This window comes from Leptospira semungkisensis, from assembly GCF_004770055.1.
GTDB classification, from domain to species: domain Bacteria; phylum Spirochaetota; class Leptospiria; order Leptospirales; family Leptospiraceae; genus Leptospira_B; species Leptospira_B semungkisensis.
The window spans coordinates 230,687-345,149 of the sequence record NZ_RQEP01000010.1 but is presented as its reverse complement, the minus strand read 5'-3'; the positions used below and the strand labels follow the sequence as shown (position 1 = coordinate 345,149).

The following is a 114,463-nucleotide window of genomic DNA, read 5'->3' as shown; positions in this document are numbered from 1 at the left end:
GTCTCGAGAAGTGTCTTATGTATCAATTTCATGCCGATTGGATTAAAGGCATGTAAAGCGACAGATTGGTCTAGGGAAAAAGAATCGGCAACGAAAATGTGAAAGAATGGAGCGGACTTTATTCTCTTTATCGGATAACGAAACTCCTAGATCGAGTGAGTGGATCTAGCGCTTTCTTCCATTTTGGAATAAAGGCTTGACCATGCTAGGTTTTGTCTATAGCTTCGGTCGCAATCGGGATCGCCGCCTATATCGGATACGGAGCCAAAAGCATGGCCTACCAACACAAAGAGTTCTTCCTACAATCTTCCAGAGATAATACCAAACTATACGGCCAGGCTTGGACAAAGTCCGGAGCAAATCGAGTTGTAGTGTTTTGTCATGGATTCGGAGAGCATAGCGGTAGATATTCCAACATCATTCAATATTTCAAAGAAAGCGACGTGAACTTTTACGGTCTGGATCTGAGAGGTCATGGAAAATCGGAAGGAAAGAGAGGTCATGCGGGGAGTTTTGAACTCTTCGTAGACGATCTTGCCGACTTCATCCAAGAGGTCCGCAAACGGGAGAACAAGGATAAGATCCTTCTTCTGGGACATTCTATGGGAGGAGTGGTGGTCATCCGTTATGCTCTCGAAGGGATCAACCAGGATTATATTTATGGAGTGGTCGCTTGTTCATCCGCTCTTAAGATCCCGACGACTGCCTTCCAAAGGTTGCAGATCTCAATTGCAGGTTTCTTAAGAAAGCTTGCTCCTTCTACCACCTTGGACGCGAATCTGGACACCAATCTTGTGAGCCGAGATCCGGCAGTGGTGCAGGCTTATGTTGAGGATCCTCTGGTTCACGGAAAGATCTCCCTTTCTATGGGGTTTGAACTGTTCCAACAGGGTGCAATTGCGAATAAAAAGGCTGGGATCTTGCGGACTCCTATCTTGATTTTGCACGGTCTCGCGGATGGGATTGCGGATCCTTCCGGGAGCTTAGAGTTCTACAATCATCTGGTTTATAAGAATAAGAGAATGAAGACCTATAAGGGCTTCTTCCATGAGCTAATGAATGAACCTGCGGGAGAAAGAGAAAAGGTGCTGAAGGATATCAAAGAATTCATGGATTCTCTGGTTCCGGAAAGAAGTAAGCCTGCTCCCAAGAAAGCCGGCAAGAAACCTTCTTCTAAGCCAGTTGCTAAGAAGAAGGTTGTGGCTAAGAAAAAATAATCGACTTACTTTAGTCCTTCTTTCTGAATTTCAGACCGACTGCAAAGGAAAGAAAGAATAAGAAGGATACAATCCCGACTACACCGTAGATCGTTTTTTCGGTAGAGACAAAGATCTTTCCGTTTTGGATCTCTCTTTCCTGTTCGGAGACCGGTTCTACCACAGCTTCTCCACCGCTTACAGACAATGTGATTTCATATTGAGGAGAAGGATAAGAAACTATATTCGCCTTCACGTCTTCAGGAGCTTCTTCCTTAACTGAGCGAACAGTGCCCGCTCCTACATAAGAAACTTCCATGTCCTTTGGCTTGGAGAAGATTACTCTTTCTCCTTCTTGTTTCTCGAATAACAATCTATCCTTGAAATTCACGGAGGCCAGATCGCTTGCGGGAATTGCATAGGTTACAAACAATTGAGACGAGCCAGGAAGAATCGCTCGATCGAGTGCCCAACCATTCTTGCCTTGCTTTAACTGAAGTGGGATTGCCATTCCAGCTCCTTGCGTAAGTTGAGCCGAGATATCCGTTGCTTCTGTAGGAACATAGATCTCGATCGGATCATTCTCATTCTGAAAACTCTTTGGCGGGATCGTATTGTTCGTTAGGATAGATACTTTATAAACTACTAATGCATCTTTTGTGCGAACTACTTGAAGAAGGGATTTGGTCTTGATCGCAGCTCTATCAGTAGTCTTGTCATAGACGGTAACTTCTTGAGGACGGGTCCTCATAATTGGAACCGGAGGAATGATCTTATTATAATTCACTCCATTATAAGTTACTTGGAGAAGGATAGGCAGCCCGTCCGGTGCACTCACCTTAGGGAGCTTAAACGATCCTTTGACCGGACCAATGTCTCCCACAGATAGGGGAACCATTTGTCTTTCCAAAGCAAATAATCGGAGACTTTCTGCGGAGCCGACTCCGCCAGTGCTTCCGTTCTTCAGGACAACTTGCAGTTCTACTTCTTCTCCGAATGCGGGAGCTAGGCTGAAAAGGATAGAAAGAGAAAGGAATAGGATTAGAAGTTTCTTCTTCATGAGGAGAGTTCCAGTCTTTCCGGGCCCCCGAAAAAGGGAAAGCCTTTCCGTTTTCTATTCTTAGGGTCCGAAAACTCTAAAATTGTGGACGAAACCGGGACTTTGATTAGAAAGGATGCCTCACCAAAGACTTCTTTGGGTAAAAAAGAATCTCATCCGGCAGAGGGACAACTTGAAATTATTAAAAAGAATACTCATCGTCTTACTTTCCATTCTGGTCCTTCTACTCTTAATCGTATATTTCACTACATTTCATCCTTCTGAATTGCAGGAGGCTTCCGTAAACTGTGAGTCCAACGCTCCTATCCTGGACGGAGGAAAACAGATCAAATTACTTTCTTGGAATGTGCAATATTTTGCCGGAAAGAACAGAGTGTTTTGGTATGATGTCCCGGATGAGAGTGGTCCGGACACTGCACCTTCTAGAGAAGAAGTCGAAAACACTCTGAAGAAAGTGGCAAATGTAATCCTGGAGCAAAATCCGGATTTCGTTCTATTCCAAGAAGTGGATGACGGAGCCAAGAAAACGTATAGCGAGGATCAGTCTGAGAGAATACTTCCTCTTCTTTCCGATCTGTATCCTTGCAGAACCGAAGCTTTTTATTGGAAAGCAGGCTTCGTTCCTCATCCTAAGATCCTAGGATCTGTGGGAATGAAACTGACAATATTCAGTAAATATAAAATAGTTTCAGCGCTTAGACACCAGCTCCCCACGCCTCCTGCGGATCCGATTACCCAACAATTGCAATTGAAACGTGCAGTCTTACAGGCAGATATCGCGACTCACGATGGAAAGACAGTCACACTGCTGAACACTCATCTGGACGCATTTTCTATGGGAACGGATACGATGCACAGACAGGTGAGATTCATTGAAAATCTATTAGAAACTTTGGACGCAAAGAAGATGCCTTGGATCTTGGCCGGGGATTTTAATCTTCTTCCTCCCGGATTTTCCAGAGGTCAACTGCATCCAAACGGAGCCTTTTTCTATAGCGACGAAGAGGAGATCTCTCCGATCTTTCAAAAATGGAATTCTACTGTGAGCCTCGAGGAATTGAACGGTCCGAACAAAGAGAAATTCTTCACTCATGTTCCGAACGATCCTCAGATAGCAAAGCCTGACCGCACTATCGATTATATATTCTATTCTAAAGGACTTGCTAAGAAAGAATATAAGGTCCTGCAAGAAGGGGAAGCCGCAGACGCGAGCGATCATCTTCCTTTAGAAGCTACATTCTCCCAGGAAGAATAAGTTACCTAGTCGTTCTATACTTCTTTGGATGACCTGATATTTACATTCATAGAATCAGGATCTCCTCGGCAAATCTCTTGCTCTTTTGCTAGTGAAGAGGATCTTGGAAAAAAACTAAGATAGGTTGTGTATGAGACCGTTTAAGATCCTAGGAGTCCAACAGATTGCGGTAGGCGGAGAAGATAAGCAGAAGCTTAAGAAATTTTGGGTGGATATTCTCGGCCTGGAGAACGTAGGAACGTATCGCAGTGAAAAAGAGAATGTGGACGAGGACATTCTTAGAATGGGAAAAGGCGCTTACGCGGTCGAAGTGGATATCATGGAACCAGTCGATGCGACCAAGAGCCCAAAAGTTCATGATCCCAAATTGAATCATATCGGTCTATGGGTGGATGATATCCACAAAGCTGTGGAATGGTTGAGTGCTCAAGGAGTTCGTTTTACTCCTGGTGGGATCCGCAAAGGAGCCGGCGGTCATGATGTGACCTTCATTCATCCAAAAGGAAACGAAGAATTTCCTCTTTCTGCAGAAGGCGTTTTAGTAGAGTTAGTCCAAGCTCCGAAAGAAGTAATCGACGCGTTAGGTTGATTGCTTAGATTAAATGAGGACTCTATCGGAGTCCAAGAGTTGATGAGGTAAGGTCCGGTGACGGGCCTTATTTTTTGCCCAAAAGGAAATATGTATGCATCGGGCCTTTTCCTTTTACCTCGATGATACTTCTGTCTTCGAAAGAATATTTATCTTTCAAGGAAAGATAAACGGCTTCTGAAACATGAATCCTTCCTGTAGAACCGTGAGATTCCATACGAGAAGCTGTGTTTACTGAATCGCCCCAGAGATCGTACACGAATTTGTTTTTTCCGATCACTCCTGCGACAACTTCTCCAGTATGTAATCCTATCCTAACGTTGAATTCAAACTCAAGCTCCGGTTTCAATTCGTCCAAGCGACGGATCATATCTAAAGCAGCCTGAGCCGCTTTGTCGGCATGATCTTCTGTTATAACCGGGATCCCTCCCGCTAACATATAACAGTCTCCGATCGTTTTGATCTTTTCGAGTTTGTACTTGTCAGCGATGACATCGAACTCAGTAAAAATGCGGTTTAAGATCTCTACCAATCTTGTAGGTGTCTTGATCTTGGTAGTAAGTTTGGAGAAGCCGACTATATCCGCGAACAAAACGGTAGAAGAAGGGAAGTAATCCGCAATGACTCCTTCTCCTCCTTTCAATCTGTCAGCAATGCTTCTTGGTAGAATGTTCAACAAAAGGTTTTCGGACTTCTGTCTTTCTTCTTCTATGTTCTTGTTCAGCTCTTCGATCTTTTCGAGAGAATCCTTTAATTCCTTGTTTCTCTTAGAAAGAGTGCGATACGCATCCGCATTATCCACTCCGATCGCAACATAGTTCGCGAGAGTTCTAAGAATATTCAACTGATTGGGTTGAAATGCGTTTTTAGAGTAGCTGTGAACTGTGAGCACACCGATAAAGCGCTCTTCTACTTTTAAAGGGAAATACAATGCCGACTTGGTATTCTCTCCGAAATGTTTTCGGATCTCATCCAGATATTGAGGAAAATCCTTTTCTACATCCTGGCTGATCAATTCATGTCCGTGCTTGATACAATAAGAAGAAGGGTTGTCTGCCTCAAGAGAATCTACTGAAGGAGCAGGAGTGTATCTTCCATCTATTACGCAAAACTTATATTTGATCTCTTTCTTTTCTTCGTCATAGATCCCGAATGCAAGAACGTCCATAGGGACCATGGACTTGGTGTTCTGATAAACGGACTGGATGATTACCTTTGGCTCAAGAGAAGAGGTGATGATCCTTCCCACCTCGGTAACAAGCTTGAGGTCCATATAGGCGGCCTCGAGCATTATATTAGAATTTGTTAATTCTTCTTGGGTTTTGAGAAGTCTATGTTGAGTAGAGTCTCCGATCTTCATGATCTTAGAAGACTGTTTTAATAGAGACTCGTAGGAATCCACCAAGGTCTTAAGTTTATCCTTGGGATCTCCTCCGTTGCCGGAATTATCTAGGAAAGATTGCGCGTCCGAGAGAAGTTTAAATTCCTGCTCGAAGAAAGTATTAGATTCTTTTGTAGACTCGTTCTTTTCCACAAGATGATCGTATTCGGAAATCTATTTATAAGATTTCATTTTGAACGGAAGGCTAAGATCAGAAGAGAATTCTTCTCCCGTCTCCTGCATATCCTCGTCGTCTTCCTTAAACAGCCATTCGACTTCGACCTTTCCGCCCTTATCATGATATTTTTGAAGATGATCCAAAATATCCATGATCACTTTGGAGGAACTGGTATTGAAATAATCCATTTGAAAACGGAACTGTATCTGCTTGCTAGAAGCTTGGATAGCGGACAACCAATCAAAGACAGGTTTATAGAATGCCATCGCGTTCTCGGGATAGGATTCTCCGATGATCTCCGCGACGCCTTTGGATGAATCTAAGATGACTTCCGGTGAAGTTTTAGTTTGTTGTATATGCAAGGATTCCATGATTAGTTTTCCTTCGTAAAAAATGCGGAGATTGTGAAGAAGGATTGTTTTCCATCCAACGAATCAAAATGAAATACTAGAGGTCCATCCGACTTTCTCGCAATATCGATCAATCCTACTCCGGCTCCCTTGCTATCCTCTGGTCTCTCTGACCTGAGTTGCTGCTGATAAAAAGACTTTAATTCGTCCTTATTCATGGAGTTGATTTTCTGGATCCTTTCCGTGAGAAACTCGATCTTCTCGTTCAATACCAAATTTCCCGAAGCAACATGGTAGCCAACAGAATTTTCCCTGACTACGAGGATACCGACTCCAGCATCCTTTTGCTCTTCGTTGATCTTGCGCTCCGCAGAATAGTGAAGCATGTTCTGAGCGAGTTCTATAAATACGGCAAAAATTTTCTTAATTTTGGATTCCGTGCTGAGAGAAGTACGGATCATAGAACCCAATTCGGTCAAAACTTCCTGGGACAGCCTGCCCTTGAAGGATACTAGCAAATTATATTCGCTGGTTTCCTGATAAGTCTTAAACAGATTAACGACTTCATTTTCCATCATTAGCATCTTCCTTGTTCAGAAACATCTCCTTAATTAACCACCCAAAACCACACCGACAAGTGTTATGTCGTCCCGCTGCGCTTCTCCGTTTTGATGAGCTAGCAGGAAGGATTCCATTCTCTCTTTTTGTTCCGCACTGGAGAGGTGTTCTATTCCACCCAAAAATGCGAGAAACCCTTTGGTACCGATCTTCATACGTTCAGGATTCGGTTGATCCATGAAACCATCCGTGGTTAGGTAGACACTCGTTCGAATTCCTTTTTGTAGAGGAATGGAGTGTGTCGTAAATTTTCGCGTCTCTTCTTTTTGCTTGCCGCCTATCGAGAACCTATCTCCTTTAATTTCGGTCAAGACTCCGCCTTTTCCTATAAAAATAGGGCGTTTCGCTCCGGCAAAGAATAAATTATTGTCCTGTATCTTTAATAGGCAGAGGTCCATTCCGTCCCTGGAATTGGTTTGATCGGTATCCTGTTTCAAGGCCTGTCTTACCTTCTGGTGAAGAAGGGCCAAGATCTCTCCCGGCTCAGTGATACCTATCTCGTTTACGATCTGGTTCAGAAGAGTATTCCCGATCATGGACATAAGCGCTCCTGGAACTCCATGACCGGTGCAGTCTACTGCAGCAATATATATGGCATCTTCCTGCTTGGAGAACCAATAGAAGTCTCCGGATACAATGTCCTTCGGTCGGAATATTACGAAATAATCCTGCAGGGACTTTCCTAAGATTTCCGGAGCAGGAAGGATCGCCTGTTGAATATTCAAAGAATATGTAATACTGTCAGTGATATGCTGATTCTTTAAGGCGAGATCATCATTAGCAGTCGCCAATTCTTTTGTTCTTTCAGCTACCTTGCCTTCCAAGTTCGCATAGAGCAATGCGTTATCAATGGAGATAGCAGCCTGCGAAGAAAGTATCGAGATCGTCTGTAAACGATCCGAAGTGAATGCAGCCTCGGAGAGATTATTCTCTAAATATAATATACCGATCAGCTCTCCCTGTTTGATAATAGGAGAACATAGGACTGATTTTGTTTTTCTCTCTCGGATATATGGATCCTTGTTAAACTTCTCATCAGCAAATGCGTTTCTGAGTACTAAATCTTCTTTGGTCCTTTCTACATAGTAGATGACGCTGATAGGAATATTCCTACTTTCTTGGATAGGGATCCCTTGCATGACACGGATCTCGTCATCCGTTATGCTACCTTCTGCCTCTACGAAGAGTTTGCCGTCTCTTCTTAAGATCATGACTCCTTTTTCGGCTCCCACATTCTCGATCGAGATCTGCATTAATGTATCCAACAAGGACTCGAGTTTGATCTCTCCGGAAATCGCTGTGGAACTTTTCAGAATCGATTGGAAGTCGAGAGTTTGTCCTGTATACACTTCCGTTGCGGCGGCAGTGCGGGTGCTCAGGGTTCCTAAAGTGCGAGTCGCGCGAAGAGTATCTCTTCCTTTTTCTCGAATGAATTCGGGGTATTTGGCCTTTAATAGTTCTTGTTTCTTGGTGGCTCCCCATCTTCCGTACTTTTGATAGGCTTCACTGATATATTGAGAGCCAATCTTCGCGCTTCCTTTTGAGAACCAGAACTTGGATGCGAGTTCCGCGGCAAGTGCCTCATCGTTATAATATTCGTTTTTACTCGCGAGTTGGATTGCTTGCTCGTAAGTCTTAGCTGCCTTCCAGTTCTTGTATTCCAATCTTGCGAGCTCTGCTTCGACTAAGAGATATTTATGTTCGAAATTCTCAGGAGAATTCTCGGAAAGAAGTTTTAGTTTCTGCTGATTCTTCTTCATTCTTTCCAGGAACTTTGCTTTCTTATCTTGAGGAGAAAGTTTATAGTTCGCAGCCATCGCGAGAGAATAGAGATAACCATGTTCTTCTACCGCGATCTGTCCTGAGATAAATCCAAGCATTCCCTCAGCTTCTTCTAATTCCTTAAGAGCGGCTTCCGGTTCTCCATAAGAGAGAAGCATTCTACTCTTCATGATCTTGAACAAACAAACCGGAAACGGACTCTGGTGAGAATTGCAGAGCTCAATATATTCCTGCTCGTTCATTTCCTCCGTCGAAAATTCTATATGAGAAGCAGTCTTGCCTCTTAAGTTGGAAATGATGAGTGCGGAAGCAAGGACGGTATCGATCGCTAGGTTGTTTTTCACTTTTCTAGTGAATTTTAAAAGGCCATCTATTTTAGGTTTTACTAATTCTAGGTTTTTGGATTGGAGAACTACGTTGATTGCGTCGTTCATCGCGCAATATCCACCGTGTAGGAACTCTCCGGATTCTAAACTGGCTTGTATTCCTCTATGATTGATCTCTTCGGAATACTTCAGGTGTTTCACGAATGGAGTGGTGTAATTGGCCAGAATATTCGCGGCTTTCGCTATTCCACTCGGATTCTTGTATTTCTCGCTAACTTTGACGGCTAACTCCGCAAACTCGTAACCCTTTCTATACTGTTGAAATCCTGAGGTAAGTACGATTGCATACATGGAATATCCGTACGGATCGGACATGTTCCCGTGTTTCAAGAAGAGGTTTACCATCTTCAATGAAATAACAGGGAATAAAGTAAGAGCATAATTATAAACTGTAGGAATGGCACTCGTCATCAGGTTCACTGCCATAATATGTTCCTGCTTTTGGATCAGAGGAAGATCCAATAAGGACTCTACAGTCTTGCCATCCAATGCCGCGTTTGCGATCTCTATCTCCGCACCGGTCACCTTATCATGATCCTTGTCGGGAATATCGACGCCCAAAGGTTTTAATGCCTTGATGATCATAGGAAGTGCCAAATCGAATTTTCCAAGAGCGGAGTATTCTATAATGAGAAGATTATAAGCATCTCCAAGTTCGATCGGTGTCTTTGCATATTTTAGGAGAGTGTCTATTGTCTTTTGAGAATCATCAAAGACACCGGTGAGATATTGGATCTCGCCTAGTTCTCTAAATATGGAATAGCAAATATCGTAATGGGCCGCCCAGAGTTTGTCATCTCCCTGATTCGCTTCCGGCATGAGAAACAGCATCTCTCTTGCCTTTGCGATATAGTTCAATGCAGGTTTGTATGCGGTAGAATTCTTTGCCTTCTTTCCTGCGATCAGATCCAACTGAGCCAGTTTGAGTTTTTCAGGAGCCTCAGTGATGTACGAAGAGCCTATGTTTAAGTGATTCGCTATATCGAAAATATTGTCTTCGATCTGTTTTTGGTCCGCATTTTCTAAGAGGAATCTTCCGAGTTGAAGACGGATTTTCTTCTTCTTATCTTCGTCTATGATCTCGTATGCGGCCTGCTGTACTCTGTCGTGTTGGAATCTGTACATGACAGTCTTGGCAGCTTGGTACAGCTTTTCCTTATTGGATTCCTTTTCGTCCAAGGCTTCTGCCAGACGATAGTTGTCCCCAACTGGTACGATTAATTCTTCTTGAATTGCTTCTTGTATAGCTCCTAAAGCAGTTTTATAATCTGTCTCTCTGATCCTGGTAAGAAGAGCGAGGTCAAAGGAACTTCCGATACAGGAGGCGAGCTCTAATGTTTCTTGTATCTTAGGGGGAAGCTTTCGGATCCGATTGATCAGTAGTTCGACTACGTTATCCGAAATCTTTGTATTCCTGATCTTAGCGATATCCCATTTCCATACGCCTTCGCCCGGTTTTCCGGTTTCCTGGTCAAAGAAGACGGAATCTTCTTTTGCGAGCTGTTTTAATAACTCTCCGATAAAGAAAGGATTCCCTCCGGTTTTGGAATGAATGATTTCTGAAAGTTCATTGGTCTTTTCTTGGGAAGTGTGAAGACTATCGGATAATAGCTCTTTGACGTCCTTTAGAGCGAGAGGTTGAAGCACAATCTTGTAAGGATCCAAACCTTCTTTTTCCAAAACATCTAAAAGAGCTTGGAATGGGTGAGAAGAATCCACTTCGTTGTCCCGATATGCCAGGATTATGAAAAGGTAACTTACGGTTACGTCTTCCATTAAGATCTTTAAAAGTTCGAGAGAAGCAGTGTCTGCCCATTGCATATCGTCCAAGAAAACTGCAAGAGGATGCTCTGAACTTGCAAAAACCTTAATGAAGTTCTGGAATACGATATAAAAACGGTTTGCGTTCTCTTGAGGGCCTAATTCCGGAACTGTTTCTTGTTTTCCGATAATGATCTCTAATTCTGGGATCACATCCGTGATTACTTTTCCATTAGGGCCGAGAGCCTTGCGTATCTTTCCTTTCCAAGCCTCGATCCTTTCTGGAGGTTCGGTTAGAATCAATTCGACTAGGCTTGAGAACACTTGTATAATTGCGGAGAAGGGAAGGTTGCGATTGTACTGATCGAATTTTCCGGAAATAAAATAGCCCTTAGATTCGGTAAGAGGCTTGTTGATCTCTTTTACGAGAGAAGATTTACCTACTCCGGAATATCCCCCGATCAATACCATTCTGGAGCGACCGTTAGCCGCAACATTCTTGAATTCTTCTAAGAGAGTATTGATATACTCTTCTCTTCCGTAGAGTTTTTGAGGGATCTTGAATTCAGGAGAGAAATCATTTTGTGCCAAGGCAAAAGCAGGAAAATCGGTATTCTCCTTCCATAAGGAGAACGCTTTTTCTAAGTCACCTTGCAAGCCTCTTGCAGTTTGGTATCTATCTTCCGCATTCTTTGCCAGAAGCTTCATTACGATATCTGAAAGTACAGAAGGGACTTCCGGACGAAGTTCTTTAGGAGGGACCGGGATCTTGGCCAAATGAGAGTGAACTAGTTGGAGTAAATCATCTCCATCAAATGGCAATTTGCCTAAAAGCATTTCGTAGAAAGTGATACCTAGAGAATAGAAATCGCTTCTATAATCTACGGATCGATTCATTCTTCCGGTTTGTTCCGGAGAAACATAATGAATGGAACCTTCTAATATATTCGGAGCAGACCAAGAAGTTTCTTCTTTATTGAGTCGAGTAGAGATCCCGAAGTCTATGATCCTGACCTGTTTGCTTTCTTTATTATAGATAATGTTTTCAGGCTTTAAGTCTTTATGGATGATCTTGCGCGAATGGATCTCGCTCAGCCTTTCGGAGAGCTGGATTGCGATGGAAAAGAAGTCGGTAAGAGTGAGAGGTTTCTTTGCAATATAATCCTTTAAGGAACCTCCAGACACATAGTCCATGAATAGAGCGAATCCATCCTGGAGTTTCTCGAACTTGATTGGCTTTACGAATTCCTTCTCAGATAACAATGCCAGAATCTCATATTCATTCCTGAGATTCACTACGGAAGGATGCAATTCATCCAGAACAGGAAGGAATTTGATTATGACGGATTTGCTATCTTCTTTTCGAACAGCCTTATATACTTCCGAGGCAGATTCGGCGTTTAGCCTTTCTCTCAGTTCGAATCCTGTTACGATCATCCTTCTACTTCACCTTTTCTATTTATTGTTTTTCTTTGTGCGGAATCGATATCGAATCTATAATCGATATAAAAGTCCACCCCAATAAAATCCCGCTCCGACCGCAGGAGACAGAATTAAGTCTCCCTTCTTCACAATTCCTTTATAATAATATTCTGATAGAGCTATAGGAATGGAAGCTGCAGAAGTATTTCCTACTCTCTCAAAGTTGAGTAGGATCTTTTCTTTCGGGAATTTAGTTCTTTTTAAGACGTCTTGGACGACTACATCTGTTCCGGGATGAGGAATGACCCAATCAATATCTTCGATACTCAATCCATGTTTATTCATGAGTTGGTCCATCGAAGAAAGAGTTAGGTCCGCAGCGTTCGTGACTAATTCCGGAAAACTCTTAATATGATAATTTGGTCCAGGACCCAATTCGATGAGTGAGGAAAGATCTCCATTGTCTTTCAAAAAGGAATCTATGACTCCGTAATTCTTATCTCCAGTATGTTCTAAGAGAACTCCAGCGGCTGCATCGCCTGCAGTGAATTCTCCGTAGCCGCTCATCCTAGTTCTTATCGAAAATCTTTCGCTACCGATCACAAGTGCGGACTTATACTTACCACTGGAAAGAAATGCGGCGCCGATCTGGACTCCATGAACGAATCCGGTGCAAGCAGTAGAAATATCGAATGCAAGTGCGTTGGATGTGCCGGTTAACTTAGAAGCCTGAGGAGCAAGATCCGGAAGATAGAGCCTGTCTGTCCAGTTTGCCAGGATAAATACATCCACATCCTTAGCATCTTTGCCTGCATCTTTTAGGATCATTTGTGCGGTTTCAGCCGCCATGAATTGAGCGGTTTCCTTTTCGTTCGCTCTTCTTCTTTCCGTAACTCCTATATTGCCTATCACTGCTTTTTCGGCAGGATGCATTTCGGGGTATTTCAGTCTGGCGCGGATCTCGTCGTTTTTTACGATCCTTTCGGGAAGATAATGCCCGATCCCGGTGATCCGAACACCGTTGGAAGCTAGGTTCTTAGCTTTTTCCATGGATCAATACTCCCTCGGTCCATAATAAATTTCCAGTCATAATTCCAATCTTTTGCTCCATTCGTCTCGAAGTTAAGGCAAACGCGTGTAAACCATAAACTGTTCCGTATAGATCCTTTCTGGATCTAATTCCCTAAGAGCTGTCAATTCTTCAGAAGTGATCGGAGGTTCTTGGTCTATAGGCAGTTCCTCGTCAGGGGGAAGCCAAAGAGTATATCTTAGAACGGCTTCTTCTGCTTCCATCTCATCGTCTGAGGCGGGGGCGATCCAAGAAGATAGTTCGAACGGATGGTCGGAGAAGGATTTTCTTTTGAATCTACCGAATTGGCAGACTGCTTCTACCACTCTATCTCCGGGAGAAGTGATGAATTTTACCTTTCTTACGAATCTGTATCTGTTTGCCTTTGCGACTACGATCGTATCTGCAGTGGAAACGATATCATTCGCGCCTCCCGATCCCACTAGAAAGTTTCCTTTTCCATCCAACACAGAGTTAATATTACCGAACCAATCCACTTCTGCAGCACCTATCACTCCCAAACAATCGTCCGGGACAACGGTTCCTAAGATGCTAACCACATCGGATAGCATGGAACAAGAATGAGTATGAAGTTGGCTGAATAAGAATACATCTCCTGCAAAGGGTTTCATTCCATAGAAGCCCAACTCAGAGATTACTTTGATATGAATTCCTTCTTTCTCTAAGAGTTTGGCCGCAGTCCAGGCTGCCATGTGAGCAGCACCGATTCCGGCGAGCACTGTCTTATAACTTTTTTCTTTCACTCTTTCGATGATTGCCCTAGCAGTGAGAATAATTGTCTGTTCGGAATCATTCACAGTCTTCGGATCTTCAGGAGAAGAAAGCACATGCTCCGGAGGAGTCATCTTAAGACGTCTAAGTCGAACATCTCCGATTAGTTCCAAATATTCGTCATGACTGGATAACATTACATTTTCTTTATACCATTTCTCTGCTCTGGAAGGAACTCCGGCGGACTCGTTTGCTTCTGTCTGGAATTCGTAATCATCCATATAAGATTCCACACCTTCGAAGGCGGGAAGATCCGGAAGACTATGCACTCTTAAGGATTGAGGATGAGCGCCGTATCTTGCAGGAGCGATTCCTAATACTCGTACTCCAGGTATATTTACGAGTTCAGGCGGGATTGTACCTCTGGGAACGATCTTCTCTACAGTTGCGATCACTCCTTTAGATGCAGCAAGTGCTCCCCAAGAACCTTCTCCTGCAGGAGGGCAGAGGACTACATTCCCATCTTCGTCCGCGACAATTCCATGAACGAGAGTAATGTCCGGATTTAAAGGAAGAAGAAGGACCATATCCTTTTCTCTAGTTCCTCGACTTTCCGATGTTAGGTGAGGGGCCGCAGCTTCTCCGAATGCCTGTCCTTCTGTGGGTTTATGATATAGAAATGCTGTTTTTCCCAATTTATCGGTGATGAGATCGGAACCTACAAGAGAATTGGAAATGAAACCTGGAAGTCTCATCGCTCCTGCGATCAATCTTTGGGTTAAGGAAAGAAGGGACCAAAGTTCCAGTTCGAAAGGCTTTCCTCTTAAGAGATCCTTATATAAACCGTTGGGACTTGGCTTAGGATAGTTGTCTCCAGCAAAACCAGTAATGATCTTTTTCACAATGCCGGAGAGAGCTAAGCAATGTGCACTGGAATGAATCCCTGCAACGCTGATCGTAAAATCTGGTTTAGCTCCTTGAAAGATACGACATAGAGAATAGATGAGTGCATTCGGGCGGGACATGGTGGTCGCCAAGTGCAAGTACATACCGGGGCGAACAAACTCCCTTATCAGGGAGTCCGGGTCGGAAAGAATCTTTGTTGGCTCTCTCTGTACTGATTCCTGCGGCATTATCGTATTTGCAAGACTGCCCCGAATTCTTTGATTTTAGAACTAGTCTTTTGACGGAAAAAAGGCCGGATTCATACGAAATTCGAAGGAAAATACTGTCAGAGCAAATCCATGCGAATCGTCAATTACCCAAAGAAACTAACATCGTTTAAAGTAAGACTTTCGAATTACCCGCCCGAATATATTGCAGTATTCTTTATGGACTCAAGTATAAAAAATATTTCCAAGGTTTAAAATTTTGGAAAGTATAGGGGCTTCTCTTCTCTCGAGTCCTTTAAGATCGGATTTCCTGGTTCCGATATTAAGAGTATCTCTCCCTAAAAGAAGGAATGTAATGTCCCAGGTCCCCGAAAGCCAGTCCTTCTCCTTCCGGACAGACATAGTCGTTCGCGGATCTGATACTCGTAGCGCGACCGTAGTAGGGGGATTATTCGTTTCTCATGTTACGTATGAGACAATTATTCCCCTTGTGAATGAGGCCTTTGACGCATTCTTGGAATCCAATTCCTGGTCCAAGGCAGATATTGCGGGAGCGAATATTATTATTCCTAAAATGGAAGCGGAATATAAGTCAGAGGCAAAGGCCGGAGACATTTTGGAATTCGCAGTCGGGGTTGCTAATCTTGGAAAGAAATCCTGCGAACTCTTAGTAAAAGCATCCAATAAAAAGAGCGGAGAAGAGGTTGCATTCGTAAAGATCACTCTTGTCTTCTTCGATTATATCTCGAAGAAGACTTTGGAAATCCCGGAAAATTTCAGGACAAAATTTAGCGCATGAATTCCAAACCCCAGATCGAAAACACCGACTCGGAGTTTCCTTCTCGGTATTATTTTTCTACGGAGATCCCGATCCGTAAGATAGATCTGAGCCTGGACATACATGTGTCCTTTGCCAGTATTCTGGATCTTGTGATGGAAGCTCATTTGCAATTCTTCCAATACCTTGGATACTCTGTAACCGATATTCATGGGAACAGTATCATTTTTGCGAATGCTTTCATTCAATACCAAGGCGAACTATTATATAAAGATAAAGTAATCATCGATGTCTCTTTGGATAATATGGGAGAAAAGTCCTTCGATCTTTATTTCAGACTTTCTAAGAAGAATAGATCGGAGAAGGTCTCAGTCGTTAAGATAAGGGTCTTGTTCTTCGATTATTCTCAGAGAAAGGTCGTTCCAATTCCGGATGCATTCAGAAAGAAATTTGAAGGTGGAAAGATCATTTCCCAAGCAAGCCCGGAGATCGGCGCAGGTTCTTCCGGGACTCTGGGTCCGGACGGATTCGTATCAGGTTTTCGTAAACTAGAAGTTTGGAAACTCGCTCACGTATTTCTTCTACACTTGTACGAGCTTTGCGATACTTGGAAGGAGAAGGTGGAGCCGAACCTGATCGATCATATCAAATCGGTCTCTTCTCTCTTGCCTGTTAGAATTGCAGGTGCCTGGGGAACCAGGATCCGCTCCGAGAAGATCAAGAACATACTCAAGGCAAAAGTCCATCTGGAAGAATTGCGTTATCTTCTTATTTTGGTAGCGGACTTAGGCGTCGTGGATCCTTCTCAAGAGTTGGATGATTTAGAGATCATCAATTCGCATTTAAAGAAATACTTAAATAGAGTACGAACCGGAGAGGCGAGAAAGATCCGATGAAAAACAAGGTCGCTTTAGTCACCGGAGGGAACGCGGGCATCGGCAAATCCATTGTTCTCGAATTCGCATCCAGAGGAGCCAAGGTTCTTTTTTGCGGACGAAGAGAAGAAGAAGGAAAAAAAGTCGAAGAGGAAGTCGCAAAATCCGGAGGAATAGCGAAATTCTTTCCTTGCGATGTGTCTAACGATTCGCAGGTAAAAGATTTTGTCCTGAAGGCAGAGTCCGAATTCGGTGGATTGGACTACGCAGTAAACAATGCCGCAGTAGGCGGTTTGTCTACTGATCTGCATCTTTATCCTGAAAAAGTTTGGGATAAGGTCCTCGCAGTGGATTTGAAAGGTACATGGCTTTGCATGAAATACGAGATAGAGCTATTGCTAAAGAGGGGAGCAGGTTCCATAGTGAATATTTCCTCCATAGCTGGTCTTGTCGGAGCCGATTGGAAAGTTGCTCCTTATACAGCCGCCAAACACGGAGTAGTAGGATTAACCAAATCAGCAGCCTTAGAATACGCGGAGAAGAGGATAAGAGTGAACGCGGTTTGTCCCGGATTCATTCGCACAGAAATGTTAGAAGGTCTGTTTCATTCTTCTCCCGATCCGAAAGACGCGGAAAAAAAGATCACTCGTTTGCATCCTGTAAATCGTCTCTCAGAACCGGAAGAAGTGGCCAAGGCAGCAGTTTGGTTATGTTCCGACGAGGCTTCTTTCGTGACTGGAGTGGCGCTTCCCGTAGACGGCGGATATACTGCAAAGTAAAATCCGGATCTCACGCATTGATTCTTTATCAAAATTCTGTTATCTTCTTTCAGACCCGATCTATTCTTTTTTCTTGTAGGAATGTTCCGATGGGTCATTCTTACGTTATTTCGTTTCGAAACCGTGGACGCGGTTTGTCCGGCAAGAAAATATGAAACTCCGGTATTACGCAATTACGGATAAGGGAAACTTTCGATCCCACAATGAAGACTCTCTTCTCGCGATAGAGACGATCATTTGTAGTCAAACTCATGGAGAATTGGATTCCGTTCAGACATTAGATACGGATTCTGTTGCCGGTCTATTTGCTCTTGCGGATGGCTTAGGTGGACATGAGGCAGGAGAGGTTGCAAGTAGAGTGGCCTTGGAAAAACTTTCTTGGATGGAAAGGGCAATTCGTCCTATCGAAGAACTTCCTCCTACCGGATGGAAGAATCTACTCCGCAAGATCAATAATGAAGTCAACTCTTACGGTGAATCCATTCATAAGCCAAAGATGGGAACGACTCTGGTGGGTTGTTTACTCGGCAAGAGAAAGTCTTGGATCTTTAATGTAGGCGATAGCCGACTCTATCATCTAGACAAAGACGGTTTAAGAAAAGTCACTGTAGATCATAATATCAGTGAGGAATTGGGCCTGAGTCACGGAAGGCATCTTCTCACGAGTTGTATCGGTGGTGGAAGCAAGAGTATGGAAGCCGATATCTTCGATTACTCCGGAAAATTATCGAAAGGTGATTTTTTATTACTCTGCACCGACGGTCTTACAGAAGTTTTGAATATAGATCAGATGGAAAAAATACTGAGAGAAAGTCACGATCTCAGAGAAACTTGTAGAATCCTTTCAGAAGAAGCGAATATACATTTGACCAGAGACAATCATACCGTGCTTATTATACAGGTAGAATCGGTTTAAATTTTTATAATATTATAAGACTATTCTCCTTCCTCCAAAAGGAATCTTGCGGTTAGTCTAAAGAAAATTCCTCCTTCTTCGCCTTCTTCGAATTGGCTGACCAAAGGAAGGTCCGATTTACGGGTAATCTCGTAGAATCCTAATCCGGCACCTTTGCTTTTTTCAGGTCGGTCCGAACGGATCTGTTCGTTATATTTTTGTTTTAATTCTTCTTCTGAAAGACTTTTGATCTCTTCTATCTTCTTCTTTAAGAATTCGCCTTGAGAAGAGTCGATCGCATTCCCGCAATTCAATTCCCAGTTATGAGCTTTCTTGCGAAGTGCCAAGATGCCTATTCCGCTTTTCTCATCTCTTTCTACAGAGTAATGGGCCACATTCTGTGCCATTTCAACGAATACAGTGAGTATGCGATTCTTCTTCTTTTCTCCTTCGAGTTTCTCTTTCAATAGTTCGTTTAAAGCGGATATCGTAGTCTCGGAAAAGGGACCCTTGTAGAGCAGGGCAACTCCCGTTCTCTTTAGAATATTATACTGTTTTGATAGTTGCATTCTAATCCTCAGAACTCCGGTGCAGCCATGCTAACAAAAGAAGATTGGCTTCCGATCGCAAATGCCATAGAGATTGCGTGTCGGACTTTTGCTTTGCGTTGGCCTTCCGCAATATGATCATGATCGCATTCAGGATCGGGAGTTTCCAAATTAATGGTAGGACAAAGGATTTGATTCTTTAGCATAAGAGAGGTCGCTGCTACATTGATGATCCCCGCGGCTCCGAAGGTATGACCGAAAATCGGTTTTATCGAGCCAACAGGCCCCCAATGGAATTTAGGACGTCCTTCATAGAGAAGAGAGATAGCTCTACTTTCCGCTAAATCGTTATTGTGGGTTGCGGTTCCATGTCCGCAAAAATAGTCAATATCTCCCAGTCTAAGGTTACTGATCTTCATCAAATGTTTTAAACCGTTTGCGGCCTTCTTGCCTGTGAGGTCCATTCTCATGGCGTGATCCGCTTCATTATAGCTGTAGGTTCCTAAAATCTCGGAGTAGATCCTTGCTCCTCTTTGCAAGGCTCGGTCCAATCTTTCTAAAACGAGGACCACTGCTCCTTCTCCCAATAGGAATCCATCTCTAGTCTTATCGTAGGGACGAATTCCTCGCTTAGGATTATCTTTTTCTAAGGACATAACCCTGCTTAACGGATCGGAATACATCAGCATTAAAGGTTGTAAGAGGGGAAACTCATGACCACCCGCATACATGACTTCGGCTCTTCCTTTTCGGATAGCTTGGTAGCAAAGACTGATTGCATGATGGCCGCCTACGCAGGCAGCGGAAACAGTAGTCACGAATCCTTGGATATTCGCGTTAATCGCCGTTAGATTAGTTGGATTGGAGGCCATAGATGTAAGGACCGAATAACGGTCGAACACGTTATGATCCTTTTCCTCCAGATACTTTCTCCAGGCAAAATCCCACCAAGAAAGAGATGCTCTGGAAGAAGAATCTATGAATCCGACTCTGCTTGGCTCCAGATCGCCTCTCTTGATACCCGCATCCTTATTGGCTTCTTCCATCGCGGACATAAGCGCGAGAGTTTCCGTATTATAATTCTTAGCGTATTTGTCACTTAGATCGGGAAGATGCTTTCTCCAATCAAAGGTATTCATTTCGCCCGCAACTTTGATCGGAAAATTGTCTGTGGGAAAGCGAGTAATGAAATCTAATTGGGATTTGCCTTCCGAAATATTCGTCCAGAAATCCCCTGTGCTGAAAGTATTGGGGAGTATGACTCCTATTCCGGTTACTACTACTCTTGAATTCTTGCCATTCTTTGTTTTTTCCATAGGACCAGAGGGATCAGAAGCTACCTTTCCTTGTCAAATTTGGAAATAAAAAAATCATTTCGAAACGTTTCAGACGCAAAAAAGAAGATAAATCCTCCATTAAAACGGAGAAAACTAGTTTAATTTGAGTAAGGCTATGAAAAAGGATTTTCGTTGGAGCTCCCACAAATTAGCCTTGTTCAAAAAATTATTTATGGAGTTTTCAATGAAATATACAAAAATTCTAATGTTCCTTCTCGCAGGACTTTTGTTTGCTTATTGCTCTTCTAAGTCTCCTGAAGAAAAGCTCGCGGAGTTAGTTCCCCGTTTTCAAAAAGCAATTTGTTCTAAAACGATCGAATGCACAAAGGATGAGTTGGAAAAGATCCCTGCTCAGTATCGGAATATGATTCCTCCATTCATGCAATCGGAAGAGAATTGCGTGAGTCATTTCCAAGAGGAATTTGAAAAGTCCAAGAAGCGGAGATTAGAGAAGAAGGAGCAAGTGACTCCTGAAATGGTTTCCACATTCGAAGCTTGTATTTCAGGATTGGAATCTTCAACCTGTGAACCTTTCAAAAATTCGAGAGGCAAAAAGTTGAATATTCCAGGCTGTGAAGATCTGGATAAACTGACCAAACCAGAGTAATCTCCAATTAAGCCGGAACGGAACTTCCGTTCCGGCGCTTGTGCGCGGCCCCCACCCGAATTGGGTGGCGGAGGCGGGCTAGTGGGAGAAGCCTATTTCCCTATATCAGAAAAGCCTTATGTTCGCAAGCGGGAATTTTTAGTTCCCACAATAACCCTCAACAGTTCCTACATTCTTGGAGCTATCTTCTTCTCTTGTCCGGAAAAGGACCAATACACATACAAGATCGCGGTTAGGATCCCGAGTGAGATCATCTGGCCTAAGTGCACTGTGGTCGCATACACCAATCCTTCGGAGCTATCTCTTCCGAGTAGAACGAAGCCGGAGGTAATGGACGCATGATAGACCCCGGCTCCGGAAGGAGCAGAAGGCACCATGACTCCTACCGCTCCGCAAAACATGATGAAGATCGTCTCTAATGGACTCAAGTGGATCCCGACCAAATATTGAAGCAATGTATAATGGATTGCATAACCGAATAGCCAGGTCGCTCCGGTCAAAAATCCGTAGGTGCTTATATTACGAAATGTTAAAAAACTTCCGAGTTCGGTAACCTGGGCAGCCAGTTTGTCCCGAAAGAATTCCCGTTTTCCTATTTTAGAAAATAAGAATTCACCGAGTAGGACCAATTTCGGATGAAAGAATCTTACGATTGCAAGGGCGGAAAATATCCCGATGATCCCGAGCAAAGGAAAAAGGATTTTCGTATCCGTTTGGTTGACGCCTAATACGGATAATGCACCTAAGCCTGCGCAGAATATAAAAGAAAAATCTAATACTTTTTCTAAAAAGATCCCGCTTACTAAACTTCCGTAGCCTATATCCGTTCCTTGCCGGCATAGATATAATCTAAAAAGATCTCCCCCTCTTGCGGGAAGGAATTGGTTTGCTCCCACTCCTATATACGCGGAGAGAAGAGAGATCTTGAAGGATACCTTCTTATGTAATAATAGATACCATCTCCAGGAAAAGAGCAAGAGTCCCCAGATGATCGCGATAAAGAAAGGAAGAAGATAGATCGGTTGCCATCTATCTAATATGGTCTGAAAGCCGGAAAGATCCAGATTCCAGAATAAGAATCCTAAGGAAAGCGCGCTGATTGCGAAGCCTAAAATCAGTTTTTTCAAAACAATTCTCCGTAAAGATCAACCAGGAGGCCATTTCATTTGTCTTCCGCCCAAGAGATGGAAATGCAAATGAAATACAGTTTGTCCTCCCAAGGCTCCCGCGTTATTCACTACTCTAAATCCTTCCTTGTCTAAGCCTAAAGACTTTGCTATCTCGGAGACTCTTAATAGGAGCTCGCCGATAAGAGCCTTATCTGAAGATTCTGCCTTGTCTAAGGATGCGATATGCTTTTTGGGAATGACGAGTAGGTGAGTGGGGGCCTGAGGAGTTATATCATAAAAAGCTAATAGATTCTCGTCTTCGAATTCTATTTTGGCTGGGATCTCTTTTTTGATGATTTTACAAAATAAACAGTTCGGATCGCTCATAATTTATTGTCCAAGCAGAGACTCGCTGCTCCCAATGCTCCCGTAACGGAACCGCCCGGCAGGATTCTTGTATAGTCTTTGAATATTGGAAAGATGATTTCTCCGACTCGATTTTCAAGCCGTTTTCCGAACTTGGAATAAGACTTGGCAATCCCTCCGGAAAGCACGATACATTCCGGATTGAATAGGTGAATTAGATTTCGGATCGTTTCGGCGAGTGCCTCGATTCCTTCCTCCAGGATTTGTTTTGAGGAAGGATCTCCTTTTTCTTCTTCTTCGAAGAGGCTTTCCACACTGGATAAGATCTTGCCGGTTTTTTCTTGGTATCTAGAAGAAAATCCGGATGCACTAAAATATGCTTCTATACATCCTCTTTGTCCGCAACCGCAGAGCGCGCCTCCGGGGCGGATGGTGGTATGTCCTACTTCCAAAGAATTTCCTTTATAACCGTCGAATAGTTTCCCTTCTAAGATCCAGCCACCACCGAGTCCGGTTCCTAAAGTAAGAACGATCAAGTTTGGGGAATTCTTTCCGGAACCGAACCAGTATTCTCCCAAGGCCGCGCAGTTTGCGTCGTTATCATAATATACTGGAATACGAAACGTATTCTTTAGGTGAGAAACAAGAGGAACATTCTTCAATTTAGGAAGATTGGCAGAAGAAACCAAGATCCCGTTTTCCTTATCGATAGGGCCAGGGCTTCCGATTCCGATAGATGCAATTGGTTCTTTCGAAAAACGTAATATTTCAGAAACTGAATCTTCCAACAGAGAAAGAAACTCTTTGTTGTCTGTCTCCGGACCGGTCTTTCGATCGCATTGGTATAAGAGAGAACCTTCTTGATTGGTGAGACAAGCCTTTACGCTTTGAGCACCTATATCCATGCCTAGAACAAGGCTCATTTAACGACTCTGGTAAAACTTCCTTCTCTCATTTCGTAGATTGTCTTTGCGTCGAAGGCAAGATTCATATCGTGGGTTACGAGAAGAATGGTGAGTCCTCTCGAGTTGAAATCTGAAAGAAGTTTACGTACTAGTTCACTATTCTCCGGATCCAAATCTCCGGAAGGTTCATCTGCTAAAAGAATCTCAGGTTCATTGATCAATGCTCTTGCGATCGCAGTCATCTGGATCTGCCCGCCTGAAAGTCGAGTAGGCAATTGATCTCGGATCGCCTGCAAATGCAAACTGGAGATCAAGTATTCGCATTTTTCCTTATATTCCTGTTCTGGAAACTTCCCCACTAAAAGCGCAGGAAGAAGAATATTCTCTTCGACAGTTAGGTGAGAAACTAACTCGGAGAACTGAAAGATCAATCCTATGCTTTTGGCCCGGAATTTAGCTAACTCCGATTTGCTCATGGAGGAAAGTCTTAATGTATCGAAATAGATCTCACCGGAAGTGCTGGATAACATTCCAGTAATCATAGAGAGTAGGGTGGTTTTGCCGGAACCGGAAGGCCCTACAATCGCGACATAGTCTGATTGATTGATATCGAAAGAAACTCCGTTCACAGCCTTAGTGGAGCCGTAGAATCGGGAGAGATTATTAATCCGAAGGATCATTTTCCCCTCCGGATCGATTTGTATGGGTCGATTAAGGTATAGAGGAAGGCGCAGAAACCGGCGATTCCTCCTACAAGTAGGATCTCGAGAGCTAAGGATCCCAAATAGTCTAAGAAAGAAACCAATTCAGGGTTCCCAAATGGAAGGATACCACTGATAATTATGCTACCCAGGAAGCCGATCCCATGAATGAGCCAGACTTCGGTGATTTGTAGGAAGACCACACCATTCCGATTTCCGCCTACCGCCATCATGATCCCGTTGTCACCGGATCGACTCATGATCCGAACTATGGTCATAAAAATGAATGCGAGCCCAGAAAGAGATAAAACCAGGTACGGAGATTTCAAGAACAGCTCGATACTAGAAAGGTCGGCAGAGATTTTTTCGGTGCGTGCTGCAAAGAATCCGAATACGAGTCCGTATCCGAAGAACGCGGAGAAGACGACATGCAGAACGCTAGTGATCCAATCCCGACTAAAAAGGGAAAATGCAAACCTTAGGTAAGTGATCCTTCCCATCGAAGGCAGAATATTGAAAACGTTTGATTTTATCCAACATTAATTTAGTTAATAGCAGAAATTCCGAAAAATGATCTTTGTAATTCTAGTAGCAGCCGGAATCATTCTGATCGTCGCGGCGGGTTCCTTTCTCATTCAGTCCAAAAAGGACTCTTTCGAAAAAGCTCTCGCACTCGCGGCCATGGGTAACTACGTCGACTCCAGGACATTGATCCGAGACGTACTAGATGCAAACCCTTCTAATGTAAAAGCCAACTTCATCATGGCAAAGATCTATGCGATGGAAGGTGATCATATCAATGAAGCTCGCCATTTAGAGAAGATCAAAAAAATAGGAAGCTACGATAAGGAAATTTCGGAAGTAGCAGTCTCCAATCGGATCGCGGATATCTTCTATCAACAAGACTTATTCGAAGAGGCTGTATTCCATTATTCAGATACTCTATTAGTTGATCCTGATAATCTTGAGGCGAATATCAGGATCGGTTTCATGGCGATCGGCCAGAAAGAATTCGGGATCGCTGATAAATTCCTTTCTAGGATCCCGGATGAGAAGATCAAAATGCCTGCTCTTCTTATCGGTAAAGGAGTAGTGGCCGCTATTCTTCGTAAGGGAGATCCAAAGCCTTATTTTCAAAAAGCATTCGAAGAAGATCCGACTTCTTCCGTTGCTGGATTCTTGTACTCCATTGCTCTCTCTCGTATTGGACAGCATGATGAAGCGATCCGAGTAGCGAACTCCATCGTAGATGTCATCTCAGACGAATACGTAAGATACACTTTGTTTCAATTCATCATGCTCGAACATATTCAGAAGGCAAATTGGAACGAAGCATTAAAACATGCCCGCCTCTGTATGGAGACTGCCCGCAATAATGGATGGAAACAGGAACTGATCGATTCCGATTTTCATTTTGCTCTCTTAGCGGTTAGCATGGGAAGATTGGAAGACGCAAGTGAGTTTCTGATCGAAGCTGAATCCGAAAGAGTGGATGATGATCGAATTATAGAACTCGCAAATTACAAGTACCAAGTAGAGACAAAGAGATTGGAGTTGGGCAAGGTTGCTAAAAGCGGATTCACTCCTGAACAAGAGATCAGCAAATTATTCAACGAGCTCTTTCCTGTAGAAAGATACTATGAGATTTCGGGATTAAAGTCCTCCAAGTCCTTTCATATCAAAGGGATCCTGGACGACGAAGGAAACAAAACGATCATAGATGTAGGAAAGATTGGGATCAGCGCCTTGGATCATTTCAGGACCATCAAGGGAGTCGATTTCAAGAATCTTTGCGTGAAAGTGGTCATGGCCTTGAATTACACAGTGAGCCGAGAGATCCCGAACAAGGAAGGGGATGGTCTGAACTTCCAGGGATTGAATAAGACGGATAAGGAAACCCGCGCACTTTTCAAATTTAGAAAATGGAAGGATGCTAAGATCTCAGACATCTTCCTTAGGGACACGATCAGCCAGGTCAAGGATCTCGGATTGGACAAGGCATTCATCATCGGAGACGCTGATTTCACAGAAGGAGCCCGCAGATTCCTCGCGGATAATCCTTCCAGACTTTCTATTCTTTACGGAAAGGATCTGGATGAGCTGCTGAAAAAGGCCTTGAGGACCCAGGGCTAAATTGGAACTTCTCCCGCTAATTTCGGGTCTTATTCGCGGATTGCATTCTTGTAGACGCATTATTATATTATTATTTTGTTTTCTTCCGGCTTTCTATGCCTGCTCTTCTTTAGGAGAGTCTCCTCTTTCTTCCAAACGAAATTCAGAACTCGCTCCTAAGTTGGAGAAGGGAAAAGTTTTTCTGGCAGGACATTCCGCGGAGCATTCCAAAGACACAGAAGAGATCTTAGCATTACTTAGGAGATTGGTAGAAGGTACAGTGCAAAAGGATCTTAACTTTCTTCCTCAGGTTATCTCAGAGAAGGAAGGGATCTTTCTAGATCTGAAAGGCAACTGGACTAAGGAAAAACTGATCGCTGAACTTGCAACGAAAGACAATTACTTTCGTATTTATTTCTTCGAACGAGATCTACTTTCTAAGCAAAAGAATTCGGAGGATGTGAAGACCGTACGGGATCTTCTTCTTTCTTCTGGAGGAATGGAAGCGGATTTATATTACGAAAGCAAGACGACCTGCGAGGTGAAGATTCGCTTTAAAGAAAACGTAAAGTTGGAAAAGGAACTCATCAATCCTTACTTCATAAAATCGGAAGGGAAATGGTATTTGCTCAGGCTCTTCTAGACCGTATATTAGGATCTTAAAAAAGGCAAACGGACTTGCGGTACCAGGGCTTGATATTGAAATAGTCATAAGGAAATAGGATGCGGGGATTTTCATTGTTAACCGAACAGAATCGTCTCGAACAGGATCCGAGTACGAAAGAAATCCCTTGGATCCTTCTTCTTTTGTTCGCGACTTCTTCCTTTCTGTTTCCGTTCGGCACAGTGGTTTCGGAAACCATTCCATTCGAAACATATACCGAAGAAAAAAAAGGGAACCCTCCTGCTCCTTCTTCCACCACCAATACGAGCCAAGGCAATGTTCCTACGAGTTCGAATTCTGCAGGCATTATTCCTTCTGGAAAGATAATCGACTGGGACATAGACAGACTCACTGAATACGCGATCTCGAATAATCCTCTCTATCTTTCCGAAAAACAAAACATGGGGATCGAAAGAGGGCGAGTGATCACCGCCTCTCTCTATAGAAACCCGATCGTTCAGTTCCAACAACAATTCATTGGAGGAACTCCTAATTCCCAAGGGGGAAGCCCGGAGACTGCTCCCGGTTTATTTCAAGATTTGGATGTGTATGGAGTCGTTCCTTTAAGAACCAGGGTCGCTAAGAAATCGTTCGAGGCATCCATACAAGACTTCCGAAATTTTGATCGTATCTTTAGAATGAGACTCAGACAGAATTACTGGGCATTCGTATTCCTTACCCTTCTTGTAGATACAAACAAAGAATTCTACGAGAACTATAGCGATCTTTTGGAGCTCACCAAGTTCAGAGTGCAGAAGGGAGATATCTCTCCTCTTGAATTCGAGAGACTCGAGTTGGAAAGGATCCAGGTAGAAAAGTATTATAGGGACGCAATCGTTCGCAGACAGGCGATCGAAAAAGATCTTCATATCCTCACAGGACTTTCCGAATCGGAAGGGATATTTGCATTTAAAGTCGAATCCATGAGATTCAGATCCTTGGAAGATCTTGGTCTTCACTTAAAGGAGGAATTTCCTTCTATAGAAAGACCGGATGTGATCGCTTTGGAGCAAAGACTCCAAGAAAAGAAGATGAATATCGAGCTTCAAAGAAAGGAAGCTCTCGGCTGGCTACAGTTAGGCGGTGAGTGGAGGATCAAAGGTGGAGAAAACTACGGAGGAGTATTCGCGACTCTTCCGATTCCTTTGAACGATAGAGGCCAAGGAAAAGTCCTTTCTGCTAAGGAAGAATATCGTAAATTCGAGCTGGCATTAGATGCCAAGAAGAGAGAAGTAGTGGCCGAGATTGAGGCTGCTAAAAAAGAACTACTCGCTCGAGAAGAACTACTCACTAAATACGAAAGAATTAATCTATTACAAAAAAATAAACAGCTCGAAGAGAAGTCTAGGATCGCCTATGTTAGGGGCGCCTCCGACCAAGTTACCTTCCTCCAAGCTGAAAAGAACTACCTCACAATCCTTCGCGAATACTACGATCTCTTATTCCTATACTTCAACGCTGTAGAAGCCTATAAGGCTGCGACCGGAAAAATTGCGGAAATGTCTTCCAGTGATCCGGCAAAAGGAGAAAGGCAATGATCTCTATATTCCAAAAAAATAAAATTCTAATCGTTGCGGCCTTGTTGATCGCTAGCGGCATATACGGATACAAATACTTCTCCAAGAAGAAACCCGAAAAGAAAGCTGTCGAAGAATCTAAAAACGTTTTCTCAGTCCCAGAAGACGTATTGAAGAGACATCCGTTGACCTACGTGGCTTTAAAGGAAGTATCTCAGTTCGAAGAGTTAGCTCTTCCCGGCAGGATCACTTATGATCCGGAAAGCATGGCCAAAGTAGGTTCTCAGGTAGAGGCTCGGATCAAAAAAGTCTTAGTGAAGGAAGGGGATAGGGTCAGCCAAGGTTCTCCTCTAGCGATCCTTTCTTCCATACAGTTGGGGGAAGTAGAAGCTTCGTATGTGAAAGCGAGAGCCTCTTTGGATGCGTTGAAACTGCAGGCGGACCGTGCGAAAGAACTATTCGAGATGAAGGTGACTTCTGCGAAAGAATATGAGCTCGCTACCATGCAGTATAAGACCGCCAAAACGGAAGCGGAAACCACTAGGATCAAACTGGACAATTACGGCCTTACTCCTTCCGAGATCGAAGGGATTGAAAGAGGTATCTATGTTTCTTCCAACCTGATTTTAAGAAGTCCGATCAACGGTGAGGTCACCGAGAGAAGGGCGATTCTTGGTCAACAAGTCACTCGCAACGAAGAATTATTTACCATTGCGAATTTGACCCATCTTTGGGTGCTCTTAGATGTATACGAAAAAGATCTGGGAGGAGTGAGAGAAGGCGCTCAGGCAACCATCTTTCCTCTGGGAGATGAGCAGAGCACTGTTCAGATTTCCGGCAAGGTCGGATATGTAGGAACAGTTTTAGATAACGTAAAACGTACTGCGAAACTCAGGATCATGGTCTCGAATAAGGGCGGCAAGCTAAAGCCAGGCCAAACAGTCACAGCGAAAGTAGCAGGGTTAGTGGTTAGCACTGGAGAAGGAAAACGCAAAATGGTTCCTCTCGAAGCGGTACACGAGATTGAAGGAAAGTCCTTCGTGTTCGTTCCTCTTGGAGAAGATACATTCGAAGCGGTGAATGTGATCGTAGGCGATACCATCGAGGATGACGTCGTGATCTTAGGCGGTTTGCCAGAAGGAGCCAAGGTGGTCTCTAAGGGTTCTTTCGTTTTGAAAAGTGAGTTCTTGAAGTATTAAGTTTTCCCTTCCCCAAAAAAGTACTTGCAAAACATCTATTCACTAATAACTTGTTAAGCATGAAAGACCTCACCGAAAAGCAGCTCGCAGTTCTCCATTTTATTACTAATGTGATCAAGGAGCGGGGCTTTCCTCCCACAATCAGGGAGATCGGTGATGAGTTTGGGATTACCGCCAAGGGAGCGTATGATCACCTCAAGGCGATTGAAAAAAAGGGCTATCTCAAGACTTCTAAAAACCAGTCTCGAGCCATTGAATTAACCCGCCAGAGTCCTTTCGAAACTCTACCGGTTCCTACACCTAGCATTCCCCTCTTAGGTAGGGTTGCAGCCGGACTTCCTATCCTTGCAGAAGAGAATATTGAATCTTATATCCCTGTTCCGGAAGAAATGGCGTCCAAGGGAATTACCTTTGCCCTCAAAGTGCAAGGGGATTCCATGATAGAAGCTGGGATCAATGACGGAGACGTTGCGATTATTCAGAAAAAAGACATCGCTCGTAACGGAGAGATCGTAGTCGCTTTGATCGAAGACGAGGCCACTCTAAAAGTCTATTATAAGGAAACGGATCATATTCGTTTGGAAGCCAGAAATCCGAAATACAAACCAATTCGTAGCAAGAAGGTAACCATTCTCGGAAAGCTGATCGGACTCTATCGATCCTATTGATGTCAGGCCAGAATTCCTGGTTGACACTTGCTTCCTTTAAGGAAAGATTCTGAAAGAGTGATTTTTCTTTCCTTATTCCGCAAACTCGCGGTACTTTTTTTTCTTATACTCCTATCCAACTGCGCTTCTCCCAAAAAACAGATCGGAGAACCGGAACTAAAGCTAGTCTTAGAATATCTAACAGAGGCTCGCTTAGCCGGAAGATTGAATTACGCCGCGGAACAAACGATCCGAAGCGATATGGAAATTGTTACGGCAGCTTGCGAAAGATACCAACTAGATCAAGATTCCGTAATGGAACAGATCAAAATTAGACATCCCGAAATTTACTCCGCTTTGGTCGGTCAAAAATGAAACATAAAGAAAGGTTTGCCTGGGCTTCCCTAGTCTTCGTTCTTTTTACGGCTCTTGTATTTCAGCCTCTGAAAGCAAAGGCACTCTCCGAAGTTTCGGAGAAATACCTGCAATTATTCCATGAAGTCTTCGGGCTCATGCAAAACGGTTATGTAGAAACCGTCGACGAGGAGAAGGCTTTTCTCGGAGCAATCAAAGGATTGCTCGCTTCCTTAGGAGATCCTCACTCCACTTTCTTGGAAGAAGAAGAATATAGGCAAATGAGAGAGGAGACCCGCGGAAGTTTCGGCGGTGTCGGGATGGAAGTTGCCTATACGGACGGGGCGATCGTGGTCGTTTCTCCTATCGAAGATACTCCGGCTATGAAGGCAGGAATTCTTCCCCAAGATAGGATTGTAGAGATAGACGGCAAGAATACTGCAAATCTAGGATATACCGAAGGCATCAAGCTCATGAGAGGAAAGCCTGGGACATCCGTTACTATCAAAGTAGAAAGAAAGAACGTGAAGGAAGCACTTCAGTTCACTTTGGTTCGTGAAAATATAAAGATCCGTTATGTTCGATCTACTTTCTTTGATAAGGAGAAGGTGGGTTATGTGCGCTTGAACCAGTTCATGGGAGAGAACACATACGAAGAATTTAAAAAGCATGTGAAGTCTCTCGTAGATAAGAAGGCAGAAGGGCTAATCATTGATCTAAGAATGAATCCGGGAGGTCTATTGCCTCTTGCGGTTGCTCTTTCCGATTTGTTTTTGCCAGAGGGATTGGATATTGTTTCTGTAAGAGGAAGAGGCGGGGAACTCGCCGACGTTTCCAAATCCAGTGGCAGAACGGATAAGTTCACTAGCATTCCTCTTGTAGTATTGATCAATGAAGGTTCGGCTTCTGCTTCCGAGATCTTTGCGGGAGCCATGCAGGACCACTCCAGAGGAAAGATTGTAGGAACTACTTCTTTCGGAAAAGGCTCCGTTCAAATTGTATATCCTCTTTCTTATGGAATGGCAGTGAAACTCACTGTGCAAAAATACTATACTCCTTCCGGAAAGTCTCTGCACGGGAAGGGGATCCAGCCTGATGTAGTTGTGAAAGGAATAGAGCCGAACGAAGACGATCGATTCTATCTGCGCAAGATGGGCGAGAAGAAATTATTAGATCAACTTACTGCTAAGTATCCTGAGTATTCGGAGCAGAATTTCGTTCTATTCGAAAAAGCTTTGAAGGACCAGGGGATCAAACTGACCACTGAAGTTGCAAGAGCAGTATATAAGAATAAGACACAGCCTGAAAAAGACAGAGGGACCACCGATATGGAACTGGATCCTCAGTTAAAAAAGGCGGTAGATTTGCTTTCTCCTTCGGTAAAATCGTAAGATCATATCATGATCGGTCTTGGGATAGAGACAAGCTGCGATGAAACAAGTTTAGCGATCGTAAGGGACGGGAAGGAATTACTTTCTCTAAAAATTTATAGCCAAATCGATTTGCATAAACCATTTCGCGGGATCGTTCCTGAGATTGCTTCCCGTGCACATTTAGAAAAGATCAATCCTCTCTTGGCAGAAGTCTTAGAGGAATCTAAAGTCTCTCTCTCCGATCTGGATTACGTAGCAGTCACTCGATCTCCCGGGCTGACTGGATCCCTTATGGTAGGCGCTCAACTTGCACGTTGTATTCACGCAGTGCATGGAACTCCGATCGTTCCTCTCTGTCATTTGCAGGCTCATTTTGCAGTATTACAATTAGAAGGCGTAGAGCCGGTATTTCCTGTTCTCGGATTACTTTTGTCCGGTGGGAACTCTGCCATTTACAAGATTCCTCATTTTGGAAAAATGGAAACGATTGGCGATACTATGGACGATGCCTTAGGAGAAGCCTTCGATAAGGTAGCCGGGCTTCTTTCCTTGCCTTATCCAGGAGGACCTCCTATCGAGGCCCAGGCATCTCAATATGTTCCTGAACCGAATGAGAAGGATCTCTTGCCTCCTATGCTGAGGAATCTGGAGCAGGATAGAGTGGCATTTTCGTTTTCGGGTTTAAAAACGGCAGTTTCTCATTTGCTCGCTAAACAACCGGATTTACCAGTTCCCAGAGTATGCTATCATTTTCAGAACACGGCCTTTGAGCTTGTGGAAAGGAATTTGAAACGAGCAGTGTCGATTACGGGAATACGCAGGATCCTTGCAGCGGGAGGAGTGATGGCGAACACCACTCTTCGTAACAGATTGTCCGCGTTCGCGAAAAAAAATTCCCTGGAATTTTTTTCTCCCCAAAAAAAAATCTACTGCACGGATAACGGAGCAATGGTGGCCGCTCTGGGTTATTATCTGATACGACAAGGCTATTCTAAGAGTTTGGACTTTACAGTAAGTCCGGTAAGGCAGGAGACCTATATATGAATCGCAAGCTAAATTGGATCCCTAATATGATCACGCTCGGAAACCTAAGTATGGGTTTCGTGTCTATCTTGATCGCCTCGGAAGCGGTGGGGAATGGACCTCAGTCCTTCGTTCTCGCTGGATTCTTCATTTTACTCGCAGCGATCTGCGACGGTTTGGATGGAATGGTCGCAAGAGCTCTAGATGCAACGAGTGAGCTGGGCGCCGACTTGGATAGCTTGGCGGATCTCACTGCATTCGGTATCGCTCCAGGATATCTCTTTTATACGATGATCTTAGAAGAATACAAGATAGACGTGTTCGGAAAAGACGATCTATTTCCTATAGGGATGCTAATCGCAGCCATCTTTCCGATTTGTGCCGCCTACCGATTGGCTCGATTCAATGTAGCTCACGATCCTTCTTCTTTTACAGGTCTACCTTCTCCTGTGGCAGGGGTTACTATCGGCTTCTTACCAATTTTCTTAGGAAAGGATAATATGCCTCATTGGATCACAATCCCTCTCTTCGTGGTCATAGCAATATTAATGGTTTCTAATGTTCGATACGGCAAGCCTCAGGTGGCGATCCGCTCTAAACTAACTCCTGGAAGAGGAGCTCTCATGCTTGCCGCAGCTTTGGTTCTCTTATTCTTTATAGGCTTTGAGCGTTGGCCTTGGCTGGTTTACGGATTGATCTGTCTGTATATCTTCTCCGGTTTGATCACATTCCTGATCCATATTCTTCAAGACCTCAGAGTCAAATTGGATTAATCTTATTCCCAGATAGGCAAAAATACTTGGAAGCGGAGACTGAGATTATCTCCGCTCGAAGACTTTCCCCTTGTATGGCGCAAGTGAATTGCAAAGTAGGGATGAAAGATCCGCAAGAAAGAATAAAAGGCCTTATCCGTTACTACTAATCCTGTTTCTTCCGGAGTGATCGATTCTTCCGCGAAGGCAGGAGCTAAATTCTTTTCTTCTGCATAGATAAGACTGGAGTAGATCTTCCATTCCTTGCCTAAGGAAATCTGCAAACCTGCCTCAGTCAATCGATCTCCGTTTTCTCTCCACTCTTGCCCGATCTCCCATCTCCAGGCCTTTTTCTGATATGCTAAATAAATTCCTCTTCCTAAGATCCAATCTTGTTTGTCTCCGAATTCATAGGCTCTGATCTGACCGATCAATGCAAAGATTGGCATTTGCAAAAATCCGATTCTGGTCGTGGCGGATCTTGCCATGTAGGTCGATTTCCCTTCTGGTGAGATCCGTTCAAACTGAGCGTATTGCAATCTATGGTATGCTCCCGGTTCCCAAACGAATCTGAATAACTCCGCCTTTTCTTCCGAACCGGCTTTTTCGGAAAGATTGAATAATTGTCCCGCTCTTCCTTTGTATCCGGAGAAGAAGACTCTGCGATCCTTTTCCCAATCTTGCCAGGAAGCGGATGCGATCCCTTGAGGGTTTTCCTTAGTTCCGTAAACTTCCATTCTAAAACTATAATGTTTCTTTTCTTCTTTTCGATCCGAGGAAGAAGGATATTCCATTAGCAAGAAGGCTTCTTTCGTTTCCGGAGAATAGGCGAGTTCGAAATAATTCTTGTATGGCTTGAAGAAGAAGCCCGGACGTTTCTCAGCGGATCCTGATGCATAATAACTCCCGAATAAACTCTCTCCTAACTTAAGACCTAAGAATCCTGTCCTTACTGTGGGTTGTTCTAAAAACCAAAAGGAAGTAAAATCGAATTTCTCTCTTAGAAAGAAGAAATGATTCAAAGGCCTGAATCTGTTTCCGTAAGAAGCATATATCATATTGTTTTCGAATGAGTAGGATCCTAAAATGGTTTCTCCTCTTTTCTCCAAGAAGACTTTTTGTTTGGGGCAATCTTCTTTTGAAAATCCAATCAAATATTCCTTTAAGCAGAATTCTCCTCTGATCCAAAGTGTTTCCTGTCTGTTTTGATAGAATCTGGAATCGAAGCCTGAAAATGAGAATCCAGCGGAGAAGGGGCCGGGTAGGTTTTCTGCATTTAGTATATTAGAAAAAATAAATAGAAGAACTGCGGCCCTTTTCATTTAGAGCCTCTTTTCTTTCGGATCAGAGACTGTATTTTTATTTGTTTTGCTTCGGGAAGAGATCTTAAGAATGCCTCGAATTTAACCGAGGATTGACGGGAATGTCCGGAGATCTCTAAGGACTCTTGGATAGAAAATCCGTATTTTAATAGCTCGTCGGTTTCTAAAGATGGATATGATTTCTCTAATATCTTGTTTGAAGAGTATGACCTCTTTCGTTCTTTCGGGGAGCGTGTTTGCCTTTTTGATTCCGAATCGATCCGGTCGTTTGTTCCATTTTCTGTTCGAAATGGAGAGAAGCCTAGGCTCGCGTATCCGATCGAATGATTATCCTTCTCTTGGAATTGCAGATCTCCCAAGAAGCGATCGATTCCCCAAGTGAATCCGAAGGAGATCTTATCTTCCCAAATGCCTAGGTTTGTTCTTGTTCTTTCATACGATATTCCCAGTCGAAATTCTGAATTCGGATCGGAACGTAGAATTGCTCCGACGGAGGATTCTTCTAAACTTCTTCTATTCAGAAAACTTAAACTAGCATACTTGGTATAGGCTCCTAAACTTCCCAAGAAGAAGCCGTTCTCTCCCGGACTTCCTCCTATCTGGAATTGCAATCCGAAATGAGGAGTTACTTCGAGCTTATGACCTAAACTTAAGATCTGAGAGAACCCGCTTGCTCGATCTCTTCCCACCCAAAGGAACCTAGATTCGCTTGTTTGCTTCTTCCAAAAAGGGATCTGCAGGATCCCTCCGCCTTCTTTGCGATTTCCTGGTTCCGTGATCCCGAAAACGGAAATCTCTCCGTCTTTCCACCAAGGCCGGACCAGGAATTCATTCGGTAGATCGGAACTTCTCCCGAAAACGCCGCTTATCGGTAAGAGAAGAAGTACGATATTTCTCAGCCTCATTTTGAAGGCGGGTGGGAAGTAAGGGAGATTGGGAGAGGATTTTTAAAGGGAACCTGGGTTTTTTTCGGAAATCGGATTCTTCTTTTTAAGATTTGTCCGGGCCTTGCATAGAATGGATTTCAAGCGGGAAGGGCTCTGGAATTGAAAATTCCTGAAATTCCTGCAAAAAACATAGTAAACGCTTGACGGTAACTATAAATTCGTTTAGTATATAAATAACCGTTTAGTAGATTATTAGTGTGCAAAATTCAATTTATGTCGTCTAACTAGGCGAGGGAGAGAAAGTATGATGATTCGATCTCTACAAGATTCTGGGGCTTACGAAAGAAGCCGAAAAGGTTTGGCAGGTGCTGGGTTTGATTGGAGAGAAAAAGTTCGCTCCGTAGATCCGGATACAAAGACCTTTGCGGATTATCTGGAGGAGTCTTTTCAAGGTGATCTAGTCCAAGATGGCAACTGGTTCTCCGAAACCTTATCCGAGCTGAGCAAAAAGAATCTAAGAAAGATTTGAGCCTTGGCTTTGCATTGGGATTTAGGACCTGATCCGAGGACCCGCATTCAGTACGATGCGGAGGGTCTTGAAGATTGGGAGCTAATCGCTGTTCTTTTAGGAAGAGGGAGCCGAGGTCTTTCTATCAAGGACCTGAGCCGAGATATCCTAAGAGCTTCCCAAGGACTTGGAGGACTTCTTTCTTCCGATATTGCTCGTAGTCTTAATATTGTCGGGCTCGGCAAGGCAAAGGTTACCACTCTGCTTGCTGCCTTAGAGCTTTCCAGACGTTTAAAATATAAATCAATCCGAATGACAGGATATAATCCTGTAGATCTCTGCGAATATCTTCGCACATTATTCTCTCCCTTAAAAAGGGAATGCTTCGTGCTCGCTACCATCTCTCCAGCTGGAAATCTCTTAAGAGCAGAGATCGTCTCCAGAGGAAGTTTAGAAGAAGTGGGAGTTCTACCTAGGGACTTGGTCCGAATCATCTTAAATGATGAGGCTACCCAAGCGGTGCTTGCACACAATCATCCAGGTATGCTTTGTTATCCTAGCCAAGAAGACTGGGATGTGTATCTCAGATTAAAGGAGATACTCTCCGATCTGGATGTGGATCTTTTGGACCATTGGATTTTTGGAATTGACGGGATCTTTTCCTGCAAACATTCTACTCGGCTAGATGAGAGCTGACTCGATTTCACTCTCCAACAAGACTTCGAGTCTCGGGTTTCAGGGTGTTTCAGTCCGACTTCTTACGTAAATTTAGAATCCTACTCGTTCTAGTTCGCAGAGACTATGCATTGCAGTATGCCGGATCCGCTCTGGGACTGACATGGATGTTCTTGCAGAATCTAAGCTTGGTTCTGATCTATACGATTGTTTTTTATTTCTTAGGAATACGCACTCAAGGAGAGGACCCTCTCGCTTATTTCGCCTATGTGCTTAGTGGACTGCTGTTTTGGGTGCCATTACAGGAATATCTAATACGTGGCACAGGGATTCTCACCGACAATCGCCAACTCATCAAGCGTTCTCCTTTAGGGCCAGAGATCTTTCTGTGGATCCCATTCATTCAATTTTTATTACATTGGGCGATTACTGCAGTTCCTATTCTCGCATTCTTGCTTTGGGCTGGCAAGCTGGGAGGAATTGGACTTCCGATATCCTTTCTTTGCGTTTTCTGCACCGGACTTTTTGTGGCCTGTCTTCAGAGCTATTTAGCAAGGATCAATATTATCCTAAGAGATATTTCTCCATTAGTCAGATTGATGACACAATTCCTGTTTTGGGGACTCCCGATTCTTTATGAATCTAAAGGAATATTAGGAAAATTGAATTTATTAAATCCTCTTTTCTATCCTTTGGAAACATTCCGATCTTTTTTGCTTTCCGGTTACGAGTCTAAGGCTGCATTTACTGATTTTCTTCCTTTTCTTATCTTATTTTTGGCAATTTTCTTTTTAAGTCGCGCCAGATTAAATCAAATCGTATTGGATCACCTTTGATTAAGATAGAGAATCTTTCCAAGACCTATCAAGGTTACAGTAAGCCTCTCAATCGCCTGATCAGCGCCTTGAGTTTCGGTTACTTCGGGCTGGATGTTAAATATAAGGCTTTAGATGGGATTTCCTTTTCTGCGGAGAAGGGAGAGGTGATCGGCATTATCGGTCGGAATGGTGCTGGCAAGTCCACATTGCTGAAGCTACTCACCGGAGTCTCTAAACCTGATTCTGGCAAATTAGAGAAGAAGGGAACAGTCCGTTCTATTTTGGAGTTAGGAGTAGGATTCAATCCGGAACTCTCCGGCCAAGAAAATCTGTATTATAACGGTCTTGTATGGGGATTGGATCCGGAAGAACTGCTTCAATCCTCGGAAGAGATCTTTAAGTTCTCAGGTCTATCAGAATTTCGTAATGCTCCTCTCAAGAATTATTCCTCAGGAATGACGATGAGGCTCGGATTCGCGTTGGCAACCGCCAAGAGACCGGATATTCTTATAGTAGATGAGGCCTTAGCAGTGGGAGATGCAAGTTTCCAACAGAAAAGCCTGAACAGATTCCGTAAATTCTCTGAAGAAGGTACTTTAACTCTCATCGTGAGTCATGACCTGGAGCTTTTGAAATCGGTCTGTACTCGCCTTATTGTCTTAGAGAAAGGCAAGCTTGTCTTTGATGGAAATCCGATCGACGGTTTTAGGGAATACATGCAGATCATTGCATCTTCTTCTTTAGAAGGAAACACGAAGATTGAAGATAGCAAATCCCTAGTAGAGAATCTGCAAGTAGGGATCCTGCATGCTGGAAAATTGAATCCAGCTATTCTTCCTGTTGGAGCAGAAGTGGAGCTGAATGTGAAAGTGAATTTTCGCAACTCCATTCCTGACCTAACAGTAGGCTTTCATATAGACGATCATAGAGGGATCAGAGTCTTCGGAACAAATACGTATCATATCGGAGGAAGACAGAAGGATATTTCTCCGGGAGAAAATGTCTCCGTGAGTTTTCGTTTTCCTTTGAATCTTTCTCCAGGCAAATATTCTCTTGGGATTGCTCTTCACTCCGGAGAGAGCCACGCAGAAGGTTCCTATCTTTGGAAGGACGGGATCCTTCTATTCGAACTGGAGAGACTGGATCTCCCTAAATTCGAGGGTGCCGCTTGGATCCCGGTCAAAGTGGAGTCGAAAAAAGGCGATTTTCCTCTATAAATTCCTTCCCAGCCTCCTATTTGAAAGGATTCTGGTTTCCGTATGAGAGTTTGTGTAATTGGCAGTGGATACGTGGGTCTTGTGGCTGGAGCTTGCTTCGCCGAATTCGGAAATAACGTAGTCTGCGTAGATAAGGACTCTAAGAAAATTGAGGACCTTAAGAACGGAATCATTCCTATTTATGAACCTGGGCTATCAGAACTGGTTCTGAGTAATCGAAAAGAAAATCGCCTGGAATTTAGCACCGACACTAAAGAAGCGGTCGAGAGTTCCGAAATCATTTTTATCGCTGTAGGAACTCCTACTTCCCACGACGGTTCAGCCGATCTAACGGCAGTCTTTGCAGTCGCAGAAGCGATCGGAAAGTCCATGAACGGTTATAAGGTAATCGTGGACAAATCCACTGTACCTGTAGGGACCGCGGCTAAAGTAAAAGAAATCATTTCTAAGAATACCAAGCACGAATTCGATGTAGTCTCCAATCCGGAGTTCCTGAAAGAAGGTGCTGCAATCGACGATTTCATGAAACCCGAAAGAGTGGTGATCGGTGCGGACAGCGATATGGCCGGAGATCTGGTCGCTCAGTTGTATGCTCCTTTCGTTCTGAACGGAAATCCGATCATCAAGATGGGCACTCTCTCTGCGGAGCTTACTAAATACGCGTGTAACGCATTCCTTGCTACTAAGATCTCTTTTGCAAACGAGATCGCAAATCTCTGCGAAACGGTGGGTGCTGACTACGAGGATGTTCGCAAAGGAATGGGAACCGATTCTAGGATCGGAAGACAATTCCTGTATGCAGGGATTGGTTACGGAGGATCTTGTTTTCCTAAGGATGTGAGAGCATTGATCCGTACTTCCGAGCAATATTCTACTCCGTTACGCATCATACGCGAAGTGGAAACTGTGAACGAGGATCAAAAGGTCCGTCTATTCGATAAGATAGAAAAGTTCTACGGCAAGGGCGGAGTGAAAGGAAAGAAGATCGCTGTTTGGGGACTTGCATTTAAGCCTGGAACGGATGATATGAGAGAGGCTCCCTCCATTCCTTTATTATTAAAATTGCATGAAGAGGGCGCTATCCTTAAGGCTTTTGATCCGGTCGCTAAGGAAACCTCCGAATACTATTTCAAAGGAAAAGTGGAATACGCGAAGGATGCGTATGAAGCTCTTCAAGATGCGGAGGCTCTTCTTCTTCTTACAGAATGGAGAGAGTTCAGAGAACCTGATTTCTCACGCATTAAAAAACTAATGAAGTCTCATGTGATCTTTGACGGAAGAAATCAATATCGTCCGGAGCACATGAAGAAAGAAGGATTTCAATACTTCTCGATCGGTAAACAAGCAGTTTAATCAGATCGATTTCAAAAGGTCTTGGATCTCTTTCTTTTCTTCTGGATTAGAACTGAGTTCCAGGGCCTTCTTCAAATCGGATTCGGCTTCCGATTTTTTCCCCAAGGATTTATAAGCAGCTCCTCTGAAATAGTACGCTGCCTGAGCGGAACCAGTTGGAAACTTATCCAGATACAGAGAGAAAGTCTTTACTGTCTTCTCCCAATTCTTTAGCTCATAGAAACTCACACCTAAATTGAATAATGCTTTATGACGATTTTCTGGTGTTCTAGGATCTTCTGAAGCAAAAGACTTATAGAAATATTCTGCTGCCTTCTGGTATTCTCTCGCTTCGAAATAATATTCTCCTAACTTCAATAGAATAAGATTATTTTCCGGATCCTTAGAAGCTTGAGAAAGTAAAACATTTTCTTGGTCTCGTTTGGAGAAGGCTAACTTCAGAGTTCGAACAACCATCTTTCGGTCCGGCATCCCTGCGATTTTTTCAGTTAGGCTACCGTTTTTATCTAAAAACAAAAGAGTAGGATATCCACTGACCTGGTACTTTTTCTTTAAATTGGGAAAACGATCTCCATCCAAGGAGAGAAGTACGAAATTAGAAAACTCTGCCTGGACTTCTTTCTTGGGATAGATCTCTTTTTTCAAGGTCTTGCAGTAACCGCACCAGTCTGCGTAAACATCGATGAAGATCGGCTTTCCTTCCTTCTTCGCTTTGGTAAAGGCTTCCTCGACGGAGGTTTCCCATTTAACTTCAGAGGCGAGGTTGCTTGCAAAGAATATGGCAGTTAGAAGAAGCAGACTTTTGGAAAATCGGAAGAAAGGAAGCATAGTACTCTCTTCGACCTTTTTTGATCCAGGCTGATCCTAAGGAAACGGGAATTTGAGAATTTTTGTTTACCCGCAGGTAGCTGCCCGAATATTCGAAGTATCTCCGGGGGAAATGATGGAATTCCTACTTCAGTTAGAGCAGATCCTTAAAAAACGCAAAGAGGAACTACCTGAAAAATCATACACCGCTGACCTATTTAGAAGCGGAGTGGACCGCATTCTCAAAAAAGTAGGAGAGGAAGCCGGAGAGGTGATCATCGCGGCCAAAAACGCGGATAAGAAAGAACTCACTCACGAATCTGCGGATCTTCTCTTCCATTTACAAGTTCTTCTGGTAGAGAGAGGATTATCTATGACCGACGTGGTCGAAGAACTTCGCAAAAGACATTCTTAATTTTCTTTCAGATCAAGCGACTAACTTGGTTCCGCAGTCCGGGCAGAATTTTGCCCCTGCGATCTCTATTTTGAATCCGCAATTGTGACAGAACTTCGGAGCTTGTGCAGTCTTCGCAGGTTCCGCTTTGGCAATAGGTCCGGATTCTATTCTCTTGTCCTGCTCTTCTAATTCTTGGATCAATCCAGCAGATATAGATTTGAATTCTTGCTCGGTCAATTTTCCGGTATCGAATTCTATTTTAAGATCTTTTAAATTATCTAAGAGGATTGCTCTTCTATCAAATAACTCGGAGCGTTCCGTTTCTGTTTCGAGTTCCTTATTTTCTAAGAAGAAGGTTACGTACAGAAAAGGCGAGATCAGAAGCCCCACCAAAAGTATATAAAAGAAAATTAATAAGAAATCCACTATTTTTGTTTTTCCTCGATTTCTGAGATATATCTGTCAAAGGAAGAATCGCCTTTTGTTTCCGTAGCGATTGCGGCTTTGGGTGCAGTTCTTCGTTTTAAATAGAGATAAATGAGAAGCACTCCAAAAGCTCCTGCGATAGCTATGCTAAGATCGATCCAAGTAGAATCCGGTTTGGCCAAGATATCCGGACCGAAACCGACTACAATGCTTTGGGCCATTCCCTGATTTCCGTTCTCTATGAACTTTGCAACGATAGGATCGGATACGATTTCCGGGCCGAAGCCATGGATCATCTTATCTACGATTGTGTCCGCATCTTCTCCTGCTCTGATCCGATTCTCTATGAAAAGTTTGAGTTTAGCGGAAACGGTGCAATTATTGAAGGAACAACTTTTGATGGGAATGGATGGTATGCAAATACATCTGATTCTTTCGGTCACATTATGAAAGATACGGATCTGGTTTGGATCGGTAAGATTCGTAAATGTGGAGTCGCTAAAGATAGACGAAGAAGTAGAAATTGCGAAAATAAAGGCCGCAACGAAAATCGATTTATGATTCTTGAATATAGAGGTTTTCATTTTCGACTTTCTCCTATCGGAAGAAGGATCAATAGCCCGGAAAGGAAGAACATTAGAGAGCCCGCCCAGATGAATTTGACCAAAGGATTCACCCAGATCTCCAGGTTGGCAACGATCTGTCTTGGAAAACTAAGATACTGTTCTAGTTTGATTGCAGGATCTCTGGTAAAGAAATAGCTCAAAAACATTCTAGGCAGATCCGGGTTTTCATCGGAGAGATCCGCATGTTCTATCGCTCCTAGTTGGATGTACAGATCCTCTTTAGGAGTAGAAGAAATAGATGGCTCACTCGTTGGGATATGAGTCTCGAAGTCTCCGCTCAAATGAGAGATCTGAGGATAGTATCTGCGTTCGGTCACCATGGTATCGAAGTCCTTGAGTTGTCGTTTGACATGGAAGGTTGCTTCATGGGACACGATCACATTTCTATGATTTACTCCCTTGGAGTCGTCACCGTTTATGATCGGTTTGATCTTGAGTGTGCTCGCAGTGATCGTATAATCTCCTAGAACTGCTGTGTCTTGGCTTGTATAAATGACTTCGTTGGTTTGGGATAATTCTAAGAAGTAGAAAAATTTAACGGAAGTGTTTTGTTTGAATGCATTTCCTGCGAGGCCGATAAAAAGAATGACCATGGAAAGATGCACCAGGTAGCCACCGTATCTTCTCTTGTTTTTAAGAAGCATACGAAATCCGGCTACGAAGTAATTTTCATTCGGGATTGCAGCTCTTCTTGCTTTGATCCCGCTATGATATTCTTGCACGATCCCTGCGATGGTGAATATACCTAAGCCTACGGTAAGAACGCTATAAACTTCTCCCAATACATCGCCTAAACTATAATCGCTGATCGAAAAATTGTAGGAGTAATAAAGAATATAGAGCCCAGCACCGATTGCTCCGGCGAGCAAAGGCTTGAATAATGTAGTAAAGAAGATCTTATCTGCACCTTTTCTCCAAGCAAGTAGAGGCGCCGCACCCATCAATAAAATGAGAAGAATTCCTGCAGGAACTCCCCAAGAATTAAACCAAGGAGCCTTGTATTCTACTCCGGAAAGTAAAGGAGAGAATACGCCTAAAAGGATCGAAAGAGTTGCGATGACCAATAGGAAATTATTCAGAAGGAAACTTCCTTCTTTCGAAGTCATTGCCTCCAAATTTCTTTCCGGCCTCAGTTGATTTCTTCGATAGAGGAGCACTCCTATATGAGCGAAGAAACTGACACCTATATAGATGATAAAAGGAGTTCCGATGCTGGATTTGGAGAAAGAGTGAGGTCCTTCTAATACTCCGCTTCGAGTGATCCAAGTTCCTAAAAGACAGAAATGGAAGGCTAAAACGATCAGAAGCATATTCCAAAATTTTAACATTCCCCTTCTTTCCTGAATGATCATGGAATGAAGAAATGCAGTGGATAAAAGCCAAGGCATGAGGCTTGCATTTTCTACTGGATCCCAAGCCCAGTAACCTCCCCAACCCAATTCTTCGTAAGCCCATTTAGAGCCTAAAAGAATTCCTGTGCCCAAGAAGAACCAGGAGAAGATGCTCCATCTTCTTACGAATCGAAACCAATTCTCAGACAATTGGCCTGTGATCAATGCAGACGTAGCGATCGAGAATGGGATCGCAAAACTCACGTATCCGACATACAGGATAGGAGGGTGAATGATCATGGCCCAGTGCTGCAAGAGAGGATTTAGTCCTCTTCCCGCAACTGCAGCGGGTTGGAATTCACGGAAAGGTTGAGCGTCCGGAAAGAAGATCGCCAAGAAAGAAAAGAAGCAAGAGATCAGAGCCAGGCTGAAATGCATGACCGGAATTCTATCGTTAGCTAAGTCCTTGGTTTGCCAAAGAACGATAAATGTGAATAAGGAAAGAAGAAGATTCCAAAAGAGCAAAGAACCGGAAGAACCGGACCAGACAGAAGTCATCTTGTAGAACATCGGAAGATGTTCGCTGGAATGCATCGCAACGTAATAATTGCTCAGATCCGTTCTCATCAGCTGGACTACGAGCACCGTAAATGCAAGTAAGATGAGACCGAAATTGGCCATCAAAGTGTAACGGCCGAGCTCTAAGGCACGGAAATCCTTTTTATAGATCCCGTAACCGGTCTGGATCAAAGAGAATAATAAAACTGAGAAGGAGGAAATAAGACAGAGGGCGCCTAAATCGTTCATTTAAAAATCCTGAAGATAAATATATAAGAAATAATTAATACTCTTTCTCTTCTCCCTGATATCCGGCTTCGTATTTAGAAGCACATTTGGCTTCGACTCTATCGGCTACCAAGACTCCTCCTTTCCAAACTCCGTCCACTCTGGCTCTTGTTCCTTCTTTAAAAGCGTCCGGAAGAAGAGTAGCTCCCGTAAAGAAAACCGGGACTTCTTTGTCGTTCAATTGAAGGGTGAATTTTGCGGTCTTTCCTTCGCGGATCACGGTACCCAATTTTACAAAGCCTCGAACTCTTAAAAGTTCGTCCGGCTCGTACTTAGCGGGATGAGCTGCCAATTCGGAAGCATCCAATAGAGTGTAAGAGGTTTCTTTAGAAGAGAAAAAAGCGATGGCTGCCAGAGAGATTGCGATCACACTCGCAAGTGCTGTAAATTTTATGTTCATATATAGGCTGAAGTCCAGTTCTTAGACCAAGGATATCGGAAGCGGAGGGGAAGAAAAGTGGAAATACTCTCTCGGACCTTATAAACGAAAAGCCCGATCCTCTCCTTCCAGGCGATACTTGTATTCTCAAGGCTATGAGAAGAAGGAACAAAATCATCAATGGTCAAAACCTTGACCCTGGAGCGATAATCCGTCGGCCAAGGTCTGATATTCAATCCTGTTTTTCCAAAGACCAAAATGGATCTCTCCATGTGAAATGCAGACGTGATCAGTATAGCCGATTTCCAACCATTTTTGCGGAATAGCTCCGCTGTCATTTCCGCATTCTCCTTGGTATTCCTACTTTCTGCTTCCAGAACAATTGAATGATTCGGCACTCCTAGAGAACGAAAGAATAGAGAAGCGGACTCGGATTCTTTTCTAGTTTGAAAGAACAGATTGCCTGAACCTCCGGTAAACACAATCCTCGGCGCCTTCTTCTTTTGGAAGAGGAAGACTGCATCCGTCATTCTCTCTGCAGCAGAAGTCAACTGCACTCGATCATTATGAAGCGCAAGATTATCCACGGCTCCACCTAATACTAAAATGGCATCCGAGTTTGGAAGGTTCTCCCATTTCACTGGAGGATAGTTTTCTTCCAAACTCGAGATCATCCATTGAGAGAAACTATCAGTAGAGCACATCCAAAGAAATGCTGTTGGAAGAAGGATCCAAATCTTCTGTTTGAATTTAGGAAGCCTTAGGCCAAAGAAGATCAGAAGAAGTAGACTTGCTGGAAGAGGGAATAAGAAGGCACCCGCAAGTTTGGAAGCTCCGAAGAAAAGAGTATCCATACTCACTCGAGCAGATCGCCGCCTTTCGCCCAATTTTCTCTGGAGACCTCATCAATAACGATATAGGTGGTTTCGGGAGCCTTGCCTGCTACCTTCTCCAATGTGTTGGTAAATTCTTTTACAATGGTTTTCTTTTGCTCTTTGGTAAGAGGGCCGGCGACTTTTAGGTTCACATAAGGCATGTTCGTATCGATTCCTTGGATCCTCTTCTAAATTTATTTCGAACGAGGATTATGCAACGGATTTTTTTCTAAAAACGGCAGGTTCGTTCAAGCCGAATGGGGCAGTCGGGCTTATAATGAAACTCGAAATTGTGAGGAGTTTTACATGAAGTTCGCTAAGGAAATGGCTTTCTATTCAGCATATCACCAAGAGAAGAGAAACGTATGGATCCACGTTTTTGGAGTTCCTACGATTACATTTACACTCTTCTTGGTACTGAGTAGATTTCAAGTATGGAATTTAGGAGGGTTTAGTATCACCGCATCAACCATATTCGGTCTTGTAGTTATACTCTATTATTTCTCTCTGGATTTTATTTTTGCTGCGGCGACTACCATCGTTTTCGGATCCTTAATGGCATTGGCACAGTATCTGACTGCCTCTCTGGATTCTACAACCGCTTGGACAGTATTCGCTGTCGCTCAGTTGGTCGGTTGGGGATCTCAATTTTACGGACATTTCATCTTTGAGAAAAGCCGTCCTGCGCTTTTCGACAATCTATTCCAGGCAGTGGTTTCGGCTCCGATCTTCGTAGTAGCGGACGTATTCTTCGAGCTTGGATATAGAAAGGATGTGCAAGAAGCAGTCCGTAACGAACTTGCCGCTCAAGGTAAGTTGAAAACATTCAGCACCGCTCACTAAACATTCTCTATCCCTACAACGCCCGCATCCGCGGGCGTTCTTCTTCTCTAAATATTAAACACTCTCTTAGCATTCGAATAAAAGAATCTCTTTAAAGAAGATTCCGGAAGATCCAATTCCATAGCTTGGTCGGCGCATTTTTTAAATTCTAAATGAGGAAAGTTCGTGCCGAATAAAACCTTACTTCTTCCTGAAGTTTTCATGTACTCTATGAGTTGCTTAGGATAATGAGAAGGAAGATGAGCCGAGGTATCTATATAAATATTCTGATGCTTCATACAAAGACCGATCATCTCGTCTGTCCAAGGAAAACCTATATGACCACCCACGATTTTTAATTCAGGAAAGGTAAGTGCAACTTCATCAAGATAAGGCACTGGTCTTCCAGGTTCGGAAGGCATGAGTGGACCGGTATGTCCTACTTGAGTGCAATATGGAATTCCAAGCTCAACGCATTCTACAAAGAGAGGATAATATAATTTATGATTGGGAGGAAGTTTCCAAAGCCAAGGAAGTACGAATAGACCTTTGAAGCCATAATCTAAGATTGCTTTCTTAAGTTCTCTCACTGCCTCTACAGGTTTCTCCAAATTGACTCCCGCAATTCCGACGAAGCGATCCGGATATTTTTTCGTATATTCATAGATCTGCTCGTTGGTGCAAACCCATTGACCAGGGCGACACCAAGCCCTTAGCAGTAATTTTTCAACTCCTGCTCGATCCATAAGCTCTACAATTTCGTCTGGTCCTAGGTTTTTCTTCGCGTAACCACCTGAACCGGAGCGCTTAAATAAGGATAAGATCTCTGGCAATTTTTCAAACATGGATAAGAGGGAAGGTTGAGCCCAGGCATCTATGATCTGGCCTTTGTATTTTTCTTCGTTCATTCCGAACTCCTAATATTCTAGATCAAAGAGTATCTCCTGGAAAGTTTTATGTAAAACTAATTATTGTATAGGAGATGATTTTTTAGTTCGCATTACCAAACTAATCTAGGAGGAATTTCATTCGAGTGACAAAACTACAGTTTCGAATCAAAAGGAATCACGGTTGACTATTTTTACTAATTTAGTAAAGTTAAACAAATTAGCTTGAAAGGTTCGTAAATCCGGATCGCATCCGTAGAGAAAATCTAATTATGGAATACTTGATGTATTTTGGGATGTGTTAAGATTGGAGGAAGGATGAGTACAGTATTAGTCACCGGAGGATCCGGATTTTTAGGAAGCCATATCATTTCGCAATTATTGGGAGAAGGTCATACGGTCCGCACCACAGTTAGGAATTTAAAAAGAGAGACCGAAGTCCGAGCCATGCTGAAAGAAGCAGGAATAGATGCAGGTGATCGTCTTTCCTTTTTCGAGGCAGATCTAGAAAAGGACTCTGGATGGAAAGAAGCCGCCCAAGGATGCGATTATGTTATGCATGTAGCTTCTCCTTTTCCAGCAAATGTACCTAAGCATGAAGATGAATTGATTATTCCAGCACGAGAAGGAACTATGAGAGTGCTGAAGGCTTCTAGAGATGCCGGAGTGAAAAGAGTGGTACTAACTTCTTCTTTTGCTGCGATCGGATATGGGCATAAGGCGCAAACGATTCCTTTTGATGAAACGAGTTGGACCAATCTGAATGCAAATGTCCCAGCATACAATAAGTCCAAAACGATTGCGGAGAAGGCGGCATGGGACTTTATTCACCAAGAAGGGAATGGTTTAGAGCTCTCCGTGATCAATCCGGTTGGGATTTTCGGTCCTGCCTTGGGCTCGGATTTTGCAAGTTCTCTCGTTTTACTTCAGCGTTTGTTAAGCGGGGCCATGCCTGGTTGTCCTGAAATTTACTTCGGAGTTGTCGATGTGCGAGATGTTACCGATCTGCATGTAAAGGCAATGACTCATCCGGATGCAAAGGGAGAACGCTTCCTTGCGGTGTCGGGTAACTTTATTCCTATGATAGAGATTGCGAATATACTCAGAGCAAATCTAGGAAAGGCAGCGGAGAAGGTTCCAAAGAAACAACTCCCCAATTTTCTCGTAAGAATCGGAGCTCTATTTAATCCTCTCGCGAGACAAATCCTACCTGAATTAGGAAAGAAGAAAAACGCGAGTAACGAAAAAGCGAAACGAGTCTTAGGATGGAAGCCTCGCTCTATAGAAGAAGCGATCCTTTCCGCCGCAAGAAGCTTGGAGCGTTATACGCAAAAATGAACGGTTACATTCGTATTCGATCCTAAAAATCGAGAAGGTTGCACTCCGAACATTCTCTTGAATGTCCTACTTAGATGAGCCTGGTCCGCAAAGCCGGCAGCATGAGACGCATCTGTAAGATTTCCGCCTTCTTTCAATAGTTTGGCGGCTTCATGCAATCTCAACCAAAGCTGATATTGTCTTACCGGAAGTCCCATTTGCATTTTGAATACATGCATGAATCTTGTTTCGGAGAATCCGATCTCTTTTGCGAGTACCGGAACGGAAATTGAACCTGGCAATGCAGCCTTCATTCTTTCGGTGGCTTCTAAAATTCTAGAATCCAAAGAAACTCTTGCAGGTTTTTGAGAGCCTACTGTGCTTAGAATATCTTCGAAGAGATCTTTGGCCGATTGGCAATTTACTTTTTCTTGAAATAGATTTTTGCAACGATCCAACACTATCTCTAGATCGGAGAATGGTATCTCGGAGATCCCTTTTCTTCCGAATCTTGCTGCCACTCCTGCATAATCGATCCCGTATGGATCCATTTGCAAGACAATCAGATCGGAATGTTCTGCAAGAAGTGTATGATACGTATTTGGAGCGAGAACTACGGCTTGGTAGTCTTTACTTTCGTCAGATTCATTTACGATCTGAAAACTGGAAGTTAAGGAAATAATGATGGAAACCGCATAATGCGAATGAGGATCCGTGATCAGCCCTTTGTGAGCGAGTAGGACCCTTCCGCCGAAATAAAACAGAACTCCGTTATGGCTTCCTTCCATTTTGTTTATAATCTTTTTAGAATTCTCTCTAAAGTACGTTCAGGCAGTTCGAATGGAAAGAAATGAGAAGTATTTTCCCAAAGTTCCAGAGAAGAATTCGGATTTCCTTTCATGATCCTTTTTGCCGAACCAGGAGAACATACTTCGTATTCTTTTGGAATCGTAATATGGGTTTCAGTGGTAAATTTTCCATACTGCAAGAAAGCAAGAGGATTGAGAGAAGTGAAGATCTTGGCTTCCATCTCGGGCGGACAGCATAGGACCCATTTGTCTCCTTCTTGTTTCAGGCAGGATTTGAGATAATCTTCGAAGATCTCGTCTTTCCAATGCGAGAATGTTGGAGTCTTTCGAAATGCTTTGCGAACAAGATCCAGACTCTTGAATTCTCTCCTTCTCTTGATAGCTCCTCTTGCCAAAGGGTTTCCGAATAAAAGAGAAAGAAATGTATACGTTATATTTAAGACTACTGGATCGAGTGCGAATATTTTAGAGAATAATCCTGGTCTCTTTTGGCTAGAAAGAAGAAGACTCGCTCCTCCCATTGAATGGCCTATCCCCACAATATTTTGTAAATTCTCTTCTTCGATTAGGGCAAAGACTTGGTCTCTTAAGAAAAACCAATTCTTCCAATTCATATTCGGTTCAGAATTACCATGACCACAAAAGTCGAGTGCAATCACTCTATGAGTAGAAGAAAGTTCACGGATCAGATAAGAGTAACATCCGGCTGCAAAGCCGTTCGCATGTGCGATCAGGATCGGAGCTTTTTCTTTCGGACCTGAATCGATATAGGAGAGTTGGATCCCTTGGAATTGAAATGTTTTTCTATGCATTCAAGATTTGCCCTTGCTATTTCCTTTCCTTTGCGTTGGATGGACAGGAATTCGAGAATTGGAATCCCGAACCCGAAAGACCGGGATAGTACATCCTTTCATTTGGAAGATTCCAAGAAAGCAAAAATCGAACATTAGAGAAATACGAATGAAAGCAACTGTGATTCTTGTGTTTATCGTCGCACTCTCCTTCAACGCTCTTGCAAACATATTGATTAAGGCTAGTTCTTTAGGAGATAAAACGGATACTACTCCAGGTATAGAGGGATTAATTAAAAGTTTTATTCATCCTGTTTTCTTTGCAGGACTCATGTCTTTCGGGATCGCTTTGCTTGGGTATCGTTGGGTCTTAGGAAAAGGACTGAAATTATCCTTGGCATATCCGTTATTCACTTCAGCAGGATTCATCATCGTGTTGCTCGCTTCTGCAGTTTTCTTTAAAGAAAAATTAAACTGGTCTCAATGGACTGGGATCGCATTGATCGTAGTCGGAGTATGGCTGACTGCGGGAGAAATGTTCGACTGAGTTCCCGTTCTTTTTCGGCCTCCAACAAATAGGTTTCCTACAAGTTTCAAAAATTTCCGATTTTTCATTTTTATTTCCGGATTTATAGAGAAGGATCCGGAAAGATAATATTCCCGTTCTGTAAAAATCAGTTCTTCTATCGGTCTAATTAGTAAGAGGATAAGCGCAAATTAGATTCTGATCGTTCCCATGCTGAAAGTATTTTGCTTTTAGGAAAGGTATAATCTTATGAAGGCATTCGTTTGTGCGTTTGCTTCGCTTTTTTTCTTTTCTCTCCATTGTAGTGGTGCAGACCGAATCTCCGATCTACAACCTTCTTCCAATCAATATGCATTAGGATATTATGAAGGAGATCCTCTCCCGAATAAAACCGCTTATCTTACATTCGATGATGGTCCTTCCGATTGGACTTCCGAGGTACTGGACGTATTGAAGGAAGAAAACGTGAAGGCAACATTCTTCGTTTGCGGCGCTTGGCTTCCGAAGAAGAGCAGGACAGGCAATAGTTTTCATAAATACAAAGATACTCTTATTCGAATGAAGAAAGAAGGTCACGTGGTCGGCAATCATACCTTAGGACATCCGAACTTGGCGAATATGTCCGAAGAAAGGATCGAAAAACAGTTAGATGAGAACGAAAGGCTTTATAGACAGGAATTGGGAGAATATTCAGAAAAGTTAACATTACTCCGTCCTCCATTCGGATCTCCTTATAATAGGAATCTGAGCGAGGAGAAGAAGAGAAGGGTAAGTTCCGTTCTTCAGAAGAAAGGAATCGTATTCATGTGGTCAAAGGCGTTCGATTCTTCCGATTCCAAAGAATGGGTACGTGGAGAATGGTACGAGAAGGGACCGAGGATCAATACCGAGAGTGATAGATTCAAGGCAAAGATGGAACGGATCTACACGAGACTTACTTCTAAGGCTGATGGACAAGGGATTGTCATCCTATTCCATGATACTCATCCGACTACGAAAGAGGTTCTTCCATTCGTAATAGAAAAACTAAAAGAAGAAGGATATAAATTCGGAACCGCAGAAGATTATGCGAAGTGGCGCTGGGGAAAGACCACTAAGCAAGTTTTAGAAGAGGAAATGTGAACGCTGTTTTTTTGAATTAAAAATGGCTTTCCTTTCCCACTTTCAGATCTAAATAGGTCGGAAGTTAAACAGCAGGAAGAACAATTATAATGAACAAAGGTCCACTTTCCGGAGTAAAGGTTGTAGATCTCAGCCTTCTTCTTCCCGGTCCTTTATGCTCCATGTATCTGGGAGATATGGGAGCGGAAATCATCAAGATAGAAAATCCAAGAGCAATGGATGCCACTAGAGTCATGTTTAAGAAGGACAACGGCGCTCCTTCTCTCTATCTCATGTTGAATCGCAACAAAAAGGCAATCACTCTCAATCTGAAACGGGAAAAATCCAAAGAGATCCTATTCAAACTCTTGGAAGACGCGGATATTCTTTTAGAAGGATTTCGTCCGGATGGACTCTCCAAGATGGGATTAGGTTACGATGATCTGAAGGAAAAATTTCCTAAACTGATCTATTGCGGTATTTATGGATATGGTGACTCGGGTGCGTATAAGGATTTCGCGGGTCATGATCTAAATTATCTTTCCTTGTCTGGAGTTCTTTCTCAAACAGGCAAGCGTCCTCAGGCGCCTGGGTTTCAATTGGCGGATATAGGAGGAGGAACTCTTACTGCGTTATCTTCCATTCTTGCAGCATTATACTATAGAGAAAAGACAGGTCGAGGCCAAAAGATCGCAGTTTCGATGATGGAAGCTTCTCTCCAGTTCATTTCTTTGTATGGAGGGATCTATTCGGCTACAGGAAAGGATCCGGAAGGAGGCAATGAACTTCTCTCTGGAAAATTACCGAACTATAGTACGTATCAAACCAAGGAAGGTAGATGGGTCGCGTTAGGCGCTCTTGAGGAAATGTTCTTTAAGACTTTTCTTCGCCAATCCGGTTTAGATTCTCATTTGGAAAAAGTTCCTATCGCCGAGTCACATTTTGAAGAATGGAAAAAGATCCTAACCGAATATTTTGCATCTAAAACGTTAGCCGATCTCGAGCCTATCTTTCAAAATCCGGATTCTTGTTTAACTCCAGTGAAAACGATGGATGAAGTGGCGCATGATCCTGTTCTTCGTGAGAAGGGATTGATCTTGGACCGCAAGCATCCCGAGTACGGAGACTATATTCAGTTCGGTTCTCCGTTTCCTTTTTCCGAAAGCAAAGTCACGTATCGCAGCGAACCTCCAGCTCACGGAGAGCATAATGCTGAAATTCTGAAATCTCTCGGATATTCGGACGCTGAGATCGAAGAATTAAAAAAGGACAAAGTGATTTAATAAGCGAACGAACTTTTGGGCGGTTCTTCGCTTCGCTCAGACCGGGCTACTTCGGATTCGCGCATTCGCGCTCATCCGGGCTTCGCCCGGACTAAAGTCCTACGTATCCCTACCGCGGGAAGCGAACAAAGGTTAGTTCCTACAAGGATTGGAAACAGTTCCTACGCTGTGGGAACTGTTGAAAATTGAGCTTGTGAGTGCGATGATTTTGTGATATAGGGACAAGGCTCTCCCACGGGCCCACCTCCACCACCCAAACTAGGGCGGGGGCCGCAATTGTAAACCTAGACTACGTTGTTATCCACGTATGCAATTTCGTTTCCATTCTCGTTTGACTTCGTTTCGCTCAGTCACCCTCCTGGAATCTCACTCCCTATGAGTCGCTTAATTGGGCGGGGGCCGGTGAAATTACTTGTGGGAACTTTTTCCGGAAGGCAAAAAAAACTTTTCGCACGCAGGAAATAAATTAGGGTCTATTTCCTGTGAAAATGAAATATCTACTCAACCTATCTATCTTCCTCGTAATGTTCCAATATTGCGCGGTAACTTCCAATCAATCCGTTTCCGTATCTAAGGGGACCGCTTCGGAATTACAAAGCATTCCTTTGGCCGAAAAAGGTCCGATCGTTTTTAAAAAGATTCTAGCGGCTGATTGGCTAGCGGATCGCGATGGACTCATCAATTTCAAAGATCCGAAAGTAAAGGCCGCAGGCCTACAGCCCGGAAAAGAGCCGATCCAAATTTACTATTATGTAATAGATCATCCGAAGTTCGGAAGATTTGTAGTCGATACCGGAATGGCGGATGTATTTCGGAAGGATCCGAAAGAATGGCCTGTTTCTGGACTAGTCGCGTCTCAGATGAATATTCCTGATTTGAAGATTCATACTACAATCAAGGAATGGAATGCAAAAGATCCTAAGAAAACAGACGGGGTCTTCTTAACTCATATGCATTTGGATCATATCTTTGGGGTTCTGGATTTTCCTGCGGGAACTCCGATCTATACCGGACCGAATGAGCCTGGCGATTCTCGTTTTCTTCACATGTTCGTGCAAGGAACTACTGATAAGGTACTTGGACCCGGTACCATTCTTTCCGAGTTGAACTTCACCGGAAAAGACGGTTCGAAGATTAATATGATCGATTTCTTTGGTGACCAATCTTTTTACGTTATCTATGTTCCAGGTCATACTGCAGGGAGTTTGGCTTTCTTAGTGAAGTCGACAACAGGAACCCAACTGCTTACAGGAGATACCTGTCATACAAAATGGGGTTGGGAGAACGGTGTAACTCCAGGAGGTTTTACTAAGGACCAAGAAGCGAACGAAGTGAGTTTAAATCTTCTCAAGCAGATCGCTGCAAAATTTCCTAAGATACAAGTCCATCCAGGACATCAAAGTTTAACTCCTGCGCTTCCTGCGAAGTAAACAAAGTTTCCTTTAATAGAGAGCATAGCTTTAGGCAAAATCCTATAGCTATGTTCAAAGGGAATTAAAAGCAGATACAGAGAATCGTTCTTCCCGTATCACAAGTTGCACCGCTTGCTGCACCTTCTCCATTGATTGAGAAATCCATCCAATATGAATTCAAAGAATCCGGAAGTCCTATCCTTCCTGAAACAGAAGAAGAGTTGGAGGTAGCGCTGGAGCAACTATCTGCGGAGGCATATCCACCCGTTGCAGTTGCAAATGTCCAATAGCCACTTCCGCTAGTATACTCAGGGATCGCGCTTCGGATTGTATTTTGGATCGTGCCGCTCAGCAGTTGCGTTGGATTACTCGCAATCATCGTTCCCTGACTTCCTAAGATCATATAGGTAGAAGGAATGGATGGCACTAAATAACCGCTGATCCAAGTTCCATCCGGCATGGAAACGAATGCATACGCATTGCAGGAAGCTTTCCAAGTATAATTGATTCCACTCAGGCTTGCCTTCCGATTCGAACAAATTGTATTCACATTCGATCTCGAGCCTAAGTCTCCTGAAACACTAGAAAGAGAATCAAACATATAAGCTGCGCCGGGTTGTGTCTTGGAGGCATTGCCTCCGCCGAAATTATTTACATAAACCCATGCGTTCCCTGCCTCATCGGTGACTACTACAGCAAAATAATACCAAGCATTCGCATACAGTCCAGTTACAGTAAACTGAGTGATTCCCGCTTGTGCAGATCCGGCAGAGATTGCATTCGTAAGGATGGAATTGACGGTCCCCATAACCGAATTGTCCGAATAATAGAAAACCTGATAGGTAAGATTCGCTTGCGAAGTTACGTTATCCGTCGCAGCGACCCATGAAAGAGTCATTGAGGATTTGGTTACCTGCGAATAGGTAGAAGAAGGAGTAAACGTGAGTCCTCCGTTATTTCCCGGAACAGGCTGGGTTGTATCCGGAGAAGAAGTCTTTATCCCACTGCCATTATAGATCGCTTGATTTCCATCCGTATCACTTACAAGCACATTGAAGTAATAGATTGTATTTGCAGGAAGACCGCTCACAGATGAATTCGTCATCGCTGCTTGGGCAGATCCATAAGGATTTCCGACTTCGGCTAGATCTGCCGGAGTATTCACGTAGATATCGGAAGCGTTTGTTGAATAGTAAACTTGGTAGGTTAACGCGGAGGCTGGAGTTAGATCATCTTTGGCGGCCGTCCATGAAAGATCTACCGTTGCCTGAAAGTCTGAATCATATCCTTCAGCAGTAGCCGTTATACTCCCTCCATGCCCGGGGACCGGTGTAGCGGGTAGAGGTCCAGACCCTCCTGCAAATAAGGCACTCAACAGTCCGGTCGAATCAGAAGCATTCTTCGGAAATAGAATGGGTTCGAAGAACGGATTCATAAAACAATTTTGTAATAGAAGAAAATAGAATACGCTATAGATTATAAAAGGTCGCAATCGTATTGGAACGATTATGCGTTTGAATATGAATAGAATGGATTTCGGCTTTTGCATAACGGACAGGTCCGATCGATACTTCTTCGCTTAAAATGAATCTTCAGATCCTGGATTATTGGATCCGATATGCTTCTTTCATACCAATAAAAGTAAGAAAGTGCAAGAAATTAACTAATCAATAGATGCCTAACTTACACTTAAATCGATAGGTTTATAGCTAAGTATATTGGATTTTGCTTGTTAAACCCATATAATAGAAAAATTTTATGCAGTCGAATGATGTACGTTTGACGATAGGCACCTCTATAAGGTAGGATATGACTTTGGTTGGCAGAGTAGTAAGAGCGAATCACTTATCTATCATAATCCTTATAGCCTTTCTAAGCTATTGTACCATTGATAAGCGAATTAGCCCGAATCCTGAAAACAGGGTGATTCTTGCTGCAGAATCTTCTTCGTGCAAGATACATTCAGTGCAACCGTATTGGGCTTTCTTAGGAGGATTAGTTCCTGCTTGGAAGTCTCCTGCCTTCTTCGGATTGATCCCTGCGTTAAATTCTTCTCTTCCGGATCCACCTTCCGGCCAAACAATACGAGTTACCGAGACAGCTAGATGGTATGACTATACGATCACAATTTTACTTGGATGGCTTTTCACGATCACCAAACGCACATATATAGTGGAGTTCTGCGAAGAGGGTCTCTACGCAAACCATTGGAATGACCAAAAGGAAAGCATTGAGCAGAAATTATACCGAGTGGCCATGTCCGGGAATGTAACAATTCAAATGAATTCGGGGGAGACCTTATTGTGTAAGATCCTCGGTTTTGATTCTGAAAGCATTATTGTAGAGTCTTCGACTCCAGATGCTCAAGGCAAGGTTGTGGATCGTGCGATTCTAAAAGATGGAACAGTGGTAGAAGGTAGATTTACCACTCAAAATGAGCATGAGGTGGAGATAGAAACAAAAACAAATGAGCTACAATTCATTCTAAAATCCAGATTACAGAAGTTAGAACTAAGAGTTCCTGTCCGCATTATAGAAAGAAAGACACTTCGCAAATCAGAGATCCAAAAACTTACCTTCGAAAGCGCAGACTAGGCTTTTTATCAAAACAGAACGAACGTTCTGTTTTTTATAAGTCTATAGATCGCCAAAACTCGTTAAAATACAGAGAATTCCCGAAATTCTGTCCCATTAGAGATAAAATGAACGCTTACTCAGCTATGTTTTTCTTGCTTGAATCGACCCCGGCGAAAAATTAGGACTAGAAACTCTCGCAAGAAGGGCAAAAATGTATCAGGAACTGACTGAGCAGCAAATCGAGATTAGGGACACGATTCGTGCTTTCGTTAAGAAAGAAATCACCCATGAAGTTGCTATCCACTGGGACGAAGAAAACAAACATCCAGAAGAACTTATTAATAGAATGAGAACCGAGCTAGGGGTCAATGGGCTCACTATCCCCGAAGAATACGGTGGATGGGGACTTGGATCTATAGAGCAGTGCCTTGTAACTGAAGAGCTTTCTAGAGGATGCCTCGGAATCAGCCTTTGCTTTGGATACACCGGTTTGGGAATTCTTCCTATCATGAAAGGTGCAAGCCACGAACAAAAGAAGAAATGGCTTCAACCTGTAATCGACGGAGAGTACGGAGTTTCCTTCTGTCTTTCCGAGCCTGGAGCAGGTTCCGACGTTCCGGGAATGAGCACTACCGCAGTTAAAAAAGGCGACAAATGGGTCATCAACGGAACGAAACAATGGATCACCGGTGGTGGTAGCGCAGGAGCGTATACCGTTTTCGCTTATACCGATAAAGGCCGTGGAACTCGTGGAGTTTCCTGCTTCTACGTAAAACGCGACACTCCAGGTTTGATCGTTGGTAAAAAAGAAGACAAACTAGGAATTCGTGCATCCGACACTCGTCAGATCATCTTCGAAGATTGCGCAGTAGAAGAAGTAAACATGATCGGAAAAGAAAACCTCGGATTTATCTACGCTCTTCAAACTCTGAACGCATCTCGTCCATACGTTGCTGCGATGGGAGTAGGTGTTGCTCAAGCTGCTTTAGATCACGCTTCTAAATATGCTCGTCAAAGAGAGCAGTTCGGATCCAAGATCTCCAGCTTCCAAGCAGTTCAGCACATGCTTGCTGACATGTCTATCGGAGTAGAGACTGCACGTCAGATCTGCTATCTTTCCGCTCGTATGTCAGACGCTGAAGATCCTCGTTTACCTAAGTATTCTGCAATCGCTAAAGCTTACTGCTCTGAAACTGCAATGAAAGCAGCTACCGATGCAGTTCAGATCTACGGTGGATACGGATACACTAAAGAATATCCTGTTGAAAAACTGATGAGAGACGCGAAAATCCTTTGTATCTTCGAAGGAACGACTCAAATCCAAAAGAACGAGATTGCTGCTTACGTAATTCGTGAGGCTGCTTCCGCAAAATAAGAGTTCGAAAGAATTCAATATTCGGATTTCTGAATATAAGAGATCCTTTAGAAAACGCCGGTTTTTCCGGCGCTTTTTTTATTTATGGGTGGTTCCTACAAGGATCCGAAAGAGTTCCTACGCTGTGGGAACTGTTGGAAATTTCGGTTGAAGGAATAAAGATTTTATGATATAGGACAAGGGTTCTCCCACGGGCCCACCTCCACCACCCAAACTAGGGCGGGGGCCGCAATTGTAAACCTAGACTACGTTGTTATCTACGTATGCAATTTCGTTCCCATTCTCGTTTGACTTCGTTTCACTCAGTCACCCTCCTGGAATCTCGCTCCCTATGAGTCGCTCAATTGGGCGGGGGCCGCCCCTCTGTAAAATTCTATGTAGGAACTATTTTTCGCTCTTTCTCTTGGACTTGATCCGACTCAGAGAAACAGGAGTGATTCCCAGATAAGCTGCAATATGATACTGTGGCACCAGCTCTTCAATATTCGGATAGCTTTGCAATAAGGACTCATATCTTCCTTCTGCATCCAGGGCCAAGAGTTCGTATTCTCTCTTTGCTTTTTTTAAGAAGAGAAGTTCTGCGAATCTTCGACCCAATCTTTCCCAGGCAATGTCTTGGGAGAACAGTTTTCTGAATTCTGAAAACTTTGCCACTGCGAGTTTGCAATCTGTGATCGCTCGGATCGTGCAGGTGGAAGGTTGGTTAGAAAGAAGATCAAAATAAGAGCCTGTGAATTCGCCAGGAAAATTAAAGCTCTTGATATACTCGTTTCCTTGGTTGGTGAGATAGTATTCTCTTAATACTCCGGAGAATACGAAAGCAAACTCTGTCGCGTTCGCTCCTTGTTTTACGAAGTAATCTCCGTATTCTAAATGGCGAATCGAGTACAAGCTTCCAGCCTTGGACCAAATCTCCTTAGGTATTGGAGAAACCGAATTTACGGTCTCGTAGATCATTTCCCCTTCAGGCTCGCCTTCTTTGAGTTTGTTTTCCCCCACGACCTATAGAGACGGCCAGGGAGGAAATTTTGCAAATCATATTGCCTTGCGTATTCGAAAAAGGCGAGAGCTATTCCTTTTAATAAACGGTTTGCAAGAAGGGAAGTGCTACTTTCAAAAACGCGTTAGGATCTTCCGCAAAGGGAACGTGTCCGGTTTTTAGTAAGGCTATCTGAGATCCTTTGATCTTCTCATGCAATTCGGTCGCGATCTTAGACTCGATGACTGGATCGAATTCTCCCCAGACGATCAGAGTAGGGGCCTTGATTTGAGTTACCTTTTCTCTTAGATCATGTCTTTCGTCTAAGAAGCTTTTCCATATCGCTGCATTGACTTCCTTAGCACCTTCTATATTTTCTCTTTCTTTTATTCTTGATAGAATGGATTGAGTGTATCGATTCTTTACCTTGAGGTATTGATTCGGAAAGAAATTCCAAACAAGACTCGTGAACCAAACTTTGCCTTTGAGTGCGGAGAAGTTTCTAGTCACCCAAGTTGGTTCGTTCATTCCTCCAGAATCTACAAGGATCAGTCCTTTTACTAATTCAGGTTTTCGAAGCGCTAACTGTAGAGAAGCAAATCCTCCGATAGAGTTTCCTATTAGGATTGCTCCTTCGGGTGCGAGTTCGTTTACTAGATCAGGAATGATCTTTGCGTATTCAACTGCGGATGCAGAAGACGCAGGCTCCGGATTGGGAGACATTCCATGTCCAGGCCAATCGATTGAGATCACTTTGTACTTAGCCGAAAGCCCAGGAAGTATCGATTCAAAGTCTTGGTGATCATGCCCTGCTGAGTGAAGTAGTATGATTGGCTTTCCTTTTCCTTCTACCCAATAAGCGATCTTGCCTAATTTAGATGAGAAGAATCCAGTGGGCTTCTTCTCAGTGGTTGATTGGTTCTCGACAGTTGTTTCCATGTTCTGTGCTCCCATGCAATGGAATATCATGAAACTTACTAATACATTAGTAAGAAAAAGATGTTTCTTCATGCATCAGAGTCTGGACTGAAAATCATAAACAGTCAAGAGACCAAGCTTGCTTATACAGAGGAAAGCGATTATCCTATGTTAATAGGATTTATTTGGAAACAGCCCACTTGACTAGCTTAACTACAGGGTTCAGCCATTTCGGGACTCCCTTTCGATAGGAATTCGGAAACAGAAGAAAGTTTTCCAAAGGAAAAATTAATCCTTTGTCTAAGAGCTCTTGCTTATTCTTAAAAACAGTAAGTTTATCCGGATTCAATACAGTCATGATCTTCCAGATACCTTCTTCTTCTATGAGAAAGTTCTGAAAATACGCAGGTTCATCTCCTGAGTAACCGATCAATGCTTCGGCTTCGTTTACGAACGTAAAATAGAAATCCAATTGATGGCGAAGTGGATTTGCTCGAACACGATTCAGGAAATGAGAAACTTTCTCTTGTCCGTAAATTGGGATTCTGGCAGCGTTCACTTTTCCTCCGCCATCTGACCAGATCACTATCTCTTCTTTTAAGAAGGGAACAAGTAGCTCCGGTTTTCCTTTGGATGCTGCAAGTAGGAAATCCCTAAAGATCTTCTTTCTAGTTTCAGGATTTGCCTCGTATCTTCTGCGGCTGGTCTTTAATGCTTCCTTTGCTCTTTTTAGGATCTGTCGGCAATTCTCCGTGGATTTATCGACCACCTTGGAGATAGAATCGTATTCCATTTCGAATGTTTCTCTAAGAAGAAAAACGGCTCTTTCTATTGGATTCAATTTTTCTAATATATGCAAGAAGGCAAGGTCCAAAGTCTGGGAATCAGGTTCCTCCTCCGGAGAGGCCGGAGCCATTGGCTCCGGCAACCAGGGACCGATATAAGTCTCCCTTTTTCTCTTTGCTTTTCGAAGAGAATCCAAGGAAAGCCTCGCGGCGATCGTAGAGAGAAATGCTTTAGGAGATTTAATATTCGTCTCCCTTGTCTTTTCCCAGCGAAGGAAGCTTTCCTGGACTATATCTTCCGCATCTGTAACGCTCCCAGTCATTCTGTAGGCGATCCCGAAGACGAGTCCCTTATGCTCGATGAACTGGTTTAACTTTTCTTGGTTCGTCATTTTGCGTTTACTGCGAAGAGCTCTTGTTCTTTATTCTCTGCGCTTTGCTTCAATTTTGGATACGGATAGAAGTCGAAATATTTCTCCATTTTGCAGGAGAATACCGTGATTTTACAAATCGTTTCTTTGACAAAAGCGGCAATCTTTCCGGTCCAAATTTTTTCTACAGGATGATCATATTGGGAAACAGCTTGCACAATCCCTTTATCCCTTCCGAGACTTACGCAACGAACAACATAGGCCATAGCAAACGGAGAATTTCCGAGAGAAGTTTTCAATCCCAGAATTCCTGCGATCCTTTCTGCCATGTATATTCCCATCGGGAGTGCGGTGGCACAGGCCATTCTGAGATGAGAATACTGTTCTCCTCTCGGCTTTACTGCGTCCCCAGCGCCTAAGATATTGGAATATTCGGGAACTTGCATATATTCATCCAAAATCACCTGTCCGTTCGGAAGATGATCCAAGCCGGATTCTGCTCCCAGGTTAGAAGCGATGAATCCTACAGAAGTTACGCAATAATCGTGAAAATACATACTTCCGTTCGCTGTTCGAATATGATCCGCTTCCAGAACCTCTGCTTTGCTGCCTTCAACCAAGGCAATCTTCAACTCACTTAATACTTTTTTAATGTATTCTCCTCCGATAGAGGAAAAGGATTTTCCTACAGATCCTGAATCTAAGAGAGTAATCCGTGCATTCGGATAGGTTTCTGCCAATTCTGTTGCGGTCTCTATTCCAGTGAGCCCTGCACCTAATACTGTGATCCTTGGAGATGAGGATTGCTCTATATTCTTTTTCAAAGTAGCGCAGTCCTCCGGATTTACGATCGAGTAATAGTTCTCTTTCGAAGTACCTAGGTCCGCGTTTCTCATTCCAGGAGTATAGCCTAGAAAATCATAGTTCAGAGTTTCTCCGTTCTCTAAGATGACTCGATTCTTTTCAGGCTCTATCCGAGTTGCCTTTGCTAATACTAGATTTACCTTCTTATGCAATAAGCTTCGGATCGAGTGAATCTTGTTCAGGTTCCCTGCGATAATCTGATGGTTTCTGATCTTCTCTACAAAATTCGGATTTGCGGTAAGGAGAGTGATTTGCAGATCCTTCTTCTTCCGGGCCAAACGGTTTGCTGCGATAATTCCTGCGTAGCCTCCGCCTAAGATTAGAATATTCTTCTTTGCCATGGAATTCCTCCGGTTCTGCAAGGAAGACGTCTTTATGAAATAACTTGTGACACTTATTCCGACTTTATTCAAGAAGAGACTCGGGACGAAATGGCCGTTCTTTGATTAGGAGATTGACAGGGCGCTCGTTTGGCTCATCCTGGGTAGTGAATTATGAATCGTTTCTTTTTCATTCTTGTTTCGATTCTGGCCTTCTTCCCTCTTTCCGGATGCAAGGACAAACGTCCGAATCCGGATCTTGAAAAATTCGTAGTTAAGAATGTGATTCATCCCAGCAATAACCCTTTCAACGAAGACAAGGTAGAATTGGGAAAGATTTTATATTTTGATCCTCGTCTTTCTTATAAGGAAGATGTGAGTTGCGCAAGCTGCCATAATTCCGCGTCACCTTCCGAAGGATTTCCAAGAAATAAGATCCATAACTCGGCTCCTTCTTTGACAAACGTTGCCTTGTACAAGGACGTGTTCAAGGATCCAGAAGCGATCGAGTTAGAAGATATCGTTAAGGAAAAGGTACATTCTTCTCTCGTATTGAGAGATGAAGCTAAGACAGTGCAAAGGCTTTCCTCCATCCAAGGTTATAGGGAGCTTTTCAATCGCGCATTCGGAACTCCTGAAATAACCTTGGACAGGATCGTACTTTCTCTTTCCACATTCCAAAGAACGATCGTAAGCAAAAATTCCAGTTTTGATCGATTCGTTATGGGAGAAGAGACTGCATTGACTCCCGCACAGATCCGCGGTTGGAATATTTTTCAGAACAAGGCTAAATGCGTTCAATGTCACCATGGCCCGAACTTCTCCGATTCTGAACTGCATGCGACCGGGCTTCCTGGGATTAAGGATAAGGTCAGAACTCCTACATTAAGAGATGTTAGTAAAAAGAAACTTTTCATGCACAATGGAGCCTTCGGTTCACTTGAGGATACTGTGAATCATTTTGCAGAAGGCGGGCATGCCAAAGGTCTCCGCGATCCTTTATTGAAGCCGGCAGAGCTTTCCGATCAAGACAAGAAAGACCTAATCGAATTCTTGAAAGCATTAGAAGGAGAACCCATCCAGTGGGAAATTCCTTCTATTCCAAAAGCTTAATGTAATTATTTTCCGGGTTGGGAAACAACGGATTCTAAATCCGTTTTGGAAAGCTCGTCCACGATTTGCTTGATATTCACTCCGAATTTTTCGAAGATATAGTTTCTTGCTAGATCATAACGGACGATATCTATATTAAAGTTAATTCTTGCCTGCGCTACTTGTAGTTCCGCTTGGATCAGTCCGTCCAAAGCAGATTTCACTACTACAGCTGTGAATCGACCCTGGCTGAATCTCAATTGAACGCCTTGGTAGAATTTCTCAGCCTCGTCTCTTCGTCTATTAGCTGTTTCTAATAGTTCTGCACCTGCAACAATGGAATTATATCTGTTCTCTAGCTCTTCCTTGATCTGAGCCTTGAGATCGACTTCTTGCTTGATAAGAGTATCCATCTTTAATTTCGCATCTCTGATATCTGTTTTGATCCCGATATCAAATAGCGGATAAGAAAGAGCGATTCCTAAGGTCTTTTCAGGATAACGAAAAGACATCATTCCTGTTTCAGGATTCACGTAGTTCTGCATCGGATTGAGGAAGGTCTGTCCTCTTGTAGAGTAACTTCCAGTAACTCTGAGGGAAGGCATATCCTCCGCCTGTTTGATCCTAAGTTCAACTTCTGCAATCTCTCTTTGACGAGCCAGGTTCCTTAGATCGATTCTATGATCCAGAGCGTACTTATAGTCTCTTTCCGGATTTATATCCGTAGGCACTTTTTCGTGCAGATCAGTGATCCCAGCTACTTTAGAGCTTGGATCCACGTTCAGTATTCGGATCAGATTTCGTTCTGATTCCGATCTAGCAAGTCTCGCTCTTTCTAAACTGTTTTCAGTTTGGGTAAGAGCACTGGTCCACTGGTTTACTTCGAAAGATTCGGAGAGTCCCAGGTTTCTCTTACGGATCGTAAGATCCCTAATATTTCTAGTGTTCTTTTCGAGCTTCTCAAATGTAGCCACTTGAGAGTCGTAAACGCTTAGGGTCCAATAATCCACCAGGGTCTTTACTACGAGTTGGGAAAGGATATCTACTAACTCATCTCTACGAATGACTGCATTTTGCTTCAGGACCTTCTGTCTGTCCTTCTCAGTTGCTCCAAAGGAATACTTTAAGAATTCCTGGGCAAGGGTCACAGTCAATGCGTCTGTATATTGAGGAGGAGCCGCGAGTAGAGGACCAACTGCTCCCAATCGTGCTGCAGCTGCAGCAGTCTCGAATGCGTTCGAGTCGAAACGTGTATGGCTCAATTCCATACTGAAGAAGGTCTGGGTCTGGAATTGCTTTTGGAATCCCATAGCAATACGGTCGTTGGAAATTTTTTGACCGCTTAATACGTTATTATTGTTACTCGGTAATGTTGTTTTTGTTTTCGAAAAAGAGCCGACCAGCGTCCATGCATATTGAGATAGATTTTTTAACTCGGCAGTGTCCGCTTTCACGAAATCCATTTTCGCGTTCTTGACTGTGATATTGTTATCTAGAACGAAATTGACCGCTTCTCTCAAGGTGAGTTTTACGATCCTCGGTTGGTTTTGAAGAGAGCTTTCAAAATCCTGCGCGAAAGAAACGGAAGGCATGCTAAAGGCTCCGACTAGCAAGAGCCGTAGATAGAATTTCCTTAACAAAGGAATAACTGAAAGCCTGGGCATGCGTAGCGATCTTCCTACGTGGCATGGTTTTTGTTTCAGAAGAATTTGCCAAATCGAAAAATCGAATCTCAAAGTCTAACACAACGGAAATAGATGAAAACTCCCGACAAGAAATTGAACCGACTTGCGTCTGAAAAAAGTCCGTATTTACTCCAACATGCATCGAACCCGGTCGACTGGTTTCCATGGTCTGAGGAAGCATTCTCCAAGGCTAAATCGGAGAATAAAATGATCTTTCTATCCATAGGTTATGCCACTTGCCATTGGTGCCATGTGATGGAGAGAGAATCGTTTGAGGACGAAACAACGGCGCAGGTCTTAAATCAAGATTACGTTTCGATTAAGGTGGATCGGGAAGAAAGACCGGACGTGGATCGCATCTATATGGACGCGTTGCACGCCATGGGACAGCAAGGCGGATGGCCCTTGAATATGTTCCTTACCCCGGAGGGAAAGCCTATTACCGGAGGCACGTATTTTCCACCGGAAGCGAAATACGGAAGAAAGAGCTTTAAAGAAGTATTGGGGATATTGAGCGGTCTTTGGAAAGAGAAGAAGGGAGAGTTAGTCGAGGCTTCCGAAGAATTGGCCAAATATCTAAGAGAATCGGGAGAAACCAAAGCTTCAGAAAGATCAGAAGAGATGCATTTTCCTTCTTCTTCCTGTTTCGAGAACGGATATCTATTATACGATCGTTTTTATGATCATGAATACGCAGGCTTTAAATCCAATTCGGTAAATAAATTTCCCCCTAGCATGGGGCTTCTATTTCTATTAAGATATTATAAATCAACTGGGGAGCCAAAGGCTCTCGAAATGGTAGAAGAGACTCTGACCGCGATGAAGAAGGGAGGGATTTACGACCAAATAGGAGGGGGTCTTTGCAGATACTCTACGGATCATCATTGGTTGGTTCCACATTTCGAGAAGATGCTCTACGACAACTCCTTATTCTTAGAGGCCTTGGTAGAATGCTTTCAAGCCACTGGAGAAGAGAAGTATAAGGAAGCCGCTTACGATGTGATCGAATACATACGCAGGGATATGAGACTTCCGGGAGGAGGGATTGCGAGTGCCGAAGACGCCGACTCAGAAGGAGAAGAGGGACTCTTTTATCTTTGGGATAAGCATGAGTTCAGAGAAGTTTGTGGTGCTGATTCTTCTCTCTTAGAGCAATTCTGGAATATAACGGAAGAAGGCAATTTCGAAGAAAAGAATATTCTCCATGAAACCTTCCGCATGAATTTCTCCAGACTTCATGGTTTGGAACCGAGCGAGTTAGAAGAGATCATTATCCGAAATCGCAAAAAACTTTTAGAAAAGAGATCGGAAAGGATCCGTCCTCTTAGAGACGATAAGGTATTATTCTCTTGGAATTGTTTGTACATAAAGGCGCTTTCTAAGGCTGCATTGGCTTTCGGTGACGGAGATCTTTTACGCGATGCGGAGGAAACATACAAATTCTTAGAAGGGAATCTGATCAGAGAAGATGGACGTTTGCTCAGAAGATTTAGAGAAGGGGAGGCTCGCTTTCTTGCGTATAGCACTGATTATGCGGAGTTTGTACTTGCTTCTATTTCCCTTTTCCAATCGGGTAAGGGATTTCATTATCTGAAGAACGCAATCAGATATTTAGAAGAAGCGATCCGATTGTTCATCTCTCCTTCGGGAGCATTCTTCGATTCAGGTTCCGACTCAGAGGTATTGCTTAGAAGGACAGTGGACGGATATGACGGAGTGGAACCTTCTTCCAATAGTTCTTTTGCAACTGCATTTGTGATCTTGGGCAAACTAGGAATAGATTCGGAGAGATATTTTAAATACGCGGATTCTATATTCGCTTATTTTAAATCGGAATTGGAATCTTATCCAATGAATTATCCATACATGCTTTCGGCATACTGGCTCAGAAAATCTCCAGGAAGAGAATTGGTCGTAACGTATTCTAGTCAGCAAGATCTGCTTCCAATTTGGAAGGGAGTAGGTTCCGTATTCTTACCTGAAACAGTACTCGCTTGGGTTACGGATAAGGAAGCGCAAGAGAACGGAGATCAATTCCTTTTATTAAAGAACAGAACCTCCGGAGGATCCGTCAAGGCCTACCTATGCCAAGGATTCGAATGCGATCTGCCTGTAAGTGACTGGGCGCAGTTAAGAGAAAAACTGGTTTAGGATTCTAATCCAGTTCTATTCTTTCAGCATCTCTCCAGAGACGATCTAGATTGTAGTATTCTCTCTTTTCCGGAGTCATGATATGGATGATGAACTCTCCGTAATCGAGCAAGGTCCAACCGGAAGAAGTAGAGGTTCCGGTTTTATCCGTTTCCTTGTGAGGGAGTTTAAAACCTTTTAATGCCTTCTTGATCTCTCTTGCGACTGCGTTTGCCTGCACTGCAGAGTTTACAGTGCAAATTAAGAAAAAGCTTAAGTAAGAATGAACCGCTTCCAGGTTCAGTATGGTGATCTCTTCGCATTTCTTATCCGTCATGATCTTATGAACGGTTTTCAATATCTCTAATGTAGCTTGTGGTGGATGTTTTGGAGCAGGGGTCATATATTATTTTTTTGGTTCTATATCAGAGCCTAAAAGCACTGTTGCGTCTAAGCCTAAATCCTTTCTCAATACGTGATAGACTTTGGTTTTCTCAAGAATGGAAGCAATCTTGTCGGAGACTGCAGTATTGCCGGAACGGTCCAGGATGATTGTCTTTTCGATATCCTTGGTCCAAGCGTTATCAACGGAGAGTACCTTGATTCTCTTGTCTGCAAGTATGCTTCTGACGTCTTTTGCGAGTCCGGCAACTTCAGTTCCATTCAACACTTCTGTCCTCGCAAATTCTCCGTCCGCAAAAATCTCAGAAGATACATCTTTATGAAATTTTCGTAATGCAATAGAAGATCTCGCAAGATCTGCCTTTAAATACAAGCGTCTTGTTTTAGGATCCAATGCAGGCTCGCCAGGAAGTTCCGTAATTCCGAAAGTTAGTCTGTGAGAAGTCAGATACTTAAGAAGTGTATAAAAATCCTCTTTGGTAAAATCGGAATCGAGTAGATTGAAAACAAACTCGGACCAGAATGAATTCAAAAGATCCTTGTTTTCATACAAGGTTTCATAGAGAGAAAGTACAGCGCTTTCTTGTCTGCTGATCCGATCTAAATAGTCTAAGGTTTCCTTCTTGTCCATAAAGGAAATATAATCATAGGCATCTTCCCCAGAATAAGAATAGATTCCTGGAGAACGCACATACGAAGGAGAATTACGATTGGTCCGGTTATCCGTATAAAGATTTACTCCGCCCAACAGATCGACGATACGGGCGAAGGAAGAAGCGTTTATCTTTACCGTATAATGAGGTTTGGCCCCTAAAATATCTTGGACTGCATCCTTTACTGCAGAAGTCGCCTTGGACTTGATTTGCTCTAGGCTATCCTCCGGATCCTCAAAAGTAGTGATCGGATGCAAAAAGAACAGACCCGCTCTCTCTTGAGAAGGGAACAAGGTCGCGAGAACTCCGAACTCATAGGTATCATCATTCCCAACTGCATGAACTAATATATGGATCGGTTTGCCGGAGCTGACCTTTTCATCCAGGCCAGTCCTTCTGATATTGCGAAATAGAAAGAAAACTAAGACAATTAATAGAACGCCTGATGCGATCCAAAGGGGAAAAAGTTGAAACGGTCTAGTCGGTTTAGAAGGACCCAAGTCAAAGCCTCGAATCCCATTCAGAACATAAAAACAAGTCTGTCAATTGGATAATTTTCCGAGGGCAAAATGATACATGGCTATCGTTCGAGGGTGAATGTCTCTCTTATGATCCAAAAGATCTTGCAGGGTATGTTTGGCCTTATTCAAAACTGCAGAGTAAAGATTTTCTTTGGCCTCTCTTCTCCAATCCGAATAATCAGGCTGTCTTTCCGCAAAATCAGAACCCAAGAAATCGGAAGCATATAGAATACACTCAAGGAGACTCAGATCATTTCCACCTAAAGTATGATGACGTACCGCTCCCAAAACGGATTCTCTTTTGAGGCCGAACTCTGTTTGGAGAAAATGAGCTCCCGAACGAGAATGCCAAGCTGCTTCCGGTAAATTTGGGGATTCGGAGTCTCCTACCTTTTCGAATAAATCTAAATGGAAATCTTTGGTCTTTTGTTTTGTAATATCATGAACGATCCCGGACAAGTAGGCTTCTTCAGAAAGATCGGGTGCGTGAATGAGAGCTAGCTCTTTTGCGATCTCAGCCACACGAATGCTATGTTCCCAACGTGTGTGAGTGATTTCCTTCGGAACGATCTCCCAAAAAAAATGGATCTGAGCTTGTACTGTTTCAGGGATCATCTGATCATTCCGTTATATAACATTCTTTTTCTAGAATGAGATCCCAGACTTCTTGGGAGAGTACATCTGGTTTTTCTTTCTTATGAATGGATTCGTTTAGATGAGATCTTAATTCGACAGAAGCAGCCTCGACGATCGGATTGTCTAAGAACAAGATCTTATCATGGAATTCTTTCAACTCTTGGTTGGGAGGAATGGAAACTGAAAATCTACGGAATACAAGTAGAAGGGAGATTTGATCTAGTATCTTTTCCCAATTTCTCCATTTGTGAAATCCAGAATAATTGTCCTCACCGATCAAAAGAGCGAGTTTAGAGTTTGGCTTCTCTTGCAGAAGTTCCGCCAAGGTCTCTTCTGTATAATTCGATTTTTCTTGTTGAAGTTCCCATTCCCAGATTCTTGTCTTTGCAAGATGAGAAAATTGAGCTCTTACTAAAGAGAGAACGTCTTCAGGAGAAGCTTTCTTTCCTAGTTTCCAAGGAGAGGAATAATTCGGGATAATCACAAGCTCTTCTGCATTCGGAAAATTTTTCCAAAAACTTTCCGCAATTCCCAAATGCCCCAAATGAGGAGGATCGAAACTTCCTCCAAATACACCGGTCAACTGGGAAGAACTCATACAGAGCGGACCCGATCAACTTCGGATCTGGCCTTCTCCTTCTGCATAAGTGGTTGTGGTTGTTAAGTGAACGAGTCCCATCGGACCTCTCACATGCAATTTGCCGGTAGAGATTCCGACTTCCGCTCCGAGACCGAACTCTCCACCATCATGAAAACGAGTAGAGACATTCACAAAGATTGCGGCTGAATCTAAATGGCGAGCAAAGAAATTCGCAGCGGAAACATCTTCGGTCACGATCGCTTCGGTATGACCAGAGCTAGTCACTTCTATAAAGTCAATTGCTTCTTGGATATTATCCACAGTCTTAACGGAGAATCTTAGGTCCAAGAATTCTTCCATATAATCCTCTTCCGTAACTGCTTTGCCTTTCGGATAGATCGCAAGAGATCTAGGATCCAAAAGAAGTTGTACTCCTTTCGCTGCCAATTCTTCCAAGAGCTCTTTTGTATAAGGATATTCTGAATGTATAATTAGATTTTCGGCAGCGTTGCAGACTCCCGGTCTTTGCACCTTAGAGTTGATCGCAATCGGAACTACTTTCTTAGGATCGGCAGACTTGTCTATGTACAGATTCACGACTCCCTTATCATGTTTTACTACAGGGATTAAGGAATTCTCAGAGACGAATCGGATCAAACCTTCTCCGCCTCTCGGTACAACGATATCAATATAAGAAGTTTGTTGGAGGAAAGGGATCATATATTCTCTTTCCGTTCTGTCCACAAAAGTAACTGCGTTAGGCGGAAGACCTGCTTCCTGTAAGCAATCCTGAAATATTTTAGCAAGGATTGTGTTGGAATGGATAGCTTCAGAGCCTCCTCTTAAGATACAAGCATTGCCTGATTTAAAAGAAAGAGCTCCCACATCAATGGTCACATTGGGTCTAGATTCATAGATTACCATGACTACGCCGAGAGGAACTCTCTTCGTATTCAATCGTACTCCGTTAGGAAGTGTGAGTCCTCTGACAGTTTCTCCCACAGGATCCGGAAGCGCCTTGATCTCTAAGACTGCCTTGGATAATCCTTGGATCCTTTTTTCATCCAAGGTAAGTCGATCTAAGAGCGCAGAAGAAAGACCTTTAACTTTTCCAGCTTCCAGATCTTTCGCATTCTCTTTTAAGATCTCTTCCTTTCTTGCAAGAAGAGAAGAGGCGAGTCTTTCTAAGACATGATTTTTCTGAGAAGAGTTTAAGAATCGGATCTGTCTATAAGAAGCCTTGGCTCCTTTACAGAGTTCTTCTACATACGCGGATTCTGTAGATCTTTGGATCATTCCTGTCCTCCGTTGCGCTTGGATCGGAGGATTGCCTTAATTTCTTCCTCCGAGAAGCTTTTCTCTTTTCCATTCGAGAATACTAATGTACCGAGTGTATTCGTTTCTAAAAACCTGCGCACGCAATTTTTAGAATTCCCATCGATGATTCCGCAAGGAATTCCTGCCTCGTTTAGGATGGAAGCTGCCTTAAGCTTGGTGTACATTCCACCTGTGCCCGGGCCGCTTGGTCCTCCTGCTTGGGAAAGTTCAGGATCTCCTACTTCGCTTAAAAAGGGGACGGTCTTTCCATCTTTCAGAAAACCTTCTACACCTGTGAGAATAATAAGAAGATCCGCTTCTACAATTAGACTTACGATGGCGGAAAGAACATCGTTATCTCCGAATTTTACTTCTTCTGTGGCGACCGAATCGTTCTCGTTCACGATCGGAAGAATTCCCCACTGCAGAAGCTGTCCGAAGGTATTCTTCAGATTCTTAAAGCCTTCACCGGTTTCCAAGTCCACGACCCCGAAAAGGATCTGAGCGATCGGAATATTTACTTTGGAGAAGAAGCTATCGTATAAGTTCACCAAACGGTTCTGGCCCACTGCTGCCAAAGCCTGTTTTTCGGGAAGGGACTCTCCCGCTTGTTTGAAATTGGAGAGAGATGCGAGTAGTTTTCTTCCTCTTGCGATCGCTCCGGAAGACACGATGATGACTTCCTTGCCCTGGTCTTTCAAATGACGAATGTCCGATACAAGATTGAATAGAAAATCGTTCACTTCCTCTTCGGAACCGGAAAGGCGAGCGGAGCCTATCTTAATTACGATCTTTTTGGAGGAGAGTATTCTGGAATCATAGTCCTTTCTATTCATCCGAACCTTCCTTGTTCCGATTGCTCGACTCTAAAGCCTCCCATTCCTTTTGGAAGAAGGTTGTATCCATTGTTTCTAATAATACTTCTAGATTCAGTTCTTCCTGAGCGGAGATAGGCACAACCTTTCCGAGAGAAGATACCGATTCCAAAAGCTCTTGGGTAAAGCTTTGGTCTTCCCAGACATCTATCTTATTCAAAACGATTAGATGGGGACGATTCAATAATTCAGGATTATAGGTCTGGAGCTCTGACTGGAGCATCTTAAAATCGCTTTTGATATCGAGAGCACTCGCATCAAAAACATATAATATACCTTTTACTCTTTCAATATGACGAAGAAAGGAAAGTCCAAGTCCGATTCCTTTACTTGCACCTTCTACAATTCCTGGAATATCGGCGATAGTATAACGATAGATATCGCCTTTGCGTTTCACGACTCCTAGATTGGGAGAAAGAGTAGTAAACGCATATCCTGCGATCTTAGGGTGAGCCTCGGTGATCTTGGAGAGAAGGGTGGACTTGCCTGCGTTCGGAAGACCGACGATTCCTACATCTGCCAAAAGTTTCAGGCTTAAGCGAAGATGTTTGTATTCTCCGTCTTCTCCAGGCTGAGAGAACTTAGGAGTCTGATGTGTGGAAGATTTGAAGTGAGTATTTCCCTTTCCTCCTCTGCCTCCCTTGACAACGAGGAATTCCATATCGTCCTTTACGAAATCGTAAAGTAGTTCTCCGCTTTCCTCATCATAGACCTGAGTGCCTAGAGGAACATGGAGTAGGAGATCTTCTCCCTTTTTGCCGGACCTTTCGTTTCCTTCTCCAGGAAAACCGTCCTGTGCTCGGAACCTTCTCTTGGTGAGATAGCGATCCAAGGTTACCATGGAGAGATTGGTGCGAAGAAGTATATTTCCTCCCACGCCACCGTCGCCACCATCAGGGCCTCCGAATTCCACATACTTCTCACGACGAAAATGCATAGAACCGGCTCCGCCATGGCCTGCGGTGACTTCTATCAGCACTTCGTCTAAGAATTTTTCCATAAATCGAGTCCTAAAATAAAAAAGAAAGGCTTAGGGAAAAATTCCCCGAAGGCCTTTCTTTTTCCACGCACTAAAATGAGTATTTTAAATGCTTATTTCGGGTAAACGGAAACTTGAAGCTTCGTCTTAGAGACGTATTCAAACTTCACGTGACCTTCGACTAGAGAATACAGGGTGTGGTCTTTGCCGACTCCCACGTTCTTTCCTGGATTCAATCTAGTTCCTCTTTGACGAACAAGGATATTGCCCGCTAAAACCAGCTCTCCTCCGAAACGTTTTACACCAAGACGTTTGGATTGGGAATCACGACCGTTTTTGGATGAACCGCCACCTTTCTTATGTGCCATGTTTATTCTCCTATGAGTTCTATTTCTGAGGGATATTGTTCCCTCAAGTTTTCCAATCCACTTCTCACCAAGTTAAAGCTCGTAAGAACGATCGGATCTTTCTTTCTTTCGGAGCGGATCTTAAAATTTAAGAGTCCGTCCCCGATCACCGCTTCTTCTGTAAACCCTTCCTGATGTAAATGCAGGTAAAGAGTTTGAACGAGTACCCCGACAGCGGCGCAGAGAAGATTTTCACCTTTGGATCCGTGCATCTTGGAAGCATGCCCGGAAGATTCCAAACCTAAGATCTCTTCTCCTTTTCGGAGTATTCGGATTCGGATCAAACCGCCGAGAGAGAAACTACCTTAACTTTTTGTAGTTTTTGTCTGTGTCCCCAGGTCTTTTGGTAGTTCTTACGTTTCTTGTAAACGTATCCGTGAACTTTTTCACCCTTTACGTCTTCCAATACTTTCAGAGAAACCTTCGCAGATTTCAGTTCTGGAGATCCGATATGAACTTTATTATTTTCAGCAAATAAAAGCACCTTCGCGTCGAAGGTTTCGCCGGCATTCTTTCCGGTTTTTTCAGTCAGGAATTCAAGATCCTGAGTAACTTTAAATTGTCGGTTGCCGACAGAGATGATCGCGAACATCGTTTTAAGGCCTAATTTTCTCGAGTTTTGACCAGTTTTGCTTGGTAGTAGGCCCTGTCAAGTGGTTTGAAGGGGATATTTAGATCCTTCTTTCGGAAGAAATAGAATCCGAGAGAATCTATTTTTTTAAGTCTTGCTCTTCCCATCGGATAGGGAAATTCTCTCTGTCTAAAGATTAATTGTGCTATGAGATACCTTACCTCGAAACAGAAAGATTTAGGCGATTCATTTATAGTTAGAAGGATACTTCCTCATATTGAGGCCCGTTCCGTAGGACCTTTCGTATTCTTGGATCACATGGGCCCTGTCCCCATCCAAGCTGGTACTGAATTGGTTGTTCGGCCTCATCCTCATATAGGCCTCGCAACGGTGACCTATCTCTACGATGGGGTCATTACTCATAGGGACAGCATCGGAATGGTCGAAGATATTCGTCCTTTCGAGGTGAATTGGATGACCGCCGGTTCCGGGATCGTTCATAGCGAAAGGTCCAAATTAGATCCGGAGTATTCTATCCTGGAAGGGATCCAGACCTGGGTGGCCTTGCCAAAGGAATTTGAAGAAACTTCTCCTGAATTCTTTCATTATAGCCAGGACCAACTGCCGGTTCTCAGCGGAGGAGGTTGGGAACTTCGCTTAATAGCGGGCGCGTTCATGGGGGAAGTTTCTCCAGTTAAAGTATATTCTCCCTTATTCTATGCGGATCTGGAAGTTGAGGCTGGCGCGGAAGTGGAGCTTCCGGTTCCTTCTGAACAAGAGGGAGGAATCTATGTGGCCAGAGGAAAGGCGGACGCAGAGGGAAAGATCATCACTATAGGCGATATGGCCATTTATCCTAAAGGAGGAAGCGTGAAGTTCAGGGCAGAAGAAGCCTCTCGCATCGTTCTTTTAGGAGGAACGCCTCTTTCTACCCCTAGGCACATGTATTGGAATTTCGTATCAAGCTCTCAGGAGAGAATAGAACAAGCCAAGTCGGATTGGAAAGAGGACAGGTTTGCTCACGTTCCCGGAGAGACGGATAGAATTCCATTACCAGAACACTGAAATTTATTGAGTGAGAGGGTTTTTGGGAATTTCTTTCCTATGTTTTTCACAGCATTGAAAAGAATTTCCTTGAATTCGCCCTTGTCACCACGGCCCTTCCGTAAATTTTGGTCATAGCATGGAAATCCGCAATATCGCCATTATCGCACACGTTGACCACGGTAAGACTACCCTCTTGGACGGCATTTTACGCCAAACTGGAGCCGTTACGGCTAAAGAAGACGGGGAAAGGATCATGGACCATAATGATCTCGAAAAAGAGAAAGGGATCACGATCAAGGCCAAGAATACCGCAGTGATGTACAAGGGAACCCGTATCAATGTGGTGGATACCCCTGGTCACGCAGACTTCGGAGGAGAAGTAGAGAGGGTTCTTTCTACTGCGGATTCCTGTCTGCTCCTCGTGGATGCTTTTGACGGACCTATGCCTCAGACCAGATTCGTGCTCGGAAAGTCCCTGCAACTCGGTCACAAGCCTATTTTAGTTATTAATAAGATCGATCGCGACGGAGCTCGTCCGGACGCAGTTGTGGACATGACATTCGATCTATTCAGCGATTTGGGAGCAACAGACGAGCAATTGGATTTCCCGATTATCTATGCTTCTGCAAAGCAAGGATGGGCTGTAAGCAAGCTTGGAGACGCTCCTGGAACAAACCTGGATCCTCTTTTAGATATGGTGCTTTCTCATGTTCCACCTGTAAAAGCAAATATAGACGCAGCACTTCAGTTCCAAGTCACTTCTCTGGATTATAACGATTACGTAGGTCGTATCGCGATCGGTAAGATCTATAACGGAAAGCTCCAAAGAGGAATGAATGTGGTGCAACTCTCTCCTAAGCAAAACGGAAGAGACGAGTCACAAATACTCAAAGTAACGAAATTATACAACTTCGAAGGACTCAAGAGAAACGAGATCGAAGAGGCAGAAGCAGGAGATATCGTTGCGATTGCTGGTCTTCCGGATGTGTTTATCGGAGACACTGTTTGCGAGCCTGGAAAGCCTTCTGCCATGCCGGCGATCGAAGTAGAAGAACCTACAGTTTCCATGTTCTTCATGGTTAACAACTCTCCTTTTGCAAGTAAGGAAGGAAAATTCGTAACCACTCGAAATATCAGAGAGCGCCTGGACAGGGAATTAGAAACCAACGTGGCAATGCGTTTGGAAGAGACCGAAGACAAGGACCGCTTCAAGATCCTAGGCCGTGGAGAATTGCATCTTTCCGTTCTTATTGAGACAATGAGAAGAGAAGGATTCGAACTACAGGTTTCTCGCCCTGAAGTAATCATCAAGAAAGGCGAAAACGGAGAAAAACTGGAGCCTTACGAATATCTCGTAATGGATCTTCCAGACCAATTCACCGGAAGCATTATTGCAGAATTGAACCGCAGAAAAGGCGAACTCCAACTCATGGATGCACATCCATCCGGAATGACCAGAGTGGAATTCGTGATCCCAACCAGAGGGATTATCGGTTTTAGAGGATATTTCGTAACCGAGACCAAGGGAGAAGGGGTAATGTCTAGCCGCTTCCTACGCTTTGATCTCTACAAGGGAGAGATCCCTGGTAGAAAGAACGGGGCTTTGATCTCTATGGACTCTGGAGATACAACCGGTTATGCTCTTTGGAAAATCCAAGAAAGGGGAGAACTTCTGATCGATCCTCAAACTGCAGTGTATCCTGGAATGATTATTGGGATCCACAGCAGAGAAAACGATCTAGAAGTGAATCCAGTCAGAGAGAAGAAGCTTACCAACGTTCGTTCTTCTGGAGCGGATGAGGCGATCCGTTTGGTTCCTCCTCGCAGATTCAGCTTGGAGCAGAATATCGAATTCTTGGACGACGATGAATTGTTAGAGGTAACTCCTCAAAGCATGAGACTTCGTAAGAAGATCCTAGATCCTAACATGAGAAAGCGTTCCGGAAAATAATCTTTGAAGCGTCAGCAGATTGCTGGCGCTATGATGATTCAGCCAAAAGCGCAAAAGCCCGCGAGATTCGCGGGCTTTTTTATTTTCTCCGGGTTAGATCGGCTAATAGAATACGATAATATTACATTAGAATTTTAGAATATACTCTATTTTTATTTTTGATTAAACGATCGTTTTAATATCATTTTTTCATTCCACTTATAATTCTCTTATTTTCTCAATTGACAAACGAACAGCGTTTTGTATTTCACTTGCTGAACCTGCGTTTAGTTTTGTAGGCGTAGGATTCGATAACGAACGTTATGGAATTTTAAATAAAACATTTTGTTCGTTATAAATAAAAACAGTTCCTTCTCAGTAGAGGCCGAAGCCGGAGACGGAAACTTTTAGAGAGAATAGTTTAAAAGGAAGAGGGTTAAATAGAATGTTTCGTAGAGTAAGATTGTTGATAGCCGGGATTTTGTTCTTGGCAGCAAGCATGGTGAGTGCTTCCGGAAGTGGTTCTTCCAGCAAGCCTTTAGCAGGTGCATATCCTATCGTTTTGACTCACGGTATTTTTGGTTGGGGCAAGGCCACCAGCATTATTGATTATTGGGGAGGCAATGCAGCTTATTTAACTTCTCAAGGAGCAACCGTTCTGACTCCTACAGTAACTGCTACTGATTCTTCTGCAAACCGCGCGGCTCAGCTGAAGACAGCAATCCAAGTAGCAATGGCAGCGAACAATTATACCGGAAAAGTGCATATTATCGGGCACTCTCAAGGTGGTTTGGACGCAAGATATCTGATCTCTAACCTCGGATTCTCAAGCAAAGTGGCTACTTTAACCACTCTGAACACTCCTCACTTGGGAAGTCCACTTGCGAGCGTGATCGACGCTGTAATCCCTTCTTGGGCACTTCCTTACGTCGCAACCGTTCTAAACACTCTGGTAGGAGTGGTTTATGGACAATCCAATCAGAACGTGGTAGCTGCTCTTAAGCTGCTTACTGTTGCGGGTTCCACTACCTTCAATAATAACACTCCGAACGTTTCTGGATTCAAGTATTACTCCTACGGTTCATACATCACAGTAAATGATGTGATCCAACACCCTGCTATGGGACTACTTGCTCCTATCACCGGAATCGGCGCACCATTCTTCAACCAAAGCGTTCTGAACGACGGAGTCGTTACTGACACTTCTATGAGATGGGGAACTTGGAAGGGAGGTCCTTCTATTCCTATAACTACCACTGGTATTGACCACTTAGAAGCTACAAACGCTCTCTATTTGGGACAAGCTTGGTATGATACGAATGGGTACTTCTTGAAAATGGCCCAAAACGCTAAAAGCAATCAATAGTAAGAGAAGTTAGTTTAGAGAAGAGAAAGCGCCTCGAAAGGGGCGCTTTTTTTATGCCTTCCTCATTTGCAAAAAATAGTAAGTATACATATAAAAAATGCTTGAATAATAAGTGTTATTATTATATGTATTTTTATTATAAATAGTAAGTATGCTTACTAAATGGAGTTTACAATGTGGAAGTATGAGTATGTAACCGAGGTCCAGGGAATCGACGCAGAGTCTCTTTGGAAGGCGAGAGCGGACGTTCGGAATTGGTCCAAATGGGATTCGGACATAGAATGGACTAAGATAGAAGGAGAACCTACCGTAGGAAAGGAGTTCCTTCTTAAACCGAAAGGAGGCTTTACCTGCAAGGCAGTGATCACTGAATCGGAAAAACCTTTTGTGTTTGGAGATGTGACTAGTCTTCCCGGAGCAAAAATGAAATTCATCCATTTCTTTTCTGAGAAGAAAAATGGAACTGAGATCAAGGTGGAACTGATCATCACCGGGCCTCTCGGATTTCTTTGGAGAAAGATTATCGGAGAAGAACAAGCCAAAGGAATGAGAGAAGAGATCAGCACCTTCTCCGAGCTCGTAAAGGCGGAAAAGAAATGAACTCAAAGTATTGGATCGTAGTCGCTTCTAAAGAGCATGCAATGCGAGGGATCTCGGAAGGGATTATCCAGTCATGCCACGGCAAGAAGGGCCCTCTTTCTAGAATGAGAAAGGGGGACTGGGTCCTAGTCTATTCTTCTAAAGAAATGTTCGGGGGAAGTGAGGCCTGTCGTAAGTTCACTTCTCTAGGAAGGATATCGGATGATCTGGTGTATCCTTTTCAGATGAGCCCTGACTTTTGTCCTTTCCGAAGAAATGTGGAGTATGTGACAGCAAAGGAAGCGGATATTCTTCCTTTGATTCCTTCTTTGAAATTTATACCGAACAAAAAGTCCTGGGGCTTTCCGTTTCGGACTGGATTCTTGGAGATCGGTCCTGAAGATTTCCTTTTGATCTCGGAAAGGATGGGTGTGAGTGTCCAAGGATAAGGTGTCTAGATACGAAAAATCGGAGGAGAGCCCCGGTTTTCTTCTCTGGCAAGTTACGAATCTCTGGCAAAGAGGGATCCGTAAAGTGCTGGAGCCTTTGGGATTAACACATGCTCAATTCGTTTTATTGACTGTGACCCATTGGTTGGAGATCCACGGAGAGGAAACTACTCAGATCAGGATTGCGGATCAGGCAAAGACGGATCCGATGACTACTTCTCAAGTTCTAAGGACTCTTGAGGGAAAGAAGTTAGTAAAACGTACTGCTCATGACACTGACACCAGAGCGAAGATCGTGTTAACTACTTCGGAAGGTCAGAAGATCTTAAAGCAAGCCATCCAAAATGTAGAAGATTTCGATGAGGAATTTTTTACGGCCCTTGGAACGAACCGCAAGAGTTTTCTCTCTAGTTTAGGCATACTCTCTCAACAATAAGGAGAGAGTATGCAAAGTCTAAGATTCTATTATTGATCTCTTCCTTTTAATTTCTCCAGTTCTCGGATCAATTCTTCTTTAGATACGTTTGGATCCTGTTTCAATCTACGAATCAATTCTTCGGTAGTTTCTTTATGAGAAACGGTTTTTAAGTCAACCTGTCCATCCAGGATCATTGGAGTTAGATAGGCTAAGCTTGGGGCCTGTGCTCCTGTCTTAACAGGAAGATCCACTACGCATAGATGTTCGAATACTTCTTTTATCGAACCGGAGTAATCTCCGATCCTAAGAGGCATTCCTGGACTTAAGGATTCTGTGGTAGAGAAGAATGCTAGGTAACTTTGCTTTCCATTTTCTTCCGGAAATGCTGTTGTGCTTAGAGGAAAGAAGACTACTCCTGCGACCTCGTTATCTATCACTCTCTTATATTTATTCACATTTATGGAGATCCTTCCGAGTAAGGGGCCGCCTATTCTATAATAAGTCTCTCCGTTGGAGAATACGAGGGAGTTGTTGTCGTCGGCGAGTTTTGCTCCTCTTCCGGATCCTTCTCCGATTAGATTGCTTACTTCTTTCATTTTTGCAAATGGACCAAAGGATCTTAGATCCCAATCCTTCGCATCCGGATTGTTTTTGCCGGAATACTGTCGATGATATTCTCTGTATAAGGATTCTAGTAGGACTACTTCTCTTCCGCTAGTAAGAACTTTGCCTGTCCTGGTCTTTAATTCTTCACGATTATCGCTAACGCTGAACTGCAAGCGAGTGATGGTTTTGTTCATGAATTCCATCTCTCCGTTTGTGGTGCGTCTGATCCAAAGTGCTTGGATCTTTAGCTTATTGTCCTTGAGCCAATCTCTAGATTTTTCACTCACGTAGAATCCTGCTAACTCAGGAATTGCTGGAGTGGGCTTTCCTTTTAAGCTGTCGCTGCAGTCTAGACAAAGACCGAAGAGTATAAGAAACGCTAAGATATTGCGGAAGAACTTCTGAAACATTGGATGCAAGTTAGAGGAACTCTTTGTCGGGTAAAGAAAAAAAAGGAAGGATCTTATTCTCTTGACAAAGCTATTTTCCTGAGGATTCTGTGTGCGCAGTTATAAAAATTGCAAAGCGAGATAAGATGCGAAAACTTTTCACTGTTAGTTCGCTTTTACTTTCCATCCTCCTTCTTTTCTCATTCATTTCCTGTTCTTCTAAACCTTTAGCATTACCTTCCGCTCAGAAAGGTGTTCTGGATCTTCGTTCTTGGGATTTTTCTTCTCAACCCATCCTGGATCTAAGCGGGGAATGGTTCTATTATCCTAGATCATTATTCGAAGACCTTCCATCCTCTTCTGTAGAAACATTCTATGTGGTCCCGAATACTTGGTCGGGAGACGGCTACGCTGTCGTAAAATTAAAGATATTAATGCCGGATCATCCAAAGAGGTTCGCGATCTATTCTAAATGGCAGTCTACTGCGTTTCGTTTATTCGTGAATGGTAAGGTAGTAGCGGGCTCTGGAATACCAGGAAAGACTAAGGAAACGAGTGTTCCGGATAATTCTTCCATCTACTATGAGTGGGATTCTTCCGGTGGGGAATCTGAGATTATATTCGAAATATCTAATTTTCATCATAGAATGGGAGGTTTCTGGTACAATATCCAATTCGGAGAAGCAGGAGCTCTTTCTAAGGAAATCCAAAGCCTGAGAGATTGGGATTTCTTTTTAGCTGGGATCTTCTTTCTTGCAGGCTCGTATCATCTTTGGATTTTCTTTTTACGTAGGATCGATCGAGCTCCTTTGGTATTTGCACTTTTCTGTTTCGTGATCTTTGTAAGGATCTTTGTTACGGAAGATAAGTTTGTCCAATTATACTTTCCTCTTTCTTATCGACTCTCTATGTGCCTGGAATATGTGACTATGTACGCTGCAATGCCTTTGGGTATGCATTTCTTGAGACATACGTTCCCGGATTATTTTCCTCGAAAATTAATCCTATTCTTCTACGCGATCTCCTTTGTTTTTTCTCTCAGTCTTCTCTTGCCATTTCCTTTCCCTACGTATGCGGTTCCCTATTTCCAAGGGACTTTCTTTCTTGCGGTGGCGGTTGCGATCTATGTGATATTTCGCGCCTTACTGCATGGCGCTCCTTATTCTATACCGATCACATTCGCTTTCTTTTCTCTTATTTGCGCGGGGACTTTTGATGTTCTATCTGCTCATCAGTTGATCTTTACTCGGTTCATTATTCCTGTGGGTTTACTGATCGCTATCTTCAATCAAGCGTTCATTCTTTCTTCTAAACATAGGGACTTGTATTTGGAGAAGGAGAAACTTTCAGAGAGATTGATGAGACTGAACGATACCTATAGCCGTTTTGTTCCGCTTAGTTTTTTGGAATTTCTGGGTAAGGACAAATTGGAAGACATGCGTCCCGGAGATCAGATCAAGAAGGAGATGACAATTCTATTTGCGGATATCCGTTCTTTTACGGAGATTTCCGAAAGCATCGATTCAAAGGAAAGTTTTGAATTACTAAATTCTTATATTTCTGAAATGGAACCGGTGATCCAATCGAATCGCGGATTTGTAGATAAGTATTTTGGAGATGCGATTATGGCTCTTTTCTCCGATACGGACGACGCAGTCTCTGCAGCGATCTCTATGCAGAATCGGATCTTGGAATACAATCTAAGAAGGATCGAAAAGGGAGAAAGAGCGATCCGAGTTGGAATCGGGATCCATACAGGTTCTTTGATGATGGGGATCGTTGGTTCCGGAGAAAGAATGGAAAGCACAGTGATATCCGATGCAGTCCATTTGGCTTCTAAGCTAGAAACATTAAATAAATATTATGGTTCTAATATCCTTATCAGCGAGGACACTCTTAAAAAACTCAAGGATGCAAATCGATTCATTCTAAGAAGATTGGATCGTTTAAGATTTAAGGGTAAGACCGAAAATCTAAACATTCATGAGATAGGGGACTATTTGAGCACTACGGAAAAGGAAGCCTTTCGGAATTCCAGAGTAAACTTCGAACGGGGAGTCGATCTTTTTCATGCGGGAAGATATTTAGACGCTGGAGAATCTTTTAGAGAGGCGCTCAGGATTTATTCGGGGGACCGGGGAGCGAATCTTTACTTAAAGAGATGCATGGAGCAGATCTATCCTAGCTCCGGCAAGGTGCAACCCGGCCCCGATTTGGCGTAACGGTTTTCTTATTCTCCGTTTAGGAAGAGTGTTTCTTCCATTTCGTTTGTATCTTCTTCCGAAATAGAATCCAATGATTTTCGTACTTTGGCCCCTAACTTTCGGATATTCTCCGCTCTAGTGAGAAGATTGCCTCTTCCTGATTTCAGTTTTCCTAATACGGCGTCGTAATTGTCTTTGGACTTGTCTAAGGATTTGCCTAGAACTTCTAATGCGGTGACCACTTCTACGATCTTATCGTACATTTTACCGGATTCTTCTGCGATCTGTTCCGAGTTCTTGTTCTGCTTTTCCTTTCTCCAAAGATTGGCTACCATTTTCAATGAGACCATCAATGTGGAAGGAGTTACGATCAGTATGTTCTTGGCGTACGCTTCTTCTAAAAATTTAGGATCTGTTCTGACAGCTTCATAGTAAGAAGGTTCTACAGGTAGGAACATGAGAACGAAATCCAAAGATTCGATTCCGTAAAGAGACTGGTAGTTTTTCTTGTACAGTCCGGTGACATGATCGTAGAGACTTTTCAAATGCTTTTGTAAGGCTGCCTTTCGAGCCTCTTCCGTTTCTGCAGCGGCGTATTCTACGTAAGCTGTTAAAGATACCTTGGAATCGATGACTATGGATTTTCCGGAAGGAAGTTTGACTACTATATCCGGACGAAGTCTTCCGTCTTCTGTTTGCACGGATTCCTGGGATGTGTATTCTCTTCCTTTGACGAGTCCGCTATTCTGAAGTATATTCTCTAAGATCCCTTCTCCCCAATCACCTTGTGTCTTGGAGTTTCCTTTTAATGCTGAGGCAAGACTCTTTGCATCTTCAGAAAGTGTTTTATTCATTTCTAATAGATTATTGATCTGAGCCTTCAGATTCGCGGTATCGTCTTTATGCTCTTTATGCGACTGCTCTACCTTGACTCCGAATTTTTCTATCTCATCCTTGAAAGGTCTGAGTAGATCCGTAAGTTTTTCCTGGGTCTGTAGATTGAATTTTTGGGAATTATCCAAGAGAGCCTGGTTTGCCGCGTGCTTGAATTTCTCATCCAGCTTGGACATGAGCTCTTCAAATTCTTTCTTTTGGTTTTCTAGTCTCTCTTTTAGAAGATCCGATTCCTTCTTCATGGATTGATAAAAGCCGATGGCCTTCTCCATTTTCTCGGAACCTTCTTTGACTTCTTTCTCTAATTGAGAGATCCTTTCCTTGGATCTTTGTTCGGACGCGATGAGCCCCGCTTTATCCAACTTCAGCTTTTCATGTTCGCCGGGATTGATCCCCGACTCCTTGGAATACAAGGCCTTGGCTATGAAAAAGGCTAACCCGAACCCGATTAAGAGTCCGGTTAACAGTACGATTGCAAATTCCATTCTTCCTCCTTTTTGGAACCTACTCGATTCCAGGAAATCCATTTCCTAGACAGGATTTCCATTTTATGAGGAGCCCGGACAAATTTGCTTAGCGTTTGCGTTTTTTATGAGGAGGGCCGCTGTTTCCTTTTTTGCGTGGATCGAATCGTTTGGATTTGTGATCCGGTTTTCTGCCGTCTTTTCGGTTCTTTCCCTTGAAGTCCCTATTTCCGGAGCGATCTCTGTCTCGATTTCCTGAGTGATCCTGATCGAATCGAACAGTCTCATCGAATTTGTCGGAACTAGTTCCCAGTGCCAATTTGAATAATGCAGCGGCCAGGTCATCTGAAGGAATCCCGTCTGAGGTGAGTTTCTTGACTATCTTGGAATATTCAGTCAGATCTCCCTCTTCAGCTACTTCTTTTACTATATGTGCGAATCCTTGGAATCTTTTCTCATTCAGTTCGTATACGTTAGGTATCTTTCCTGCTTCCATTTCGAATCCGTGTTGGTCTTGGATCCTATGCAAGGTGCGAAGTTCTCTTCCGGAAACGAAACTGAGAGCGATCCCTTTTCTTCCGGCACGTCCTGTTCTTCCGATCCTGTGAACATAATCTTCCGAGTCTCTGGGAATATCAAAATTGAAGACTGCCTCTACGTCGCTTACGTCTATTCCTCTTCCCGCCACATCGGTTGCCACTAGGACGCTTACGATCCCTGTTCGGAAGCCGGACATTACCTTGTCTCTTTGCTTTTGAGAAAGGTCTCCGTGCAATCCTTCGGCAAACACTCCTTTGGATTTCAAGACTTCTACCAGTTCGTCCACTCTTGCTTTTGTATTACAAAAAACTAATGCTACTTTTGGGGAATGGAGGCTTAGGAGTCGGATCAATGCCTCCGTCTTTACGCCTTCTCTGATCTCGTAATAGATCTGTTGAATCTTAGGACGATCCGCTTTTCCGCCGGTTACGTCCACTGTCTTTGGAGAATCCAAAAATCTCTTTGTGATCCCCATTACCTTGGCAGAAAGAGTTGCGGAGAATAGAATTGTTTGTCTTTCTTCTGGAACTTCGGATAAAATTGTTTCCATATCCTCCAAGAATCCCATGTCCAACATTTCATCGGCCTCATCTAAGATTACCATTCGAACGGCACTTAGGTTGAGAGTCTTTCTTCTCATATGATCCATGGTTCTACCTGGAGTACCAACGATCACTTGAGGATGCTTCTTGAGGGCCTTGAATTGTTTGCTGATATCTTCTCCGCCGTAAATCGCTGCAACGGATAGATCTTCTTTATATTTTCCTAATTTTCTGAACTCTTCTGCTACTTGGACTACGAGTTCACGAGTAGGGCAGAGTACTAGGATCTGAGGTTTTCTGTCTTCTTCTTCCAGGATTTCTAAGCCTGGGATTGCGAATGCTGCAGTCTTTCCTGTTCCTGTTCTGGAATGGCCGATCACATCTCTTCCGCTAAGAATGAGAGGAATTGCTTCGGATTGTATATTAGAAGGTTCTTGGAATCCTAAATCTTGGATTGCCTTTAGGATCTCGTCGGATAGATCCAGGTCTTGGAATGTTTTTTTGGGTTTCACGAATATCTCCGGGATCGACTGTTACTTTTGCCTAATATGCGTTTTTTGGGGCTTTAGGAGGCGGGCGAGCTTGGATCTTAGGGGTTTCGTGAGTCCTTAGGGACTAAGTAGACTTCAGCTCTGAATGAGTCGTTTCTTCCATGAATTCAGGGCAGCCTTAGGTGCATAGCATTAAAGAACGCCTTAACTCTTGCCTGCTAGCATATATTTCTTCTTTAACTTGTCCGGAAACTTTTCGATCGCATATCTAAGCATGGTTCTAGGCATAACGTGAGCATGTTTATCTAAGAATTCGGTCTCTGCTTTTAGGTTCCGATTGCCCGCTTCTCTTAACATCCAGCCGACAGCTTTGTGGATCAGATCTTCCTTATCATGTAATAGTATTTCAGAGATCTTAAATGTATCCGAAAAGTCTCCTTGTCTGATGAATGCGTACGTAGCGATGATCGCTATCCTCTTCTCCCAGAGATCCTTGGATTTTGCGAGCTTGAATAGAAGGCTCCTGTCCTTATCTATGAGATAGTCTCCTATCATTTCTCTGGCGCTTAGGTCCACAAGATCCCAGTTGTTCACGTATTTTAAGTTTTTAAGATAGAACTGATGCAGTTTCTTGCGGTACGGTTCTTCTGATTTTTGGAATGTTTCACATAGAATGAAGAAGCCAGCTAATCTTTCCTCATGGTATTTGGAACTTACGATTTTTTGGAGTTCGGAAAGAGGAAGTCCTCTGTATTTTTTGGAAAGCTTTCTAAGAGGAGGCACTTGGATCCCGAGGAATATATCTCCTTCTCCGTATTGTCCCTTTCCTGTCTTGAAGAAGCTGGAAAGAATGGAGACCTTTTTAGGGTCCGCAAAGGAGCGGATTTCCTGGAGAACTTCTTGGGAGCTGGAACCTTCTCCCGGGAACTTGGATTTGGATACTGGTCTTGTTTTCGGAAGGCTTGCCTTAGGCATGAGAAAAGTCATCTTCTTGCATTTCTAAAATGGCAAGCATTATAGAAGGAGGGAGAAAGCTTTCGGTTTTATGTAGGAACTCCCAAGTTTTTGGGCTTGCCAGAGAAAAGTTCCGCCAAATCCTATTTTTAGAAGAGTCGCTTTAGTAATGAAACGCAAACCGCTTCATAATATTTATAGCAAGGATATCCTCCGCAAGAAGTTAGAATCGGAGACATTCCGTCGCACAACCGTTTCTTTTTATAAATATGTGATCTTGGAAGATCCTCAGGCTCTTAGAAATGCATTATATAGAAACTGGGATGATCTAGGCGTATTGGGTAGAATCTATATCGCGAGAGAAGGGATCAATGCCCAGCTTTGTGTGCCAGAGCATAATTTTCAGTCTTTTAGAGATTCTATCGATTCCATTCCTGAGTTTAAAAATGTTCCTTTCAAGATTGCCTTGGAAGAGAATTCTCCTTCTTTTCTGAAATTGGATATTCGGGTCCGAAGCAAGATCGTAGCGGATGGTTTGGAAGAAGATAGCTTTGACGTTGCCAATGTGGGAACTCATTTGAATGCAGAAGAGTTTAACCATAAATTGGGATCCCCTAATACAGTGCTTGTGGACGTTCGAAATCATTACGAGTCGGAGATAGGTCATTTCGAAGGAGCAATCCTTCCTCAATCGGATACCTTTCGAGAAGAGTTGCCTTTGATCGTGGATCTTCTTCAGGACAAGAAGGATAAGGAAATCGTAATGTATTGCACCGGAGGAATTCGTTGCGAGAAAGCTTCCGCTTATTTGAAACATCATGGATTTCATAATGTGTATCAACTACATGGAGGGATCATTTCCTACGCTTCTGAAGTTAAGGAGAAGGGCCTGGAGTCCAAGTTCAAGGGAAAGAATTTCGTGTTTGATGGAAGACTCCAAGAAGCAATTGGTCAAGAGATACTCAGTGAATGTCATCAATGCAATAATAAGTCGGATCGACATGTGAATTGTGCAAATCCAGGCTGTCATATTCTGTTCATCCAATGCGAATCTTGTTCGGAAAAATTCTCCGGATGTTGTTCCGAAGAATGCAAATCCATTATCTCTCTGCCTGTTTCCGAGCAGAAGAAACTGAGAAAAGGAAAGATCGTATCCAATCAGCATTTTTCCAAATCCAGGATTCGTCCTAAGATCTTCGAACTGTACAAAGGAAACTGATCCTTCTCTCAATAACCTTTCCTTCTGTTTTATTTTCGAAAAGAAAAATATCTTGTAATTAATTATGTTACAACTCGTCTAAGAAAGAAAGAGAAGGCAATCTGTGAATAAACTCAAGATTTCTAATAGACTAAACCTTCTCTCTAGAAAAGGATTCTTGTTCGGTGCCGGAGGACTTCTCCTCGGCGGACTCGGACTTCGGAAAATTTTAGAAGGAAAACAGGGAGAAAGAAAAATGGAAAAGCTACCGGTATTCTTCGTAGGTCATGGAAGTCCTATGAATGCTCTTGGTCCAAATGAGTTTGCGACTGCATGGGCGGATAGCGTGAAAGATTTTCCGGAGCCTAATGCGATTCTATGTATTTCCGCTCACTGGTTTACTCGAGGTCAATATGTGACTGCGATGGAGTTTCCTCCTACGATCCATGATTTCTACGGTTTTCCGCAAGAGCTGTTTAACGTGCGATATCCTGTTCCGGGAGATCCGAAACTTGCAGAGAAGATCTCTAAGAATGAACAAGGGCAGATTCACCTAGATTATGAATGGGGTTTGGATCATGGAACCTGGAGTGTTCTTAGAAATATGTACCCTAAGGCAAATATTCCTGTTTTACAATTGAGTTTAGATGCAACCAAGCCTGCTTCTTGGCATTATGAATTCGCAAAGTCTCTTTCTAAATTAAGAGAAGAAGGCGTGCTGATCGTAGGTAGTGGAGACATGGTGCATAACTTGCGGCTTTATGACTGGAAGAACCAAGAGCACGCACAGGACTGGGCATTGTCTGCGAATGAGACTTTTAAAGATCTGATCCAAAAGAGAGACGTAAAGAGCTTATCCGCCTACCAAACTTTGGGAACTGCGGTGCAGATGGCGATCCCGACTCCTGAACATTATCTTCCTATGCTATACGCAATGGCTCTCGCAGAAGAGAAGGAAGAGATCAGCTTTTATAACGATATCATTCAAAGTTCCGTGTCCCTTACGAGCTTGAAGATTCAGTGATTCGCTCAGACTCTTTTTAAGAATTCGATTGCGTCTTCTAAGCGATCGTCTCCCCAGAATAGTTCTCCATTTGCAATAAAGCTCGGCGCACCAAAGATGCCGAGTTTAGAAGCTTCTTCCGTATTTTTACGAAGGAGTTCCTTATTCTCCGTAGATTCGGAAAGAAGAAGGACCTCTTCTGCATTCTGTCCTAGGGAATTTAGTAAATCGGAAAGCGCAGTCTTATCGGATATGTCTACATTTTGAGAAAACTCTAATTTATAAATTTCTAAAATGAATGTCTCGATCCAAGGTTGATCCAAGAAAGCAGTCGTTATTCTTGCGGCTTTCAATCCATTCCGAGGAAAAATGTCCGGTTTGCGAAAGGGCAATCCGTACTTCTCGGTTTTTCTTTCTATATCCCTCCACATATATTTTCCTTTGGCGGGATATATATTAAATGGAGAATCGGACATCCCCTGTTCCTTAAAAATAGGTCCGAGTAGAAAAGGCTTCCATTCGAATTCGATTCCTTCTTTCTCACATACGGACTTGATCCTGCCGACGCTCAAATACGAATAGGTGCTCGAGAATTCGAACCAGAAAGAAAGAATGGATTTTGCTACGCTCATCTTACACTTCTTTGTCTATGAGATTTTGCCCGCATGTAGGTCTTCTGAACTCAGGTTTGACTTTATCCGTGAACTTAAGTGGATTCTTGGGAGACTTTTTCTCTTCCCCAAATGCCTGCGAGTGTGAGTCCGCTGATCAAATGCCAAACTCCCCACCAGGCTGCGATGAGTGCCATGGAGCCCAATCCTTGGAAGAATGTGAAGATCAGTATGAGTCCGAGACCCGAGTTTTGAAGACCTGTCTCTAATGCGATTGTCTTTCGCTCTTTTTGAGCAAGGCCTCCGATCCAAGAAGCAAGATATCCTACAGTCAATGCGGAGCCGTTATGCAATAGGACCAACCAGAATAAGATGGGTCCGTATTGCAGAAAAGATTTCCAGTTTCCGATCAGAGCCAAGAGGATAAAGATTCCGAGTAAGACTGTAGAGCCAATTCGTAACGGTTTCTTTAGGACACTGGATAGTTTAGGCGAGAATTTATTTGTGAGCGCTCCTAAAAGCAAAGGGAGAAGCAATATTAGAAAAATGGAAAGGAATAGATCTAATGGATTCAAACTGATCTCTTTCAATCGATCAGCTGCAGGAGAATAGAGCCTTCCCCAAAAGAAGAAATTGAAAGGAGTAAAGAACCACGCAAGCACAGTCGTAGTTGCAGTAAGAGAAATGGAAAGAGGCACATTCCCCTTAGCGAGCAAGGTGATGAAATTCGACATATTCCCGCCCGGACAGGCTGCAACTAAAATCATTCCCAATGCCAAACCGGGATGAGGTTTTAAGATATACAGTAATCCGACTGTGACCGCAGGCAAAAGAACCAATTGGGAAAATAATCCGATGAATGCTGCCTTGGGTTGCTTCTTTAGATTTGTGAAATCCGCAATCGTGAGTTCGAGAGAGATCCCATACATGATCAATCCAAGGCAGATATTCAGTAGGAAGAGACTACTCGGACTGAAATTTAAACGAACTAGATCAAAATCCTGCATTCTTCAATCCGTCCAGGTAACTAAGATTTCTCTCGGCCCGGAGAAAGGGAGCCTACCGTGGGAGACTGAATAATTGTCGATCAATAGCACGTCTCCCTTTTGCCAAGAAAATACGGAGAGATTCTTCCAGAAGACCTCGTTGACTTTCTTGAGTTCGCCTGTGCTGATCGGTGTTCCATCTCCGAAGACGACGTTCGTATCTAAGTCCTGTGTCTCTACTAATTTCTTTTTGAGAAATGTAAGCAATTGTAGAACTCCTGCAAGGATCAGGCTTCGTATATTTCCTTGGTGTTTTAGAATTTTAGAATATTCTACTCTTGCTGCATCGGGATGAAAGACTTGGCTATGATTGTGCCATGCTTTCGTTTTTGCCTGAGGATGTACTCTGACAGCAACTTGTTTGTTCGTAAGCTTGAGTCCGTCTCCTTCTAACCAATCTACTTGGAAACGTTGCTTAGCCGCGATCTTTTCTACTTCTTTCTTCTTAGTGGTGGAGAACATTTCATCCCAGCGTTTCGTCTTCCAGAGACTATAACGGGAAGCGTTCGGACCGTCGTACTTGCGGATGTACTTCACTCCCTTAGATTCGAATTTTTTCAGAAGATCCGGCTCCAATTCCTCGTATACTTTTCTGAGATCAGTAAGAGGAGTTTCTCCATTCTCATTCGGCGCGAGTGCGCAGAAGAACATGAGTTTGCGAGGAGGTCGATCTAAGAAGCTCATTTCTGCGTGTTGCATGATCGGATAGTGAGGAGGAAGCTCACTTGCAGTATGTACAAATTTTGTAATACGATTTCTGGGAGAAGTGCCTAAATAATCCGTTTTTAAATTCTTATCCAAGCTCAAAGCGGTATCTTCGAATTCTTGGGAAGAAGAGACCGAGAAGCCTCTGAATAATATTGCTCCGTATTCTAGAAGATCCTGATCTACCGACTTTTTATTCTTGGAGATCCAAGCTGGCAAGAAATCAGGTTCAAGAGCCTCAGTATCTCCTGGAGTATAGATGCGGGGTAATTCCTTTCCAGGAAAGAAAGATCTTTCGACCCGACCTAAGCCTTTCGGCTTAGTTTTGTTAGGAGAAACTTTTTTCATTTTAGATTTTCCCGATTTAGAAGCAACACTCGCTTTCATAAAAGTTTTCCTCTCAAAAGATGAAACTTTTTTAAAACTAAAGCTACTAAACGCAAGCCTTTTCGTTTCTACGAGATAAATCAGCCTTGATCCGGAGTCCGAGCGGATAAAATGCATCTTATGACTTCCATTGAAATTCGTTCTGAAGATCCAAAAGTGGAGATGGCATGGTTTTGCGATCTCTGCAACGGAGACTATGAATACTTAGGTGTTCCCGATCCGAAACTGCGCTCTAGTTTCGAACATTGTGCGGATATCATTCGATTGGCTGATCGTTTAGGATTTCAGAATATTCTTCTTCCTTCTTCTTATCAAGTGGGACAGGATACTTTGGCTTTTGCGGCCGCGGCTTCTCAGTTTACCACAAATATCTCTCTTTTGACAGCGATTCGCTGTGGAGAAATCCATCCTCCCATGCTTGCCAGGACGTTATCCACTTTGGATCACATGTTAAAGGGAAGGTTGAATATTAACATTATTTCATCTGATTTACCTGGAACAGTTCGAGATTCGAAGGAAAGATACCAGATCTCCAAGGAAGTTATAGAGATCTTGAGGCAATCTTGGACTAGGGATCAGATCGATTTTGAAGGAAAATTTTATAAATTTAAACTAGATTCGGATCCTGTTAAATCCTATCAAACAAACGGAGGACCACTCTTGTATTTCGGCGGCATCTCGGAAGATGCACGCCAACTATGTGCCGAGTACTGTGATGTTTTTCTAATGTGGCCGGAAACAGAAGAGAGATTATCTGAGACCATGGCCGACCTGAGCAGAAGGGCAGCACTTGCTAAAAGAAAAATAGATTTTGGCCTAAGGATCCACGTGATCGTTCGCGACACGGAAGAGGAAGCAAGAGAGGCAACTCGAAAACTGATGTCCAAGTTGGACTTGCAAAGAGCAGAAGAGATCAAGCATAGAGCTCTTGATTCCAACTCAGCAGGAGTTCAAAGACAGGACGAGCTTCGCAAGAATGCAGGGTCGGATCTATTCATAGAGCCTTACATCTGGTCCGGGATCGGGCTTGCCAGATCCGGTTGCGGTTCCGCAATCGTAGGAACTCCAGAGCAAGTATTGGAAAAGATCAACAGGTATATCAAGATGGGAATCCGTGCCTTTATTCTTTCAGGTTATCCTCTGATCGATGAGTGCAAGATCTTTGCGGAGAAGGTGCTTCCTCATATCCAAACAGTATCTCTGCCTAGAGCCCAAGGCAGGATTCCAAGCATCGAACCGGTGACACCTCTCACAACTGGAGTAAGAAAATGATCCCTTCTATAGATCTACAAGAGGGAGGACCTTCTCTTTCAAGGATCGTCTACGGATGTTGGAGATTGCATTCTGATCCGAATGGATCCGGTCAGGAAAGAATATTAGAAAAAATAGAAGTATGTTTGGAGCTTGGAATTCACAGTTTTGATCATGCAGATATATATGGTGATTACGGGAACGAGGAGAAATTCGGACTCGCATTGCAGTCCAAGCCAGGCATCAAAGATAAGATCAAGGTAATCACAAAATGCGGTATCCAGCTTCCGGGGCCGAATCGTGCGGGTGTATCTTTAAAATATTATGATACAAGCAAAGACTATGTGATCCAATCCGCAGAGGCTTCTCTTAAGAAACTAAGAACGGATAAGATCGATCTACTTTTGATCCATAGACCGGATCCGTTCATGGACGCTGACTCTACTGCAGAAGGATTTCGAAAACTAAAGGAACAAGGAAAGGTTCTACATTTCGGGGTCTCGAATTTTACTCCTTCTCAATTTCGATTATTACAGTCCAGATTGGATTTCCCCTTGGTAACGAATCAGGTGGAATTCCATCCTCTATTTTCCGACGCATTGATAAATGGGATCTTCGAACAAGCGCAAGAGTTGAGATTCAGGCCGATGGTTTGGTCCCCTACTGCAGGAGGCCGGATCTTTCATCCAAAAACGGAAAGAGAGATCGCAGTCAATAATACTTTGCAATCCTTAGCAAAGAAGAAAGGCATATCTCCCGACGCGATCCTGTATGCTTGGCTTCTTCTTCATCCGACCAAACTCATACCTGTATTGGGAACGAATGAGCCTTCTAGAATTCGATCCGCAGCAAGAGCATTTGAAGTACAACTTACGAAAGAAGAATGGTTTGAGATCCTGGAGGCCGGCGTAGGACAACCTGTGCCTTGAACCCCGAATCAGTCTGTTTCAAACCAGAATGATTTAGAGTTTAAGTCGAATTCATACGAATATCCGGTGAGAGAAGCAGCAGATATCCAGATTTTTGCGAAAATCGGGAAAGAAAGGCCGGTCAATTTGTTTCTAAGAAGAAGCTATATTACGATCCATCGATCGGATCCAAGGATACTTAGGAGAAACAAATGAAAAAATCCCTGATCTTTCTTTTTCTTTTATCTATGTTGCTCACATGCAAGGGGGAAAAGCAGAGCGATGCCCAAGGCTTTGCAGGCGAGGAAGCATCGAAGAAAAGCGCACCCACACCTTCTGCAGTTTACCAAGCAAAGGAAGATGTGGCGGATGTAAAGACCGGCAAGGACGCCGACGGGACTCCGGGACAATTCAAGCCTTTTGTTTCTTCCAAGATTGGAACATTAAAGATCGGAAGATTATTAGAATATAAAGTAGATCTTGCCTTTCAGACAAAGGACTTCGGCGCCGCCCGAAGATTTCTGCTCCAGCTTTCCGACAAGTATGGATTCGTACAGAGTACGAACTTTGACAATTACGACGATACGTCTTCTTCCACCATGACCGCTGTACTACACGTTAAGTCTTCCGACCTTTATCAAGTGCTTTTGGAATTGGATAAGATAGGAACTCTTACTCATGAGAATATCCAAGTAGAGGATCATACGGAAGCATTCGAGTTGGAACAGATCCATGCTCGAAGAGAAAAGATTAGGACTGCGAGAAGGGGAGAGCTTACTTCCCGTCTTCCTTCCAAGGCAGCTGTAGAAGCAGAAGAGCTGCTCGGACAATCCGAAGATGCAGCAGATAGCGCAGAATTCGAAAAATGGAAAATCTTAGACCGAGTGCAATGGGCAAAAATCAGCATTCGTTTGGACGGACCGGAAAAACCGAAAGGAGTGAATGTGCCCAACTTCAGGGACGTATTTACGGATCTGGTTGAGCTTTTTTTGAGACTGATCGTGCTCGCAATCTACAGTATTCCTTTCGTGATCCTTGCGGTCGGGGGCTTCTTCTTATTTAAGTATATTAGGAACCGCAGATCCAAAAAGGATTAAGAAAATATAAAGTATAACCAAAGGGTCGCTGAGATTAGAAGTCCGGCGATCCAAATATCATTCCTGAAAAAGGCGCGGGTCCTAAACGCGGGAGGAAATTTCTTCGCCTTTGCGATGGAGATTCCTAAGAAGAAGAAAAAGGAAAAAATCGCAGAAGTCCAAGCCGATCCCGAAGGACCCAAGAGCTCTGTAGCTCGGAGGGAGATGATCCCTACGATTCCAAACAAGAAGAAAATACCGAGCCAAACAGTCTTCTTTGAGAAAGACACTCTAAGGCCTCTTTCTCCCGATCTTTTTTCTTGGGGGAAGAACAGGCTTAAGAGGATCTGGATCGATATCCCGAATAAACTGACGACAAACACTCTATGCAGAAAGTTTAAATTCTTTCCGAAAGAGATTTCCAATGCCGGAAAATATATAATAAAAATAGAATATATTTTGGGAAGTAGAATTGAGAGGATCGGGCAGAGAAGGATCGTGATCCAGGCAGCTGTCCCATTGGATTTTTTCCAGAATGCCCCTACTAAGAAAACGGAAAGAAGTCCCAAAGTGAAATGAGCGCTCTGGCCGGAAATCTCTAAAAAGAAATTTCCTTTTGAATTCGGAGTGTATATAAGGAGTGCGAGTAAAATTGTGATCCCGGAAAAGAAGAGCAAAAACCATCTTCCTACCTGGACTGTTTCTTTATCTGTAATTTCTTCTCCCAAATGTCTTCGGGCAAATGGAGTTTTTCTGAACTTAGGATAAAAATCTAAAGTGAAAAGGGTGGAGCCAGAGTTCAAAAGAGAATCCACGGAAGAGAAAATAGCTCCTAATAATCCTGCGAGAATTACTCCTCCGAAGCCGTAACCTCCCGGGATCACTATGGATACGAGTTTTGAAAAAGCCTCGTCGGGATCTATGCCTTCGACCCCTTCTATAGAATTCCAAAGATGATAGGCGGCTACTCCAGTTAATACCGTGAAGAATGGAATGATAAGAGTTAAGAAGCCGTCTCCCAGAATTCCGGCTCTCGCTTCTCTTAAGCTGGAAGCTCCCAGAGTTCTTTGCACAACGTATTGATTGGTCCCCCAGTAGAATATATGCAGAAAAAATAATCCAGTCAATGCCCCTGTCCACGGCAAAGAGGAATGGTCCGACGAAAGGAACAGATCCATTCTTCTATCGGAAGCTTGGACTAAACTTTCTTTTAGCCAAAGTCCTTCCCAACCTCCGACTGCAGGATGATGGATGGTAAGATAAGCGAGAAGTAATCCTGCAAAAAGAATGAGCACCGATTGGATCACGTCAGTGTAGACGACTGCTTTTAGGCCACCAAACCAAGTGTAGACGGTAGATAGGAATCCTAAAAGAAGCACGCCTTCTACATAACCGATTCCGTTCCAGCCTAAGTCTTTCCAAAAGGGAAGAAGGGAACGAGATCCGATGTACAAGCCTGCCGCCAATTGGATCGAAATAAGAACGAGCACAATCCCAGAATAAAGAAGTTTGGATTTTTCTCCGTATCTATCTCCTAAGAATTGAGAAAGAGTAAAGATCTTCCTCCTACGGTAGAGAGGAAGAAATACATAAGAAAGAAGTAATAAAGCTGGAATGGCTCCCCACATATAATGGCTTTGAGCAAAGCCAACGGAGAAGCCTATGCCTAACATTCCCACAAGATGATTGGCGGATACATTCGTCCCGAACAAGGAACCTGCCACTCCCCACCAGGGAAGAGAGCGCCCCCCTAAGAAATAATCCTCTCCAGATTCTTCTTTTCTACCCGCGTAGAAGCCTACACCCAGGACGATCGCAAGCGTTGATAAAAAGAAAACAGCGTCAATCAGGTTAAACACGGTCAGGATCCCGAGGACCACCATTTACAAACGTTTTCCGTTTCGCAAGTATTCGGGTAATTTTGTTTTACCTGTGAGGCCTTCTTTTTAGCGTAGAAGAAACGCCGTAGAGGATTCAAATGTCTAGCCTGGAAGACGCTCAAAAGGAGATCATAGAAGAATTTTCGGAAGCTGCCGATTGGGAAGAGCGTTATCAAATGTTGATCGAGATAGGGGACGAACTTCCTCCTTTGTCCTCCGAACTAAAAACAGAAGATAGGCTGGTCCCTGGATGCCAATCTAGGGTCTGGGTAGTCCCAGAAGAAAAAGAAGGCAAACTATTTATCCAAGCAGATAGCGATTCAGCGATCACGAAAGGGATGATTGCCTTATTGCTACGAGTGTTTTCCGGAAGGACCAGAGAGGAGATCAGCTCCGCTTCCTTGGATTTTCTGAAAGAGATTGGCCTGGACAAACACCTTTCTATGAGTCGCAGAAACGGTCTTTATTCCATGGTGAATAAGATTAGAAGTTTCTAATATTCTTATTTAAATAGACGTCTTGCGGATGGTAGACGATACCGCTTGGCAAGTTTGAATTAACGGATATAAGGATCATCCGGCAGTTCGTTCGGATTCTTTCCATGAGAAGGAAAATGTTTCTTTAGATCCGTAGTCAGTTCGGAAATTCCTTCCAACATTGCATCCTTTGATTTTCCAGATTTGAATCCTGATCCGATCTTTTGAGAGATTGCATCCAATCGAGCCTGTCCGATCTTCTTATAAATCCCTCGATCCGCTAAAATGCGTATTTTCTTTTCGGAGAGAAGAAGATAGATCAGTATTCCTGTGTTTTCTTCGGTATCCCAAACTCTTAAGAAGGAGAACATTTCTACAGATCTTTCTTTTGCGGTCTTTTTAGACAGGATCTGATAGATAGAAAGCTTGGTTTCGATCGCTATTCTGATTTCTCCTCTATGGGATTTTTCAGAATTCGTGACTGCGGACTTGATCTCTTTTAAGTCCTTGGAACTAAAATATTTTCGTAATAAACTAAAACCTGATAGATGCCAGTCTCCGATCCGAAAGGAATCCCTGAGTCCGGCCCAGAAGTTTTGAAAGAGTCTAGTTATCATAGAAGATTCGCGAGCCATAATCATTTACCAGTCCGAAGAGGACCCGCCTCCACCAAAATCTCCTCCGCCTCCGCTAAAGGAATCTCCTGACGAAGATCCCCAGGATCCTCCTCCACCGCCGAAGGAACTCCAGGAACTTCCCCCAGACCAACCTCCGCCTCCACCGGAACTCTTAGCAGCTGCGTATGCCACCCAAGCAATGATAAAGAATATGACTAGGATTGGAAGTAACGCTTCTAAGGAGAGTCCTAAAAATCCTCCGGCAAAATAACCGGCTGCAGTCGCGATCCCTGCTTGTACTGGGCTGAATAATCTTCTTAAGAAGAATCCGATAAAGATCGCAATCCCTATCAGGACCCAGAAATAATTGCCTAAGGAATCCTCGTCCGAATTAGAAGAAGAACCTTGAAAGGTAGTATGAGTCGGCTCCGGTAGAGGTTCTCCGTCGATGAGAGAAAGGATCTTGTCGATCCCTTGGTCTATCCCCTCGTAATACTTTCCTTCTTTGAAAAGAGGTCTAACGTATTCTATTTGGACCCTTTTGCTCAGAACATCTGGAATGGCTCCTTCTAAGCCTCTTCCTATCTCGAATCTCATCTTTCTATCGTCTTTAGCGACTAGAAAAACGACTCCGTCTGCGATGCTCTTTCTTCCTATCTTCCATTCCTCTGCGACACGGATAGAATACTGCTCTATAGTTTCTTCTCCCGTTGTGGGAATGATCAGCAATACGATTTGGCTTCCCTTCTTCTGCTCGAATTCCGTGAGCTTTGTCTCTAAGGATTGATCTTCTTCTTCAGTTAATGTTCCTGTAAGATCGGTGACCCTATGAGATAGCTTAGGAATAGGGATTGGATCGGCAAGTAATGGAGCCGCCCAAACACAGAAGAGTAGAAGAAACCAAAATCGTTTCATGGAAATTGCAAGAACTTAGAACTGAACTTGAGGAGGTTTAGAGATCTCTTTCTCATTCTCCACCGTAAAATTAGGTTTCACTCCGTAGCCGAAGATCTTTGCAGTAATCACATTCGGAAAAGTTCGAACTGTAATATTGTATTCTTCGACAGATTGGATGTATCTGTTTCTCGCGACTGCGATCCGATTTTCAGTTCCTTCTAATTGAGCCTGTAGATCCAAGAAGTTTTGATTGGATTTCAGATCCGGATATTTTTCCACCACGACCATCAGTCTAGAAAGAGCCGAGGTCATCTGGCCTTGGGCTTGGTTGAACTTTGCGAATAATTCAGGATTATTTAATACTTCGGGTGTAGCTTGCACGGAGCCCACGCTGGCTCTGGCCTTTGTAACTTCCGTTAAAACTTCCTTCTCTTGGGCAGCGTATCCCTTAACGGTATTGACCAAGTTTGGTATTAGGTCTGCCCTTCTTTGGTACACATTTAATACCTCGGACCAAGCAGCCTTCACCTTTTCATCCTCGATCTGGATCGTATTGTATCCGCATGAATTGGTTAGGAATAAGAAGAAACCTGCGATTAGAATTAGTATACTGCGACGAGCGCTGAAAAGATTGCCTTGGGACATTCCCGCCTCCGACTTGCGGAAGTCTCAGACGGGAATAATCCTTTGGCAATCGGTTTTTACTCTTCCCACGCGGATTAAGCCGCTTCTTTTGGGAAATTTTCGTGTCTTTCTAAAGCTCTTTTGCGGATTTCCTCAATGAGTTTGTCAGCCAGCATCTCTGCCAGAGCGGATATTTTTTCTTGGTTGATTGTGTTTCTATGTTCGGTTTTCATTGGCCCTCCTTAAGGTTCCTGGATACAAATATAAGGAATCACCCGGACAAAAAAGGCTTGGGAGAAAATAAAAAGCGGGGAAATTCCCCGATTTTCTAAGCCGATAAAATAGAAAATGGCAAGGACCAGGCGGGATGGAATTGGATTTTAAAAGCCGGTTCGAAGAGATCGACCGAGTTGATGGATATTTTCGTCGAGCTCCGGAAGGTATCTGGTGTTATGAACTGGATTCTCCGTTGGATATATCTCTTCCTTTAGAAGAGCAGTGTCGTTTATTGTACGAAACTGCTAGGCTGACCCATTGCAATGATACTATGGCCCGTATCTACGGGTTTCATACTGCCTCAGAATTAAAGGGACTCCTTCTCAAAGAAATTGTAAGCCCGACTAACAGGCTGAATGTTCTAGGCATCGAGGAATTTATACGTTCCGGTTACAAGACTCATGATGCAGAGTCAGAAGAAATAGATAAGAGAGGAAAGAGAAAGTTTTTCCTAAGCACGGCTCTAGGAGTCGTGGAGGATGGTTTTCTGATCCGCGCATGGGGAGTGCAAAAGGATGTGACCTCTATTCGCGCGGCAGAGTCCCGTCTCAAGAGAACCATTGCCTTAGAAAGTCTTCTTACCAAACTCTCCCGCAACTTTTTAAGTGTAGAACCCGGAAATACGAACGAAGCAGTGAATTTTAGCCTGCAAGAACTGGGAAAGTTCTGCGGTGCGGATCGTGCCTTCGTATTCTTGTACACTCATGCAGGTTTAACAATTTCTAATACGAATGAATGGTGCGCTCCTGATGTGGAACCTAGGATGCATCTTTTACAAAACCTTCCCATAGAAACGTTTCCAAAGACGGATTATGATACGATCCGAAATAAGGGACACCTAATCTACGAAGCTCTGGAAGGTATTCCGGACAGCCATGCTACTCTTCGCAATCTTTTGGAAAGAAGGGGAACTCGATCTCTTCTTGTTGTAGGACTTTCTTCTGGAGAAGAAGAATTCGGATTCGTGGGCTTCGATTCCGTAAAGAATCAGAAGCTTTGGACAGATGAGGATATTTATATTCTTCGCTTGGTCGGAGACCTGATCGTTCTTGCATTCGATCGAAAGAAGAGAGAAGCGGATCTGAATGATTTCTATGAGAGAATGAATCATGATCTGGAGCTTGCTCGATTGACTCAGAGATCTCTCGTATCCAGAGAATTTCCTTCATCACCTTTTTATAAAATAGATAGTTATTTCAGGCCTTTCGAAAAAGTGGGCGGGGATATTATCACGTACATCCAACACGAAACCGGAGTAATCGACATTCTATTCGGAGATGTTTCTGGACATGGGATCTCTTCCGCAATGGTTTCCGGAATGGCAGTGTTATCCTTTAGACATCATGCGAGAACAGGACTTTCTCCTGCGGAGGGAATCCAGCAATTCGTTCGAGATCTGAAGCCGATGGTGGTCGAGCATCATATCGCTGCCGTTTGGGCCCGCTTCTTTCCGCTGGAAAAGAAGATGGTGTATTCCTATGCAGGACATCCTCCTATCGTTTTGTTCAGAGGTGAAGAAAAGATAGAACTAAAAGGGATGAATCTTCCTCTTTTGATCTTTGATTCTATCGAATACTTCAACGAGTCCATTAAATTAGAAAAAGGTGATAGACTGATTTTTTATTCCGATGGGATGTACGAGGTCTTTAACGAAGAAGGAAGAATATTGGATCTTCCCGGATTCCAAGAGATCCTTGCTCAGCACAAAGAGTTACATTCTTTGGATGAATATTTGGATCAGGTTGTTTCGGATGTTTTCGAGTTCTCCGAAGGAGTTTTCGGGGATGATATGGCAATGCTGGTCTTGGATATTACGGGTTAACTAGTGTTTGAGAAAATAGACCGTCTTTATATTAATTCGGATTATCTGACCCGCATCCGAGCAAAGCATCTCTTTTTTCTAAATGCTTTTCTTTTAGCAACCTCTGTGATCGTGATCATTTTTAGTCTTCCTAAATTCCGTCCGGGATTTACTCTGGTGAGTTTCTCGTGCATTCTTTCCTTGATTCTCGTTTACAGTAAAAGGTATAACTGGGCAGTCAATATTACTCTTGGAAGTTGTGTTCTTGCTCTGACAATGGGTATCGTCATCGGGATCAAAACGGACGCGCGTTCGTATGCAGTCGCTATTCTTATTCTTCTCTTCTTATATTTTACCGATATCAAAAAGACTCTACTCGTTAGTCTTTACTGTCTTGTGTGCTTGCTGATAGAAGCGTACTGGCTTTATACCAAAGGAGAATTTCAAACTCTTGTGTTCGTCGATAGGATCATGCTGCATTGCATGTTCTCATGTATTGCGATCCTGATCGTTAAACTTCTTTATGGGCAATCTGAAGAAAAAGATAATCTGATTAAGGAAATCCATCATAGAGTTCGCAACAATATGCAGGTACTTTCCGGCTTGGTGGAAATGCATAGCCAAGATAACGGGGAAGCCTCTAAGATATTGCAAGAATTCCATAGAAGAATGCTTTCCATCTCCGAAGTGCAGAATGCAATTTATAAGGAAGAAAATTATAACGAGATCGTATTCTCCGAAGTAGGGGCGGGGATCTTGGCTAGGATCCGCGAAAGAAATCGTATTCCCAATCTGAAAATACAAAACGACATGCAATGTATTCGTTTGAATATTGAAAAGGCAATCCCTCTCGCCTTGATCTTTAGCGAACTAGTGTCTAACGCAGTCATTCACGGATCCAAAGAAAAGAATAGCCCGGAGATATTTATCAGTTTTGAAAGAAACAACGGTACATTTCGACTGAAGATCCAAGATTTTGGAGAAGGTTTCGAAGATTGGAAGATCTGGAGTACGCCTAGGACAATTGGATTCACTCTGGTTCAAATACTCTCCAAGCAATTGAGAGGAAGGTTCCAAATACAGAACGACAAAGGAATCCAGGCGATCGTAGAATTCGAAGCGTAAAAGATCAGGATGCGATCGTCTGCTTCTTTCTTCCTAATAGGAATACTCCTGAAAGAACGATTGCTGTTCCCGCTAAATTTTCCCAAGTGATCTTTTCTCCTAAAAGAAAAGAAGCCAAGAATAAAGTAAATACAGGACCTACGCTTCCTGCAATGGATGCCTTGTTCGAGCCGATCCTTTGTATTCCTGCTGTGGTCAAGAACGCCGGAAGCACGGTTGTCAAGAGTCCGAGTGCAAAACCATAAGCATAAACTTCCCATCTTTGTTGAAAAAGAAGGCTCGCATCCTTCTTTATGAAGAAGTGGATGAGCACAAATGCTCCGGACCAAAGCATGAGTAACGCCGTAAATTTTTTGGAGCCCAGTTTCGGGATCATCTGTCCGCTACCGATCAGATAAATTGCATACGCAAGTGCGGAGAGAAATACAAGCATTCCTCCGATCCAAACCGATTGTCCTTGCGATTCCGCGTCCGGCAAAAAAGCGAGTAAGATCCCTGAATAGGTCAAGGCAACAGAATAGATCTCTATCTTGTGGATCTTCTTTCTTAGAAAAATAAAACTTAAAAGAAGAACTAACGCAGGATATGTAAATAGCACCAGTCTTTCGATAGAGGCGGATAGATATTCCAATCCCCAAAAATCAAAGAAGCTCGCAAGATAGTATCCCATGAAAGCTAAAAATACTACGATCGAGTAGTCCTTTCTAGAAATCGGTTGAGAGACTTGTTTTCGATTTTCTTGGTACAGAACGTACGCGAAGAATGGAATGGCGAACGACATTCTGAGTGCCAGAGTGGTCACAGAGTCTATTCCAAATTTATAAACTAGTTTTACGATTACACCTTTGGAGGAAAAGAGAACTGTTCCGGCAAGAGCGTAAATATAACCTAAAGTCTCTTCGCTAAATTTGGAAGAAGGTCTATTTTCTCCGGAAATGGAACTCATTCTTCCAGGTTTCCAAAGTGTCGTTCTCCTAAAAGAAAGATTCGGAAAATAGTAGGATCATTGTCCTAAAAAGATAAGGTTCACATCTTTCTGAGAATACAAGAAGCCTCCCTTTTGCAATGCCGCAGGAAAGAATGCTTCTTCTTTTTCGGAAGCTAGTTTTAAGTCTCTGATCTTAGTGTAACATTCCGAAAGAAAGAATGCGTGTCCGCAACCCAGGAGATGATATCCTTCATGAACAATCGTATGCGGCGCTCCTCCATATAGTAGAGATCCTAAGGAAGCGGTATGAGCCAAGATAAATCCTCTGGTTCCTGTATAACTGTCTACTGCTCCTAATACTTCGAAGGTAGGAATGAAAAACAATGCGAGTATATATGAAGCGAATTCATACAGGATATCGGAGAATTGGACCCCAGCGAGTGCGAGAATACGATCGCAGTCGGGAGGCAAGGGGGCTTGAAAGAGTTCCTTCATGATATCATTGCTAGTCAATCCCGGTCTTTGCCAGTCTTGCACCTTGGCAACTTTCGCCTGTAAACGATACAGGCTTAGTTCTTGGTTCCAAGATTCGAATAGAGTATTCATTCTTTCCGGAGAAACATTCACGTCCTTCCAAACGCATACCCGGATTGTTTTCGTCTTACCGTAATCGTAGGTTTCCCGGACACTTTCCCTATGAAATCCAACGGTAGTACAGGAGAGGAGTAGCAATAATGGAAGAAATCGAATATGTCGCATGTTTGAATTCTCAGGAATTCTGGAAAAACTCCTTGGAAAAGCAAGGAATTTAGATCGATACTAGAGAGTAGCAAATCGGGAAAAAACAAGACAGAACTTAAGAATGAGATCAGTGAGAAGCTTTCGAAAAAGCAAACATCTCATCCAAGAAGACTCGAATGAAACATCATCATAAAAAATATAAGAAATCACTCGTTCAAGTGAGTACAAAGTCTTCGCGACCTTCTTCTCTCTTTCTACTTCTTGTAGGTATACCGTTTTGTATCTTTCTGATCAGCGCTATGTTAGGAAGTGTTCTGAAATTGGATCGTATGAGTTCTGAATCTGCGTTTGAAAGTAGATTGAATCCTATCGAGAGAGTCTGGCGTGGTTTAAAATTGAAGGTATATGCGTACGAATACGGTCCAGATTATAGAAATAAGGTTCCAGAAAATGAGGCAAGGTCTATCGGGATCTTTAGAGAATCGATATTAGAAAGCTTGTTGCCCCGTTATTTGTTCTTATTCTTAGCGATTGTCTTTCCTTGTTACTTTATCGTAAGATTACTAAAAGAGAAACCTGCTAAGAAGAACCTTGCCTGGCCGATCGCTTCTTCTAGTGGAAAGAATCATAAAGTTTCCTATTCCAGTCCAAAAAAAATCGCCAAGTAGGAAAATGATTTGCAGCCTGAATTGTTTGGTTTTGAACATGACTTATGTTGCCAAACGTTATTAAGCAAAAAGCCTATTCTCTCTTTTTATTAATCACTTTTTTATTATTCTCTTTTTCTCATTGCACTCTTGATAAGCGAGTCGAGTTCTCCGAGCCTGATAAGTTGGGTTTGGCATCAGGCAGTAAACCATGTTCTGAATTGCAGCCTTATACTCGTTGGTTCGTATTCTACGGATTATTAAATCTGAATGAACAACCTAAGTTTGATCAAAAACCAGGGATCGTATACTTTTCGGAGAATAAAGTCAATTGGTGGCAAGGCGGACTGAATCTGGTAACAGGATTCTTCTCTTCTGTAGTATTCTATCGTGTATATGTTTCGGAATGTGATCTAGGCACTCGTTTTGTGCATAAGGATGATTACGACAAGTTCTTCGAAGATGAAAGAGAAAGGGCGCGCCAAGAATTATTCGCTAAGACCGAAAAAGAATTGGAAGAAGGTCTTCGTAAATATTTAGAGAAGACAAGTCCAGCAGAACATGCAGGCAAGAATTATAGTACGATTATCTTAAGAACCGGAAAGATCATGGAGGCTCGAGTCATCGGCCAAGATGTAGACTCTCTGAAATTAGAGATAGACGATTCAAACGGTCAAAAGCAGGAATCCAGCCTTTCTAAGAAGGAAGTGTATAAGGTAATCTTTGCGACCAAGGTGATTCACGTTAAGGATTCTCCGAAGGATAGGGATAGATAAGGATTTGTATAATTCTATCTAATCTATTAAGACCTCCCTCGTTCATGGGAGATCTTAATAGATCTATTCAAGAAATTTCTATACTTTATTTTGAAATTAGAAAAACGGACTTGAGAAGAGTATTACTCATGTTATTCTCTTCTCAAAGGGATGCGAAATTTGAATTTAATAATCAGTGTTAATAAATCGACAATGGTATTTCTTTTTAAAAAAGCTAGTCTCCTTGTAGCCATCCTTGCTGCATTAAATTGTGGCGCCGCCTTAACATACCAACAGACAGAAGAAGCCGCTCAGCAAAATAATAGTAGTACTAGTAGTAGCGAGCTATTGGCGGCTTTGGGAATTAGCGGGGGTGGAAGCGGTCTTGCAAAATTTTCTGCTTCGCATCTTTCGATTCAAGCTGGGAATACAGGCTCCTACGATATCGTGTTTTCCAAATGGCCTCTTACAGGGCTGCATGGAACTATAAATGTAAGCCTAACTATTCCTGGCGCATTATCTGACATGAGTCTATTTAGTTTTAATGTTGCGGATGATCAGGGATATCCTATTACATTTACTAATACTGTAAGTGCAGGATTAAAGCCTGGTTCGGGAACGATCCAACATAATATTGATAGCGCTCCTGATAGCAGTCTTAATAACACAAGTTTGGGAACTGTAACCGTTACAGTAAAGTAACTCCCTAACTGATAATTAAATCGAGCTAAGTCTAAGACGATTAGCAGATAGTAATGTTATTAGTTGAAGCGGCTCAATTCTCCGATTTGCCTATTTACTGATCCCGAAACAGACTGCCATCATATCTCCCTGATCGAATTTCTTTACTGCCCAATCCGCGAATTTCTTAGCAGTTTTATAAAATGCTCCTGCTCCCTTCTTTGCGGTGAGTCCGCTTCCGTAAGAAATATGAGCTAAGGGAATATACCCTAGTTCATTGCCTAGAGAGATGATTCCAGGAAGACTATAGTAATAGAGATGTTCCGGAACGTTCAGATATCTCCATTTTGGGCCTAGATATTTAGCAAGCACTCCGTACCTGCAAGTGGAGAGGATCATTCTTCCTCCTGGCTTGAGATGCATTAGAATTTTTTGAAGTGTTTCCTTGGGTTGGTGAAGGTGTTCTATACTTGCCCACAATGTGACCAGATCGAATTTCTCTTTTCCTTCCAAGTCCCAGGTCAGAAAATCTTTTTGCTCCACATCTAAGCCCAAGGTTTCTTTTGCGAAACGGACCGGTCCGCTTGCTATGTCCAGGCCCTTCGTCTTCCAGCCTCTTCCCTTGAGATAATCCAGAAAATATCCGGCGGCACATCCCACGTCTAAAGCGGATCTTTCTCCGCTCATCATTCTTTCCCATTTGAAGAAGCCTAGGTCCTGCAAGTTCAGGCCGAATACTCTTGCGATTTCCTTCTTCGTTTCTTCCGAATAATAATTATCGTATCCTCTATCCGTTCTCTGGGTGAAGTAAGAGTCTTCGTAGTATTTGGAGACTTCCTCAAGGGATGGTTGCGGGTTTACTTGGACTAATTTGCAATGTTTGCATTCTACGATAGAAAACACTTCTCCCTGCGGACTGGCCTTGGAAAAGAGGGATCTGAAATCGGTATGAGAACAAGTATTACAGGGAATAAGCTGCATGGTATTAGGATCGGTATGAACTTAGGATTTCGGAGATAAAATGAAGAATTTCTTATATTATGTTCTCCAAAGGGCGAAGGATACCTATTTTACTCAGCAGGGCAGAAGAGAGTTTGGTTCAGTTATTGGCTTGGCATTCTATTGATCTTTCTTTTAAGGCTTGCCTTTTCGGTAAATTTATTGTTTAACAGATTGCATGCGAACTTTACATCACTTTGCTGCGAAATTTATCGCAATGATCGCTTACGCTATTATAACGTCGTTTACCTTTAATTGCGGTCTCGTTTTAACGGGAACGGATGTAGGTAGAGAATTAATCGGCTTGTCCGATAGCAAGAAAAACGATTCGTCTGAGAAGGCGGCAGCCTTATTAGGTTTGGTTGCCGGTTCTTCTCTTTTAGATTTCAATCCGACAACTTTAACGATGGCAGAGTTTGCGTATCAGAGTTATACTGCGTCGATAAAGATCCCAATTCCTTCTTCTTGGATAAACGATCCTGATTCACTTCTCGAGCTTTCTTTAACTCCCAGTGGTTGTCCTGCACCAAGTGATGACAATTCTACAATAATGGACTTTTCAGAATCCACGAACTTTTCCGCACAAAGTGCAACCTTTCGATTTTTAGGTACAGGAAATTGTTCTATTATTCATAGCGTGAACTCGGCTTCGCCGGAAATCGGTATTCCTGTTGGTGCAGTGATCGGCATCCTACCTGTCGTTATCACTCCATGATCATTTTTGGTTTTGCCTGACTTTCGATAACGGTAAAAACAGCTTTTCTCCTTGATAGGCTTTCAAAAACTTTCCCTTAGCATGCAAAGAGTCGTCGCATTCTCCTCTCTTCTTATCTTTGTCTTTATACTTACTAGTAACTGCGGTGCCTCCTACGTTCTTTTTAATCCGGACAATGGCCTACTAGCGGAGAGCGGCAATAATAAGAAGAGCCAAGAAAAGGCACCTCTGTTTGCACTTCTTGGAGTGTTAAGTCCGATCGCTAGTTTTTCTCCAAACCCTGTTTCCTTACCTTTTGGATCGTCTGGAGGAAGCTATACTTTGGATATTCCGAATATTCCAAACTCCTGGACCCAATCTGAATTCGGCTTTAATGTCTTTATACAAGCAGTTTGTAACAATGCCACGATTACTACAATAGATGGAACGGACGGAGCTGCTACTTCCAGTCCTGTATTCCAGGCTGCTGGGTTTGAACCAATATCGATCTCCTTTACAGGAGGGAATATAAACTCGAACTTAACAGGCTCTTGTGTCTTTACTCATGCAGTTCATAATCCTACGGGTAATTATTTGGCGGAAGGTTTTCCTTTAGGAAATCTTACGGTTGTCTTTTTGCCTTTTGCATCTGCTGTCATAGGTTCGGTTTGGTTTGCCGATTTTCCGCCTATGCAAAGCGATCTGTTCCCAAGAAAACAGCTTTTCTAAGTGTAAGGTTTTCAAAAACCTTCCCTTAGTATGAAAAGAATCGCCGCATTATCCTCTCTTCTGGGGGCACTATTCCTTCTTTCCGAAAGTCAATCCTTGCAGTCCGTCGAATCGGAAACTCTTAAGATCAAAGCCGTGGGAGACTTGGTCATGGGAACTAATTATCCCGAGAACAAGCTTCCTTCCGACCCGAAACGTACCTTATTCTCCGAAGTGGAACCTAGTTTAAAAGGTGCGGATATTCTATTCGCGAATTTTGAAAGCACTCTCACTGATTATCCTCATTGCGCTAAGAATATCAATCGTCCGTTGATCTTCGCATTTCGTACTCCTCCACCGTATGCAAAAATTTTAAAGGATGTCGGGTTCGATATCGTATCCATTGCCAACAATCATAGTTTGGATTTTCACCAGCAAGGATTCGAGGACACCGCGAAGAATCTTTCCGATGCCGGAGTAAGATTCACAGGAAAGAAGGGCGCGATCACTTATATGAATGTGAAAGGCATTTCTATCGCTTGGATCGGGTTCAGTCACATGGAAAGCGCTCATAATCATGTGAACGCGATTGAAGAAGGAGTCTCCTTGGTAAAAGAAGCTAAGAAGAAGGCTCAACTCGTCTTCATTTCAGTGCATGGTGGAGCAGAAGGCGGACCAGCTCTTCATGTTAAGAATGAACAAGAGAGATTTTACGGAGAATATAGAGGCAATCTGGTCGCTCTTTCTCATTCACTTATCGATGCCGGAGCGGATCTATTCATCGGTCATGGTCCTCATTTGCCTAGAGCAATGGAATTATATAAGGGAAAATTGATCGCTTATTCTCTCGGGAATTTTCTGGGATATCGGGTCTTCTCCACAAAAGGTTATGGTGGTTATTCTCTGGTTTTAGAAGCAGACCTAGATAAGAAGGGAAATTTCGTTAAGGGGAAGATACTTCCTCTTCAGTTAAGCCAGAACGGGATACCAGCTCCGGATCCGGATGCAAAGACTGTAGAGCTTATGCAATCTTTGACCAAATCGGATTTTCCTGGCAAGGGTCCTAAGATCCAGTCTGACGGGACATTCTTTCCTTAATTTGTTTATTGGAATATTCTAATATAGAAAAGCCCGTCCTCGCAATGCGAGAGCGGGCTTTTTAATAGGTAAGTCTATTTCTTATTGTTGAGGCTGAGGTTTAGGAGTTGGCTCCAATGCCCCAGCAGGTGCTTTGAAATTGATCTCGAATAAATCATAATGCGAATCTCTCCAGCCGGTAGTAAACGCGACTGACATTCCCAAATAATATCTGACACCATATTTCAATGTCTTGGTAGCGAAATTCGCCATCTCTTCGTCAGTGATTGAGAAAGGATGCACTTTTCCTCTGCTCTCATCTAGATAGAATCCTTCCCAGGTTCCTACTACTGTTCCCTTATATTCCAAACTTAGAATGCGTCCAGTTACGGAGAAGTTTCTCTTGGATCCGGATTTTGGAACTGCGAATTTATCCTGCAAATCCTTAGGAGTTGATTTGTCTTGGATTTGAGCTCCAATGACTTCGTAATCTGTCGAAAGAGCAATAGGCTCTATTCTGTGAATTCTATATTGGAGAAGGATTTCTTGGTTCAGGTTCTTGCTTAGAAAGTTAACTACATCTGCATTTTCAGGACGAACGCTAAAGTCTACCTTCTTCTTTACCATAGTATAACATGCGTCTTTCAGATCATCGCAGTTTTCTGATGTGTCAACGGTAGTGACTTCGATGGTGCCTTCGTAAGAATCGAAGACGATCCCTCTGCTTTCGAATTGGATCAGTTTCGCGACGGTCCAGCCTTCGGAATATGTTCCCGCTGCGGATAAGGAAGAGGTGATTAAGAAGAAGATTCCCGCAAAGAGAATACTAATAGATCGAGTTCGTTTCATTCGGATTCGGCGCTCCCAGTTTTCCCATCTAAGCCGAGCTTCGGGCCGATGGATTTTCGAGAATCCTTTCCTGATTTGATCGGACATCAAGAAAATATTTCTTTCTAGTTTTGAAATTATAAGCGGAGAATTCGTGCAAGAACGCGTTTGGTAGGAGCTCCTACATACGGGTTTTTGAGATTGCCCCCCTGCCTCTTCTTGGCAATTTGGTCTTGCAAGTAATAAGGAACAGGGAATTCGGTGAGAGCCCGAAACTGTACCCGCAGCTGTAAACACCAAAGAACGATCGGTGATTGCCACTGTCCTCGGACGGGAAGGCTCCGAATCGGGTGTGAGTCAGAAAACCTATCCGATTTACTTTCGTACTTTGGCTTTCGGGAGTTAAGGCCTTTCGCTGCGTTACAGGGCCCTGCGGCGTTCTTCCCTTCCTCCCGCCAGGAGATCTGTGCGTTCTATCTTGAGTAGAAAGTCTATTTTCTACGGAACTTTTCCAGGAAAGAAGATACTCTTTCTGGGAATGGTTTTGCTTTCAAAGCCGAGCTTCTCCCAAGAATTGTCCAAGACAGAGTCCGCTCCAGTTAAGGTGGTAGGAAAGACTACTAAAGCGAATCAGCCGGAAAATTTTAGAAAGAATCCGAGCGGCTTCCAAACTGCCATAGATCTAAATCAATACACAGCACGTTATACTAGTCTTCCTGATGTTTTGGAAAGAGAGGCCGGAGTTAGGATACGTAGATATGGAGGATTGGGTTCTTATTCCACTCTTTCCTTGAGAGGTACGAATCCGAATCAGTCTAGGATCTATATAGACGGCATCCCTTTTAATAATACGCAAGGTGGGGAAGTGAATCTTGCGGATCTTCCCTTTGATAATCTACAAAGCATAGAAGTATATAGAAGTGGGGCTCCCGTCGGTTTCTCCGGCTCTGCAATTGGTGGAAGTGTGAATCTTGTGACTAGGACAGGAGGAGGTCCTCCTAAGACCAGGGTGAATATCGGAGGTGGTAGCTTTAATACTGGCAAAGGGAGCGTAACGCATACAGGCAGTTATGGGGGAATAGGAACGAGTCTCTTCTTCTTGGGAGAAAAATCGGACCAAAACTTCTCCTACTTGAACGATCATGGAACTTCTCTCGTGAATCCTTTTGATGATACGATTGACAGAAGAAGAAACGCTCAATTCGAAAGAACGCAAGGAATGATCGGACTCAATGGAGAGATCGGAAATACAAAGATCAAATTTTGGAACGATCTAAATTATAGATTTCATGGGATCCCGGGTCCGGAAAGCAATCAAACCTTGCAAGTTCATAGAAGGTATTTGAGAAACACTTCTACAATTGGAACGGATACAAAAGGACTCTTGGACGGGATCTTAAGAATAGAAACAAGAGCATTCACTACGATTGCAAACGATGATCTATTCGATCCTAAGTCGGAATTCTCGAAAGGAACTCCTAACTCTGCTGCGATCATTCATCAATCGGGAGCCTATCTGACTCCCACTCTCTATCTCTTGGATTACAATCAGATCTTTCGACTTCATTTCGGTTTGGAAAAAGAAAGCTTTGATCGTTCTAGAAGTACTCCACAAAACATAGACCTCAAATACGAACCAGGAAAGTTCAGGACCTACACTACGGTTCAGTTAGAGGATGAGATCCGTTTCTTTGATGGAAAAGTTATCCTTACACCGGGAGTTTCTTGGGACAATTATCGGGATAGATTTCAATCGGACCAACCATGGTACCAGAAGCAGGACCCGACAGCTTCTCCTGACAAGACCACCAAATTCTCAAATCCTAAGGCAGGTCTCTTATGGAAGATGATCGAGAAAGAAAATTACGGTTTGGATTTTAAGACCAATGCTTCTAAACAAAATCGTATTCCTAGTTTCTTGGAATTATTTGGAGAAGTAGGAACTATTATCGCAAACGATTCATTGAAGCCTGAAAAGAGTGAGAACTTTGACTCAGGATTTACAGGAAGCTTTAAAGATGGAGATCTTAAGACGAGTCTTACTGTTTCTTATTTTAGAAAAAGAATCCAAGATATGATCCTATTCATTCCGAATTCGCAATTCACTCTTCGTCCGGAAAATGTGGACTCTGCGAGAATAGATGGGGCGGAGGTCTCACATAAATCGGAATATAAGGGCTGGAAATTCTTAGTGGATTATACCTACCAAGAAGCGATCAATACTTCTGCTGCTCCTTATTTGCATGGAAAGTATCTTCCTCTTAGACCAAGACATGAGATCGGAGCGACTCTTGCATATAAGAGAAAAACTTGGGAACTTGGATTGGAAGGTGTGTATGTGGGAGCTGTCTTTAAAGACAGGACCAACGAGTACGTAAATTATCAGCCTGCTCGACAGATCTGGAATGCATATCTTACTCTTGTATTGTATTCTTCTCCTGAGGAAGAAGAGGAGAAGATCCAAAAACAGGAAAAGGCACCGAAGGAATTACTTCTGAGTGTAGATCTTAGAAATATGGGAGATAAGAGGGTTCAGGATATAGTAGGATATCCTTTGCCAGGAAGAAATTGGTTCGTTACATTGAGTGCAAGGTTTTAATGATGAGTAAGAAGTCCTGTATATTTCTTTGTTTATGCTTCTTTGCTGCATGTGGAGACATACAGAGACCTCCTCTATACACTCTGTTCCTTACTCCTAATTTGCCGAACAATATAGGAGTGGTGACCACTGATTTCAGTAGCAGTGGAAGATTCAAGGTAGTGAATC

At 43.2% G+C, this 114,463-nt stretch carries 114 protein-coding genes and 1 riboswitch (1 of these 115 only partly in view); of the genes, 56 read left to right on the top strand and 58 right to left on the bottom strand.

The window, feature by feature from the left end:
• The first annotated feature begins 272 nt into the window (after nt 1-272).
• Complete coding sequence (locus tag EHO59_RS09190; protein WP_135587328.1) at nt 273-1,217, top strand: alpha/beta hydrolase; 945 nt, start codon at nt 273-275, stop codon at nt 1,215-1,217.
• Between the two features lie 10 nt (nt 1,218-1,227).
• Here the strand turns inward: EHO59_RS09190 and EHO59_RS09185 are convergent, their stop codons facing one another.
• A complete protein-coding gene (locus EHO59_RS09185) occupies nt 1,228-2,256 on the bottom strand; it encodes a hypothetical protein (RefSeq protein WP_167882090.1) in 1,029 nt (342 codons plus the stop codon).
• 172 nt (nt 2,257-2,428) lie between these two features.
• Here EHO59_RS09185 and EHO59_RS09180 point away from each other — a divergent pair, with 172 nt between their 5' ends.
• Nucleotides 2,429-3,511 carry an endonuclease/exonuclease/phosphatase family protein gene (locus tag EHO59_RS09180; protein WP_135587147.1) on the top strand — a complete coding sequence of 361 codons (1,083 nt, stop codon included), beginning with the start codon at nt 2,429-2,431 and terminating at the stop codon, nt 3,509-3,511.
• A 130-nt stretch (nt 3,512-3,641) separates the two neighbouring features.
• Nucleotides 3,642-4,100, top strand: coding sequence for a VOC family protein (locus EHO59_RS09175; RefSeq protein WP_135587145.1), 459 nt, complete (start codon nt 3,642-3,644; stop codon nt 4,098-4,100).
• Nucleotides 4,101-4,167: 67 nt separating this feature from the next.
• Here EHO59_RS09175 and EHO59_RS09170 read toward each other — a convergent pair whose 3' ends face one another.
• From EHO59_RS09170 to EHO59_RS09145, 6 genes are all read right to left on the bottom strand, one after another.
• Complete coding sequence (locus EHO59_RS09170) at nt 4,168-5,634, bottom strand: adenylate/guanylate cyclase domain-containing protein (protein WP_135587143.1); 1,467 nt, start codon at nt 5,632-5,634, stop codon at nt 4,168-4,170.
• A 21-nt stretch (nt 5,635-5,655) separates the two neighbouring features.
• Complete coding sequence (locus EHO59_RS09165) at nt 5,656-6,030, bottom strand: DUF1987 domain-containing protein (RefSeq protein ID WP_135587141.1); 375 nt, start codon at nt 6,028-6,030, stop codon at nt 5,656-5,658.
• A 2-nt stretch (nt 6,031-6,032) separates the two neighbouring features.
• Entirely contained in the window at nt 6,033-6,587 is a 555-nt protein-coding gene (locus EHO59_RS09160; RefSeq protein WP_135587139.1) for a SiaB family protein kinase, read from the bottom strand.
• A 33-nt stretch (nt 6,588-6,620) separates the two neighbouring features.
• Nucleotides 6,621-11,993, bottom strand: a complete 5,373-nt coding sequence (locus tag EHO59_RS09155) for a protein kinase domain-containing protein (RefSeq protein ID WP_135587137.1) — start codon at nt 11,991-11,993, stop codon at nt 6,621-6,623.
• Between the two features lie 57 nt (nt 11,994-12,050).
• Nucleotides 12,051-13,028: a ketoacyl-ACP synthase III gene (locus EHO59_RS09150; RefSeq protein WP_135587135.1), complete on the bottom strand. Its 978-nt coding sequence runs from the start codon at nt 13,026-13,028 to the stop codon at nt 12,051-12,053.
• A 72-nt stretch (nt 13,029-13,100) separates the two neighbouring features.
• Entirely contained in the window at nt 13,101-14,912 is a 1,812-nt protein-coding gene (locus EHO59_RS09145; RefSeq protein ID WP_135587133.1) for a CoA-transferase, read from the bottom strand.
• A gap of 334 nt (nt 14,913-15,246) precedes the next feature.
• On the opposite strand from EHO59_RS09145, the gene EHO59_RS09140 reads away from it, so the two are divergent.
• The 4 genes from EHO59_RS09140 to EHO59_RS09125 all read left to right on the top strand — a co-directional run bounded on the left by EHO59_RS09140 (nt 15,247) and on the right by EHO59_RS09125 (nt 18,239).
• Entirely contained in the window at nt 15,247-15,690 is a 444-nt protein-coding gene (locus EHO59_RS09140; protein WP_135587131.1) for an acyl-CoA thioesterase, read from the top strand.
• Nucleotides 15,687-16,565 (top strand): four helix bundle protein, encoded by an 879-nt coding sequence (locus tag EHO59_RS09135; RefSeq protein WP_135587129.1) that lies wholly within the window; start codon nt 15,687-15,689, stop codon nt 16,563-16,565. The genes EHO59_RS09140 and EHO59_RS09135 overlap by 4 nt, the downstream gene beginning before the upstream one ends.
• Nucleotides 16,562-17,323 carry a glucose 1-dehydrogenase gene (locus EHO59_RS09130; protein ID WP_135587127.1) on the top strand — a complete coding sequence of 254 codons (762 nt, stop codon included), beginning with the start codon at nt 16,562-16,564 and terminating at the stop codon, nt 17,321-17,323. Before EHO59_RS09135 ends, EHO59_RS09130 begins: the two co-directional genes overlap by 4 nt.
• A gap of 151 nt (nt 17,324-17,474) precedes the next feature.
• Complete coding sequence (locus EHO59_RS09125) at nt 17,475-18,239, top strand: PP2C family protein-serine/threonine phosphatase (protein ID WP_135587125.1); 765 nt, start codon at nt 17,475-17,477, stop codon at nt 18,237-18,239.
• A 20-nt stretch (nt 18,240-18,259) separates the two neighbouring features.
• Here EHO59_RS09125 and EHO59_RS09120 read toward each other — a convergent pair whose 3' ends face one another.
• Entirely contained in the window at nt 18,260-18,787 is a 528-nt protein-coding gene (locus EHO59_RS09120; RefSeq protein ID WP_135587123.1) for a SiaB family protein kinase, read from the bottom strand.
• Nucleotides 18,788-18,795: 8 nt separating this feature from the next.
• Entirely contained in the window at nt 18,796-20,082 is a 1,287-nt protein-coding gene (locus EHO59_RS09115; RefSeq protein WP_135587121.1) for a beta-ketoacyl-[acyl-carrier-protein] synthase family protein, read from the bottom strand.
• Nucleotides 20,083-20,287: 205 nt separating this feature from the next.
• Between EHO59_RS09115 and EHO59_RS09110 the strand changes: the two genes are divergently transcribed.
• Nucleotides 20,288-20,710, top strand: a complete 423-nt coding sequence (locus EHO59_RS09110; protein WP_135587119.1) for an LA_2478/LA_2722/LA_4182 family protein — start codon at nt 20,288-20,290, stop codon at nt 20,708-20,710.
• A 167-nt stretch (nt 20,711-20,877) separates the two neighbouring features.
• Here the strand turns inward: EHO59_RS09110 and EHO59_RS09105 are convergent, their stop codons facing one another.
• From EHO59_RS09105 to EHO59_RS09085, 5 genes are read right to left on the bottom strand one after another with little or no spacing between them, the layout of a single operon-like run.
• Nucleotides 20,878-21,837: a lysylphosphatidylglycerol synthase transmembrane domain-containing protein gene (locus EHO59_RS09105; protein WP_135587117.1), complete on the bottom strand. Its 960-nt coding sequence runs from the start codon at nt 21,835-21,837 to the stop codon at nt 20,878-20,880.
• A gap of 18 nt (nt 21,838-21,855) precedes the next feature.
• Nucleotides 21,856-22,206: a histidine triad nucleotide-binding protein gene (locus tag EHO59_RS09100; RefSeq protein WP_135587116.1), complete on the bottom strand. Its 351-nt coding sequence runs from the start codon at nt 22,204-22,206 to the stop codon at nt 21,856-21,858.
• Nucleotides 22,203-23,108: an ROK family protein gene (locus tag EHO59_RS09095; RefSeq protein WP_135587114.1), complete on the bottom strand. Its 906-nt coding sequence runs from the start codon at nt 23,106-23,108 to the stop codon at nt 22,203-22,205. Before EHO59_RS09095 ends, EHO59_RS09100 begins: the two co-directional genes overlap by 4 nt.
• A complete protein-coding gene (locus tag EHO59_RS09090; protein ID WP_135587112.1) occupies nt 23,105-23,770 on the bottom strand; it encodes an ABC transporter ATP-binding protein in 666 nt (221 codons plus the stop codon). Before EHO59_RS09090 ends, EHO59_RS09095 begins: the two co-directional genes overlap by 4 nt.
• Nucleotides 23,767-24,291 (bottom strand): FtsX-like permease family protein, encoded by a 525-nt coding sequence (locus tag EHO59_RS09085; protein ID WP_135587110.1) that lies wholly within the window; start codon nt 24,289-24,291, stop codon nt 23,767-23,769. The genes EHO59_RS09090 and EHO59_RS09085 overlap by 4 nt, the downstream gene beginning before the upstream one ends.
• 70 nt (nt 24,292-24,361) lie before the next feature.
• Between EHO59_RS09085 and EHO59_RS09080 the strand changes: the two genes are divergently transcribed.
• The 9 genes from EHO59_RS09080 (at nt 24,362) to pssA (ending at nt 33,453) form a co-directional block, all read left to right on the top strand.
• Nucleotides 24,362-25,924, top strand: a complete 1,563-nt coding sequence (locus tag EHO59_RS09080; protein ID WP_135587108.1) for a tetratricopeptide repeat protein — start codon at nt 24,362-24,364, stop codon at nt 25,922-25,924.
• A 160-nt stretch (nt 25,925-26,084) separates the two neighbouring features.
• Nucleotides 26,085-26,546 carry a hypothetical protein gene (locus EHO59_RS09075; RefSeq protein WP_246052794.1) on the top strand — a complete coding sequence of 154 codons (462 nt, stop codon included), beginning with the start codon at nt 26,085-26,087 and terminating at the stop codon, nt 26,544-26,546.
• Nucleotides 26,547-26,626: 80 nt separating this feature from the next.
• Nucleotides 26,627-28,105, top strand: a complete 1,479-nt coding sequence (locus EHO59_RS09070) for a TolC family protein (protein WP_135587107.1) — start codon at nt 26,627-26,629, stop codon at nt 28,103-28,105.
• A complete protein-coding gene (locus EHO59_RS09065) occupies nt 28,102-29,283 on the top strand; it encodes an efflux RND transporter periplasmic adaptor subunit (protein WP_135587105.1) in 1,182 nt (393 codons plus the stop codon). The genes EHO59_RS09070 and EHO59_RS09065 overlap by 4 nt, the downstream gene beginning before the upstream one ends.
• A gap of 59 nt (nt 29,284-29,342) precedes the next feature.
• The gene (gene lexA / locus EHO59_RS09060) at nt 29,343-29,951 is read left to right on the top strand and encodes a transcriptional repressor LexA (RefSeq protein ID WP_135587103.1); all 609 of its coding nucleotides are present in this window, start codon (nt 29,343-29,345) and stop codon (nt 29,949-29,951) included.
• A 57-nt stretch (nt 29,952-30,008) separates the two neighbouring features.
• On the top strand, nt 30,009-30,305 hold the full coding sequence (locus tag EHO59_RS09055) for an LA_1448 family UV-C exposure upregulated protein (protein ID WP_135587101.1): 297 nt from the start codon (nt 30,009-30,011) through the stop codon (nt 30,303-30,305).
• Nucleotides 30,302-31,675, top strand: a complete 1,374-nt coding sequence (locus EHO59_RS18275; RefSeq protein WP_246052778.1) for a S41 family peptidase — start codon at nt 30,302-30,304, stop codon at nt 31,673-31,675. The genes EHO59_RS09055 and EHO59_RS18275 overlap by 4 nt, the downstream gene beginning before the upstream one ends.
• 9 nt (nt 31,676-31,684) lie before the next feature.
• Complete coding sequence (gene tsaD, locus EHO59_RS18270; RefSeq protein ID WP_246052776.1) at nt 31,685-32,701, top strand: tRNA (adenosine(37)-N6)-threonylcarbamoyltransferase complex transferase subunit TsaD; 1,017 nt, start codon at nt 31,685-31,687, stop codon at nt 32,699-32,701.
• Nucleotides 32,698-33,453 carry a CDP-diacylglycerol--serine O-phosphatidyltransferase gene (pssA, locus tag EHO59_RS09045; protein ID WP_135587099.1) on the top strand — a complete coding sequence of 252 codons (756 nt, stop codon included), beginning with the start codon at nt 32,698-32,700 and terminating at the stop codon, nt 33,451-33,453. Before tsaD ends, pssA begins: the two co-directional genes overlap by 4 nt.
• Nucleotides 33,454-33,455: 2 nt before the next feature.
• Here the strand turns inward: pssA and EHO59_RS09040 are convergent, their stop codons facing one another.
• Together EHO59_RS09040 and EHO59_RS09035 are read right to left on the bottom strand one after the other, a co-directional pair.
• Nucleotides 33,456-34,754, bottom strand: coding sequence for a hypothetical protein (locus tag EHO59_RS09040; protein ID WP_135587097.1), 1,299 nt, complete (start codon nt 34,752-34,754; stop codon nt 33,456-33,458).
• Nucleotides 34,751-35,659, bottom strand: coding sequence for a hypothetical protein (locus EHO59_RS09035; RefSeq protein ID WP_135587095.1), 909 nt, complete (start codon nt 35,657-35,659; stop codon nt 34,751-34,753). Before EHO59_RS09035 ends, EHO59_RS09040 begins: the two co-directional genes overlap by 4 nt.
• Nucleotides 35,660-35,945: 286 nt before the next feature.
• On the opposite strand from EHO59_RS09035, the gene EHO59_RS09030 reads away from it, so the two are divergent.
• The 5 genes from EHO59_RS09030 to EHO59_RS09010 are packed head-to-tail and all read left to right on the top strand — an operon-like array spanning nt 35,946 to nt 40,212.
• Entirely contained in the window at nt 35,946-36,170 is a 225-nt protein-coding gene (locus EHO59_RS09030; RefSeq protein WP_135587093.1) for an LIC12298 family protein, read from the top strand.
• Between the two features lie 9 nt (nt 36,171-36,179).
• Nucleotides 36,180-36,845, top strand: a complete 666-nt coding sequence (locus EHO59_RS09025; RefSeq protein ID WP_135587322.1) for a JAB domain-containing protein — start codon at nt 36,180-36,182, stop codon at nt 36,843-36,845.
• Between the two features lie 44 nt (nt 36,846-36,889).
• Nucleotides 36,890-37,660 (top strand): ABC transporter permease, encoded by a 771-nt coding sequence (locus tag EHO59_RS09020; protein WP_135587091.1) that lies wholly within the window; start codon nt 36,890-36,892, stop codon nt 37,658-37,660.
• On the top strand, nt 37,657-38,859 hold the full coding sequence (locus EHO59_RS09015; protein WP_135587089.1) for an ABC transporter ATP-binding protein: 1,203 nt from the start codon (nt 37,657-37,659) through the stop codon (nt 38,857-38,859). The genes EHO59_RS09020 and EHO59_RS09015 overlap by 4 nt, the downstream gene beginning before the upstream one ends.
• 42 nt (nt 38,860-38,901) lie before the next feature.
• Nucleotides 38,902-40,212 (top strand): UDP-glucose dehydrogenase family protein, encoded by a 1,311-nt coding sequence (locus EHO59_RS09010; RefSeq protein ID WP_135587087.1) that lies wholly within the window; start codon nt 38,902-38,904, stop codon nt 40,210-40,212.
• On the opposite strand, the gene EHO59_RS09005 is transcribed toward EHO59_RS09010, so the two are convergent.
• Nucleotides 40,213-41,040, bottom strand: coding sequence for a thioredoxin family protein (locus EHO59_RS09005; protein ID WP_135587085.1), 828 nt, complete (start codon nt 41,038-41,040; stop codon nt 40,213-40,215).
• Between the two features lie 115 nt (nt 41,041-41,155).
• On the opposite strand from EHO59_RS09005, the gene hisE reads away from it, so the two are divergent.
• Nucleotides 41,156-41,434 carry a phosphoribosyl-ATP diphosphatase gene (hisE, locus tag EHO59_RS09000; RefSeq protein WP_135587320.1) on the top strand — a complete coding sequence of 93 codons (279 nt, stop codon included), beginning with the start codon at nt 41,156-41,158 and terminating at the stop codon, nt 41,432-41,434.
• Between the two features lie 12 nt (nt 41,435-41,446).
• On the opposite strand, the gene EHO59_RS08995 is transcribed toward hisE, so the two are convergent.
• The 6 genes from EHO59_RS08995 to EHO59_RS08970 are packed head-to-tail and all read right to left on the bottom strand — an operon-like array spanning nt 41,447 to nt 46,060.
• Complete coding sequence (locus tag EHO59_RS08995) at nt 41,447-41,842, bottom strand: zinc ribbon domain-containing protein (protein WP_135587083.1); 396 nt, start codon at nt 41,840-41,842, stop codon at nt 41,447-41,449.
• Nucleotides 41,842-42,426 carry a cytochrome c-type biogenesis protein CcmH gene (locus EHO59_RS08990; RefSeq protein ID WP_135587081.1) on the bottom strand — a complete coding sequence of 195 codons (585 nt, stop codon included), beginning with the start codon at nt 42,424-42,426 and terminating at the stop codon, nt 41,842-41,844. Before EHO59_RS08990 ends, EHO59_RS08995 begins: the two co-directional genes overlap by 1 nt.
• Complete coding sequence (locus tag EHO59_RS08985) at nt 42,423-44,606, bottom strand: heme lyase CcmF/NrfE family subunit (RefSeq protein WP_135587079.1); 2,184 nt, start codon at nt 44,604-44,606, stop codon at nt 42,423-42,425. Before EHO59_RS08985 ends, EHO59_RS08990 begins: the two co-directional genes overlap by 4 nt.
• Nucleotides 44,607-44,640: 34 nt before the next feature.
• A complete protein-coding gene (locus EHO59_RS08980) occupies nt 44,641-45,045 on the bottom strand; it encodes a cytochrome c maturation protein CcmE domain-containing protein (protein WP_135587077.1) in 405 nt (134 codons plus the stop codon).
• The gene (locus tag EHO59_RS08975) at nt 45,042-45,878 is read right to left on the bottom strand and encodes a YdcF family protein (protein WP_135587075.1); all 837 of its coding nucleotides are present in this window, start codon (nt 45,876-45,878) and stop codon (nt 45,042-45,044) included. Before EHO59_RS08975 ends, EHO59_RS08980 begins: the two co-directional genes overlap by 4 nt.
• A 2-nt stretch (nt 45,879-45,880) precedes the next feature.
• Nucleotides 45,881-46,060: a tautomerase family protein gene (locus EHO59_RS08970; RefSeq protein ID WP_135587073.1), complete on the bottom strand. Its 180-nt coding sequence runs from the start codon at nt 46,058-46,060 to the stop codon at nt 45,881-45,883.
• A 145-nt stretch (nt 46,061-46,205) separates the two neighbouring features.
• Between EHO59_RS08970 and EHO59_RS08965 the strand changes: the two genes are divergently transcribed.
• A complete protein-coding gene (locus EHO59_RS08965; protein WP_135587071.1) occupies nt 46,206-46,742 on the top strand; it encodes an Mpo1 family 2-hydroxy fatty acid dioxygenase in 537 nt (178 codons plus the stop codon).
• 47 nt (nt 46,743-46,789) lie between these two features.
• Here EHO59_RS08965 and EHO59_RS08960 read toward each other — a convergent pair whose 3' ends face one another.
• Complete coding sequence (locus tag EHO59_RS08960; RefSeq protein ID WP_135587069.1) at nt 46,790-47,629, bottom strand: amidohydrolase family protein; 840 nt, start codon at nt 47,627-47,629, stop codon at nt 46,790-46,792.
• Nucleotides 47,630-47,926: 297 nt separating this feature from the next.
• Here EHO59_RS08960 and EHO59_RS08955 point away from each other — a divergent pair, with 297 nt between their 5' ends.
• Nucleotides 47,927-48,946 (top strand): SDR family oxidoreductase, encoded by a 1,020-nt coding sequence (locus EHO59_RS08955; protein ID WP_135587067.1) that lies wholly within the window; start codon nt 47,927-47,929, stop codon nt 48,944-48,946.
• Here the strand turns inward: EHO59_RS08955 and EHO59_RS08950 are convergent.
• Both EHO59_RS08950 and EHO59_RS08945 read right to left on the bottom strand, forming a co-directional pair.
• Nucleotides 48,931-49,713, bottom strand: coding sequence for a helix-turn-helix domain-containing protein (locus EHO59_RS08950; RefSeq protein WP_135587065.1), 783 nt, complete (start codon nt 49,711-49,713; stop codon nt 48,931-48,933). The two genes, EHO59_RS08955 and EHO59_RS08950, sit on opposite strands and share 16 nt — an antisense overlap.
• A gap of 5 nt (nt 49,714-49,718) precedes the next feature.
• Entirely contained in the window at nt 49,719-50,546 is an 828-nt protein-coding gene (locus EHO59_RS08945; RefSeq protein WP_135587063.1) for an alpha/beta fold hydrolase, read from the bottom strand.
• A gap of 148 nt (nt 50,547-50,694) precedes the next feature.
• Here EHO59_RS08945 and EHO59_RS08940 point away from each other — a divergent pair, with 148 nt between their 5' ends.
• The 4 genes from EHO59_RS08940 to EHO59_RS08925 all read left to right on the top strand — a co-directional run bounded on the left by EHO59_RS08940 (nt 50,695) and on the right by EHO59_RS08925 (nt 54,865).
• The gene (locus EHO59_RS08940; RefSeq protein ID WP_135587061.1) at nt 50,695-51,072 is read left to right on the top strand and encodes an SMR family transporter; all 378 of its coding nucleotides are present in this window, start codon (nt 50,695-50,697) and stop codon (nt 51,070-51,072) included.
• A gap of 228 nt (nt 51,073-51,300) precedes the next feature.
• Nucleotides 51,301-52,173 carry a polysaccharide deacetylase family protein gene (locus EHO59_RS08935; protein WP_135587059.1) on the top strand — a complete coding sequence of 291 codons (873 nt, stop codon included), beginning with the start codon at nt 51,301-51,303 and terminating at the stop codon, nt 52,171-52,173.
• Nucleotides 52,174-52,262: 89 nt separating this feature from the next.
• Nucleotides 52,263-53,435 (top strand): CaiB/BaiF CoA transferase family protein, encoded by a 1,173-nt coding sequence (locus EHO59_RS08930; protein ID WP_135587057.1) that lies wholly within the window; start codon nt 52,263-52,265, stop codon nt 53,433-53,435.
• Nucleotides 53,436-53,923: 488 nt separating this feature from the next.
• Nucleotides 53,924-54,865, top strand: coding sequence for an MBL fold metallo-hydrolase (locus EHO59_RS08925; protein ID WP_210413053.1), 942 nt, complete (start codon nt 53,924-53,926; stop codon nt 54,863-54,865).
• A 64-nt stretch (nt 54,866-54,929) separates the two neighbouring features.
• Here EHO59_RS08925 and EHO59_RS18265 read toward each other — a convergent pair whose 3' ends face one another.
• On the bottom strand, nt 54,930-56,282 hold the full coding sequence (locus EHO59_RS18265; RefSeq protein WP_246052774.1) for a fibronectin type III domain-containing protein: 1,353 nt from the start codon (nt 56,280-56,282) through the stop codon (nt 54,930-54,932).
• Nucleotides 56,283-56,656: 374 nt separating this feature from the next.
• On the opposite strand from EHO59_RS18265, the gene EHO59_RS08915 reads away from it, so the two are divergent.
• Together EHO59_RS08915 and EHO59_RS08910 are read left to right on the top strand one after the other, a co-directional pair.
• Complete coding sequence (locus EHO59_RS08915; protein WP_425460221.1) at nt 56,657-57,442, top strand: LIC_13076 family protein; 786 nt, start codon at nt 56,657-56,659, stop codon at nt 57,440-57,442.
• Between the two features lie 193 nt (nt 57,443-57,635).
• Nucleotides 57,636-58,799 (top strand): acyl-CoA dehydrogenase family protein, encoded by a 1,164-nt coding sequence (locus EHO59_RS08910; RefSeq protein ID WP_135587053.1) that lies wholly within the window; start codon nt 57,636-57,638, stop codon nt 58,797-58,799.
• A gap of 384 nt (nt 58,800-59,183) precedes the next feature.
• Here the strand turns inward: EHO59_RS08910 and EHO59_RS08905 are convergent, their stop codons facing one another.
• The 4 genes from EHO59_RS08905 to EHO59_RS08890 all read right to left on the bottom strand — a co-directional run bounded on the left by EHO59_RS08905 (nt 59,184) and on the right by EHO59_RS08890 (nt 63,057).
• Complete coding sequence (locus tag EHO59_RS08905) at nt 59,184-59,756, bottom strand: Crp/Fnr family transcriptional regulator (protein WP_135587051.1); 573 nt, start codon at nt 59,754-59,756, stop codon at nt 59,184-59,186.
• Nucleotides 59,757-59,877: 121 nt separating this feature from the next.
• Complete coding sequence (locus EHO59_RS08900; protein WP_135587049.1) at nt 59,878-60,717, bottom strand: alpha/beta fold hydrolase; 840 nt, start codon at nt 60,715-60,717, stop codon at nt 59,878-59,880.
• A 160-nt stretch (nt 60,718-60,877) separates the two neighbouring features.
• On the bottom strand, nt 60,878-61,873 hold the full coding sequence (locus EHO59_RS08895; RefSeq protein WP_135587047.1) for a sigma-70 family RNA polymerase sigma factor: 996 nt from the start codon (nt 61,871-61,873) through the stop codon (nt 60,878-60,880).
• A complete protein-coding gene (locus EHO59_RS08890) occupies nt 61,870-63,057 on the bottom strand; it encodes an NAD(P)/FAD-dependent oxidoreductase (RefSeq protein ID WP_135587045.1) in 1,188 nt (395 codons plus the stop codon). Before EHO59_RS08890 ends, EHO59_RS08895 begins: the two co-directional genes overlap by 4 nt.
• Before the next feature lie 153 nt (nt 63,058-63,210).
• On the opposite strand from EHO59_RS08890, the gene EHO59_RS08885 reads away from it, so the two are divergent.
• Nucleotides 63,211-64,149 (top strand): cytochrome-c peroxidase, encoded by a 939-nt coding sequence (locus EHO59_RS08885; RefSeq protein WP_135587043.1) that lies wholly within the window; start codon nt 63,211-63,213, stop codon nt 64,147-64,149.
• A 5-nt stretch (nt 64,150-64,154) separates the two neighbouring features.
• Here the strand turns inward: EHO59_RS08885 and EHO59_RS08880 are convergent, their stop codons facing one another.
• Nucleotides 64,155-65,792, bottom strand: a complete 1,638-nt coding sequence (locus EHO59_RS08880; protein WP_135587041.1) for a TolC family protein — start codon at nt 65,790-65,792, stop codon at nt 64,155-64,157.
• A gap of 93 nt (nt 65,793-65,885) precedes the next feature.
• Here EHO59_RS08880 and EHO59_RS08875 point away from each other — a divergent pair, with 93 nt between their 5' ends.
• Nucleotides 65,886-67,964 carry a thioredoxin domain-containing protein gene (locus EHO59_RS08875; RefSeq protein ID WP_135587039.1) on the top strand — a complete coding sequence of 693 codons (2,079 nt, stop codon included), beginning with the start codon at nt 65,886-65,888 and terminating at the stop codon, nt 67,962-67,964.
• A gap of 4 nt (nt 67,965-67,968) precedes the next feature.
• Here EHO59_RS08875 and rsfS read toward each other — a convergent pair whose 3' ends face one another.
• The 10 genes from rsfS to rplU all read right to left on the bottom strand — a co-directional run bounded on the left by rsfS (nt 67,969) and on the right by rplU (nt 74,905).
• Nucleotides 67,969-68,346 carry a ribosome silencing factor gene (gene rsfS, locus EHO59_RS08870; RefSeq protein WP_135587037.1) on the bottom strand — a complete coding sequence of 126 codons (378 nt, stop codon included), beginning with the start codon at nt 68,344-68,346 and terminating at the stop codon, nt 67,969-67,971.
• A 3-nt stretch (nt 68,347-68,349) separates the two neighbouring features.
• Nucleotides 68,350-69,498 carry an LCP family protein gene (locus tag EHO59_RS08865; protein ID WP_135587035.1) on the bottom strand — a complete coding sequence of 383 codons (1,149 nt, stop codon included), beginning with the start codon at nt 69,496-69,498 and terminating at the stop codon, nt 68,350-68,352.
• A 42-nt stretch (nt 69,499-69,540) separates the two neighbouring features.
• Nucleotides 69,541-70,134 carry a bis(5'-nucleosyl)-tetraphosphatase (symmetrical) YqeK gene (gene yqeK, locus EHO59_RS08860; protein WP_135587033.1) on the bottom strand — a complete coding sequence of 198 codons (594 nt, stop codon included), beginning with the start codon at nt 70,132-70,134 and terminating at the stop codon, nt 69,541-69,543.
• Nucleotides 70,135-70,138: 4 nt separating this feature from the next.
• Nucleotides 70,139-70,753: a nicotinate-nicotinamide nucleotide adenylyltransferase gene (locus tag EHO59_RS08855; RefSeq protein ID WP_135587031.1), complete on the bottom strand. Its 615-nt coding sequence runs from the start codon at nt 70,751-70,753 to the stop codon at nt 70,139-70,141.
• A 15-nt stretch (nt 70,754-70,768) separates the two neighbouring features.
• Complete coding sequence (locus EHO59_RS08850) at nt 70,769-72,031, bottom strand: glutamate-5-semialdehyde dehydrogenase (protein WP_135587029.1); 1,263 nt, start codon at nt 72,029-72,031, stop codon at nt 70,769-70,771.
• Nucleotides 72,028-72,888: a glutamate 5-kinase gene (proB, locus tag EHO59_RS08845; protein WP_135587027.1), complete on the bottom strand. Its 861-nt coding sequence runs from the start codon at nt 72,886-72,888 to the stop codon at nt 72,028-72,030. The genes EHO59_RS08850 and proB overlap by 4 nt, the downstream gene beginning before the upstream one ends.
• Nucleotides 72,881-73,927, bottom strand: coding sequence for a GTPase ObgE (obgE, locus tag EHO59_RS08840; RefSeq protein ID WP_135587025.1), 1,047 nt, complete (start codon nt 73,925-73,927; stop codon nt 72,881-72,883). The genes proB and obgE overlap by 8 nt, the downstream gene beginning before the upstream one ends.
• A gap of 92 nt (nt 73,928-74,019) precedes the next feature.
• The gene (gene rpmA, locus EHO59_RS08835; RefSeq protein ID WP_135587023.1) at nt 74,020-74,274 is read right to left on the bottom strand and encodes a 50S ribosomal protein L27; all 255 of its coding nucleotides are present in this window, start codon (nt 74,272-74,274) and stop codon (nt 74,020-74,022) included.
• Between the two features lie 2 nt (nt 74,275-74,276).
• The gene (locus EHO59_RS08830) at nt 74,277-74,597 is read right to left on the bottom strand and encodes a ribosomal-processing cysteine protease Prp (RefSeq protein ID WP_135587021.1); all 321 of its coding nucleotides are present in this window, start codon (nt 74,595-74,597) and stop codon (nt 74,277-74,279) included.
• A complete protein-coding gene (gene rplU, locus EHO59_RS08825; protein WP_135587019.1) occupies nt 74,594-74,905 on the bottom strand; it encodes a 50S ribosomal protein L21 in 312 nt (103 codons plus the stop codon). The genes EHO59_RS08830 and rplU overlap by 4 nt, the downstream gene beginning before the upstream one ends.
• Before the next feature lie 186 nt (nt 74,906-75,091).
• On the opposite strand from rplU, the gene EHO59_RS08820 reads away from it, so the two are divergent.
• The 6 genes from EHO59_RS08820 (at nt 75,092) to EHO59_RS08795 (ending at nt 80,691) form a co-directional block, all read left to right on the top strand.
• Nucleotides 75,092-75,949 carry a pirin family protein gene (locus tag EHO59_RS08820; protein ID WP_135587017.1) on the top strand — a complete coding sequence of 286 codons (858 nt, stop codon included), beginning with the start codon at nt 75,092-75,094 and terminating at the stop codon, nt 75,947-75,949.
• A 118-nt stretch (nt 75,950-76,067) separates the two neighbouring features.
• Entirely contained in the window at nt 76,068-77,882 is a 1,815-nt protein-coding gene (typA, locus tag EHO59_RS08815; RefSeq protein ID WP_135587005.1) for a translational GTPase TypA, read from the top strand.
• A gap of 424 nt (nt 77,883-78,306) precedes the next feature.
• Nucleotides 78,307-79,227: an esterase/lipase family protein gene (locus EHO59_RS08810; RefSeq protein ID WP_135587001.1), complete on the top strand. Its 921-nt coding sequence runs from the start codon at nt 78,307-78,309 to the stop codon at nt 79,225-79,227.
• Nucleotides 79,228-79,401: 174 nt separating this feature from the next.
• The gene (locus tag EHO59_RS08805) at nt 79,402-79,827 is read left to right on the top strand and encodes an SRPBCC family protein (protein WP_135586961.1); all 426 of its coding nucleotides are present in this window, start codon (nt 79,402-79,404) and stop codon (nt 79,825-79,827) included.
• Entirely contained in the window at nt 79,824-80,255 is a 432-nt protein-coding gene (locus tag EHO59_RS08800) for an EVE domain-containing protein (protein ID WP_135586960.1), read from the top strand. The genes EHO59_RS08805 and EHO59_RS08800 overlap by 4 nt, the downstream gene beginning before the upstream one ends.
• A complete protein-coding gene (locus EHO59_RS08795; protein ID WP_135586958.1) occupies nt 80,242-80,691 on the top strand; it encodes a MarR family winged helix-turn-helix transcriptional regulator in 450 nt (149 codons plus the stop codon). Before EHO59_RS08800 ends, EHO59_RS08795 begins: the two co-directional genes overlap by 14 nt.
• Nucleotides 80,692-80,720: 29 nt before the next feature.
• Here EHO59_RS08795 and EHO59_RS08790 read toward each other — a convergent pair whose 3' ends face one another.
• Complete coding sequence (locus tag EHO59_RS08790) at nt 80,721-81,689, bottom strand: LIC12353 family lipoprotein (protein WP_135586956.1); 969 nt, start codon at nt 81,687-81,689, stop codon at nt 80,721-80,723.
• A 125-nt stretch (nt 81,690-81,814) separates the two neighbouring features.
• Between EHO59_RS08790 and EHO59_RS08785 the strand changes: the two genes are divergently transcribed.
• Nucleotides 81,815-83,890 (top strand): adenylate/guanylate cyclase domain-containing protein, encoded by a 2,076-nt coding sequence (locus EHO59_RS08785; protein WP_135586954.1) that lies wholly within the window; start codon nt 81,815-81,817, stop codon nt 83,888-83,890.
• Nucleotides 83,891-83,898: 8 nt separating this feature from the next.
• On the opposite strand, the gene EHO59_RS08780 is transcribed toward EHO59_RS08785, so the two are convergent.
• The 3 genes from EHO59_RS08780 to EHO59_RS08770 all read right to left on the bottom strand — a co-directional run bounded on the left by EHO59_RS08780 (nt 83,899) and on the right by EHO59_RS08770 (nt 87,778).
• Nucleotides 83,899-85,293, bottom strand: a complete 1,395-nt coding sequence (locus tag EHO59_RS08780; protein WP_246052768.1) for a DNA recombination protein RmuC — start codon at nt 85,291-85,293, stop codon at nt 83,899-83,901.
• Nucleotides 85,294-85,339: 46 nt separating this feature from the next.
• Entirely contained in the window at nt 85,340-86,824 is a 1,485-nt protein-coding gene (locus EHO59_RS08775; protein ID WP_135586952.1) for a DEAD/DEAH box helicase, read from the bottom strand.
• Between the two features lie 183 nt (nt 86,825-87,007).
• Complete coding sequence (locus tag EHO59_RS08770; RefSeq protein ID WP_135586951.1) at nt 87,008-87,778, bottom strand: DNA alkylation repair protein; 771 nt, start codon at nt 87,776-87,778, stop codon at nt 87,008-87,010.
• A 148-nt stretch (nt 87,779-87,926) separates the two neighbouring features.
• Between EHO59_RS08770 and trhO the strand changes: the two genes are divergently transcribed.
• A complete protein-coding gene (gene trhO, locus EHO59_RS08765; protein WP_135586949.1) occupies nt 87,927-88,976 on the top strand; it encodes an oxygen-dependent tRNA uridine(34) hydroxylase TrhO in 1,050 nt (349 codons plus the stop codon).
• A 103-nt stretch (nt 88,977-89,079) separates the two neighbouring features.
• On the top strand, nt 89,080-89,979 hold the full coding sequence (gene ygiD / locus EHO59_RS08760) for a 4,5-DOPA-extradiol-dioxygenase (RefSeq protein ID WP_246052766.1): 900 nt from the start codon (nt 89,080-89,082) through the stop codon (nt 89,977-89,979).
• Nucleotides 89,980-89,984: 5 nt separating this feature from the next.
• Here the strand turns inward: ygiD and EHO59_RS08755 are convergent, their stop codons facing one another.
• The 3 genes from EHO59_RS08755 to EHO59_RS08745 form a co-directional block, all read right to left on the bottom strand.
• The gene (locus EHO59_RS08755) at nt 89,985-90,590 is read right to left on the bottom strand and encodes a 2-hydroxychromene-2-carboxylate isomerase (protein WP_135586947.1); all 606 of its coding nucleotides are present in this window, start codon (nt 90,588-90,590) and stop codon (nt 89,985-89,987) included.
• Between the two features lie 74 nt (nt 90,591-90,664).
• Nucleotides 90,665-91,576 (bottom strand): bile acid:sodium symporter family protein, encoded by a 912-nt coding sequence (locus EHO59_RS08750; protein WP_135586945.1) that lies wholly within the window; start codon nt 91,574-91,576, stop codon nt 90,665-90,667.
• Between the two features lie 3 nt (nt 91,577-91,579).
• The gene (locus EHO59_RS08745; RefSeq protein ID WP_135586943.1) at nt 91,580-92,707 is read right to left on the bottom strand and encodes a TauD/TfdA family dioxygenase; all 1,128 of its coding nucleotides are present in this window, start codon (nt 92,705-92,707) and stop codon (nt 91,580-91,582) included.
• Between the two features lie 120 nt (nt 92,708-92,827).
• Between EHO59_RS08745 and EHO59_RS08740 the strand changes: the two genes are divergently transcribed.
• The 3 genes from EHO59_RS08740 (at nt 92,828) to EHO59_RS08730 (ending at nt 95,963) form a co-directional block, all read left to right on the top strand.
• Nucleotides 92,828-93,979, top strand: a complete 1,152-nt coding sequence (locus EHO59_RS08740) for an LLM class flavin-dependent oxidoreductase (protein WP_246052764.1) — start codon at nt 92,828-92,830, stop codon at nt 93,977-93,979.
• Entirely contained in the window at nt 93,976-94,887 is a 912-nt protein-coding gene (locus EHO59_RS08735; RefSeq protein ID WP_135586939.1) for an aldo/keto reductase, read from the top strand. Before EHO59_RS08740 ends, EHO59_RS08735 begins: the two co-directional genes overlap by 4 nt.
• 191 nt (nt 94,888-95,078) lie before the next feature.
• A complete protein-coding gene (locus tag EHO59_RS08730; protein WP_135586937.1) occupies nt 95,079-95,963 on the top strand; it encodes a DUF4349 domain-containing protein in 885 nt (294 codons plus the stop codon).
• On the opposite strand, the gene EHO59_RS08725 is transcribed toward EHO59_RS08730, so the two are convergent.
• Nucleotides 95,960-97,825: an SLC5 family protein gene (locus EHO59_RS08725; protein ID WP_135586935.1), complete on the bottom strand. Its 1,866-nt coding sequence runs from the start codon at nt 97,823-97,825 to the stop codon at nt 95,960-95,962. The genes EHO59_RS08730 and EHO59_RS08725 overlap by 4 nt on opposite strands.
• A 95-nt stretch (nt 97,826-97,920) precedes the next feature.
• On the opposite strand from EHO59_RS08725, the gene EHO59_RS08720 reads away from it, so the two are divergent.
• Complete coding sequence (locus EHO59_RS08720; protein ID WP_135586933.1) at nt 97,921-98,319, top strand: SufE family protein; 399 nt, start codon at nt 97,921-97,923, stop codon at nt 98,317-98,319.
• A 59-nt stretch (nt 98,320-98,378) separates the two neighbouring features.
• Here EHO59_RS08720 and EHO59_RS08715 read toward each other — a convergent pair whose 3' ends face one another.
• The 4 genes from EHO59_RS08715 to EHO59_RS18180 all read right to left on the bottom strand — a co-directional run bounded on the left by EHO59_RS08715 (nt 98,379) and on the right by EHO59_RS18180 (nt 100,669).
• Nucleotides 98,379-98,939 carry a TPM domain-containing protein gene (locus EHO59_RS08715; protein ID WP_342776313.1) on the bottom strand — a complete coding sequence of 187 codons (561 nt, stop codon included), beginning with the start codon at nt 98,937-98,939 and terminating at the stop codon, nt 98,379-98,381.
• Nucleotides 98,940-99,830 carry a TPM domain-containing protein gene (locus tag EHO59_RS08710; RefSeq protein WP_135586929.1) on the bottom strand — a complete coding sequence of 297 codons (891 nt, stop codon included), beginning with the start codon at nt 99,828-99,830 and terminating at the stop codon, nt 98,940-98,942.
• Between the two features lie 15 nt (nt 99,831-99,845).
• Nucleotides 99,846-100,457: a LemA family protein gene (locus EHO59_RS08705; RefSeq protein WP_135586927.1), complete on the bottom strand. Its 612-nt coding sequence runs from the start codon at nt 100,455-100,457 to the stop codon at nt 99,846-99,848.
• A gap of 74 nt (nt 100,458-100,531) precedes the next feature.
• Nucleotides 100,532-100,669 carry a hypothetical protein gene (locus tag EHO59_RS18180; RefSeq protein WP_167882089.1) on the bottom strand — a complete coding sequence of 46 codons (138 nt, stop codon included), beginning with the start codon at nt 100,667-100,669 and terminating at the stop codon, nt 100,532-100,534.
• 134 nt (nt 100,670-100,803) lie between these two features.
• Between EHO59_RS18180 and EHO59_RS08700 the strand changes: the two genes are divergently transcribed.
• Together EHO59_RS08700 and EHO59_RS08695 are read left to right on the top strand one after the other, a co-directional pair.
• Nucleotides 100,804-102,534, top strand: coding sequence for a SpoIIE family protein phosphatase (locus EHO59_RS08700; RefSeq protein WP_135586925.1), 1,731 nt, complete (start codon nt 100,804-100,806; stop codon nt 102,532-102,534).
• Between the two features lie 3 nt (nt 102,535-102,537).
• Nucleotides 102,538-103,638 (top strand): sensor histidine kinase, encoded by a 1,101-nt coding sequence (locus EHO59_RS08695; protein ID WP_135586923.1) that lies wholly within the window; start codon nt 102,538-102,540, stop codon nt 103,636-103,638.
• 4 nt (nt 103,639-103,642) lie between these two features.
• On the opposite strand, the gene EHO59_RS08690 is transcribed toward EHO59_RS08695, so the two are convergent.
• Both EHO59_RS08690 and EHO59_RS08685 read right to left on the bottom strand, forming a co-directional pair.
• Nucleotides 103,643-104,584, bottom strand: coding sequence for a DMT family transporter (locus tag EHO59_RS08690; RefSeq protein WP_135586921.1), 942 nt, complete (start codon nt 104,582-104,584; stop codon nt 103,643-103,645).
• Between the two features lie 57 nt (nt 104,585-104,641).
• On the bottom strand, nt 104,642-105,325 hold the full coding sequence (locus EHO59_RS08685; protein WP_135586919.1) for a hypothetical protein: 684 nt from the start codon (nt 105,323-105,325) through the stop codon (nt 104,642-104,644).
• 158 nt (nt 105,326-105,483) lie between these two features.
• On the opposite strand from EHO59_RS08685, the gene EHO59_RS08680 reads away from it, so the two are divergent.
• The 3 genes from EHO59_RS08680 to EHO59_RS08670 all read left to right on the top strand — a co-directional run bounded on the left by EHO59_RS08680 (nt 105,484) and on the right by EHO59_RS08670 (nt 107,411).
• Nucleotides 105,484-105,975 carry a hypothetical protein gene (locus EHO59_RS08680; RefSeq protein WP_135586917.1) on the top strand — a complete coding sequence of 164 codons (492 nt, stop codon included), beginning with the start codon at nt 105,484-105,486 and terminating at the stop codon, nt 105,973-105,975.
• Between the two features lie 44 nt (nt 105,976-106,019).
• A complete protein-coding gene (locus EHO59_RS08675; RefSeq protein ID WP_135586915.1) occupies nt 106,020-106,730 on the top strand; it encodes an LIC_13076 family protein in 711 nt (236 codons plus the stop codon).
• A 159-nt stretch (nt 106,731-106,889) separates the two neighbouring features.
• Nucleotides 106,890-107,411 carry a hypothetical protein gene (locus EHO59_RS08670; protein WP_135586913.1) on the top strand — a complete coding sequence of 174 codons (522 nt, stop codon included), beginning with the start codon at nt 106,890-106,892 and terminating at the stop codon, nt 107,409-107,411.
• Between the two features lie 90 nt (nt 107,412-107,501).
• Here EHO59_RS08670 and EHO59_RS08665 read toward each other — a convergent pair whose 3' ends face one another.
• Nucleotides 107,502-108,371 carry a class I SAM-dependent methyltransferase gene (locus EHO59_RS08665; RefSeq protein WP_135586911.1) on the bottom strand — a complete coding sequence of 290 codons (870 nt, stop codon included), beginning with the start codon at nt 108,369-108,371 and terminating at the stop codon, nt 107,502-107,504.
• A gap of 235 nt (nt 108,372-108,606) precedes the next feature.
• On the opposite strand from EHO59_RS08665, the gene EHO59_RS08660 reads away from it, so the two are divergent.
• The 3 genes from EHO59_RS08660 (at nt 108,607) to EHO59_RS08650 (ending at nt 110,889) form a co-directional block, all read left to right on the top strand.
• Nucleotides 108,607-109,104, top strand: coding sequence for a hypothetical protein (locus EHO59_RS08660; RefSeq protein WP_135586909.1), 498 nt, complete (start codon nt 108,607-108,609; stop codon nt 109,102-109,104).
• An 81-nt stretch (nt 109,105-109,185) separates the two neighbouring features.
• Nucleotides 109,186-109,812, top strand: a complete 627-nt coding sequence (locus EHO59_RS08655; protein WP_135586907.1) for a hypothetical protein — start codon at nt 109,186-109,188, stop codon at nt 109,810-109,812.
• A gap of 30 nt (nt 109,813-109,842) precedes the next feature.
• Nucleotides 109,843-110,889 carry a CapA family protein gene (locus tag EHO59_RS08650; protein ID WP_135586905.1) on the top strand — a complete coding sequence of 349 codons (1,047 nt, stop codon included), beginning with the start codon at nt 109,843-109,845 and terminating at the stop codon, nt 110,887-110,889.
• 81 nt (nt 110,890-110,970) lie between these two features.
• On the opposite strand, the gene lsa26 is transcribed toward EHO59_RS08650, so the two are convergent.
• Nucleotides 110,971-111,717: a surface adhesion protein Lsa26 gene (gene lsa26, locus EHO59_RS08645; RefSeq protein WP_135586903.1), complete on the bottom strand. Its 747-nt coding sequence runs from the start codon at nt 111,715-111,717 to the stop codon at nt 110,971-110,973.
• 190 nt (nt 111,718-111,907) lie between these two features.
• Nucleotides 111,908-112,084: riboswitch (cobalamin riboswitch) on the top strand.
• 150 nt (nt 112,085-112,234) lie between these two features.
• Here lsa26 and EHO59_RS08640 point away from each other — a divergent pair.
• Together EHO59_RS08640 and EHO59_RS08635 are read left to right on the top strand one after the other, a co-directional pair.
• Nucleotides 112,235-114,295, top strand: a complete 2,061-nt coding sequence (locus EHO59_RS08640) for a TonB-dependent receptor (RefSeq protein WP_135587310.1) — start codon at nt 112,235-112,237, stop codon at nt 114,293-114,295.
• 2 nt (nt 114,296-114,297) lie between these two features.
• Nucleotides 114,298-114,463: the 5' end (the start) of a hypothetical protein gene (locus tag EHO59_RS08635; RefSeq protein WP_135587308.1), read on the top strand. The gene runs 998 nt beyond the window's last position; the window shows 166 of its 1,164 coding nt (coding positions 1-166); its start codon is at nt 114,298-114,300; its stop codon lies beyond the right edge, outside the window.

Coding starts and splice junctions, on each gene's coding strand:
- EHO59_RS08975 (WP_135587075.1), bottom strand. CDS start 45,878: ATGGATACTCTTTTCTTCGGAGCTTCCAAACTTGCGGGTGCCTTCTTA.
- EHO59_RS09150 (WP_135587135.1), bottom strand. CDS start 13,028: ATGGAAAAAGCTAAGAACCTAGCTTCCAACGGTGTTCGGATCACCGGG.
- EHO59_RS08895 (WP_135587047.1), bottom strand. CDS start 61,873: ATGACGAACCAAGAAAAGTTAAACCAGTTCATCGAGCATAAGGGACTC.
- EHO59_RS08655 (WP_135586907.1), top strand. CDS start 109,186: ATGCAAAGAGTCGTCGCATTCTCCTCTCTTCTTATCTTTGTCTTTATA.
- EHO59_RS09115 (WP_135587121.1), bottom strand. CDS start 20,082: ATGGAAAAAACAAAGAATGGCAAGAATTCAAGAGTAGTAGTAACCGGA.
- EHO59_RS08725 (WP_135586935.1), bottom strand. CDS start 97,825: ATGGTGGTCCTCGGGATCCTGACCGTGTTTAACCTGATTGACGCTGTT.
- EHO59_RS08970 (WP_135587073.1), bottom strand. CDS start 46,060: ATGCCTTATGTGAACCTAAAAGTCGCCGGCCCTCTTACCAAAGAGCAA.
- EHO59_RS08810 (WP_135587001.1), top strand. CDS start 78,307: ATGTTTCGTAGAGTAAGATTGTTGATAGCCGGGATTTTGTTCTTGGCA.
- EHO59_RS09040 (WP_135587097.1), bottom strand. CDS start 34,754: ATGAAAAGGGCCGCAGTTCTTCTATTTATTTTTTCTAATATACTAAAT.
- EHO59_RS08785 (WP_135586954.1), top strand. CDS start 81,815: ATGCGAAAACTTTTCACTGTTAGTTCGCTTTTACTTTCCATCCTCCTT.
- typA (WP_135587005.1), top strand. CDS start 76,068: ATGGAAATCCGCAATATCGCCATTATCGCACACGTTGACCACGGTAAG.
- EHO59_RS08750 (WP_135586945.1), bottom strand. CDS start 91,576: ATGCAGGATTTTGATCTAGTTCGTTTAAATTTCAGTCCGAGTAGTCTC.
- trhO (WP_135586949.1), top strand. CDS start 87,927: ATGAAACGCAAACCGCTTCATAATATTTATAGCAAGGATATCCTCCGC.
- EHO59_RS09160 (WP_135587139.1), bottom strand. CDS start 6,587: ATGATGGAAAATGAAGTCGTTAATCTGTTTAAGACTTATCAGGAAACC.
- EHO59_RS09185 (WP_167882090.1), bottom strand. CDS start 2,256: ATGAAGAAGAAACTTCTAATCCTATTCCTTTCTCTTTCTATCCTTTTC.
- EHO59_RS08665 (WP_135586911.1), bottom strand. CDS start 108,371: ATGCAGCTTATTCCCTGTAATACTTGTTCTCATACCGATTTCAGATCC.
- EHO59_RS08850 (WP_135587029.1), bottom strand. CDS start 72,031: ATGATCCAAAGATCTACAGAATCCGCGTATGTAGAAGAACTCTGTAAA.
- EHO59_RS08915 (WP_425460221.1), top strand. CDS start 56,657: ATGACTTTGGTTGGCAGAGTAGTAAGAGCGAATCACTTATCTATCATA.
- EHO59_RS08875 (WP_135587039.1), top strand. CDS start 65,886: ATGAAAACTCCCGACAAGAAATTGAACCGACTTGCGTCTGAAAAAAGT.
- EHO59_RS08800 (WP_135586960.1), top strand. CDS start 79,824: ATGAACTCAAAGTATTGGATCGTAGTCGCTTCTAAAGAGCATGCAATG.
- EHO59_RS08685 (WP_135586919.1), bottom strand. CDS start 105,325: ATGCGACATATTCGATTTCTTCCATTATTGCTACTCCTCTCCTGTACT.
- EHO59_RS08940 (WP_135587061.1), top strand. CDS start 50,695: ATGAAAGCAACTGTGATTCTTGTGTTTATCGTCGCACTCTCCTTCAAC.
- EHO59_RS09035 (WP_135587095.1), bottom strand. CDS start 35,659: ATGAGGCTGAGAAATATCGTACTTCTTCTCTTACCGATAAGCGGCGTT.
- EHO59_RS08755 (WP_135586947.1), bottom strand. CDS start 90,590: ATGAGCGTAGCAAAATCCATTCTTTCTTTCTGGTTCGAATTCTCGAGC.
- EHO59_RS08985 (WP_135587079.1), bottom strand. CDS start 44,606: ATGAACGATTTAGGCGCCCTCTGTCTTATTTCCTCCTTCTCAGTTTTA.
- EHO59_RS08980 (WP_135587077.1), bottom strand. CDS start 45,045: ATGAACATAAAATTTACAGCACTTGCGAGTGTGATCGCAATCTCTCTG.
- EHO59_RS09190 (WP_135587328.1), top strand. CDS start 273: ATGGCCTACCAACACAAAGAGTTCTTCCTACAATCTTCCAGAGATAAT.
- EHO59_RS18275 (WP_246052778.1), top strand. CDS start 30,302: ATGAAACATAAAGAAAGGTTTGCCTGGGCTTCCCTAGTCTTCGTTCTT.
- EHO59_RS08715 (WP_342776313.1), bottom strand. CDS start 98,939: ATGATTATGGCTCGCGAATCTTCTATGATAACTAGACTCTTTCAAAAC.
- EHO59_RS09080 (WP_135587108.1), top strand. CDS start 24,362: ATGATCTTTGTAATTCTAGTAGCAGCCGGAATCATTCTGATCGTCGCG.
- hisE (WP_135587320.1), top strand. CDS start 41,156: ATGGAATTCCTACTTCAGTTAGAGCAGATCCTTAAAAAACGCAAAGAG.
- EHO59_RS08770 (WP_135586951.1), bottom strand. CDS start 87,778: ATGCCTAAGGCAAGCCTTCCGAAAACAAGACCAGTATCCAAATCCAAG.
- EHO59_RS09135 (WP_135587129.1), top strand. CDS start 15,687: ATGAATTCCAAACCCCAGATCGAAAACACCGACTCGGAGTTTCCTTCT.
- EHO59_RS08965 (WP_135587071.1), top strand. CDS start 46,206: ATGAAGTTCGCTAAGGAAATGGCTTTCTATTCAGCATATCACCAAGAG.
- EHO59_RS09155 (WP_135587137.1), bottom strand. CDS start 11,993: ATGATCGTAACAGGATTCGAACTGAGAGAAAGGCTAAACGCCGAATCT.
- EHO59_RS08740 (WP_246052764.1), top strand. CDS start 92,828: ATGACTTCCATTGAAATTCGTTCTGAAGATCCAAAAGTGGAGATGGCA.
- EHO59_RS08880 (WP_135587041.1), bottom strand. CDS start 65,792: ATGCCCAGGCTTTCAGTTATTCCTTTGTTAAGGAAATTCTATCTACGG.
- EHO59_RS08735 (WP_135586939.1), top strand. CDS start 93,976: ATGATCCCTTCTATAGATCTACAAGAGGGAGGACCTTCTCTTTCAAGG.
- yqeK (WP_135587033.1), bottom strand. CDS start 70,134: ATGATCCCTGAAACAGTACAAGCTCAGATCCATTTTTTTTGGGAGATC.
- rpmA (WP_135587023.1), bottom strand. CDS start 74,274: ATGGCACATAAGAAAGGTGGCGGTTCATCCAAAAACGGTCGTGATTCC.
- EHO59_RS09030 (WP_135587093.1), top strand. CDS start 35,946: ATGATGATTCGATCTCTACAAGATTCTGGGGCTTACGAAAGAAGCCGA.
- tsaD (WP_246052776.1), top strand. CDS start 31,685: ATGATCGGTCTTGGGATAGAGACAAGCTGCGATGAAACAAGTTTAGCG.
- proB (WP_135587027.1), bottom strand. CDS start 72,888: ATGAATAGAAAGGACTATGATTCCAGAATACTCTCCTCCAAAAAGATC.
- EHO59_RS08660 (WP_135586909.1), top strand. CDS start 108,607: ATGATCGCTTACGCTATTATAACGTCGTTTACCTTTAATTGCGGTCTC.
- EHO59_RS08950 (WP_135587065.1), bottom strand. CDS start 49,713: ATGGAAGGAAGCCATAACGGAGTTCTGTTTTATTTCGGCGGAAGGGTC.
- rsfS (WP_135587037.1), bottom strand. CDS start 68,346: ATGACCCCTGCTCCAAAACATCCACCACAAGCTACATTAGAGATATTG.
- EHO59_RS08960 (WP_135587069.1), bottom strand. CDS start 47,629: ATGAACGAAGAAAAATACAAAGGCCAGATCATAGATGCCTGGGCTCAA.
- EHO59_RS08700 (WP_135586925.1), top strand. CDS start 100,804: ATGGAATTGGATTTTAAAAGCCGGTTCGAAGAGATCGACCGAGTTGAT.
- EHO59_RS09010 (WP_135587087.1), top strand. CDS start 38,902: ATGAGAGTTTGTGTAATTGGCAGTGGATACGTGGGTCTTGTGGCTGGA.
- EHO59_RS08925 (WP_210413053.1), top strand. CDS start 53,924: ATGAAATATCTACTCAACCTATCTATCTTCCTCGTAATGTTCCAATAT.
- EHO59_RS08945 (WP_135587063.1), bottom strand. CDS start 50,546: ATGCATAGAAAAACATTTCAATTCCAAGGGATCCAACTCTCCTATATC.
- EHO59_RS08780 (WP_246052768.1), bottom strand. CDS start 85,293: ATGGATTTCCTGGAATCGAGTAGGTTCCAAAAAGGAGGAAGAATGGAA.
- EHO59_RS08705 (WP_135586927.1), bottom strand. CDS start 100,457: ATGTCCCAAGGCAATCTTTTCAGCGCTCGTCGCAGTATACTAATTCTA.
- EHO59_RS08905 (WP_135587051.1), bottom strand. CDS start 59,756: ATGATCTACGAGACCGTAAATTCGGTTTCTCCAATACCTAAGGAGATT.
- EHO59_RS08900 (WP_135587049.1), bottom strand. CDS start 60,717: ATGGAAACAACTGTCGAGAACCAATCAACCACTGAGAAGAAGCCCACT.
- EHO59_RS09175 (WP_135587145.1), top strand. CDS start 3,642: ATGAGACCGTTTAAGATCCTAGGAGTCCAACAGATTGCGGTAGGCGGA.
- EHO59_RS09110 (WP_135587119.1), top strand. CDS start 20,288: ATGAAATATACAAAAATTCTAATGTTCCTTCTCGCAGGACTTTTGTTT.
- EHO59_RS09165 (WP_135587141.1), bottom strand. CDS start 6,030: ATGGAATCCTTGCATATACAACAAACTAAAACTTCACCGGAAGTCATC.
- EHO59_RS09095 (WP_135587114.1), bottom strand. CDS start 23,108: ATGAGCCTTGTTCTAGGCATGGATATAGGTGCTCAAAGCGTAAAGGCT.
- EHO59_RS09005 (WP_135587085.1), bottom strand. CDS start 41,040: ATGCTTCCTTTCTTCCGATTTTCCAAAAGTCTGCTTCTTCTAACTGCC.
- EHO59_RS09090 (WP_135587112.1), bottom strand. CDS start 23,770: ATGATCCTTCGGATTAATAATCTCTCCCGATTCTACGGCTCCACTAAG.
- EHO59_RS18265 (WP_246052774.1), bottom strand. CDS start 56,282: ATGAATCCGTTCTTCGAACCCATTCTATTTCCGAAGAATGCTTCTGAT.
- EHO59_RS09070 (WP_135587107.1), top strand. CDS start 26,627: ATGCGGGGATTTTCATTGTTAACCGAACAGAATCGTCTCGAACAGGAT.
- EHO59_RS08955 (WP_135587067.1), top strand. CDS start 47,927: ATGAGTACAGTATTAGTCACCGGAGGATCCGGATTTTTAGGAAGCCAT.
- EHO59_RS09120 (WP_135587123.1), bottom strand. CDS start 18,787: ATGCAACTATCAAAACAGTATAATATTCTAAAGAGAACGGGAGTTGCC.
- EHO59_RS08690 (WP_135586921.1), bottom strand. CDS start 104,584: ATGAGTTCCATTTCCGGAGAAAATAGACCTTCTTCCAAATTTAGCGAA.
- lexA (WP_135587103.1), top strand. CDS start 29,343: ATGAAAGACCTCACCGAAAAGCAGCTCGCAGTTCTCCATTTTATTACT.
- EHO59_RS08730 (WP_135586937.1), top strand. CDS start 95,079: ATGAAAAAATCCCTGATCTTTCTTTTTCTTTTATCTATGTTGCTCACA.
- EHO59_RS08675 (WP_135586915.1), top strand. CDS start 106,020: ATGTTGCCAAACGTTATTAAGCAAAAAGCCTATTCTCTCTTTTTATTA.
- pssA (WP_135587099.1), top strand. CDS start 32,698: ATGAATCGCAAGCTAAATTGGATCCCTAATATGATCACGCTCGGAAAC.
- EHO59_RS08745 (WP_135586943.1), bottom strand. CDS start 92,707: ATGAAAGCGAGTGTTGCTTCTAAATCGGGAAAATCTAAAATGAAAAAA.
- EHO59_RS08820 (WP_135587017.1), top strand. CDS start 75,092: ATGAGATACCTTACCTCGAAACAGAAAGATTTAGGCGATTCATTTATA.
- EHO59_RS08790 (WP_135586956.1), bottom strand. CDS start 81,689: ATGTTTCAGAAGTTCTTCCGCAATATCTTAGCGTTTCTTATACTCTTC.
- EHO59_RS09100 (WP_135587116.1), bottom strand. CDS start 22,206: ATGAGCGATCCGAACTGTTTATTTTGTAAAATCATCAAAAAAGAGATC.
- EHO59_RS08720 (WP_135586933.1), top strand. CDS start 97,921: ATGTCTAGCCTGGAAGACGCTCAAAAGGAGATCATAGAAGAATTTTCG.
- EHO59_RS09140 (WP_135587131.1), top strand. CDS start 15,247: ATGTCCCAGGTCCCCGAAAGCCAGTCCTTCTCCTTCCGGACAGACATA.
- EHO59_RS08930 (WP_135587057.1), top strand. CDS start 52,263: ATGAACAAAGGTCCACTTTCCGGAGTAAAGGTTGTAGATCTCAGCCTT.
- EHO59_RS08885 (WP_135587043.1), top strand. CDS start 63,211: ATGAATCGTTTCTTTTTCATTCTTGTTTCGATTCTGGCCTTCTTCCCT.
- EHO59_RS08910 (WP_135587053.1), top strand. CDS start 57,636: ATGTATCAGGAACTGACTGAGCAGCAAATCGAGATTAGGGACACGATT.
- EHO59_RS09125 (WP_135587125.1), top strand. CDS start 17,475: ATGAAACTCCGGTATTACGCAATTACGGATAAGGGAAACTTTCGATCC.
- EHO59_RS09145 (WP_135587133.1), bottom strand. CDS start 14,912: ATGCCGCAGGAATCAGTACAGAGAGAGCCAACAAAGATTCTTTCCGAC.
- EHO59_RS08650 (WP_135586905.1), top strand. CDS start 109,843: ATGAAAAGAATCGCCGCATTATCCTCTCTTCTGGGGGCACTATTCCTT.
- EHO59_RS09065 (WP_135587105.1), top strand. CDS start 28,102: ATGATCTCTATATTCCAAAAAAATAAAATTCTAATCGTTGCGGCCTTG.
- EHO59_RS08680 (WP_135586917.1), top strand. CDS start 105,484: ATGAAACATCATCATAAAAAATATAAGAAATCACTCGTTCAAGTGAGT.
- EHO59_RS08805 (WP_135586961.1), top strand. CDS start 79,402: ATGTGGAAGTATGAGTATGTAACCGAGGTCCAGGGAATCGACGCAGAG.
- EHO59_RS08710 (WP_135586929.1), bottom strand. CDS start 99,830: ATGAAACGATTTTGGTTTCTTCTACTCTTCTGTGTTTGGGCGGCTCCA.
- EHO59_RS08990 (WP_135587081.1), bottom strand. CDS start 42,426: ATGAAAACCTCTATATTCAAGAATCATAAATCGATTTTCGTTGCGGCC.
- EHO59_RS09085 (WP_135587110.1), bottom strand. CDS start 24,291: ATGGGAAGGATCACTTACCTAAGGTTTGCATTTTCCCTTTTTAGTCGG.
- lsa26 (WP_135586903.1), bottom strand. CDS start 111,717: ATGAAACGAACTCGATCTATTAGTATTCTCTTTGCGGGAATCTTCTTC.
- EHO59_RS08890 (WP_135587045.1), bottom strand. CDS start 63,057: ATGGCAAAGAAGAATATTCTAATCTTAGGCGGAGGCTACGCAGGAATT.
- EHO59_RS08640 (WP_135587310.1), top strand. CDS start 112,235: ATGGTTTTGCTTTCAAAGCCGAGCTTCTCCCAAGAATTGTCCAAGACA.
- EHO59_RS08935 (WP_135587059.1), top strand. CDS start 51,301: ATGAAGGCATTCGTTTGTGCGTTTGCTTCGCTTTTTTTCTTTTCTCTC.
- EHO59_RS09130 (WP_135587127.1), top strand. CDS start 16,562: ATGAAAAACAAGGTCGCTTTAGTCACCGGAGGGAACGCGGGCATCGGC.
- EHO59_RS18180 (WP_167882089.1), bottom strand. CDS start 100,669: ATGAAAACCGAACATAGAAACACAATCAACCAAGAAAAAATATCCGCT.
- obgE (WP_135587025.1), bottom strand. CDS start 73,927: ATGGAAAAATTCTTAGACGAAGTGCTGATAGAAGTCACCGCAGGCCAT.
- rplU (WP_135587019.1), bottom strand. CDS start 74,905: ATGTTCGCGATCATCTCTGTCGGCAACCGACAATTTAAAGTTACTCAG.
- EHO59_RS08855 (WP_135587031.1), bottom strand. CDS start 70,753: ATGAGTTCTTCCCAGTTGACCGGTGTATTTGGAGGAAGTTTCGATCCT.